This is a genomic window from Botrimarina colliarenosi (assembly GCF_007859955.1).
Taxonomy (GTDB): domain Bacteria; phylum Planctomycetota; class Planctomycetia; order Pirellulales; family Lacipirellulaceae; genus Botrimarina; species Botrimarina colliarenosi.
The window spans coordinates 1,512,306-1,627,648 of record NZ_SJPR01000001.1; the positions used below are offsets into that span (position 1 = coordinate 1,512,306).

A 115,343-nucleotide genomic window follows, 5' to 3' on the forward strand; every position below is an offset into this window, starting at 1 on the left:
AGACCCTGCAGACAGAGAACTACGACATTCGTTTGGTCCCGGTTACCGAAACCGGCGACTGGAAGGAACTTGTCCTTGGCGGGGCCGTCGATGGCTTGGCGTTTCTGCTGCATGTTCCTGAGCCGGCCCAACCAATCGTGCTTGAGAGGCGGCTCCCGACCATCTTGCTGGGCGAAAAATTCGGCGGGCTGCAGCATGTGGTGACTGACGATGTTTCGGGTGGACGTTTAGCGACGCGGCACCTCTTGGGGCTCGGACACAAACGGATTGCGCTCTACGTGAATGAGTCCATTCGCGATCACGTGAGCGTCAATGAGCGTCGGCAAGGTTTCGAGCAAGCGATGCGTGAAGCAGGCCACGATCGCAAGGCCGAGGTCTGGCGTTGCAGCACCGACGATGTCATGCAGCGACTTCTCTCGGGAGACGCCCCTACTGCCGTGATTTGCTATTGCCACGTGGAGGCGCTCGAACTGATGCACGCTTGCTGGTCACACGGCGTGTCTGTCCCAACCGACCTTAGTCTGATCGCCTTCAACGACATCGCGGCGACTCGCTTCACGACCCCGCCGTTAACCGTCATTCGTTTCGACACGAGCGAAATAGGCGCAATCGGCGCTAGGAGATTGGTAGCCCGAATAGCGTCGCCGGAAGAAGCAACCGATGAAGATTCCGTGGTTAGGCAGCAGCTTGTGCTACGCGGCACGACGGCGCCCCCCGCTAAACGCTCTTCCTAGCTGTTCAACGCTGGCATTATCCGACTCGAGGACCGTTCGCATGTACCGATCGCATTCCAACTAGTCATCCACGCCTGCTCTCGTTACCCACTATTCAAGATTTGTCTGTTCGTGATGCTTCCTAAGTTCGTTGAAGCCCTCGATTAGCAAGCTATCTACTCCGCTCTTTTCTTATCGTTAACCAGCTCCCCTCATGGGCCACAGGCGCGTTCAGTGCTCTGCCGGCAAAGGCTGACGGCTCGGGTCGGCTCCAGCTCGCAGAAAGCATCCGTAGCACGCCTTGTAGTTCATGAAGCCTAGGAACCCACCGTAGGGATTCCGTAAGCCGTACTTCGGCCTCTCTTCGTTGATCTGGACCTCTCCTCTGATGCAGCAGGATGAACCTGATGAAAGCGACATTAGCTTTTTTGCTTTGCTTGGTGTTGGGCTTAGTGTTGGGCGCCGCACCTGCACAGGCGGTCATCATCGTGTCCGGTACGGACAGCGGTAGCTATGATTCGTCGGGGGGCGCTGGGAGCGTCGACTACTCGCTCCAGGGTTCAGGAAACGCACTCGTTTTCGGCACCTACATCGACAACAACTACACGCCCTCCAGCATTCAGTTTGGCGGCATGGCCGCGGACGGCTTCGTCCAAGATGGTCGAACGTCTCTGTTCTACTTCTACGACCCAGCCGCCACGGGATCCTTCTCATTCGATGTCACTGCCGGCAGCACCAATTCGGCTTTCTTCATCTACGAGTTGAGCAACGTCGATACGTCGGTCGTCCCTGACTTAGGGACGGGGACCTCGATAACAACGACATCGGACAATCGGTTCATAACGAGCTTTGTTGGCGTTAACAACGCTGACGGATCAGTGCTTACTTCCACGGGCGTCCAGTCGCTCTTCGGGGTCGGGAACGCCAACGGCGCGACCGGCGGTGGCGCGATCGGCGCCGGCATTGCCGATGAGTTGGCCACGGGGGTCGCGGGGCTGAACACTCTGACTTGGGACTTTGGCGGCAACGGATTTGGCCAGGGCGATGTCTCTGCCGCCTTCGTCGGTTTGGCCGGCGGGCCGGTGTCGTGGTCCTTCAACGGCGGCGGCAATTGGAGCGACAACGGCAATTGGAACGGCGGAGCGCCGAGCAGCGGTGGCGAGGCTCTGCTGGGCAACGTCCTCAGCGCAGCGAATTCTCCGGCGACCATTGTTCTCGACACCCCCGGAATCAACCTCAGCAAGCTGACGATCAGCAACCCCAACCGTTACCTCATCGCCGGTCCGCAAACGCTGACGCTGAGCGGCGACTCGGAGATCTCGGTCGGGGGCGGCACGCACGAGATCAGCGCGACGATCACCGGCTCTTCTGGCTTTGTAAAGAGCGGTGGAGACAACCTCATCCTGTCGGGCACGAACACCTTCACGGGCGGGACGAACGTCCTAGGAGGGTCGCTGCAATTGGCCAGCAGCGGCGCCCTGCCGGGCGATGTTAGCTTGGCCGCGGCTGGCGAGTTGAGTTTTGTTGAGGGATACAACGGCGCGTTTGCTGGGAACATCTCTGGCAGCGGCGCGGTCGTCCTGGCCAACTCGCTTACGACTGAAACGGTCACCTTCAACGGGGCCCAGTCGATGTCGGGAACCATCGACATCAACGGGGGCACGCTCGCCATCGGTGATAGCGGCGCCTTGGGAACGGCGGACGGCACGCTGGCGACCCGGACCCGCATCAGCGGCGACGAGCTAGGCGGCGTCGAAGACACGGGCAAGCTTGCCCTCACCGGGGGAGTGAACATTGCGAGCGAGTTTCTTGTCCTCGGTCCTCGGGCTAACGCGGCAATCGACGCAGTGCACCTGACGAGTGCGGGCAGCAACTCGTGGGCCGGCAACATCAAGGGCGAGGCGACCGGCGCGCAGTACAACATCGAGTCAACTTCCGGAACCCTGACGCTCAGCGGCACTCTCTCTGCCCCGGAAGGAGGCGGCGGGGCGGTGGCTTACGTCTTCTCCGGCGCCGGCAATACGAACTTGTCGGGCCGGATCACCGACGCCGAGACCAACGCCAGCGGGGAGCAGTTCGTCGGCGCGCCGAACGCCGAAGACAACGTGAGCCTCATCAAGCGTGGCTCCGGAACGCTGACAATCGGGACCGCCAGCACCTTACAGAGCGACTACTGGCAGGCGGGAACCGTCGTCGAAGGGGGTACGCTGGAAGTGCTCTCCAACGGCGCGAACGGCGGCGAGCTTTGGGGCCCGGTCGAAGTGCGCGGCGGGGCCGTGTTGGATGTCGATCACTTCTCCAACTACTCGACGCAGGTTGATCAACTCTTCTCCGGCGCCGGGACGATCAGGGCCCAAACTCTCTCACTTTTCGACGACGCCCTGGTTAGCCCCGGCGACGACGGCGTTGGCACGTTGACCGTCAACGGCAGCGTCGTGATGAATGGCGGCGGCGGTGGTGGCGGCACCTTGCAGTTCGAGTTGGGTGACACCACAACAATCGGTGATAGCGATCGCATCAGCGTCAGCGGCAACCTGACCACGGCCGGCGGAACACCGAACATGACGGTGAGCGTCGTAGCGGCCGAAGGCAGCCTCGCTGCGGGTCAGTACACGCTGATCTCTCACGGCGGCGGCGCGATCAACGTCAGCGGTCTGACGCCTGCGTTCTTGGATTCTCTAGGCAACCCGCTCACGACGCGCCAGTCCCTGGCGATCAGCTCGACGAGCGGCGCGGTCAACCTTGACGTGACGGGCACGGCGGGGAACCTCACCTGGACGGGCGCCAACGGAACCGCTTGGAACAAGAACACATCGCAGAACTGGACCGACGGTAGCCCCCAAGTCTTCTTCGATCTCGATCAGGTGACGTTCAACGACACGGCTGGTGCGAACAGCACGGTCGATATCTCAGGTGAGGACGTTTATCCTTCGGTTGTCACTTTCAATAGCTCAACAGGCAACACTTATACGCTCACCGGCACGAACGGCTTCGGTGGTCAGACGCCGATCAACCTGACCGGTGACGTCACGGTTTCTCTCGGTAACACCAATACCCTCGAGGGAGACATCAGTCTTGCCGCCGGTACGACTCTCGAAATCAACGGGGGAACCCATACGTTCTCGGGCGAGATCAGTGGCGCTGGCGCCCTTGTCTTCCAAACGGGCGCCAATCTCGATGGCGTCAATACCTACACCGGCCCCGTGACGATCAATGGCGGCACCATTTTCCCCATCTCCCCGACCGCCTTCGGAACCGCTGATGCAGGGACCACGCTCAACGGTGGGTCGATCTGGTACAACTTCCAAAACGTGGCGGTCGCTGAGCCGATGACCTTCAACGGCGGCAGCATCATTGTCGCCGGTAACGCCGCCTCGGCGGTGAGTTTCTCCGGCCCCGTCACGGTGAACGCCGGCGGCGGCACCTTCCTGGTCAACGGTGGCCTGGGTGACGACGCGCTGGCGATCACCAACGAGGTCTCGGGTTCCGCCTCAGGCGCGGTGACGGTGAACGTCGGGCCGAACTCCGTGGCGACCCTTACCGCAAACGTCACGAACAACGGGACGTTGAGCAAGGTTGGCACCGGCACGCTCGCTATTGGCGCCTCGGCGGCGGTCTCTTCTCCGATGATCGAGGTTAACGGCGGCACGCTAGACGTTACCGCCAAACCCTCGCTCGTGCTCGCCGACGGGCAGATGCTGACGGGCAACCTCAGCACGGTCAGCGGCAATGTCACGGCGGGTAGCGGATCGACGATCCGCGTCGGCGGCGCCGGTTTGCCGCTGTCGGACGCGGTCTATGTCGATGCTTCCTGGGGCGCTGTCGACAGCAACACTACGTTGGTGGGTGGCGGAGTTCTGACTCCGATCAACAACGTGTTCGGCAATCAGCCGGAATGGAACGCCCGTTCCCCGTTCGGTAACGGCGGCAGTGTCTTGCAAGGTCAGACCGGCGAAGCGAATCCCAACTCGGCTCCCGTCCTAGTAACCACGGTCGATGGACTCCAGCCCAGTCAGGAGTACGAGGTCTGGGTCAATTACTGGAATGACGGCTCGGGATGGCGTGTGCTCGCTGGAGATTCCGAGAGCAATCTGACGCTTTACGAGCCAGCCAATAGCGTCGCCGCTTCGACTCTGACCTACCCCACGCTTGTGCTAACAACGGAAGGAAACCGAACGATGCTCGCCGGAAGCCTTGGCACGTTCACCGCCAACGCGATGGGTGAGATCGAGGTGTTCATCGACGAAAGCAGCGCAACGGGCGGCGGAAACCGGGCCTGGTACGACGGGCTGTCGGTCTCCGTACAGGAGATCATCGGCGCCACCCTGACGGTCACTGGCGACGTATCGATGGACGGCGGGTCTACCCTATCGCTGGACCTTGGAACGCCTGTGAACTCCGACCTTCTGAGCGTCACTGGAAACCTTGAAGCCAGCGGAACCCTCGATCTCACGCTTGACGGACAGGCTCCGGATCCCTCACTGGGCGACGTGTTTAACGTCTTGGACTTCGCGACCGCTAGCGGCTCCTTTGACTCCATCTTCGTGCCGGGGTTGGGTGCGGACCTGACCTGGGACACGACGAGCCTCTTCACTACCGGGGAGCTGAGCGTCGTTGCGTTCGATGGATTGCTAGGCGATTTCAACGACGACGGAATCGTCAATGCCGGCGACTACACCGTCTGGCGCGACAATCTCGGAACAAGCTTTGACCTCAACGGCAACGGCAACGAGCTCGCCGACAGCACGGGCCTCGTGGACATGGCTGACTACAAGATTTGGGCGTCTAACTACGGCGCCGTGGCGACGTCGCTTACCCTCAGCGTGCCCGAGCCGTCGGCTTTGGTGTTGGTGTTGGCCGCCGCAGGCTTGTTCGCCAGCCGTCGGCGGGGTGCTTTGAACTGATGCGGGGTTGGGGGGCAAGCTGACATGCCGTGCCGCCACGTGGCGGCACGGCATCTGCCCATTGCCTTGCGGATTGAGGAAGAGGCTCTTCATCACAGAAACAGACGCTATCCAAGATCAAGTCCATTCGAGCCCCCACGCCTGGCTTCCATGAACGGCTTCTACGGCGACCAGGCGACGGGCAAGGTGAGTGAAGCGGCTTCCTCTGTCCCGCCCCTGTGGCTCACAACTCTCCACACAACAACGCAAAGGAGTCGAGCGATGGCGACTGAGACGATTCTTGCCACTCGGGCACGAATGCGGTTGGCATTCACTCTCGTTGAGCTGCTGGTCGTGATCGCGATCATCGGCATTCTGGTCGCGTTGCTCTTGCCGGCTGTCCAGGCGGCCCGCGAAGCGGCTCGGCGCACCCAATGCACCAATCAGCTCCGCCAGCTAGCCATTGCGGTGCACAATTACGAATCGACCAACGGCAGTGCGCCGGGGGGGTCGGGGTACCCTAACTATTTCGACGCCCGTCTCTGGCAGAACGGCGACCAGGTCTACTGGAACTGGATGACCGCCCTCATGCCTTATATCGAGCAGCAGAGCGTCTTCGACTCGCTCAATATGACAAAAGGGGCTGCTGCCGGAACTTGGCCAGGGAATGGCGTACTGACGGATCGGGCGACGAACGTTGGCATCGCCGCTACCGTACAGATTCCCGAGTTGCTTTGCCCAAGCGACCCGTTCTTCTCGATCGCCATGAAGGCAAATTCCGCCGCGCTGTCGGCCGATCTCCAGCCCATCAAGATCTTCGGGATCGAGAATCCGCCCGCCTCGCAGGGGAACTCGTACATCGGCTCGTTGGGGCCAACCATCCAAGACTTCTGCACCTTTGACAATGCGGCCGACGTCTGCATGGGACGCAACTGGGGAACGCCCGACCCGGCCAGCTATGCGTCCGATTGTTTTGGGTCCGACAATTGCGTTCAGTCCGGCGCTTGCGTCGGAATGTTCTGCCGGAACCCCGAGGGTGTAAAGTTCAGCAAGGTTAAGGACGGCTTATCGAAGACCTACATGCTGGGCGAGACACTCGCCGACGACAGCAACCGCAATTGCGTCTTCTGCCTCAACACGCCCTTGGCGGGCACGCAGACCCCGATCAATACGCCGGGCAATTACAAGGACGGCATCCCCAACGCCTACTACCTCTTCAACAGCTTCAAGAGCGAACATCCGAGTGGCGCCAATATGGCGATGGGGGATGGGTCGGTCCAGTTCGTTCAGGACACGATCGACTACCTCGTGTGGAGCCAGACCGGGACAACTGCCGGCAGCGATTTTTCGGGTGATAAGCTGCAGGGGACGATCAACGAACCTCCCCGGTAAACGTTACGAGCACACCACGCACTGTAGCGACCGGTCTCAGATGCCATTGCAAGGAAGTGTTTACAGACGCCGACGTTTTAATACTCCGACTAATAGCAGTTGAGATGCGGTCGGATCGCGGCGTTACGAATGGGTTAAAGCGACATCGATCTATCGGGTTAATATGAAGACGCCTCGACTTTTCAGTGTTTCCTTGATCGTGACGGTCTTTTGCCTGTTGGCAGTGGGTTGTAGTGATTCCGGCCTCCCGATGACCAAGGTTTCTGGCAACGTCACGATCGCCGGCGGACCGCCGCCTAATCCAGGTCAGATTATCTTCACTCAGGTCGCTGGCACCGGTCGAGAAGGCCTGCCGAGCCGGCCGGCAATGGCGACTTTCCAAACGGACGGCGAGTTTGCAGCGCGAACGTTTGAAGACGGAGATGGCCTCCTGCCGGGGACCTACACGGTGAGGATTGATTGTTTCTCCGGGCCTCTTGGCGAGGGGAAATCCCCGAGAGAACTCAGCTTGGTCCCATCCGGTTGGGCGCCTGAGAAGCTGTCGATAACCGGCGAAGAGCGTTCCGTGACCGTCAACTTTGATGTGCCACGCAAACGGTAGCACGCCTTCACGACGATGCTCCGTGGCCTCGTCCTCCAGTAAGACGCCGTGTCGCCAGCCGACATCGATCCCAGCTTCTGTCACTAGCGGGCGCCGATTCAATGCGATCGCAGGCCCAGCGCCTTCACCGGCGGAGTGTGCAATCCTACTAGGAACCGAGACCTCAGCGATTCGGATCAGAGAGCATGGCAAAGCGTTCAAGGAATCCCAAGCGCTGGCGAGGCTCGGCGGCCCTCCAAAATTCGCGACGGCTCAGTGCTCACGGGTCTGGTCAGGAGCGGCCAAGTTTCGAGCCGCTCGAGCAACGCCTCGTCCTTTCTGCGGCGCCCGTCCAGTTATCGGCGACATGGAGCGCCGAAGCGGCGCTCTTTGGCGACTACAACCGCGACGGGGCGGTTGACGCAGCCGACTATACGGTTTGGCGCGACGCCTTCGGCGGAGTACAGACGCCGGGGGAGGGCGCCGATGGCAGCGGGGACGGCAGAGTCGACGAGCAAGACCATGCGTTCTGGTCCGCCAACTACGGAGCCGATTCCGCAGAGGGACGCGTCGAACTCGCTTGGGAGGCGGCCCCCGGCGCGACCAGCTACAACGTCAAGCGTTCGGCGACGCCCGATGGACCCTACTCGACGATCGCAACAGGAGTGATCGGCGACCGCTTCAGCGATCCGGCGCCGCCGGGAGTCGAGCACTACTACGTAATCACCGCCATCGTCGATGGCGTCGAAAGTGAGGTCAGCAACGTGGCGACGCCGCCGCGCGTCTTGCAGGCCGAGGACGCAACTCTCTCGGGCGCCGTCGAAGCGTCGGTCGGCTCGGGTTTCTTCGGCGACGGCTACGTGAGCTACACGTCCGCGACTGGCGGCTACATCGAATGGACCGTCTCTGCCGCTGAGCGGGGCCAACACGGTCTCGGGTTTCGGTACGCGCTCGACTCGACGCTTTCGCGTTCGTTGGAGTTATCCGTCAACGGACAGCTGATCAACCCCGAGTTCATCTTCGGCACGTCCGGCGACGGGTCCAACTGGAAAGAGCTGACGGCCTCGACCCTCCTAGAGGCCGGAGCGAACACCATCCGCCTCACAACGACGGGTCTAGGCGGCGGCGCGTTCGACCAGCTGACCGTCACGCCGCTGATTCACCAGACCCCCGCCGAGAGCAACCTGCGACGGCCGATCTCGCCAGAGCAGCCGATGTGGCTGGTGCACATCGATACGTGGAACTACGCCGACCCGCAGAAGATCATCGACCTGATTCCGGAGGACCTCCGTCCTTACGTGGTGATGAACATCTCGCTGTCCATCAGCCACGACGCCGAGACGAGCCAGTTCCAAGTCGCCGAGTACGGCTACGAGATCGCCAAGTCATGGCTACGGGTCTGCGCCGAGAACCAGATGTGGGCGGTTATCCAGCACTCTAGCGGCGGGTTCGCTCAGTTCTCGGACTTTGACCTCTCGGTCTACGAGGAGTTTTACCGCGACTACCCGAACCTGATCGGCTTCAGCTACGCCGAACAGTTCTGGGGGTTCGATGACTCCAATGATCCGCTGTCGGCTAAATGGACCGATCGGATGGCCCACTTTGCCAACCTACTGGAACTGAGCAACCAGTACGGCGGCTACTTGATCGTCAGTTGGTGCGGGAACCAATGGAACGAGAGCATCAATCCGATCGCAATGATGAAGCGGTCGCCGGACTTCGCGCAAGCGGCCCGGGACTATACGGAGAACTACATCCTCTTCGAGAAGTACACCCAGCAGTCTTACCAACTCGACATGGAGAGCGTCACCCTGGGGGCGTACCTGTCGGGCTACAGCGGCAACTACGGAATCCGCTACGACGACACCGGCTGGACGGACGCCGACGGGAACCACGAAAACTTCACGCTGGTGACCGGTGCGGCGCCACAACTTGAGCACGCCTTGCTGACCGGCCAGACCGTGGTCGATGGCCCTGAGCTGATCTGGACGCAGAACTTCTACGAGACCAACCGCATCCCGGCGGGGAACGGCTACACCCAGCGGAACTGGGACACCTTCTCGCAGTTCGACAACGTCAGTTTCGACCTGTTCCGTAAGGTCCTAGACGGCACGGTGCGGATCCCGACCCGTGAGGAGGTAATCGAGCGAACCAAGGTCGTTGTCATCAACGACATCGATTCGGGCACGCCCGAGCAGGTTTACGCCTCGCCCCAGACGCTGTTCGAAGGGGTCTATGCCGTAGACGGCAACTACGAGAACAACAAAAGCTTCTTCAAGTCGTCGGGACGTTACCCCACCATTCCGACGGTGTTCGACCTGGACGACGACCTCGCCCAGACGTTCGAAGTGCAGATCGACCGGTCGGACTACAACACCATCTGGCCCACCCTCGGGGACAAGGTCGACGACCTCAATGCGTTGTTCCCGGAGGAGTACACCGGCGACTTGTATGCCGGAAGGCATGAGAACGCTTGGGTCGTGTACAACCCGTTCAAAACGGGGCAGACGGCCAGCGCCAGCATCCCGCTGAAGTACAACACCAGCGACCGTATGGAGTTGACCTTCTCCCAGTACACCACGGGGATCGTCAAGGAACACGCCGACAGCCTGTCGTTCTACCTCAACAACTACGACAACGTCATCGACACCGGTCTAAAGACCGACACCATCAAGATCTACGGCGCGACGTCGGAACCGAGTTGGTCGTACGCGGACCGAGCGAGCCACCAAGCCAGCGTCGTCACCAGCGACTGGACCGACGGGGTGTTCACCCTGACGGTTGAGCACAACGGCGCGATCGACATCACCGTCAACGCGGCCGGCGCCGCGGTTGATCGCCTAACCGAGTTCACGCCCGCGACGATCATCGCTCCGGATCGCCCATTGGCCTACACGGGCCCTCTCCAGCATGAGGCGGAGGTGTTCGACTACAGGAACATCAACAACGTCACGACAGCTGGGCAATGGGGGTCGATCCGCAACTATACGGGACAAGGCTACCTGAATTTCGGAACGAGCTCCTCGGCGGCGGTGAGGGATACGTTCAGCGTCCTCAAGGACGGCGTGTTCGAGCTCGAAACGCGGTACTCCGTCACCGGTTCGACGGTGACGACCGTCGATGTCTACGTGAACGGGGTCTTCGCCGGCACGCCGACTTTCACCCCGACCGCCTCGACGAGTGATTGGGCTGTCACCACGCTGGAGGTTTCGCTGACTGAAGGCGAGAACACGATCGAACTCCGCGCCCGATCGACGGGGGCGTCCAACCTCTACCTCGACAACATCGTCCTGGTCCCCACGGCCGACGGCAGTGGACTCGTGATCGAGGAAGGCGCGCCTAGTTTTGCCGGCGTCGACGGCGTGATCGAAGCCAGTCAGCCTGGCTACAACGGCGCCGGCTATGCGAACACGCAGAATGTGGCGGGCGCCAGCGTCGACTGGGTGCTTGACTTGGATGCATCAACCGTCAAGTCATTCACCTTTCGGTACGCTGGCGCGGGGAACCAGACCGCCGACCTCGTCGTGAACGGCGTGACGGTCGCTTCCGACATCCAGTTCACGTCGACAGGATCCCTCTCCGAGTGGGGCCTCGTAACCGCTTACGCAAGCGTGCCAGAGGGCGTCTCTGCGATCGAACTCGTGGCGACTAGCGCAACCGGTCTGCCGAACCTCGATCACTTGGAGTTGGTCGGCGGCGCGACTTGGTCACCGGGCGACTCGCCATTCATGCCGGTCGGGGTTTCTGTGACGGGCGCCACCGCGTCGCAGATCGATCTGGAATGGTGGCCCTCGCCCGGCGCTGACAGCTACGACGTCTTGCGCGCCACAGGTGACGGCGCCTACACGACCATTGCGACGGGCGTGACCGCTACCGACTACAGCGACGCCGGGCTGCAGGAGCTCACGGACTACCACTACGTGGTCGTGGCAGTGAACGCGAACGGCCCGAGCACGGCAAGCGCATCGGTGGTTGCCACGACCAAGACGACGCAGCCCCCGGCAGCGCCGGGCGGGTTGGCGGCCGTCGCCCTGGCGTTCAACGAGGCGTCCCTCTCTTGGACGGCCTCGCCAGGCGCCGAGAGCTATACCGTCAAGCGTGCGACGTCCATCGGCGGACCCTACGTCACGGTGGCGATCGGCGTGACCGGCGTCTCGTTCGCCGACACGGGGCTGTTCGCCGACTCGACCTATTACTACGTCGTTTCGGCCGTCAATGATGTCGGCGAGGGCCTCGCTAGCGTCGAAGCGAGCGTCGCGACGCCCGCTTCGGCGATGCTCGAACCGGTCGCGGACACCTACGTGCGAGACGGAGGGAGCGTCAATTCGAACTTCGGCGCCGACACCACGCTCGTGGTGAAGAACGACGGCGGCGCCGGCTTCACTCGGAATACGTTCCTGAGGTTCGACGTGAGCGACCTCGCCGACGCTTCGAGCGTGCTGCTGTCGCTGACGCCGTTTCAGATCGACAGCGGCGATCCGATGTGGGTCGAACTGGTGGTGGACGACAGTTGGAGCGAAACGGGCGCGACCTGGAACAACCAGCCGTCCGGAACTGGCACGGCGCTGGCGGTCGTGTCGGGCTTCGTCGTCGGCCAGCAGAAGACGATCGACATCATCAGTGCGGTTCTCAGCGAAGCGGCGGGCGATGGCGTGCTGTCGCTACGACTCTCGATGCCAAACGTCGGCAACAACTATATTGGCTTCCACTCGAGTGAGAGTGTTGCAGCCGGGACGCGCCCGCAACTGCTGGCGACGCTCCCGAACGCGGGCGCCCCGGCGCCGGGAACGCCAACCGGCCTCGACGCCACGGCCACGATCGCCACCCGCATCGACCTCGCCTGGACGCCGACTCCCGGCGCCAAGAGCTACAACGTCTATCGCTCGACAGTCGGCGGCGGTCCCTACGAACTGATCGCGGCCGGGGCGCCAGCGGGCAGCTACAGCGATGACAGCCTCGAAGCCGGCACGACTTACTATTACAGGGTCAGCGCGATCAACGGCGCCGGCGAAAGCTCGCTCAGCTCGGAAACGAGCGCGACCCCGGTCCCGGGACCTTTGATCGTCGAGGCCGAAGACGCGTTCCTTTCGGGAGCCGTCGTCGGGACCGAGTGGCTCGGCTTCACCGGGAGCGGCTACGCCGACTTCGTCACCCCAACGGGGGACTACGTCGAGTGGACCATCGCGGCGCCGACGGCGGGTAATTTCGAGTTTGCCTTCCGGTACGCGAATGGCGACTCGGCAGACCGCCCGCTGCGGCTGACCGTCAATGGAGAGATCCTCGTCAGCGGCATGGGCTTTGCGCCAACGGGCGGCTGGGATTCGTACACCTCGGTCACCGCGCAGGTCATTCTCACCGAAGGCGCCAACACCGTACGGCTCACGGCGATTGGTTCGAGTGGCGGCAACCTCGATCAGCTTACGGTGACTCCGATTACCGAGGGGATTGGTCGAATCACCGCCGCCACCGTCGGCGATGCGGGACAAGCCGGTCACGCCGCGCTAGCCACCTTCGACGCACCCGCGGCGGTCGTCGCGGCGCCGCGGGGGAGACCAATCCTCAACGCCGGTGGGACAACGTTTGTCGCCGACAACGGCGCCCTGTTGCGGGGGCCGTTCGCCTCGACCGAGTGGGGAAATCCGCCGCCGCTGAGCAACGTTCAGCAGATCAAGAACTACGGGGCGAACGCCGTCCATCTGTATGGCGAGGTGTTCGACCCCAATTACCAGTCGGGCGTGCCGGGTTCAGGAACGGCGCCCGGCTACGCGTTGAGTCGCATCGACCAGATGGTGCAGATGACCCGCGACGAGGGTCTCTATCTCGTTCTCACGATCGGCAATGGCGGAAACAACGGGAGCTTCAATTACGACTACGTGATGGATTTCTGGTCCCTCTACGCCAACCGTTACAAGGACGAGACCCACGTAATCTTCGAGGTCCAGAACGAGCCGCACGCCTGGTCGACCCCCTACCCGGATGCGGCCCTCCAGATGCAGGCCGACGCCTACACGCTGATCCGCTCGCTGGCGCCAGAAACGCCAATCCTCTTGTTCTCGATCGCGGTGCTGGGCGACGGCGCCTCGGCGCTCGCCGACATCAACGAGGTGTCGCAGGCGGCGTCGATCGACTGGACGAACACCGGAGTCGCGTTCCACGGCTACGCGGGCATGTCCACCATCCCTGCCGTAGAAATGCTCATAGACGCTGGGTACCCGGTCTTCATGACCGAGGTGGCCGGCGAAGAGTGGGGTTCGCAAGACCACGGCCTCGTGGTGGAGCAGATTTCGGAGTACGAGCGTCTGAGGATTTCTTGGCTCACGTTCCAGCACATCCCACCCAACTTCATCTCCTCGTCGATCTTTGCCCCCGAGACCTACAGCGACTTGATCGACAGGGCGGGCATCTCATGGACGCCTGACTTCGGCACGTTCCCGGCCCAGCGCGGGGTGTACGGCAACGGCGGGCTGCCACGGGTCACCGCCGGCCTCTCAGGGACGCTACGCATCGAGGCAGAGTCCTTCGACACCGGCGCGCAGGGCGTCGCCTACAGCGACACCGATGCCGTCAATGTGGGCGGCGCGCTGCGGACCGACGTGGGGGTCGATATCGAGTTGACCGACGACCGTAACGGCGACTTCAATCTGACCGACACGCAAGCCGGCGAATGGCTTGAGTACACGATCAACGTCCGTGAGCCCGGTTACTACACGCTGCGGCTGCGGGTGGCGAGCGCCTCAAGCGGCGCGGTGCGTCTCCTTCTGCACGAAGACGATAAGACCGGCGTCTGGCAGCTCCCCGCCACGGGCGGCGACCAAAACTGGACGACCGTCGAGCGGGAGGTTTATCTCGAGCCCGGCAGGCAAAAGGTCCGGCTGGAGGTTGTCACCGGCGGGTTCAACCTCAACTGGATCGAATTGGCGCCATCGACTGCGGGTCCTCTCCCCAACGGCATTTACAAGCTCGTCAATCGCAACAGTGGGCTGGCGCTCGAGAGGGGAACGTCGCAAGGGAGCGATGTCGTCGTTCAAAACGAGTACACCGGTTCGGCAAACGAGCGGTGGAGCCTCGTTCATCGCGGCGCCGGTCAGTACAGCATCGTCAGCGCCGCTGCGAGCAATTCGACCTGGAGCAACACGTACGCACCGGTCTTCTCTCAGGAGGGGGACGACCCGCTCGGGTTGACGCCGTGGGGCTTCGACAACGCCTCCGCACGGCGGTTCATCCTCGCGCCCGCCGGCGACGGCTTCTTCAACATCATCGTCGCCGACGAGGGGGGGAGCGTCGGCATGGCGGGCGGATCGACGGAGCTGGGTGACTTCGCTCAGTTCCTGCAGCGCTCCGACGGCGCCGAGCAGCAGTGGGCGATCGTTTCGCCGAGCACGCCGTCCTTTCCCACGGGACAGACGGCGACGTGGAGCAGCGATGCGGCGACGCCCGGCGACTACAACGGCGACGGCGTGGTGAACGCCGCCGACTACACCGTGTGGCGTGACAACCAGGGCGCCGCCACGGCGACGCCGGGGCAAGGCGCCGATGGCGATGGTGACGGAATGGTCGATTCCGACGACCACCGTTTCTGGGCCGACAACTACGGCGGCAGCGTCCCGGCCCGCCGTGTCGAGCTCTCATGGAGTTCCTCGCTGGGCGCCACGACCTACAACGTGAGTCGCGCGCCGAACGCCGGAGGACCCTATGTCGCCATCGCCACCGCCGTCACCGGGACGCGCTTTAGCGACCCCGCCCCCGAGGAGGGCGACTACTACTACGTCGTCAGCGCGGTCGGCCCCGGCGGGGAGAGCCTGATTAGCTCTGAGGCGTTAGCGAAGAACGAGCGGTTTTTCCAGGAGGCCGGTGGAGTCGTCTCGATGGAGGCGGAGAACGGCACACGTGGCGGCCGTTGGACCACCGGCGATGACACCTCCGCATCGGGCGACGCCTACATCGAAGTTGATCCTGCGTACAACCACACCGGCAGCTCGCCGGCGGGGACGTCCGACGAGTTTGTCGTTAGGTACAACTTCAACATCTCGGCGGGGGGTGACTACGGGTTCTGGTTCCGTCTGTTGTCCAACTCGGCGGAAGACGACTCGTTCTTCTGGCGCCTCGATAACGGAAGTTGGAATCTGGAGAACAACCGCTCGGGCGTTGGAGCTTGGTTCTCGACCGATAACGCACAGGTCAACTCACTCGGCGCCGGCGATCACGTCTTGGAAATCTCTTACCGAGAGAACGGAACCCGGCTCGACAAGTTTGTCCTCCAGCTCGACAACTTGGCGGACCCCACGGGGGACGGTCCGGCGGAGAGCCTAGCGCCGCCGACACCGGGCGGCTTGGTGGCGACCACCACGTCCAGTTCGCAGATCGACCTCACGTGGTCGGCGTCGCCCAACGCGGCAAGCTACAACGTCCATCGCTCCACGATCGATGGCGGCTCTTACTCGGTCATCGCCACGGGCGTCACGGCGACCGGCTATAGCGACACCGGCCTCGTGTCGAGCACGGACTACTACTATGTGGTGAACGCCGTCAATGCTTTCGGTGAGAGTCTCAAGAGCGCCCAAGCCAGCGCCACAACCGACGGCAGCGGCATCGGCCGGATCGTAGCGACGGAGTCCGATCCCGAGACCCAGGCGGTCGGCCGAACTGCTCCGGTGGTGATCGGAGGCCGGTTCGCCGCCCCAAGAGGTCTAACCGCCCGGTTCACTCCGTCCGATGTCTCGTCGAATGACTTTGAGTCCCTGCTACTGACCGCGTCCCTGCGAGACGAGGCGTTGCAGTCAGCCGACTTAGTGAACTCCGATTTCGTTGGCGATCCAGTCCCCATTTCGCCCGACGACGATTCCGCTGAAGAGGCAAGCACGTGGCTTGATGAACTGGCCTCCGATCTGGTGATCGCTTGGTGATCGACACCAGGCAACCCTCGTTCGTTCGCCATGCAAACAAGTGCGACTCGCCATGCACCGCAATAGTTTGATGTCTCCGTATCTGCCGGGCGGCTCCGCCGCTTGATCGCGTCTTCTACTTTGTTGCACACCTCGGGCTCCTAAAAAATGAGCAAAGCGAACCTAACGACGTCATTGCTCGCATCGTGCCTGATTGCGATGACGCCAACTGCGGCCGTTGGTCGCATTGACCTGAACGTGATTAACGGCGGCTTTGAGACGGGCTCGCTGATGTCGATCCCCGCGGGGTGGAGCGTTGCGCCGGGGTCCAACCCGTTCTGGACCGGCGATAGTTCCCTAGCGGGCGCCGACCCGGGCGATGGCTACGCCGGTAGCAATCAGTTCATCTCCGCGAATTGGCCCTACGGCGGCTACAGCGACGCCGGCTCGCTCATCGGCGGGGAGGCGAATGCCGCCCTCCTTTACCAAGACATCGACCTCACCCCGTACGGTTCGCAAATCGGCGTGGGCGACTTGTACCTGGGACTGTCGTACGCCTACTTCGACAACGACCCAAACGACTTGGGTACGATTTCCTACGACTTCTTCGACGCCGGTGGCGGGATGCTGGGCGCGGGTTACGTCGGCGACACCCAAGCCGGAGGCGGTTGGGCGTTCGTCGAAAACCTGCAAGCGACCGAGGTCCCGTCGAACGCCGCACGGCTCCGCATTTCGCTCGGAGCAGAGCGGATTGGCGCCGGGACGCAGCGCAACATCGCGTTCGACGCCGTCGCCGCCAGCCTTCAGCCCCCACCGCCGCCCGGACCCGTCACCGACATAGTGCACGGCAATCTGATCCAGTTCGACAGCGACGGGAACTGGACCTGGTACACGGACGAACGGACGATCGTCGATCCGAATAACGGCCACGTGCTTGTCAATTCGGTCGGCTTTGACGAAACCGTGCAGGGGGGCGGCTACCCAGGCAACGTCGATGTGGTTGATTTCAACCCGACAACGGGGCGACGCGTTGTGACGCGGCTGTCGAATCAAACGAGCAACCCGGCCATCCAAAACGACGACCACAACGTCGGCGCCCTCCTGGTGCTTCCTGACGGCCGCTACCTGGCCATGTACGCCAATCACGGCAACAACGGCGGACTGGGGGACGAGTTCACCCGCTTCCGAGTTTCGACCAACCCCGGCGACAGCACCTCCTGGTCCGAGGAGAAGCTGTACAACTGGTTTGAGAACGTGCCTGGCGCGAGCACGCACCCCGGCGGGACCGCGGAGTTCGCCAACGTCAGCTACCACAACCTCTTCTATCTATCGGAAGAAGACCAGGTCTACGACATCTCGCGCAGTTACGGCCTGCTATCGACCAACGGCGCCGCGCAGAACATGCCGAATGTGCTTCGCTACGATCCGGATACGAACAGCGTCGAGTGGGCGGGGCAACTTCTGGAAAGCGACGCCCAGGGCTACTCGGCCTACCCGAAGTACGTCTCGAACGGCGTCGACCGCATTTACTTCGCCACCACCGAGACCCACCCGCGCAACTACAACAACAGCATCTTCGCGGGATACATCGAAGGGGGGCAGACCTTCGACCTGATGGGGAACACGGTCGACGACAACTTGTTCGACAGCAACGTCACGGCCGGAAACGGTTCCGTGCCGGACGTCACCGACTTTACGCTGGTTGCCTCGCCCGACCCCTTGGGGCAAGGAACGAACCGACTGTGGACTTCCGACGCCGCGCTCGACTCCAACGGCAACCTGATGGTGCTGTACACGTCGCGCTCGAACCCGGACGGGCTGACCAACGACGGTGGCACGAACAACCCAATCGACCATCGCCTGCACTTCGCCCACTGGAATCCGGCGACCTCGACTTGGGTGAACAAAGAGATCGCGCGGATGGGAGATCGCCTCTACGGGCCGGAGCAAGATTACACCGGAGTCGGAGCGTTGATCCCCGGTGACGAGAACACGCTCTACATCTCAACCTATATCGATCCGCGTGACCCAACCGGGCAGACCGAGACCTCCAATCACGAGATCTATCGGGGGAAGTACGACGGCTCTCAGTGGAACTGGCATGCCGTCACCGAGAACTCTTCGGTCGACAACCTCCGCCCCATCGCGCCCGACACGCACGGGGCGGCGCCGCAATCGGTGTTTTGGTTCCGGGGCGACTACAACACGGCCCACGACATCAATGCGGCGGTCGTTGGGATCATCGACCGGGATGAGATCGGCCCGAGCAGGCCCGTCACCTACGTCGACGCGACGCCGATCAACACCACCCGCACCGATGGTTCGCCAATCGCCTCGACAGCAGCGAGCAACGCCGCCGGCGCGGCGGACAATCTTTGGCATGAGCGGACGGGATTCGGCAACGGCGGTAGCGTGCTCGCTTCCAACGAATCGGGCGCCGAAGATGCTGCGGCTCTGAAGACAACGGTCACCGGCTTGGATGCCGGCGTTTACGAGGTGTTTGCCTACTTCTGGAGCGACAACGACGAGGATTGGCGTCTGCTGACGGGGCTTGAGAGCGACAATCTCATGGACTTCCGTAAGTACGGGTCGCAGCACGCCGACGAAGATCAATTCGATAACGCCGTGACGGTCGCCGCCAACAACAACGACCTCCTGCTCTATCGCGTCTACCTTGGTCGCGAAAGCGTCGCGGCGGGAGGGAGTATCGAAGTGTTTGTCGACGACTGGACGACCCTCAACGGGAGCCTCTCGCGCACCTGGTTTGACTGGGTTGGCTACTCGTTGGCGGCGCCGCTCTTGGCGGGCGACTACAACGGGGACGGCACGGTCGACGCCGCGGACTACACCGTCTGGCGAGACCTTCTCGGAACCACCGGACTGGCGGCGTACGCTTCCGCGGACGGCGATGGCGACGGCGAGATAACCCTGCTGGACTACGACATCTGGCGCAGCAACTACGGCGCAACGATCGACACCGTCTCGTCCCTAACGGCGCCCGAGCCCGGTAGCATCACGGTTCTGTTGCCGGCGTTGGCCGTGGCTAGACGGCTGCGATGACGCCGGCATGACCACAGCCTCCGACATTGAAAGGTTCGAGTCGACTAATCAACTCTCGCGAATAATCCCGTAAAGAACACCTATGCTCACAAACCACCAACGCACCGCCCTCGGGGTCATCGCGGGGGTTCTCCTCGTCACCGCTTGCCGAGCCGACTACCCGATCGTGTCGCACCGGTACTTGGCCGACCCGAGCTGTTTGGTGACCGACGATCGCGTCTACATCTACTGCTCGAACGACGACGAGAGCCCCGTCGAGGGGTCGTACAACATTCCCAACGTGGTCTGTGTTTCCAGCAGCGACATGAAGAACTGGACGGACCACGGATCGGTCTTCCGCGCCGAGTACAGCACCACCTGGGCGAAGAAGACCTGGGCCCCCGCGGCGATCGAGCGGGATGGCAAGTACTACCTCTACTTCGGCAATGGCGGCGCGAACATCGGCGTCGCCGTGAGCGACGAGCCGACCGGTCCGTTTACAGATCCACTCGGCAAAGACCTTATCAATCACGGCACGCCGGGCGTTCAGCCTGCGGAGAGAATGTGGCTATTCGACCCCGGAGTGTTCATCGACGACGACGGCCAAGCGTATATCTACTTTGGCGGCAATGGCGACGACAACGTCCGCGTTGCCAAGCTGAATCGCGACATGACCAGCCTCGACGGCGAGGTGATCAAGATGCACGCCCCCAACTTCTTCGAGGCGGCCTGGGTCTTCAAACGCAATGGAACCTACTATTTTTCGTACTCGACGACGCCACGTGCCGAAATGCGAATCGACTACATGACGAGCGACCACCCTATCGAAGGTTTCGAGTACGGCGGCGTCGTCGCTAAGCAGCCCCCCATCAATAACGACAATAATCACGCCGCACAGTTCTTGTTCAAGGACCGCTGGCATCACGTCTACCACAACCGAATCGTCGCCAAGGAGGCCGGCATCCCCACCGGATTCCGCCGCAACCTCGCGATCGAAGTAATGGAATTCAACGCCGACGGCGGCATCAAGGAGGTGACCTACACCGAAGATGGCGTCACCCAACTCGGCCACCTCAACCCGTACGAGACAACCGAAGCCGAGACGTTCCACGCGCAGCACGGCGTCGAGACCGAGCCGAACGGCGACGGTGGAATGAACCTCACCGGGCTGAACGACGGCGACTGGGTCGAGGTCGTCGGCGTCGACTTTGGCGACGATGGCGCCAGCCGCTTCACGGCGCGCGTCGCGAGCGACCACGCCTCCGGAAAAATCGAGATCCTTCTCGATGGAGCGGACGGGAAGCTCGTGGGGACTTGTGAGGTCGACGATACCGGCGGTTGGCAAACGTGGGACGAGGTCGCCTGTGACGTGACGGGCGTCACCGGCGTGCATGACCTGCGTCTGAGGTTCGCAGGCGACGACGACCGCCTCCCCAACGTCGACCATTGGCGCTTCGAGAAGTGATTCTAGTAGCCGCCAAACCCTTACTTACCCTTCATGCCCATTGCCTTCAGCCGGGAATTCAGAGTGGTTGGCTTGATGCCGAGCAGCTCCGCGGCGCCGCCAGGGCCGTGAACTTTGCCCCCGGCGGCTTCCAGGGCGCGCCGCAGGTTTGTCTGCTCAAAATCGCGGACCTGGGCGTCGGTAAGCACCTCCGTCTCGTCGGGCGTTGACGCGGGAGCGGCACTCGGACTTGTGTTTTCAAGGTCAATCTGCAGCGGGCGCCCCCGTGATAGGATCAGCGCGCGTTCGATCACATGCTGGAGCTCCCGGACATTGCCGGGCCAGTCGTAGCGTTCTAGCCGCTGGGCGATCGACTTGGTAAGGCGGGGCGGATCGACCCCGAGACGCTGCGCCGCTTGCCGCAAGAAGTGCTCGGCGAGGGGGGCGATGTCTTCGCGTCGCTCGCGCAGGGCGGGCAGCAGAATCGGGAAGACACTCAGGCGGTAGTAGAGGTCCTCTCGAAATCGTCGCTGGCGTGACTCTTCGCGTAGGTCCCGATTCGTCGCTGCGATAACGCGGACGTCGACCTTTCGCGTCCGTTCCTCGCCGATCCGCTCGATCTCTCCCTCCTGGAGCACGCGCAATAATTTGCTCTGTAAGTCGAGCGGCACCTCGCCGACCTCGTCGAGGAAGAGCGTGCCTCCGTCGGCCAGCTCAAAGCGTCCGACACGGTCCCGTAGCGCGCCGGTAAACGCGCCCTGGACATGCCCGAAGAACTCGCTCTCGAAGAGCTCGCGCGGGATCGCCGCACAGTTCACTTTGATGAGGGGGCGTTCGGCTCGGTCGCTGCGTCGGTGCAACTCGCGGGCGACAAGCTCTTTACCGGCGCCGCTCTCGCCAAGGATGAGGACGGTTGATTCGGTGGGGGCGACCAGTTCGATCTGCTGAGTGACGTTCCGCAAGGCGGGGCTGGCGCCGAGCATCTCGCCGAAGCCCTGTTCCGTGGCGACCTCCTGCTGCAAGTACTCATTCTCCTCTTCGAGCCTCGCCTGTAGCCGCTGCACCTCCCGCCAGGCGTGTGTGTGGGCGATCGCGACGGCCGCATGGTCGGCGATCATCCGGAGCCAGTCGAGGCACTCCGTTCCGATCCGCTCCCGGCTGAAGACGCATAACACGCCAAGCACCATGCCGTGGTGGCTGAGCGGCTGACCAGCGAAACCGAGGATCTGCTCGGCGCGTACCCATTCGGGATCGGCCACCCATCCCGGCAGGTCGGCCATGTCGGGCGCTTCGATCGCTTCGCCGCTTAATGCGATTCGCCCGACCTTCCTGACGCCGATCGGGAAACGGCGGAACCGACCATCGAGCCGCGACAGGTCGCGGTCCGGATCGACCAACGAACGCCCGTTGCTCGCTACGAGGTGGAGGCACTGCGATCGGTCGGGGCACTCATCCCGCATGGGACAGGTGGCGCACCCTTCGCCGGGCCGCACGAGCCACAGCCGGACGAGCGCAACCGCCTCGGATTCGGCGACCCGTGAGACCAACAGATCGAGCAAGGAGGGAAGCTCGCGCTGCTGGGCGAGATCAAGCAGGAGCCGCTTCGGGTCGTGGAACAGCGGAGCGCTACGATTCGGACCTGCCATGCCATAAGCATAACGACAACTCGTCGTCCGATAACGATTTTTCGTCGTTTGACGATTTTTCGTCGCCTTGTTTCAGGGGCAAGTAATCACCTAAGTCCTTTGATGGAAGTCGTTTGTGGTTGGATCCATCGGTTTGGCGCCGGATGTGTAATGGGAGGTTCTCAGCGAGCAGCAGCTCGCCGAATCGCTTTCCCCACCCCACAGGAATCCGAACCATGTCCCGCCTCCCCCAGATCGCTCCCGAGCAAGCCAGCCCGCAGCAAGCCGAACTGTTCGCGGTGGCGAAATCGAAGATGGGCCGTGTGCCCAACCTGCTCCGGGCTTTGGCAAGCTCGCCGGCCGCCCTCCGAGGCTACCTCGACTTCTCCGGCGCGATCGGCGCCGGCAAGGGGCTCAACGCTCAGCAACGGGAGATCATCGCCCTCGCCATCAGCGAGACGAATGGCTGCGAGTATTGCCTCGCCGCCCATTCGACGATCGGAAAGATGGTCGGTCTTTCGCCCGCAGCGATCGACGCCGCCCGTCGCGTCGATGGCGTCGACGACGCGAGCCGCGCCGTCGCTCGCTTCGCCAACGCCGTGCTCGTGTCGCGTGGCCGCGTGTCGGACGCCGACCTCGAGGCGTTCCACGTTGCCGGGTTCAGCGACGAAGCGGTGGCGGAGGTGGTGGCGCACGTCGCGTTGAACGTGTTCACGAACTACTTCAACAACCTCGTCGAGACCGACATCGACTTCCCCGCCGCAGCGCCGCTTGCGGCTGCCGATCCCGAAGCCTGCTCGACCGCCTGCGGTTGCAATGCCTGACCGCCTCGCCCCGGGCCGCCTCGCCCCGGGCCGGCGAGGCGCCGGCTCGGGGTCCTTTCCCCCCCCACCTTTTAATGGACAAAGCCATGACAAGCCCTTCCTCCCTGCGACCACCTTTCACACGCGACACGGCAACCGCCAAGGTTCGCGCCGCTGAAGACGCCTGGAATTCTCGCGACCCGGGCCGGGTGTCGCTCGCTTACAGCGAGGACTCGACGTGGCGCAACCGTGACGAATTCGTGCAAGGCCGCGAAGCGATTCGCGCTTTGTTGACCCGTAAGTGGGAGAAGGAACAAGACTACCGCCTGATGAAGGATCTTTGGGCGTTCGACGGCAACCGGATCGCCGTCCGTTATCAGTACGAGTACCGCGCCGCGGACGGGGGGTGGTGGCGCGCCTACGGCAACGAGCTGTGGGAGTTCGACGCCGAAGGACTGATGCGTCGCCGCGAGGCGAGCATTAATGACCTCGCCATTACCGAGGCGGAGCGTAAGTTCCACTGGCCGCTCGGAGAGCCGCGCCCCGCTGAGCCAGCCGTCGTCCTCTGCATTGCATGAGTCAAATCAGTCCGATCCCCGTCACCAATCCGTCCGCCTTGATGGGCGGACACACCCCAAGGAGTTTCCGATGGACCGTACAATCTCGCGTTACCGCTGGCTGATCGTCGCCTTGTCCGCCGTGGCTGCGGCGCCTGCCTTTGCCGCCGAACCATCAATTCGCTATCGGACGGTCGAGATCGACGGGCTTGATATCTTCTACCGCGAGGCGGGCCCGAAGGACGCGCCGACGGTCCTCTTGCTGCACGGGTTCCCGACTTCGTCGCACATGTTCCGCGACCTGATCCCCCGACTCGCCGAGAAGTATCATGTCGTCGCGCCCGACTATCCGGGATACGGCTACAGCTCGGCGCCGTCGGTCGATGCGTTCGACTACACGTTCGACAACCTTGCCCAGGTCGTCACCAAGTTCATCGAGCGTGTCGGCATCGAGCGGTACTCGCTCTACTTGATGGACTACGGCGCGCCGATCGGCTACCGCATCGCCGCAGCGGCGCCGGAGCGTGTTGACTCGCTGATCGTCCAGAACGGCAACGCCTACGAGGAGGGACTCGATAACGCGTTCTGGGAACCGGTCAAGAAGTACTGGGCGGACCGGACCGACGCGAACGGCGACGCACTCCGCGGTGTGCTGACGATCGACGCCACGAAGTGGCAGTACACGCACGGCGTACGGAACGTCGAATCAATCAGCCCCGACACGTGGGACCACGTGCAGCCGCTGCTCGACCGCCCGGGCAACCAAGAGATCCAGCTTGCCATGTTTTACAGCTATGGCAGCAACCCACCGCTTTACCCGGCTTGGCAAGAGTACCTGCGGAAGCACCAGCCCCCTACTTTGATCGTCTGGGGTAAGAACGACGCGATCTTCCCGGACGCCGGCGCTTACCCCTACAAGCGGGACCTCAAGGACCTTGAGTTCCACCTCTTCGACACGGGGCACTTCGCCCTGGAAGAGGACGGGGCCGAGATCGGCCGGCTGATGCGGGACTTCTTGGATCGCAAGGTCAGCCACTGATCGCTTTCGCCCGCCGCCCTGTTTGGGGCGGCGGGTTCTTACTTCAGGACGAAACAGGCTTCCCACCTTACCGGAGTCGACATGTCCCGCTACCCAAGTGACATCGCCTTTACACCGACGGTCAAGACGATTCAGGAATCGAAAGGCTCGCGCGAAGCGTACCACGGCATGGAACAGCGCGGCGGCTGGCAAACGACGGTCACCCCGGATCTTCGGCAGTTCCTATCCGAACTCGACATGTTCTATCTGGGCACCTCGAACGCCGAGGGCCAGCCCTACATCCAGTACCGCGGCGGGCCGGCCGGCTTCCTGAGGGTGATCGACCAGACGACGCTCGGCTTCGCCGACTTCGGCGGCAACCGGCAGTACATCACGCTCGGCAACCTCCAAGACAACCCGAAGGCGTTCTTGTTCTTGATGGACTACGAGAACCGGCGGCGCGTGAAAGTCTGGGGCCGCGCCCGAGTCGTCGAAGGTGATGACCAGCTCAACGCCGCGTTGGGGGACCCGAGCTACCCCGCGCAGGTCGAACGCGCGATCGTCTTCGACATCGAGGCCTGGGACGTCAACTGCCCGCAGCACATCCACCGGCGTCTCCCCGAGTCGAAGGTCCGAGCCGAGATCGAGCGCTTGCAGCAGCAGATCGCCGAGTTGCAATCGCTCGTCCCGGGTTCTTAAAGATAAGCAACCATGCCCCCAAGGGGACCAAAGCCACCCGCCCGTAGCGCCCGTGGCTAAACCGCCACGGGCGAGTTGCCCACTCGTCGTTCGTCGCCTCGGGGTGATGCACCATCTAACAATGCAGGTATTAGTCGGTTGCTAGAGCCAAACGACGCTCACGACTACTTCAGTGGCGAGTAGTCGGTAGGGTTCAGAATCACGGACTCAATCTTGGTCGTGAGCTCCCCGTCCTTTTCCGACTCCTCGACAGCGCTCCGAAACTCAGGGTCCACCGCGATCCCGTTTACCAGCATTTTCTCGCGGCTTGGGTGATCGGGGTAAGCGATCAGGTAGTAGAGCCGCGGCTGTTTGTCGTCCCCCTCGGCCGTCCAGTAGCCGACGTTCTTGATCCCGTGCTTCTCGAAGAGACGCAGCGTGTGATCGCGGAATCGGTTGTTCAGTGCCTCCAGTTTGCCCGGCGCCACGTGATAGATCCGCAGCTCATAGACTGGGGAGGGCGTCACCGCGCTGCCGTCTCGAGGGGAGGGCTCGTCGGACGACTCGGGCTCCTCCGATCTGACCGCGAGTGGAGCGAGGACGAGCGGGACCATACACAGCAGCCATAAGAACCCGCTTTGTCGGCGGACTTTGCGATTGCTAGGGATTCGAGACATTGGTCGAGGCTCCTTTGGCTGGGGTGGGTGAGAAATCGACGCCGGAGGTGAAGCGGTCGCTTCGAAGCGGATAGCTTTGGCAGTCAGGCGACGGGAACGGTTCCGCCATCGATGACGTACTCGGTCCCCGAGATCGAACCCGCTCGCGGCGACGCAAGAAACGCAATCAGGTCGGCCACCTCGGCGGGTTTGGCGGGCCGCCCCAGCGGTATCCCCCCTAGTGAAGCCATGATGATCTGCTTTCCCCCCTCGTAATCGACGCCAGCGTCGTCCGCGATCCGCTTCGCCAACGCCACGGCGGCCTCGGTCTCAACCCAACCGGGCGAAACGCGGACGACGCGAACACCCTTCGGCGTCACTTCTTTCGAGAGGCTCTTGCTGTAAGTCGATAGCGCTGCCTTGGCGGCGGCGTACGCCGTGGTCGATTCAGCCAAAGGAAGCTGCCGCTGGATCGAGGTCACATGCACCACGACTCCCGAACCTTGTCGGGTCATCGTCGGAATCAATTCGCGGTCGAGCCGTACGGCTGAGAGCAGGTTCAGGTTCAACTCGCTGAGCCAAACCTCATCGTTCAAGGCGGCGAAGCCTCCCGGAGGAGCGTTCGATCCGCCCAGCACGTTGACGAGGACATCGATCCGACCGAGTCGCTCGATCGCCGCCTGTGCGAGCGCACGACACCCGTCAGCCGTCGTGAGGTCGGCGCCCACAAATTGCACGGATCCCGGAAGCGATTCGGGCGCTGACCGGGCGCAGGCGACGACACGCATGCCGGCGTCGGAGAGCGATTGGACAACGGCCCGCCCGACGCCTTTGCTGGCCGCGGTGACCACGGCGGAGCGCCCCTGGAGTTGGAGATCGAAACTCATGGAACAATCTCCAGCGACTCGATCTTTCCGCCCGCGATCGCAAAGAGGAATCGTAGGTTCGCCGGGCTGCCAGGAAAGTCGCCCACTAATCGGCAAGCCACGGCGGTGTGGCCGTTCTGTTGGTCGACAGCCTGCGGCTTACAGCTGTACGTGTACTTGGCGGCGACGTCGGAGCGCCACCGCCGGATCTCGTCGATTCCGCGGTAGGTGTTTCCCTCGTCCTTGACGATGGCGTCAGGGCTGAAGCAGTCTGCAACCGCTTCTCCCCGGCCCCGGTCCGCTTCGAAGTACGACTCGATTGCATCGGGTAGTTCCAGCGTCATAGCACAGCCTCCTAATGGGAGTGGGCGTGATGTGTCTGGAACTGTACGAACTGTGCTTTACGGAATAAAGTAGCTTCTTATTGGAAAGCAGGTTTCCCGCGAGGAAGCAATGGCGAACGATAGAGATAGAACAGCCCCCGACAACGAGCACGAGCCGCTCCAGAAGCTGCTCTCCATCCTAGCAAGTCCCTGGACGCTCCTCCTGCTGCATCGGCTGCATATCGAAGGGCCCAAGCGGTTTGGCGAACTGCGGCGTCGTCTGGGCCGGATCTCGACGAAGACGCTCACGGAGCGACTGCGTCTGCTCGAGTCGGAAGGTCTGGTCACGCGACATTACGAACCGACCGTCCCGCCCCAGGTGACTTACTCGCTCACCGAGAAGGTGCTTGAACTCGATGGCGTGATGATCGAACTCGACCGGATCGCCGAACGCTGGTACGGCAAGGGAGGACGGAAATAGCCGGCTGTTCGCAACGTCGAAAGGGCGCGCCCAGTCGACTTCCTGAGGTTGGCAACATGCCGAGTTTCGACCAATACCAGCGACTTGGCGGTCGCCGCATCTGCAAAGGTCTGAGTACGCCAACGAGACCGCTGCGATTTGGCGGAGCCAGCAATCCGCCTCGGGTGAGGCAACTTCGGTGAGTTCTGAGTATCGAAATCGCTCGAGAAGCGATCACTGCTGGTCGCGCCTTGATACTTCCTCCTGGGGGAACAAATGAAGTCTTGGCCTAGTCGGTCACCGGATCAATTAACGACCCGGGAGTGCCGCCGGCTGACACGTCTCGACAAATGCTGAGATTTGTGCTTTCGCTCTCTTCAGAACGCCATTTTTATGAATTGCAAATCGCCGCCGGGTCCGCCGGAAAGACTGGCGATAACACCTTCCCATGCGAATACTCAGCAAGCGTTGCGGCCTCGGCTAGCCAACGGCGATCGGTAGAATCGTTGGATCGATCCGCTCTGCATTCCGTCCTTACCTACTTAACTATGAAGACTCTAGTTTTCAGCACACAGCCTTACGACCGTCGCTTCCTCGAGATCGCTAATGTGCCTCACCGGCACAAGCTGGAGTTTCTGGAAGCCCGCCTGTCGCGGGGGACCGCTTCGCTAGCCGACAGTTGGGACGCGGTTTGCGTCTTCGTCAACGACCGGCTCGACGCCGAGACGATTCAACGGCTGGCCGAGGGCGGGGTCCGTGCCGTCGCATTGCGGTGCGCTGGTTTCAACAACGTCGATTTGGACGCTGCCCGCTCGGCGTCGATGCAGGTTGTCAGGGTTCCAGCGTACTCGCCCCACGCGGTGGCTGAGCACACCGTTGGCCTCATGCTGGCACTCAATCGCAACCTGCACCGCGCGTACGGACGGGTCCGCGACGGCAACTTCGCGTTGGGCGGGCTGATGGGCTTCGACTTGGTAGGCCGTACCGTTGGCGTGATCGGTACCGGGCAGATTGGGGAGATTGTCGGGCGAATCATGCAGGGTTTCGGCTGTCGGGTGCTTGGCTTCGATCCGCGGCCGAACGATGCCTGTCAAGATATTGGGATTGAGTACGTTGATCTTCCCACGCTCTTCGGCGAGTCAGACATCCTCTCGCTGCACTGCCCGCTGACGCCCGACACACACCACTTGATCAACACAGAGTCGCTCGCCCAAATGAAGCGGGGCGTGATGATCATCAACACCAGCCGCGGCGGCGTGGTGGACACCCGCGCGGTCGTCGAAGGACTGAAGAGCGGCCAAGTCGGCCATCTTGGCCTCGACGTCTACGAGGAAGAGGGCGACTACTTCTTCCAAGACCTCTCTGACCATGCGATTCCCGACGACACGCTGGCCCGATTGCTGACGTTCCCCAACGTGCTAATAACCGGGCACCAAGCCTTCTTCACGCATGAGGCAATGACAAGCATTGCCGAGACCACGCTCGCGAATCTCGCGGAGGTGGAGACTACCGGCAAGTGCCAGAATGCAGTGGGTTGATCCTCCTGCGTTCTAGGAATTGAACCATATGTCTCATAAGACGATAGTGGGTTGCACGGGAGCCGACAGAGTTGTCTTGACCCCCGCTAGTGAAGAGGGGGGCAATGTCGTCGCTGCTTCATTCAGGGGGCAAGTCGCGTTGAACTACCGCGCTCAGATGCCTTCAATGGGATCCTGTCGAAACCGAGGCACGGCTTCATTACCCTCCCTTGCGTGAAGTGCAACGGCGTCTCAGCTCGAGGTTATCCAGCGGCTACCTAATCATGTCACGAGTACCGAAAAGCGGATGCGGTAGTGGTCTGGCCAAGTGGACTAATCGCCCTTTGTCTGTGGAGGGTATGCTGGCGTGCTCAGCCCCTTGAGTTGAATGCACTACCGACCGCCATCCCTTCATACAGGACCCACACCAATCACCGATGGAACTCTGGCAAATTCTCGCTGACATCGTCTGCCTTCTAACCATTTGCCTGGTCGGTGGCGGGCTTGCATCGCGGCTGGGCCAGAGCCCGCTCGTCGGCTACTTAATGGCGGGAATGCTCATTGGCGGGCCTGGCAGCCTGGGACTTGTTGGTTCTCAGCTAGAAATCGAAGCGATCGCTGAGTTGGGAGTCGCCTTGCTCCTCTTCAGCCTCGGGTTGGAGTTCTCGGTTGAACGCCTTAAGGGTCTCGGCAGCAAACCGCTCTTGGGTGGTGCGTTACAAATCTTGGTAACGCTCGCCCTCGGAGCGGCTGCTGGACTGGCGTTCGGGCTAGAAACCCAGCCCTCGCTCGCGTTGGGAGCGATGCTCACGCTCAGCAGCACTGCAGTTGTTCTGCGGATCTTGACGGAGCGTGGCGAAATCGAGATGCCGCACGGCCGCAACAGCTTGGGGGTGCTCCTTACCCAAGACATCGCTGTGGTGCCGCTCGCGGTCTTCATGACCGTGCTTGGCGAAGGTGGCTCCACAATTGAGATCGCGAAGGATGTCGGGCGGCTTTTCCTGCTGGCAGCGGGTCTCACGGCGGCGTTGTACACGCTGACCAAGATTGCGGTGCTGACGCTCGGCACGCTGACCCTCCAACGCAATCGTGAGCTGACCGTGCTCTTCGCGACGGCGAGTGGTCTTGGTTCGGCGTGGGCCGCGCACGAGGCCGGTATATCACCGGCTCTTGGAGCTTTTATCGCCGGGATGTTGCTAGGCAGTTCCCCGTTCGCTACCCAAATTCGTGCCGATGTTTCGACGCTTCGCGTGCTCTTGCTGACCCTGTTCTTCGGCGCCGCCGGGATGATGGCTGACCCGTTATGGATGGTCTCCCACGCCCCTGGCGTTGCGGCCGCTGCGACGGCATTAACCGTTGGCAAGTTCGTCATCGTGACGGCGATCTTCCTCGTCTTCGGGCAGTCGTTCCGTGTGGCTGCAGCCACCGGCCTGACGCTGGCCCAGATCGGCGAGTTCGCGTTCGTGCTTGGGGCTATCGGACGGGCCTCGGGGGTAGTTTCAAGTGAGGTCTATGCGTTGGTTGTGTCGGTGACCATTGTCTCCTTCATGCTCACGGCCATCCTTGTCCCTCGGGCTCCGTTGCTGGGCGACCGCTTGGCCCGCCTGCTTAGGCTGACTAAAGCTAACGGCGAACCGCCGGTGACTGCTCCGGTCACTGATGTCGTCGTGGTCGGTTTTGGCCCTACTGGCCAACTAGCAACGATGCCATTGATCGAATCACGATTAAAAGTGACGGTAATCGAACTAAACTACGATGGCGTCCGCCGAGCCAAGAGCTTCGGGTTCAACGCCTACGTAGGAGACGCCACTTCGGCGGAGATCCTGGAACACGCCCTCGTCGGCGAAGCCCGCCTAGTCATCGTCACGCTGCCACACTTCCGATCGACTCTCCTTATTATAGAGCTGGTTCGCTCAATGAATCCCTCTGCTACGATCCTGGCGCGTTCTCGCTACCACATCCACAGCGAAGCCCTCTTCGCCGCGGGTGCGATCATCTACGGCGACGAAGATCAGGTGGGCGAAGCGCTTAGCGACCGAGTATCTTCGTGGATTGCCGAGTCTTGGCAATCTTCGGATTCTGGTGGCGAAGCTAAGCGTTCGCCAGACGCCTAGCTAGTATTGCGTCTTTCCGATTGGCATTAGCAAGCACGTACCTCGTATACCGCAGCATACTGAGGGAAGGCGCCGTGACCACTAAACACCCCATGCTCGACAACGCAAGGATCCAACCGCACCCCGCCACCGATTTGTCCGACGCCCGGCTGGCTCTCACTGCGCCAAGAAAAGCGGCAGATCGGAATGGCGTATTGTCTCTAGCATCGTGTCGCCGAGGACCTTGCGGCTGAACAGTGTACGGTGGCTGTTGCCCATCACGATCAGGTCGGCGCCCCACTCTGCCGCCACGCCGAGAACGCCCCCTTTCGGATCGCCGGGGCGGTAGTCGCGTTCGACATCGATGCCGTGCTCTTTGAAGTAGTTGGCAGCGTCCAGCAAGTGCCGCTGGCGTCGTTCGTGGTCGTCACCAAACGCCACGATCCGCACCAATGCGTCGGGCCACAAATTCATCTGAACAAACCGCCGCATCGCCTTAGCTGACTGGGCTGAGCCACTGTAGGCGATCAGCGCACGCTGGATCGTCCGCTCGGTTGGTCCCGTTGCGATAATCGGCCTCACGCCACCCGCGATCAGCCGCACCAAAGTGTCGGCGGGGTCGTAATTCGCCTCGCCATGGACACCGTACTCGAATAAGCCGCGGAGTCCAATGACTGTAAGATCGTGGTAACGTGCCTGTGAGACCAGGTAGTCGAACGCCTCGCTGCGTTCCTCAGTTTTGACCTGGTGCGGCCGGCCCGCCGCCTTGCACGTGTCCTCGAAATGAACGATCGCCGCTGCTACACGGTCGCGTGTCTCCGCGACCCGGTGCTCAAGCATGCCGGCCCTGGCGCCACCGGCTCCGATCGGCGCCGACCCGAGTCTTTCCAACTGGGCAAAGTTGGCGACCGTGACGCCGGTCAACGAAGCGTCGTGCCGCGTCGCGATATCGATCGCTACACGCGTTGCGGACTCGGTGAAGCAAGTCCCTGGGACGCCGCGACCCCCCAGTCCTACCAATACACTACCAATCATTACACCACCTTCCAGAGCGTATCAATAAAAGACATCGTGTCCCCATACCAAGCGACAGCCAAGCCTCGTGTCGAGGCGAGGCACCAAGCGACGCACGCCAACGCCTCGCTCACATTCTTTTACACGGAACTAACCAGGTGGTGCCACAGATGCCCATCCTTGGCGTCAAAGCGTCACCGGCGAATCCCCCGATGGTTCCCTCGTTCTCGACAAGTTCGAGTATTACCGAAACTGCGGTCGGTGGACATCACTTCCTTCAGAATCTGCTCCAGAAATGCCGCCGAGGTTGGAGCGCCCTCGCCCAGTTGGCACGGCCCCGAAATGCGACTCGGTGATCCCGACCTCAGCGGTTCCGAACTGGCCCGGACTCGCGTCGGTCCGGCACGTCTCGGAGTCGTGCAGCCACAGTCGCGTTCGTCCTCGGCGTGAAACACCAGAACGCTTTGGTCCCCCCGGCGCCCCGGCGGACTTGTTCAGCGGCGAGGCCGGGCTCAACGCTCGATTTCGCCACGTGCGCGAAACCGAATTAATGGAAGGACCTCACGCCCCGGTCGGGGCCGCGTTCCAACTAAATGACAGATTTAGCGTGCGGCGCCGCTCATTCGCAGCACGCCCCGACGAAATCTCCCGGGGAGTTAACCCGAACGAGACGGAACAAAGCGTGCCACTAGCATTGCAAATCGGACATCGTGGGTTCGACTCCCACCGACGCCTCTCAGCCGCTTTTATAATTGAGCGTTGGCCCCGGGGAACCGTGGTGTTTCCCGGGGGTTCTTTGTGCGGGGCCGATCGGCCGCAGCGGGCGCCGCGGGCGCCGCTACGCGAACCGCACGCTGTAGATTGGCGGCAAGTGCGCCGCGACGTGGCTCCAGCTCTCGCCGCCGTTGTCGCTCGTCCAGAAGCCACCGGTCGAAGAACCGAAGGCGAGTTGGTCGCCCGTGTCGTCGACGTCCAGGGCGTGGCGGAAGACGATGTCGTAGGCGTGTCGCTGGGGCAGCCCCGCTCGCAGGGCTGTGAACGTCGCGCCGCCGTCGGTGGTCTTGGCGACGGCGAGCGCCGCGTCGACGGGGTAGCGTGACTCGTCTTTGACGGCCGGGACGAACCAGGCCGTGTCAGGGTCGTTGGGGTGGACGGCGACGGCGAAACCGAAGACCGATGGCGTGACCGATTCGATCTCGGTCCAGGTGGCGCCGGCGTTGTCCGAGCGGAAGACGCCGTTGTGGTGCTGGATCCACAGCCGGTCGGGGTTCGCCCGGCAGCCGACCATGCGGTGCGGGTCTTGCGACACGGGGCTGTACTGCATGTCGGGCGGCATGAAATCGGCGCGGAGGCCGTGGTTGTCGTTACTCCAATTGGCGCCGCCGTCGTTGCTGGTCCAGACGCCGCCGCACGAAACACCGAGGGCCAGCCGCAGGGGGTCCCGCGGGTCGACGACGATCGAATGCACGCCCGGGTCGTCCTTGCCGCCGCCGAACCATTGGTCGCGTTCGGCTCGGTCCCACAAGGAATCGACGAGCCGCCAGGTGTCGCCGTGGTCGTCGCTGCGGAAGAGGGCGCCGGGGATTGTGCCGCACCAGAGGACGCCCGGCTCGTCGGGTCCGCCCGGTTCGAGCGACCAGATCTCGGACAATGCGGCCGGCTTCCGCGGGACGGGTTCGTCGTCGCCCCCGGGCTCGGTCGGCATCCGATCGATGACGGTCGCGCCGGCCGGGAAGGCCGGGGCGGCGATCTCTTCCCACGTCGCTCCGTAGTCACGGCTGCGGTGCAGATGGCACCCGAAGTGCCCCTCGTCGACCGCAGCGTAGGCGGCGCCGTCACGCTGGTCGACCAGCGACATCGAAAGGTTATTGCCGAGGAACGCGACCCGGTCGATGTCCCAGCCAGCGGCGCCCCGCCGGAATGTAAACAAGCCCTTACGCGTTGCGACGTCGATCCGAGTGGACATTGGCGGCTTGCGAGTCGAAAGACATGCGATTCGAGAGAGAGGCAGCTAGCCCCCGGAGAGGGCCTGCATGACGAAGACTTCCGACGTCGGCGTCACCGCGTCGCTCAGACCGAGGCGGTCAGTGATAAGGCGGCCGTCAACGAAAACGGCGACGTGCCGGCGGAGCCGACCTTGCTCGTCGAGGACATAGCTCTTCAACTTGTCGCGGCCCACAAAGGCCTCGGCGAGCGCAGCGGCGACAACACCGCCGTTGACCTCGATCGGTCCGTCGGGGGCTTGGTCGCGCAGCTAGTGGGTGAACGAAACTGTCGCCATCGACGAACGTACTCCGGGGGGGCGGCGCAAGGCATTGGAACCTGCACCGACGGAGACGGCAACCATTTTAGAGGGCGTGCTGGGCGCCGCCGGTGACAAGAAGTTGGCATGGGGAGAGACGCCTAGCCTTCGCTATCGAAAAGCAAAGATCAGCGACCGACCTGGTCTTCCATCATCCGCCGCGCCGCGGCCTGGGCGGCGGACCAGTCGCCGGCGCGGGCGTCGTTGAGGATCGCGTCGAGCCAATCGGCTTCGCGCTGGGTGATCTCTTCCGCCTCCCGCGCCGCGCCGATCTGCACCGCAACGGGGTCGATCGCCTCGGACGTCTGCCGATTACACAGGCCGTAGAGCGTCTTCGCGAATTGATACGCCTTGGGGCTCACCTCGCCGTAGCCACAACCGGCGACGACGAGCAACGCAACCACGATGGCGAGAACGCCGCCTAATCTCTCAGAGGGTTTCATCGGACACCTCCCCTTCGGCGATGCTGCTGGACTCGGCCCACAGCAAGAGATTGACGTCTTCGGTGACGAACCGGACCGAGGCGTCGCCCAACGCGACGTTGCCGCCCCCCGGGTGGTCGGCGACCATCTGGCCGACGTGGAGCGTGGGGAAGTTCACCGGGTGGATGATCGGTTGATCGGCCAGGTCGCGCTCGCCTCCCGACGGGCCGGCGTGCACCAGGACGAGCGTCGCGGCCGCGTCGTCGCCGTTGTCGGGCGTGGCGAACTTGGGCAGCGTCGTGGCGCCGGCGACGACGCCGACCCAGGTCTTGTCGCTCAGCCGTGCGGTGTGCTCGCCGAAGAAGATCGTCTTGGTGATCCCGTCGGTGATGTCCTTCAGTCGGGTGCGAGAGTTTCGATAGAACGGGCCGTCGGCGATCTTCGACACGTCGCGGTGGTGCGTGACCATCTCGGTCGTGCCGGCGTAGATGTCGGTGAAGACAAGCTGCTCGTCGGCGCCGCCGCAGGCGCCCCAGCACGACTCTTGCCCGTGGCTGGCGACATAGTGCGACCTGCCAACGCGGATCGGCTCGCCGTCACGCAAGAGCGGATTGCCCGAGTCGTCGCCCAGGGCGAAGGCGTCGGTCTCGCCGCCGACGCTCGGACAGAGCAGCGAGGTGACCGTCGCTTGGATCGTCTGGCTGAACCGGATGTCAACGAGCGGCGCCTCAAGATCGATCTGGTCAGCGAGAGCGGTCTCTTCCAATTGCGGCAGCAAGTGAGCGGCCCAGCCCCAGCCGGGCGGGCCGTCGCCGGTCTCCGCGTCGCGATTCGGCGAAGCTTCGTCGATGACATAACCCGGCGGCAGTTGCCGGCGTGCCGACTCGTAGTTCTGCACCGCCAGGCCGAGCTGCCGCAGGTTGTTGACGCACTGCGACCGCCGCGCCGCCTCCCGGGCGGCCTGCACCGCAGGGAGCAGCATCGCGACGAGCAGGCCGATGATGGCGATCACGACGAGCAACTCGACGAGGGTAAAAGCGGAGCGTCGTGACGGGGGTGGCATCGCAGACTCCGGGAAGTGTAACCAAAGCTAAAATTGGCCTCGCCCCGATTGTAGCCTTGGCGAAACCGGCGTCAAGCGACGGCTCCCCCTCCCTTTCAGGGAGGGGTTAGGGGAGGGTGAAACCGTCCAGCACAGGAAAGCTCTCCTGTCGTGTACGCGAAGACGCTCCCCTCGCCCCTCCCCGAAAGGGAGGGGGATTTCTTCTCTCGCAATCTTTCCCGTGCTTAACCGTGTCGCATTGCCTCGCTGAGCGAGTCAACCAACCGTGAAAGAATTCCGCGAACTTCCTTTTCAATCCGCGTCATCCGCGTCCCATTCTTCTTTCTTCCATCCTAAAATCGGCGAGCCCCGCCGCCGGCGTAGCGGGCCGCCTTCGCGATCGGCCCGCCCGGCGCCACAATCGGGGGCATGGAACCAAAGCCCTCCGAGCCGCTCCGCGTCGCCTGTGTCGGGGCGAGCGTCACCTTCGGGCGCGGGCTGCCGAACCGGCGCGTACAGTGCTACCCGGCCGTGCTGCAGCGGCTCGCCGACGAGCGGTTTGGCGCCGGCGGCTGGCTGGTTCGCAACTTTGGCTACAGCGGCGCCACGGTGTCGCGGGGGTCGAACGAGCCGTACTGGCAGACGCCGAGCTTCACCGCCGCGACGCGCTTCGAGCCGCAGCTAGTCCTGATGATGCTGGGCACCAACGACGCCCAGTTCGCCAACGAAGCGGCTCGGCAGACGTTGGCGGCTGACTTGGTGGACCTGGTCGAGCACTTCCGCCAGTTCGGCGCCGAGGTCCTGGTGGCCGACCCGCCGCCCGCATTTCCGCCAGTCGCCGAGATTGATTTCGACGCGCTGCGGGACGAGGTCCGGCCAACGATTCGCCGCGTCGTGGGCGAGATCGGCGCCCCGCTGGTCGATTTTCTGACTCCGCTGGCCGACACCGCCGCCGACTTCCCCGATGGCCTCCATCCGACGGCGCCGGTGGCCGAGCGGATCGCGCAGATTGCGTTTGAGGCCTTGCTGGAGCGACTGCCGGCCGGTTGAGGGCAGGCTGGTGGGGCGCCCGAGGCTAGCGCCGGCGGCTCGAGAGGGGCCGCGTAACTCTTTCTTGACCAATGTGTTACGGCGTGTTGCAATGGAAGGGCTTGGGTCTTTCAGGGGCTTTTCTGCGCCCGAGCACAGGCCGGAGAAGCGCCACGTGACCAGACGACCGCTGCCCAACCCGCTCAAAATACGCGCCCGTCAGGGGCGTGACCGCTTTGCTGCTCTAACGATCGTCGAGATGCTGGTCGCGATGTCGATCTCGCTCTTGATCATGGCGGCGGTCGTCACGGTATTCGCCAATATCTCGACGAGTGTGACCAAGCGTCGGGCGACGATCGAGATGTCCTCGGCCCTGCGAAACGTCCGCGAAACGCTCGCCCGCGACCTCCGCGGCGCCACCTGCCCGGCGATCCCGTGGCAACGCCCCGAATCGAACCACGGCTATCTCGAGATCATCGAGGGCCCGCAGAACGACTACTACCCGAGCCCCTGGTTGTTCGACGGCGATGGCGACGGCCAGGCCGACCCTATCGGCACGAACCCGGATCAGAGGATCGACCTAGCGCTCTCGTCGCTCCCCGGCAGTAACCTGGGCGGTAACGTCACGAATGACTTCGATGGCAAGGGTCAAACCATCGGCGGCGGCGCCCTGTTGCCCGAGAACACCCCGACCGACGGCCGCGGCCTCGGCGACGGCGACGACACGCTGATGCTGACGGTGCGGAACGAGAAAGAGCCGTTCGTCGGGCGGATCCCACAGCGTACCGGGACAGCTAACACCCCTTCCACGTCCGGCTTTGCAGGCTGGGAGAGTGAAGAGATCGAATCACCGCTAGCGGAGGTCGTCTGGTTTGCGCTAGAGAACCCGGTCGACCCCAACCGCACGTTCGCCTTCGGCGAGGCGGGCTACCGGACGATCTATCGCCGAGCGCTGTTGATCCTGCCCGACCTGGAGTATCGCATCCCGATCTTGGGGGGCGGCAGCACGGTGTTTTCTGCGCCGGGCGTCGTGCGGGTCCTCAACGCTAATATCGGCCGAGACCGGTCCGATCTCGCCTTAGCGTCGTTGATCGCCTTCCAGGATCGGTACGACCTTTCGGTGCGTCTCGAATGGGACCCGCTTCTACCGGACGCCAATAGCTCACCTCCCAGTGATCCGTCGGGACGGTGGTTGATTCGAACGAATACGCTCGGCGACCTCACGAAGCGAGAGAACCGGTTTGAGCACCACGGTTTCGTGCCGCAGCCTACCAACGCTTTTTGGACCGAGCAGCGGGGACCGACTCCGCGGTTCGCCGATCGCTTCTTTCCCTTCGCCGCAGTTACGGCGGGGATACATTCCAATACGCCTGCTCTCAACGCTCAATTCGTCTCCGATCCGGAATTGCCATCGACACCAGCTACCGGTTTTCGATCAGTAAATGACACCCTAGGTGGGACCGATACGGCGGTAGTTGCGTATGAGCGCGACAGCGGTGGAGCAGGTGGTTCGTACGCAGTGCGTCCCTATGTCTTCTTGCCCGACACGGCAAACTACCCGGCATCGGTCCGGGCTGTCTTGGACGAGAATGGACAGGTCGTGCATCTCACCAACGGCTTGGCGCCCCTTGGCGGTGGGCGTCGCGGTGACGACGTGATGTTGACCGAAGCCCTGGCGTTCGATCTGCGCGTCTACGACCCCGGCGCCCCGGTTTATGGATACTACTCGGCGGGCGCTTCAACCCGGCCTGCCGATCTCATTCTGCAGCCGGGCGATCCTGGTTGGCCTGCGGCTTACTACGCGGACACGGTGTCATCGCCACTTGGGGACGGGCCTCCGGTGACCGCTTCGTTCCCGTTCAATCTGCAGTCGCAAGGTGCGTATGTCGATTTGGCGTACCGTCTCTCGTTCATCGATCCAAGCGGCTTGCTATTGGCGCAGGATTTGAAGTACCGACGTTCCGTACTCAACGATCAGTGGGCCGCGTCGGCGTCCAATGGTGTCCGGAATTCGCCGTTCTTCGATGATGGCCTTATCAGGAACGGGGTAGGCGCGAGCTTGCTGACGCGGCGATACGCCACCTACGACACCTGGAGTTGGCACTACGAAAACAACGGCATCAATGAAGATGGCGACGACACCAACGGGACACTGCTCAGCGACGCGACTACGAATGGCGTCCGCGCTACAGACGAAGGAACAAACGGGCTCGATGACGCGGCCGTCTACAGCGGGACGGTGGCGACGCGACTAGGCCCCGACGATTACGCCGAGCGTGAAACCCGGCCGCCGTACGACGCCCCGCTGCGTGGTCTGCAGGTGTCGCTCCGCGCTTACGAGCGTGACAGCCGACAGATCCGCGAAGTGCGGGTCAAAGAATCGTTCGTCCCGGAGTGAGGCATGGAGGCGTGTTGGCGCGGCCTCTCGTCCCCCGTCCCTGGTCCCTCTCCCTTCCCTCATGCACATCATCCGCCTACGGGCCGCTTGGGAGGTCGAGGGAGACCTCGCCATCCGGCGGTTCAACCGGCCGACCGGCCTAGAGGGGGGCGACCGCGTCTGGCTCGCCTGGGACGGGGCCGTCGAGCGGGCCGAGTTGAACGGCGTGGGGCTCCCCCCTCGCAATAACCGTCACGACGTAACCGAACTTCTAAAGGCCCACAACGAACTATCGCTCGTCGCCGAGTCAACGACCCCGCCTACGGTCCGGTTAGAAATCGCTCCCGCTTGACCGCCTTCATGTCGTCTTCGAGGGTCGCGTCTTTCCGGTTAGCCGCATCGGGACGGGTCGATGCGGTTATGCGGGGCGTTTGTCCTGGGAAGGTTAGTGGCGCCATGTCGCGCCTCGACGCCGACGCACGCCGTTTATTCGACTCCGCCCAGGGGGCGTAATAGATTGTCTCTAAGGAAACCGACGCGACGCTTACTTCTCGGAACCGCTGCAATGCCCCCATTGGCTCGACACCATTATTTGATCTTCGGACTGCTTTTGTCGGTCAGCTCGTTGACCGCAGCGGTCGTCGAGGGAGCCATCGTACGCTTCCAAACCACATTGGGATCGATCGATGTGCGTATGTATGACGGCCTAGCGCCAAACAGCGTCGCCAACTTTCTGAACTACGCCAACTCCAACCGATACGACAACACTTTCATCCATCGGGTGCCACAGTTGGCCGGCGGTGGGTCGTCGAACTTTGTCATCCAGGGGGGCGGCTTTAAGCTTAATAATTCGATCTTCGACGCGACCGGCATCGTGACCGACGCCCCGATCGGGAATGAGTTCAACGTGTCCAATCAGCGCGGCACGCTGGCGATGGCCAAGAACACTCTCGGCGCGACGAGCCAGTGGTTTTTCAATCTCGGCGACAACTCTTTCCTAGACGATCAGGACTTTACCGTCATCGGCCGCGTCTTGGGCAACGGTATGGACGTCGTCGACGCCATCAATGCTTTGTCCACGGTCAACGCAGAGGTCGCCGAGAATGCTGACGGCGAAGACTTCGACGAAGTACCCGTCCTTGACCTCGATAAAGTGGTGACGCAGCAAAACATCCTCAATGAGGATGCGGTTATCGTTTCCGATGTTTCGCTCCGGCCGCTCTCGCCCGGCGACTTTAATCAGAACGGGTTCATCGACCTCGGCGATCTCGCGCTGTGGCAAGCCGACTACGGGTCGACAACTAAGGGCGAAACCGACGCCAACGGCGATGGGATCGTCAACGCCGCCGATTACACGATCTGGCGTGATCTCCGTGTCGCGTCGGCGACGGCGTTTGCAACGCCCGAGCCCTCCGCCGTAGTCTTGACGATCCTCGCCGCCGCAGCCGCAATGGCCCGCCGCCGGGCGTAAAAAAAGCGCGACCTCGGCGAGCCGGCGACACGCCGACTTGCGACGACGGCCAGGGGCAAACAAGCCGGCGTCGCACAATGCATCCGAGGCCACGCGGGCCAGCCTGCTAAGAAGCACCCCGTGTGCCGTTGTGCGTCGTTGGGGTGTCCCGCTTTGGGAACGTGGTAAGCCCTTAGCGGGCCGCTCTTTACGAGATCGGCGGCGCGTCTCAACTTGGGACGACGAAGCCCCGGGGCGGGCGGCCGCATCAGAGTGCGACGCTTCCCCTGTACCGAGACGGCACAGCCCCCCTTCGCCCGGGTGCGTCGTACCAGATTGAGACAGCCCGAACGGGGTGATCCGGACCGTCTCGCCCCGGGGGCGGCATTGATCTCACGCCGCCGGCGCCTTACCAACGCGGCTAGCGGCCCCCCGAGGGCCGATCGCTCACGGAGGAGGGGCCCATGGCCATCGAGAAACCCCACGCTGTCGCCACGATTGGTCCGCACCGCTGCGGGCCGGGCGAGCCCCTGTTGCTCATCGCCGGGCCGTGCGTCATCGAGTCGGCCGACCTGACGCTGTCGATCGCCGAGTCGCTCGCCGCGATGTCGCAGCGACTGAGCGTGCCGGTCGTTTTTAAGGCGTCGTTCGACAAGGCGAACCGCACCAGCGCCGACGCCTTCCGCGGCCTTGGCATGGACGAGGGGCTGCGGATTCTCGAACAGGTCCGCGACGCGACCGGCCTGCCAGTGACGACCGACGTCCACGAGTCGCACCAAACGGTCGCCGTCGGACAGGCTTGCGACCTGCTCCAGGTGCCCGCCTTCTTGGCCCGCCAGACCGACCTGTTGGTGGCCTGCGCCGCGACGGGGCGGGCGGTGAACGTCAAGAAGGGCCAGTTCATGGCGCCCGGCGACATGAAACACGTCGTCGGCAAGCTCGTCGCCGCCGGCTGCCGGGACGTGTTGCTCTGCGAACGGGGCACCTTCTTCGGCTACGGCCGGCTGGTGAACGACTTCCGGGCGATCCCGGAGATGCAGGCGCTCGGCGTGCCGGTCGTTTACGACGCGACGCACAGCGTCCAGGAGCCGGGTGGCCTCGGCGGCGCCACCGGCGGCCGCCGCGACATGGTCGAGCCGCTGGCCCGCGCCGCGGTGGCGGTTGGCGTCAACGCGGTCTTCTGCGAGACGCACCCCGATCCGGACACCTCACCGAGCGACGGTCCGAACATGGTGCCGCTCGACCGGCTGCCGGCGCTGGTGGAGCGCCTCCTCGTGATTCGGGCGGCGGCTGGCGTATGATGGGGCGTGCCGGGCGGGCAGCGCGCCCGGTGGTCCAGGAAGCAGCCCCGACCCCGTGGTGGCATGAAGTCAGCAAGAAGCCCGCGACCGCCGTTCTCTTTCGCTTTAGCGTGCTTGTCGGCGGGTGCGCTGCTGACGGTCCCCGCTTGCGACGGCGGCCGGCGACCGGCGGCCAAGCGGCCCGCGGCCGGCGTGGCGTCGCAGCGTGACGCCCGCGGGCTGTTCAATTCGATCCGCTCGCAGCTGCGGACGCTTCCCGAGCGGTCCCAGCTCGAACTGACGCCGCCGGTTGTTGTGCTCGATTCTCGGTCGAGCACCGACGGCGAGGAGATCCAGGGCCTGCTGCGTCGCCGCCCCGAGGCGCCCAACGAGCCGGCGAACCTGATCACCGTGCCACGCCGCAACGCCCGCTTCCGCAGCGCCGTCCAGCCGGGCGACATCGTCAAGTACTACGGCGTCCCCGACCGCGACACACTGGACCGGCTGCGGGAGACCGGTGATGTCGATATCGCGACCTTCGAGTCGATCGATCTTGTGGTCGCTCAGGTTTTGGGGGACGACGCCCTGCTGATCGTAGGCGGGTTCGCCCAAGAGGACGTCGCGCCACGCAAGATCGAGGTCTGGCGGATCGTCGATGAGCGGATGGACGAGATCCAGCGTGAGATGGGCGCCTACTTCTCTCGCCGCGAACCGCCGCTCGCCTGGCATCCCAGCCCCGACGAAGCCTCCCTCAAGCAGCTGACCGAGCGGCTCAACCAGTGGCTGCGTCAGGTCGGCGCCGCCGGCAAACGGGCGGACGCCTCGCAGTGGAAGCGCCCTGCGCTGCTGGGCGCGCTCCCCGCGTCAATCGCCGAGAACGAGGCGCTAGCGCCCTACTTGGCCGACGACGAGCTGGCGACCGGCTACTTTCGGCTGTACGAGAGCCGCTTGATCCAGGGCGCCACTTGGCGACGTGACGTGGCGCGGTGGGCCCGCGGCAGCGACGCGGCGCCGATGGCGGTCGCCGGATCGCTCTTCGACTGGACGGTCCGCAATCTGCAGCTGGTCGAGCCGACGCAATCGCCGCCGCGTTGGCAGTGGGAGCTGATGCTCCACGGCCAAGCAACCGTTGCGGGGCGGGCTTGGCTCTTCGCCGGTCTCTGCGAACAACAGAACCTGACCGCCGTCGTGGTGAACACAGCGGGCGAGGCAGGGGAGGGGGGGCGTCTGCTGGTTGGCGTCGTCGACGGCGACCAACTGCGGATGTTCGACCCCGCGATTGGCTTGCCAATCCCCGGCGCCGAGTCGGGCTCGATCGCGACGCTCGCCGAGCTGCAAGCCGACGACAGCCTGCTACGGCAATTCGATCTCGACGGGCAGCCCTACCCGGTGACCGCCGAATCGCTCAAGTCGGCGACGGCGGCGGTCGTCATCGGCTCGCCGTTCGCCCTCTCGCAACGGGCGGGCGAGTTCACCCGCCGCCTGACCGGCGAAGACGCCCTGACGCTCGCCCCGGACCTCGACGCCACCGCCGACCGGCTGCGTGGCGTCGCGGGGATCGAGGGCGTGACGCTCTGGACCGAGCCCTTCGAGACACTGGCCGACAAGCTGGCGGCGAAGCCGTCGGAACGCCAGCAGGCGGTCAGAGACTTCTTGCCGTTCGCTTGGCGTCCCATGCTGTGGCGCGGCCGGCTGCAACAGTTCCGTGGCGTGCACGAAGAGGCCGCCGTCAAACGCGACGCCCTCGACGAGACGCTCGACGACCATCAAGCGGCGCAGCGCTACTACATGAACCGAAATGTCCGCCCGCCGGACGACCGGCTGAGCACGGTCCCCGAAGATAAACGCGACATCTACCGATCGACGCGGACGTTGGCGACGCTGTTCCTGGCGGAACTCCGCCTAGACGACGGCGCCGACGCGGTCGCGATCGACTGGCTCGAAAACTCGGCCCTCGACGACTCGTCGGCCGACCCGTACCGGCCCCTCATCCAGGACTTGAAGGCCCGGGCGCTGGCGCGTCTCGGCGAGAAGGAGAAAGCGGCCGACGTGCTCGATTCGATCGAGGGGCCGATGGCCTACGGGGCGAAACTGCTGGCGCGTCAGTACCGCGAAGCCGCCACCGAGGAAGAAACCACCGAGGAAGAAACCACCGAGGAAGAAACCACCGAGGAAGAAACCACCGAGGAAGAAACCACCGAGGAAGAAACCACCGAGGAAGAAACCACCGAGGAAGAAACCACCGCTGACGATGACGCCGCTGGCGATGAAGACGAGCCAACGGCGGGCGAGCCGTGAGCGCTGTGGTCCGTCGGCAGTGGTTCTTGATCGCCCTGGCCGGAGTGCTCGTCGGGGGGGCCGCGTTGCACGGCGTCTTGCGGCCGTGGACCGACGCGATCCCCCGTGACCCGTTGGTGGCGATCATTCTGCTGGCGATGTCGGCGCCGCTCGACCTGCGCCGCTCGCTGGCCGGGCCCAAGGCGACGACCGCGGCGGTGATCGGCGTCGCGGTCAACACCCTGCTCGCCGGCCCCCTGGCGTGGGTTGCTAGCAAGGGCCTTAGCGAGCCGCTCGCAATCGGCCTGATCGTCGTCGCCTTGGCGCCCTGTACGCTTGCCTCGGCAGCGGTCTGGACGCGGCGTGGCGGCGGCAACGAGGCGGTCGCCCTCACCGTGACGGTGGTCACCAACCTGCTGACATTTATCGCATTGCCGGCGTGGGCGTGGCTGCTCATTGGCCAATCACGCTCGGTCGACGCCGTGGCGCTCAGCCTCCAAATGCTGCTCTACGTCGTGCTGCCAATCGCGGCGGGGCAGGTGATCCGGACCCAGCCGGCGTGGCGGCTGTGGTGCGACCGGCGGCGGCACGCCCTGAGCCTCTTCGCGCAGATCGGGCTACTGGTGATGGTGCTGATTGGCGCCGTCCGCTGTGGGGCTCTGCTGGAGCACCCGGCGACGCGGCTGGGGCCGGCCGAATGGGGGCTGCTGTTTTTGCTCGCTGGGGGGGTGCACTGCGTGCTGTTCGCGATCGGCTGGCGGCTGGCCCGCGTCGCCGGCGCCCCGCGGGGCGAGGCTCTGGCGGCCGCCGTCGCGGGGAGCCAGAAAACGCTCGCCGTCGGCCTGACGGTCGCGATGGACTTCGGATCGCTGGCGATTCTGCCGATGATCGTCTACCACGCTCTGCAGCTGGTGATCGACGCCGTTTTGGTCGATCGGCTGGGGGTGAAGTCCGCGAATCCGGCCCACCAGCCATCTTGAGCCCCGCCCGCCGCCCCCGTATGATACGGGGCTACGGCGGACTCCCCGCCAACACCAAGGGCCCCGCGACCTCACCAAACGAGGACGCCACCCCGGGCCGAACCGAGAGGAACCCCGCCATGCAGGCCGACATCCACCCGAATTACCAAGAGACCAAGGTCACCTGCGGTTGTGGCAACACGTTCGAGACGCGGAGCACCCGCCCCGAACTCCGTGTTGACATCTGCAACGCCTGCCACCCGTTCTACACCGGCAAGCTGAAGTTCGTGGACACCGCGGGCCGCATCGACAAGTTCAAGAAGAAGTTCGCCGCCGCCGGCTACGCCAGCCTCGGCAAGAAGAAGTGAACATGAAGTTGGAAGTCGGAAGTTGGAAGTCGGAAGAGCGTTAGCGCGGCCGTCGGTTTGACGGCAAGCGTTACCTCCCACTTCGTACTTCCAACTTCCAACTTCCCATGCGTGACTTACTTGAGACCAAGCTTGCCCGTTTCGAGCAACTCGAACGCGACCTGGTCGATCCCGACGTGCTGGCCGACTCCAATCGGTTGGCGAACACGGCGCGGGAGCACGGCTCGCTGACGCGGCTGGTCGGCAAGTACCGGTCGTTCAAGGACCTGTGCCAGCAGATCGCCGAGGCCCGGGAGATGGCCGCGGGCGACGACGCCGAGATGAGCGAGCTGGCCGAGGCGGAACTCCCCGACCTCATCGAGCGCCGCGAAGCGCTGTGGGACGAGCTGCTGACGATGACGCTCGGCGGCGAGGACGCCAACCGCACCCGCTGCATGATGGAGATCCGGGCCGGCACCGGCGGCGACGAGGCGGCCCTCTTCGCCCGTGACCTGTTCGAGATGTACAAGCGCCACGCCGAGGTGAAGCGCTGGAAGGTCGAGATCATGGACGCCAGCCCGACCGAGTTGGGCGGCTTCAAAGAGATCGCGCTCGCCTTCGAAGGGGACGGCGTCTACCGCGAACTCCGCTACGAGTCGGGCGGCCACCGCGTCCAACGCGTCCCCGCGACCGAGACCCAGGGCCGCGTCCACACCTCCGCCGCGACGGTCGCCGTCATGGCCGAGCCGGAGGATGTCGAGGTCACGCTGACGCCCGAGGACTACCGGGTCGACAAGTTCTGCGCGTCGGGCCCCGGCGGGCAGCACGTCAACAAGACCGAATCCGCCATCCGGCTCACCCACTACGACACCGGCATCGTCGTTCAGTGCCAGGACGAAAAGTCCCAGCACAAGAACCTCGCCAAGGCGCTGCGGGTGCTCAAGTCGCGGATCTACGACCGACGCCAGCAAGAAGAGGCCGACGCCCGCGCCGCCGAGCGCAAGGGCCTCGTTGGCTCCGGCGACCGGAGCGAACGGATCCGCACCTACAACTACCCCCAGAACCGCTTCACCGATCACCGCGTCGGCCTGACGCTGTACAAGCTCGACCAGATCATGGCCGGCGACGTCCAGCTGGTGACCGACGCCCTGGTGGACCACGACCGCCAGAGCGTCCGCGACGCGATGGGAGGGTTGGATTGAATGCGGATTTCGGATTTCGGAATGCGGATTGAAGTAGGTCGACGGCTCCGCCATCGTTCCTTCCGCAATCCCCATTCCGCAATCCGCAATTGCCTACTAGCGGACTCTCAACTTCGAGACCGCCATGCCTGACGCTACGCCTTGGTCCGTTCTCCGTCTGCTGAATTGGACGACGGACTATCTGAAAGAGCACCACGCCGAGTCGCCGCGGCTCGACGCCGAGGTGCTGCTCGCCGAGGCGCTGGGCTGTAAGCGGATCGCGCTCTACACCCGCTTCGACGAAGTCCCCGCCGAAGCGACCCGCAACGCGTTCCGGGCGCTGGTGAAGAAGCGCGCCGACGGGGCGCCGGTCGCCTATCTGGTGGGGCGCAAAGAGTTCTACTCGCTGGAGATGCACGTCGAAGAAGGCGTCCTGATCCCGCGGCCCGACACCGAGCTGCTGGTCGTGACGGTGCTCGACCGCATCAAGGAGAAGGGAGGCGGCGACGTGATGATCGCCGACATCGGTACGGGAACCGGAGCGATCGCCGTGGCGATCGCCAACCAGGCGCCGTCGGCCAAGGTGGTCGCGATCGACATCAACCCGCAAGCGGTCGCCCTGGCGAAGAAGAACGCCGAACGGCACGGCGTCGCCGAACGCGTCGCGCCGATCGAGGGCGACCTGTTCGCGACCGTGAAGGCGTCGCGGCGGTTCGACTTCATCGTCAGCAACCCGCCCTACGTGACGACCAACGAGCTGATGAACCTCGACCCAACGGTCCGCGACCACGAGCCCCACCTGGCGCTCGATGGCGGCCCGGAAGGGACCGATATCATCGAACGGTTGCTTGCAGTCGCGCCGGAGCGATTGGCCGACGGCGGCGAGCTGCTGATTGAGATCAGCCCGATGATCGCCGACCGCGTCGAGCGGTTGGTGCGCGACGCCCCGGGGCTGGAGTTCCTCGCAACGCTCAAGGACCTCTCGCAACAGCCCCGCGTCACGCACGCAAGAAAGGCGTAACGAATCGACCCATCGCATTTTCGATCAAATGAGAGCCGCGTCGTCCCGACCGCGGCGGCGCCGGGTACCCGCTTCGGCCGCGGTCGGGACGACGCGGCTCACACGCTGAATGCTCGCAGCGTGATTCCCTCTGCTTCGAGCGCTGCTCGAACGGCCCGCGTCAGCTCCACCGCGTTCGCCCCGTCGCCGTGCAGACAAAGGCTGTCGCAACGGATTGCGATCTCCTTCCCGCTCATCGAAACAGCGACCCCGTCCCGCGCCAGCCGCCCCGCTTGAGCGACGACGGCTGATTCACTGGCTAGCATCGCGCCGGGGAGCGACCTTGGGGCGAGAGTCCCGTCGTCGAGATAAGCCCGATCGGCGAAGGCCTCGGCAAAGTAAGCGACATCGGCTCGGTCGGCGGCCTCTTGCAACGCGGTCCCGGCTTGGCCGAGCAGGGCGAGCGGCGTGTGGTAGTCGTGGACAAACGCCACCACCGCAGCGGCCAGGGCGGCGTCGCGTCCCGTTTGGTGGTAGAGCGCGCCGTGCAGTTTCACATAACGCACCTCGCCGCCGAGTCCCGCCGCGACGGAGTGTAAGCGATCAACTTGAGCGAACAGCAATCGCCGCAAAGCGTCCGGCGTGATCGCGATCTCCTGCCGGCCGAAGTGCTCACGATCTTCGTGGCCCGGATGAGCGCCGATGGCGACGCCGTGATCGATCGCCCATCGCACCGCCGCGGCCATCGTCAACGCATCGCCGGCATGGCCGCCGCAGGCGATGTTCGCGGAGGTCACCAGCGGGATCAGCTCGGCGTCATTCCCGGCGCCTTCGCCCACGTCGGCGTTGAGATCAATCGTTGGCATCGAAGGATTGAACCACAAAGGAACTAAGGAACGAAGGAGGTTGCAAACAAATCGCTTCCTTAGTTCCGTCGTTCCTTTGTGGTTCAAAGAATAAGCTGTTGGAGTTGGATGCCAACGGCGGCGATGGCGAGGTCACGTTCGGCTTGCTGTCGCAAGTGGATCGCCGCGTCGAGAGTGATTTCGACGAAGCGGACCGGGTCGCCCGGCGCCAGTTGTCCGAGCGCGGGCCAATCGGCCGAGGCGATGACCGCCATCACGGGATACCCGCCGAGCGTTTGCCGGTCGGCGCCCAGCACGATCGGTTGGCCGCCAGGCGGGACTTGGAGGGCGCCGTGGCAGACGGGTTGCGACGGGAGGTCGTCGGCTTGTTCGACTTGCAGCGCGGGCCCTTCAAGGCGGACGCCCATGCGGCTCGATTGCGGCGTGACGCGGTAGGTTTCGTTGAGCAACCGACGCCACGCCTCGACGCCAAACGCTTCGGCTTGCGGGCCGCGAAGAACACCCAGCGTGGCGACTCCCCCACCGAGAGCCCGCCGCCAACCGACGCCGACGAGGACCGCGTCGGTTGATCGGCACGTGGCGTTTGCGTCGAGTGAACCGAGCAGCGTGTCCGGCTCAAGCGGCTTGCCGATCGCGCCGCTGACGCCGCCGGGAAACGCGACGTAGGCCCGGGCGCCGCCGACCAGCCGCCGCAGGTCGAGCTTCTGGCCGGGTTGGAGTTGGACTTGGTGCGCAGTGGAAACGGCGCCGGCGACACCGAGCGTGACCGGTTCGATCGCTTCGAGCACGGGGCCGACCAGCGTTGCTTCGAGGACGGGCGTCTCCGGAGCGTTGCCGACGAGCCGATTCGCCAGCCGCAGCGACGCCGTGTCCATCGCCCCGCCAGGGCTGACGCCAAGGTGTTGTTGTCCAAAGCGGCCGAGGCCTTGCACGGTGGTCTGCACCCCAGGGCTGACGACGCGCAGTAATGGCCTGTCGATTTCCGGTTCAGGCTTGGTTACCGTCATTCGCTGCTCGCTGGCCAGACGGTAGAACTCGTCGCGATCGATTGGCACGAAACGGACCCGGTCGCCGTAACGCAGCAGCGAAGGCTCGTCGCGGCCCTCGTCGAACATCACCAGCGGCGTCTGGCCAATCAGATTCCACCCGCCGGGCGAAGCCTGTGGGTAGACCCCCGTGTAAGGCCCGCCAATCCCCACGGCGCCAGCCGGCAAGGCCGTGCGCGGCGTCGCCCGCCGCGGCGTCTGCAACTCGGTCGGCAACCCTTCGAGGTACCCGAACCCCGGCTGAAACCCCACCGCGCCGACAACATACTCCGCCCCCGCATGCCGACGCACAACCTCGTCGGCGCTCAGCCCGGCGTGCTTGGCGACCGCGTCAAGATCGGGCCCCAAGTCATCGCCGTAACAGACGGGCAACTCGATAAGCCGCGACGGCGAAGCCTCGCCATCGTTCGCTTGGTGGCGATTCAACCACTCGGTGACAGCGTCGCCCGCCGTAACGGTCGGGTCAAAGTGAACCGCCACGGCGCCAAAGGCGGGGACGACGTCGAGGATGCCGGCGGGCGCGGCGGCGGGGGCAACGTGAGCGGCTCGGCTTGATAGCAGAGCGGTGTCCCCCAGAGCGATCACCCTTCGTACCCCCATCGCTCGGCGTACGCCCCCCAACGCTCCGCGATCCGCTCCCGCACCTCGGCCGGCATCTCGAAGCGGTTCGTCTTGTAGTCCTTCTCCTCGGCCAGGTAGGCGTCGACGCCCGCTTCGGCGTTGTCGAACGAGCCGAGATCGAGCTGTTCGTAGACGGCGCGAAGGCTCGCCTTCGGGTCGGCGACGAGGTCCTCGTAGCTCATCTCGACCAGCCGTCCCTCGGGGATGAGCGAGCGGTCGCGGTCGTACGCCTCGTACATGCGGGTGAGGTTCGAGAAGACCTCTTCCTCGATCCAGTCGTACTCGGCTCGATAACCTTGCAGGCTCTGCACGTCGGAGAGCGACTTCCAGAGCCGGACCGTCGAGGGGAAGAGCTTCATCGGATCGCGGCTGATGTGGACGAACCGGGCGTCGGGGAAGTGTTCCAGAATCGTCTTGATCCGTGCCGTGTGCGGCGGTGACTTGAGGATGACGCGGCCGGGGCGCTTGAGGCTCAGCGTGCCGACGAACCGCCGCAGGGATTCGCCCCAGCGGCGCCGGTCGTCGGGCGAGACGTTGTCGAGCGTCAGCCATTCGCCGCAGACAGGTCCGTTTTGCGGAAACGCCCAGCTGCGGTAGGGCGTCGGCAGGCCGAGGCTGCAGAGGGCGAACTCGTCTTCTTGCGGGCGGTCCCAGCCGGTGGCGACGTTGTCCATCGGCCGCTTCTTCGGCAGCAGCCAACCGATCAGCGGCGTGATGTAACGCTCGCTGAGGAGAAAGTGATACGGCGCGAAGCACTCGAACGTCGTCGGATAGACGTGCCGGGGGTCACGGATGAGCAGCTCGTGCAGCAGCGTCGTGCCCGACCGCCAATGCCCGAGCACGAACAGCGGCGGCTGGCTCGGCTTTGCTAGCCGCAGGCGGCGGCCGTAGAGGAGGTCGGTCGCCAGCTTGCCCACGAGGTGGAAGAGCCCCACGCCGGTGATCGTGAGACAGGTCAGCGCGCCGCGGACCGACAGTCGGCAGCGGTTGCGCAGGACCATCGCCCAGAAGACGCCCGGCGTCATGCCGTGCCAGAACAGCGGCGTGAGCCAGCCGTAATGGTGCAGCGGGTCGGCGCCGTAGCCCTGTTTGTTTGGCTTGGTGGGTTCCGTATCGGGCATCGGTTGCGGGGCGTGCGTTGGCGAGGGGGGCGACGTAGCGAGTCTAGGTGGTGGTGGGGGGCGTGTCTGCGCTGCCACTCCCGGCGCTGGCGCTTAGGGCTCCCGCCCGCAGTTATGGTGGCCGCAAGCGATTGAGCCCTAAGCGCCAGCGCCGGGAGGGTCCGCTAGATCGTTCAGCCGGTCGAAGTCGTGCGCGGCCGCGTCGCCTGCGGAGCGGTAGCGGGCAAGCGTTGCTGATTCGTACGCCTTGTCTCGACGCGACAAACGCCACAGGGCGGCTGCGACCGCTACGAGGGCGACCGTCGCGGCAAGCCCGATGGCCGTGCCTGGCCGTATCGTGGCGGCGTCGGGCAGGGCGAGGGGGATCGGCGCCCGACCCACCAAGAGCGGCGCGAACTGGCGACGGTCGTTCCCACGCTCGGTGCGCGTCCGGCTGCGGTAAGCCCACTGCTTGAAGAAGAAACCGGCGAGCCGCGCCGGTTGACGGATGGCGTCGCCGACCGGGAACCCGGCGGGAAGTTCGCGCACGACGAAGACGATCGGCAGGTTCTGCGAGTCTTCGGTGAACGCTTCGAGTTCGAAATAGTGATCGATTCCCCGTCGGGCGGCCGCGTCGCTTGCGCTGGCGTCAACCCGTACGGCGCGACGCACGATAGCGTCGAAGACCACGAGCTCGCCCCGTTCAGCGGCGCCTTCACCGAAGAGCGGCGTCACCGAGTAGCGGCGCTGGGCCTGCTCGGTTTCGAGCGAACGGATCACCCAGCGGTCGCGGACCGTGTCGCCCGCGGCGCGTCGATGGCGGGCGACATAGTCATCCAGCCCGGTGCGCGCCAGTCGGGCGAGTTGTGACGCCGGTGTCGCCTCGACCGCTCCGAGCAGCGCATAGAACGCCTCCGACTCTTCGGAGCGGAGTCGCTGCTGATCGACCACCTTCGCAAAGAGCTCGACGTCGAATCCCAACTCGGCGAGCAAGGCCGCGCCCATCGAGCCGGCGGCGGGGGCGCCGAAAGCAACCTCATCGGTGGGCGGCGTGGCGGCGTTCGGTTTAACTGCGTCTGGCTCGACGGCCGGCATCGTCAGGGTTGTTTCTAATCGACGTGCGACGATCACCGGTGTCGAGCCCACGCCTTCGGCCCAGCGGTACGACAGTTTCTTGTAGAAGACGCCGACGGCCGATGCGTCGTACGGCTCGGTGGCGTCGGCCGGTTCTTCGAGCGTGTAGACGGTGATCGGCCACACCTCGCCGCCGACGGGCTCGAGCGTGACACGCCACAGCTCGGTAACGCCGAGATCGTTCGCCGCGGGTTCAACCGCCTCAACACGCAGCGCCCTGCCGGCGACGGTGACAACGCGACCCCGGTAGGCGTCGGGCTGGCTGGTTAGCGCCGCGTAGCCGACGAGTCCCGCCGACTGCGACGCCAGCTCCGCCGCTTCGTGCTCGGCGACGGCGGCCAGCGATGCGAACCAAGCCGGCTGCTCGTCCGATCGGAAGGGGGCGTTGTCACGCACCTCCGAGAAGGTCTCGGCCGTGACGAGCGGCGGGGCTTCTGAGGCCGCTGCGGGGAGAGCCGTCGCGGCCGGTTCGCCGAGGGCCCGGCCGATCGCCCGGTGGGTTTCGGGTTGCTCGAGGCGGCTCATCAGGCCGATGACTAAGACGAGCCCGGCCAGCATTGCGGCCAACCGAAGGCTCGGCCCGCGTCTGCCGAGGTCGGCGGACCGGCCGGGCGGACGGCGTGTTGGAGGGCTTGGAAACCGCACGATTCGCCGGCGAAACCGTTTTCTTTGGGGATTGGGGGCGTCCGTAATAGAATACACCACAACGACTTAGGAGTCCCAAAGCGGGCGCCGCGGCGGTATCGGGGCCGATTTGCGGCCGGCGGTGTTACGCGGCAGGCAATAGCGGACGGCTCCGATCGCGAAATCTTCACAAGACAACCCCGCCGAGGCTGGGCGCACCTCTCCCGGCGGTCATATCACCCCTCAGAGCGCGGATGGCTCTCAACCGAACCGACTTCCAGTCGCTCGTCGATGAGCACGGGCCGGCCCTTTATCGGCTGGCGTACCGGCTGAATGGCGATGCGCACGACGCCGAGGAGATCGTCCAAGAGACCTTCCGCAGCGCCTGGTCAAGCCGCGACCGCTTCGACAGCACGCGCGGCGAACGGGCGTGGCTGGCGTCGATCCTCCGCCGGCGTTCGGCGGACCGTTGGCGCCAGGTGGGTCGAACGCTGCCGGCGACCTCGGGCGACCACGTCCTCGACTACTCCGTCGAAGACGACGACCCGCTCGAGCAAGGCTACACCGACAAGATGCAGGCGGCCCTCGGCAGGCTGCCCGACGAGATGCGCGAAGCGCTGCTGATGGTGATCGTCGGCGAGCTGACCCACCAGGAGACAGCCGACGCCTTGGGGGCGCCGCTGGGCACGATCCTGTCGCGCGTCAGCCGCGGGCGGCAGCGTCTGCGAGACGAGTTGTTGAAGATCGAACGGGGCGAGGGAAACGCGGCGTTATCCCACTAGGGTGGCGGCGATTTCTTGAGAAGCCTCGATAACCGAAAGCCAACTGAACGAATCTACCTGCGACGGGGGCACGAGCCCCCTCTGACAAACACCCAAGACTTGCATCCCGTGACGGCGGAACCTTCCGCCCACCTGCCGTCGGAGACGGCGCCAATCCTTTCCGAGACCCCGAGCCTGTCATGGCCTTTGACCCGCTTTATTCGTCCAGCCCGTCCGACAGCGGGCTGCTCGACGGCGTCGATCTTCCGGCTTACCTGGGGGGGAAGGCGCCGTCGCGACGCGACGCGACGCCAACCAACATCCCGAGCCGGGACGACTACGTCGCGCCAACCGCCGGGCCGGTCGACGCCGACTCGCCGGAGGACTCGCTGCGCGACGTGCCGCTCCCCGACGGGTTCATGGCGCGGCTGCGTGGATTGGTGAACGATCTCTGATCGACGCTGACATCGACGCTGACGAGGGGCCGCCTGCTGGGATGGTGAGTTGGGCGGCCTGTATCGCTTGGGCAGGCGCCACCACCGCGATCCGATCGGTCTCGCTGCAATGACGGCCGCAAGACGGTGGCCGGAGGTTTCCCCGGCGTGCACAATAGAGGCGTGATTCTCTCGTCGCCCCGCACCGCCGAACCGCTTCGCTGCTCTGCGGGCGCCCTCGTCTTCACGGATCCCCTGTCCGCCTTAGCGGGACCGCTGTTCGCCTGCCTATTGATGCTTTTCGCCGCGGCGCCAGTTAGGGCCGCCGACACCGCTACTCAGTTCGTCGAGCAACTCCGCGCCGAGGGGCACGCCGACTTGGTCCTGGAGTACCTCGAGCGCGCCCAAGACGACCCGCTCGTTTCCGACGCGTTCAAACAGACGATTCCGTACCAGCGGCTAGCGACCCGGCTCGAGTCGGCGCAGCTGATCAAGGACCCTGCCGCACGCTCCGCGGCGCTTGAGGAGATCGAGCCCGAACTCCGGCAGATGGCGGCCGGCAGCGAGGAGGCGAGGCGATTGCAAACGGATGTCGCTGACCGACTCGCCACCGCCGCCGCCGACAGCGCTCGACGGTCCGCCTTGTCCGCGGAACGCAACCCCGTCGCAAGTGAACGGGCAGCGGCGCGGAAGACAGCGCGGAGTGAAATCGATGCGGCCCGCGACCAGCTCTCCAAAGCCGAATCGCTGATTGTCGCCGAGCGTGAAACCCTCAAAGGGAATCAAGCCGCCAGCCCCGAGGGGCGCCGGCAAGCCGACCTCGGCGCCCGCCTCGGCTTGGTCCGTTTGCTCAACGCCCGCCTGCTCCATGAGAAAGCACAGACTTACCCCGACAACGCAGCGGATCGCAAGCGGCTCAATACCGAAGCGGCTCAGCAACTCGGCGCGCTCTACGATAAGTACTCGAAGTGGGTCATCGGACTCTACGCCCACCTGTACGAAGGGCGTTGCTACCGGCTGATCGGCAACCATCAGCTGGCGGCCGCAGCGCTCGAGGACCTAACCGCCCAGCCGGCGTCGACCCCCGAGCTCCGTCGCATCGTGACGCTCGCCCACGCCGAGCTTTCGGCACTGGCCCTGGACAAGGGCGATCTCGACGAGGCGTTAACAAAGCCGTCAGAGTGGCTCGACGACCTATCGGCGGACGAGCAGGCGGGCCCCGAGGCGGCCACGCTCCGCTACCGGCTCGGCGTCGCGGCGCTAGCGAAGGCGGAGACGATCGACGGCGCGGCGCAACGCAAACTCCTCCGCGACGCGCGGGAGTGGCTCGGCGAGTCGGCGCGAACGCCGAGCGATGTCCAGGCCGACGCCCGGGACCGCTGGGCAGAGGTGACCGCCTCGCTCGGGATCGAAACGGCGGCGCCGAAGACCTTCGAAGAGGCGGTCGCCGCCGGGGCCGAAGCGATCCAGTCGATGCTGGCGTTCGACGTGGCCATGAAGGGCGCCGCCGCCGACGAGGCCGAGCGCCTCGCCTCGCAACGCCGCAGCAGTTACGCCGCCGCCTACGCAGCGCTTGAAGCGGCGGTGAAATTCGCCGACGACAAGACCGACCCCGCCGAGGCGGCCCGCGCCCGGTACCAATTGGCTTGGCTCGACTGGGACGGCGGCGACGCCGCCAAAGCCGCGACCCGCGCCGAGTATGTCGCCCGCCGCGACGCCGACACCGAGTCGGGCGAGCAAGCGGCGCGGCTGGCGCTCGCCGCTTTCGAGAAACTGCAGCGCAACGGCGATGCGACCGCCGCCGACCGGCTAGCGAAGCTCGCCGACTTTATCCTCCAGCAGTGGCCGGGCGAAGAAGTCGCCGAGGCGGCCTCAACTGTCCTGGTCAGCAGCGCCCTGCGATCCGGCGATCTGGCGCAAGCCGAGAAAGTTCTCGCCGCGGTCCCGGAGAGTCAGCGGCCCGAGCTGGCGCTCCGCCTGGCCGTCGCCCGCTGGGAGCAGGGCAAGTCGGACCCCGCATTGGCCCCCACCGCTTTAAAAGCGATGCAGGCGGCGTTCGAGAAAGCTGCCGCCGACGGAGACGCCTCGCCGCTGGCCGTCACCGCGGCGCTCTATTTGGCGGACGAAGCGATCACGACTGGTGACGCGAAGCGCGGCGAGAAGTTGCTCAACGACGCTCGCTACGGCCCGATGACGCGGCTCGAAGCGGGCGAGGCGCCGGCCGACACCCCGGTGTTTGCGGTCGCCGTGCTCAAGGCCGCGATCCGCAGCGCCGCCCTCACCAACGGCAAGACGCCGGCGCTGATCGAGCAGTTGGCGAATCTCCTTGACGAGTCGCCCGCGGAGCAGACCGGTGGCGAGCGCGCTTGGCTTGGGCTTGCGGTGGCGTTGCTCGCAGATCTCGACAGCGCCAACTCTGCCGACTCTGCGCAAGCGACGCCCGTGGCCGCCGCGCTCGATGCGACGCTCGACCAACTCGACGGCGTCCAGGAGTCGGGTGACTGGAACACCCGGCTCTGGATCGCCCAAGCCCGGCTTCGTGTCGGCGAGGTGCTTGGCGACACCTCAGCGGGTCGAGAAAGCCTCGCCGCCGGCCGTGCTGCGTTTGCGGGGTTGATCGCTGAAGCGGAACGGCGTGCCGATTTCGCGCCGTCGCCAACGGCGGTGCTCGCCGCCCGGCTGAAGCTGGCGGAGTGCCAGCGTGAGTTGGGTGAGTTCGCCGAAGCGGTCGAGACGCTCACCGACTTGCTCGATGGCGGCCCGGTGCTGCTCGACGTGCAACGCGTCGCCGCCGAAACGCTCCAGGCGTGGGGGGCGTCGTCTAAGGACACCGCTCGGCTCGAAGAGGCGATCGCCGGCGCTAGGCCCGGCTCGGACGGCAAGAACCTTATCTGGGGCTGGAGCAAGCTGGCCGCGGTCGCCGGCCGCTTTGCCGGCAGCGACCCCGGCCGCCGTCAGCTTTACCTCGACGCCTGGCGGCATGTCGCCGAGTCGCGTTACGAGTCGGCGATGCTCTCTAGCGGCGCCACCCGCACCGAACAACTCCGCAAAGCGGCGAGCACGATCGTCGCGGTGCAGCGGAAGAACCCCGAACTTGGCAGCGCCGAGAGCAAACGGGCGTACGACGAGTTGCTGCGGCGGATCCAACGCGCCTCGGGGCAGCCGGCCGACGGTCTCACGAAGGCGGGGGCCTAAACCACGATGAAACCGGTTCATTGGATCCTATCGCTGGTCATTCTGGTGGCGCCCGCCACGACGGCCAGCGCCGTCGACCGGGTGCGGCTTGTCGAAGGGGGCTCGGCGTCGGGGACGATTCAGAAGATCACCCGCGACGCCGTCACGATTGAAACAATCGATCGCACGATCGAAGTTCCCGTGATCCAGATCCGGGCGGTGCTGTTCGACGACGAGCCGTCGCAGTTGGGGCAGGCCCGCATCAATACCGAGAATGGCGGTTACGAAACGGCGCTCGAGAAACTCAACCAGGCGGGCGACGATCGGTCGGCCGCGAAGGGGATTCAGCAAGACTTGGCTTACTACCGCGCCTACTGCGCGGCGCGGTTGGCGATGGGGGGGGAGGGCGAAGCGACGCAGGCGGGGCGGGCGCTCACCGAGTTCGTTCGTGAGAACCCCGACAGCTACCACTACTACGCCGCGGTCGAAGCCCTCGGCGATTTGTTGGTGTCGATCGGTCGCGAAGAGCAGGCCGAGCGGACCTACGCCCAGATCGCCAAGGCGCCGAGCCTCGGACTCAAGGCGCGGTCCGCCTTGCTGATCGGCCGTTCGCTCCAGAGTCGTGGCGAGCACGAGGACGCGTTGCGACGGTTCGACGCGCTGCTGGCGGCCAAGGCGAATGAACCGGGGATCGCGATCATTCAGCAGGCCGCCCAGCTCGCCAAGGCGGAGAGTCTCGCCGCGACGGGCGACCTCGAGGGCGGTCTCAAGTTGACGCGGGACGCTATCCGGGCTGCCTCCGCGCAAGAAACCGCCGCACTCGCCGCGGGCTACAACACCCTCGGGCGGTGCTATGAGGAGGCCGACCGATCGAAAGACGCCCTGTTCGCCTATCTGCACACCGACCTGCTCTTCAACAGCGACCCAGCGACCCACGCCGAGGCGCTCGCCCATTTGGCCAAGTTATGGCGGTCGGTCGGCAAGCCCGACGAGGCGTCGGACGCCGCCAAGCGGCTGCGCCGGCAGTACGCCGCCTCGCCCCAAGCCCGCGAAGTCCGATGAGTCACGAAGGTGCGAAGCACGAGCCCAACTAGACACAAGCCTACTCGGCGGCGTCCAATGCCCGCATCGCAAGACGCGGCGCGAACCGAAACCCTCTCGACGGAAGACGCGGAGAAACGATGCCACGACGCACGTTAATGCTCGGAACCTTGGTGCTCGCCCTTTTTGTGACGCTCTTCGCGTCGCCACCACGGGCGTACGCCCAAGAGGAAGACGCGCCCGCCGCGGCCGAGGCGGCGCCGGCCGACGCGCCAGCGGCGGCGACGGTCCAGCGGAAGAGTTACCTCGGCTGGGCCTTCGAGTCGCTCGGCCTGGGTTACAGCCTGATCTTCCTGGCGATGTCGTTCACGCTCGTGTCGCTGCTGGTGATGAACCTGCTGAAAGCGACCCGCTCGAGCATCGCCCCGCCCGACCTAATCGAGGCGTTCGAAGCGCACCTCGACGCCAAACAGTTCAGCGAGGCCTACGAGCTGGCGAATTCCGACGAGTCGTTCCTCGGCAAGGTCCTCGCCGCGGGGCTCGGCAAGCTCTCGGGCGGCGGCGACTATCCGCACGCTATCGAGGCGATGCAAGAAGTCGGTGAAGAAGAGAACATGAAGCTCGACCACCGGCTCAGCTACATGGCGTTGATCGGCACCATCAGCCCAATGGTCGGCCTGCTCGGGACGGTGCAGGGCATGATCGCGTCGTTCAACGTGATCGCCACGTCGCCCACGACGCCCAAGCCGAGCGAGCTCGCCCAGGGCATCTCGACCGCTTTGTTCACGACGCTCATCGGTCTGGCGATCGCGATCCCCGCCATCGCGGCGTACAACCTGCTGCGTAACCGTGTGGCGCGGTTGGTGTTGGAAGTGGGCATCCTCAGCGAGGGGTTGATGAGTCGGTTCCAGAAGTCGAGTTAGACGTGGCGCGACTCCCGGCGCTGGCGCTTAGGGCTCCCAGTCATTGGATTGGTGAACGATGTGTCGGGAGCCCTAAGCGCCAGCGCCGGGAGTAACCCCGCCAAACACCTCCACAAATCCTCCACGCTGCCGTCCGCGATGCGACTCACCAAAGCCAAACGCCACGAGATCACCGAGGGGGATATGACCCCGATGATCGACATGACGTTTCAGCTGATCGCGTTCTTCATGGTGTTGATCAACTTCTCCGACGTCGAGCAGGACCAACGCGTCAACCTGCCGGCGAGCGAACTGGCTAAACCGCCCGACACGGCGTACGACGAGCCGCTGACCGTGCAGATGACGGCCGACGAGACGATCCTGTTCGGCGGCGACGAGATCGACATCGACCAGCTCCGCGGGCGCTTGCGTACGGAGGCGACGCTGCTGCGAGCCTACAAGGACAACCGCCTCAAGGACGCAACGGTCGTGATCCGCGCCGACCTCCGCAGCCGTACGGGCAGGGTCCAAGAGATCATCGAAGCGTGCCAAGAAGCGGGCTTCGACACGTTCGCGCTGCGAGGAAGACAGAGCGACGTGCCGACGCTGACGAGTGAATAGAAGCCGTTCCCATGCGAGACAGCGAGCCATCGTAGCGATTGCCAGGACCGAAAGACCCTCCCCTTATCTCCCCACGAAGTGGTGGGCTGATAAGCCGCGGTATTGAACTCCCCGCCGGTTGCTGACGCTCCCGACTCGCCATCCCCCCCTCTCCATGAAGATCCGCCACACCGACCACCGAGATCGCATCGACGTCCCGATGACGCCGATGATCGACATCGTGTTTCAGCTGCTGGTGTTCTTCATCATGTCGTTCAAGATCGTGCTCCCCGAGGGGGACTTCAACATCCGCATGCCGCTGCCGGCGAACGACGCCCCCGCGGCGCCGAGCGAGTTGCCGGTCTTCAACCTGCGGATGACGGCGGGCGAGGGGGGCGGGCTAGAGCAGCTCTCGATGGACAGCCGCGTCTTCGAGGGAGAGGACCGCTTCGCGAAGCTCCACAGCTACATCCGCGGCCTGATCGACGACAGCGGCGGCCCCGGCACCGCCGAGGACCAGGAGGTCGAGATCAACGCCGACTACGACCTGCACTACGACTACGTGATGCGGGCGATCACCGCCCTCAGCGGGTATCTCGAGAACGGCCAGCGGCACCAGCTGATCGAAAAGATCCGGCTGACCCCGCCGACAGAGTCGGAGTAACGGCAGTATCGATCTAGCTATTCCCAAGTTATAGCGAGCCGGAGAGCGTCAGCTCCCGGAGGACCCCGGTACCCGCGTACTCCGGGGGCCGACGCTGCTGATCTCGTGATTAGCTTGACTCGGTTGGCAATCCGGCTAAGCTGCGGCTAGCCGCTTTCGACAATCCCTCCACGCCGGCACGCTACTGAACCCCACAACCGACCCGACCCGTTCGCCACCTTCGGCGAAGTGTCGTGTCGCTTGTGGGGTTCTTCTTTTCTCTCCACTCCTTGGCAAGATCTTCAAATGACATCCTACCTTCACACCGCTTTGTCGCTCTCGCTGCTAGCGACTTGCTTCACGGCCAATGTCAGCGCGTCGGTCGTGATCGTGATCAACAACCCGGCTCCAGGGACATTCGAAACGGCGGAAGGTAAGTGGACCCTTGTCGAGGACCCGCCCCACGATGGACTCGGCGCAGTTGCAATAGCCGGTTCCACCGCCATGCTCGGTGCCGACGGCGCCGTCCCCAGCGCTGCCGACATTGGATACGCCAGCGTCAACGGGCAGGACGCCATGAGTTCAACCGGTGGCTTCTACTTCGATCCCAATTTTGACTTCTCTGTCGCAATTGATTTTGTCTTCTCCGCCAATTCATCGTTGGGAGCGGGGGGGATCGGCTTTGGGATCGGAGAAGATATCAATGGATCGAACTCGGCTGGCGTCGGTTTAGGATTCGTGAATGGCTCGCCCCTTCTGTTCGCGACCGCGGGACGTGTTGGCGATGTAAATCAGCCTCTTGAGTCGATCACAAGTGGATTCGGCATTGGCCGCCTGTTCGTCGAGTACGACAGCGCGTCGGGCGACGTGATCGTCGGCGTCAACGCCACGCAGGGGACACCCGCCCCGTCGGTTTTCAAGACAATTGCCGGCATTCAGGATCTGTGGGATGACGAGCCGCTGCTCGTGTCGTTCTTTCTGCGTAGCCAAGCAGCGAGCCCCTTTCCCTCGCTCACAAGCGGTTCTGTTCAGTCTGCCTTCAGCAACTTCGAAGTGCTGAACGGCACGCCAATTAGCGTCCCCGAGCCGAATGCGGCATTGCTGGCTGGCGCTGCCTTTATGTGTTGCCTAAGCCGTCGGCGGTAGCCGACGGACGTGAGGCGATAAGCGTCCGCCGGCTGCAGCCGGCGGCTTGGGGGCCGCTTGGTGACGCGGCGTCACGCCCGCGGGTGGAACGCGGCGTGGACTTTCTTCAGCTTCGACGCATCGACGTGCGTGTAGAGCTGGGTCGTTGCAATGCTGGCGTGCCCCAGCAGTTCCTGCACGTGGCGGATGTCGGCGCCGCCCGCCAGCAGGTGCGTCGCGAAGCTGTGCCGCAGCGAGTGCGGGCTGATCTTCGCCGAGACGCCCGCCATCGCGGCCGACTTCTTGAGCAGTTCCCAGATCCGTTCGCGGCTCAGTCGGTCGCCCCGCGACGAGAGGAGCAGGTACTCCGACTCCGGATCGCGTCGCTTGGCCAGCTTGGGCCGCTCCTTCTCTAGATACGAGGCGAGCATCCTTTGGGCGCTGACGCCCATCGGGACCATCCGCTCTTTGTCCCCCTTGCCGTGGCAGAGGCAGTAACGCTCTTCGAGCCGGACGCTGCGGAGCCGCAGGTTCGAGACTTCCGACACCCGCGCGCCGGTCGCGTAGAGCAACTCGAGGATCGCCCGGTCGCGGCGCCAGAGCGGCTCGCCCACCACGGGAGCGGTGAGCAGCCGATCGACCTCCACGGGGCTGAGCACCTTGGGGACGCGGCGCCAGAGCTTTTGCGAGGCGACCAGCGCCGCTTGGTTGTCGTTGAGCGCCCCTTCCAGCAGCAGGTAGCGGAAGAACGACTTGAGCGACACCACGTGGCGGGCGACGCTCGTCGGCGCGAGGCCTTGGTCGCTGAGCCACGCCGGGTAGTCGGCCAGGTCGCTCGCCGTGAGGTTCGCCAGCCGCCGACCGGCGAGCCACTCGAAGAACCGCCGCAGGTCCCGCCGGTAGGCCGCGACGGTGTTGGCCGACATCTGCCGCTCGCTCGCTAGGTAGCGCTCGAACGCCTCGCGCCAGCGCGTGGCGTCGCTCGCCGCGGCGGCGCGTTTCGTCTTGACGAGTTTTTTGAGGTCCTTGCGCGGCATGCAACGCCTGAAGGCGGAATGACAGAGGGGGCCTAACGACTGCTTTCGTCATTCTCACTCGATCGGGGCCAGCGGGGCGGGAAACGATTGGCTGACAGCGCCCTTTAGCCGCACGCCGCCGCCCCGTACGATGCTTTCCGCCATCTGGGTAAACTTTGCCGCCTTGCGACGCCGCCAACGCCGACCCCTATGTTCGAGATCGTCCGCGAAGAGCCCTACGAGTTCGTCCCGCCGGTGGAGTCGCCGCTGTGGTGCTGGATCGTCCGGACGTTCCGGCTGCGGGGCTACATGCGCGACGTCTACCGGGTCGAGACATTCGACTACCGCGGCTCTCAGCATTTGCAGGACTCGCTCGACCGGGGCGCCGGGATCCTCCTGGCGGCGAACCATTCGCGGCTCGCCGACCCGATGGCGATGGGCTTTCTCTCCGGCGACCTCGGGACCGAGCTCTACGCCATGGCGAGCTGGCACCTCTTCATGGAGGGCTGGTGGCAACGGTTCTTGATCCGCCGGATGGGCGCTTTCAGCGTCTATCGCGAAGGGGTCGACCGCCAAGCGGTCAACCAGGCGATCGACATCCTGGTGGAGAACAAGCGGCCCCTCTTGATCTTCCCCGAGGGCGCCGTGTCGCGGCATTGCGACATCCTCATGGAGTTCATGGACGGCCCCGGCTTCATCGCCCGGCAGGCGAGCAAGCGGCGCGAGAAGGCGGGCAAGGGGCCGGTCGTCATCCACCCGGTGGCGATCCGCTACTCCTTCGACGGCGACGTCGACAAGGCGGTCGCGTCCGATCTCGAGGCGATGGAGAAGAGCTTCAGCTGGCAGCCCCAGACGCACCTGCCGACGCACCAGCGTCTCCGCAAGATCGGCGAGGCGCTGCTGACGCTTAAAGAAGTCGAGTACCTCGGCGCGGCGGTCGAGGGCGAACCCCACCAACGGGCCCTCGACCTGATCGCCACGACGCTCCGCCGGATCGAGCAGAAGTGGGGCGTGGCGAATGGCGACAAGGACCTCGGCTACCTAAACGTTGTGGCGCGGGTGAAGAAGATCCGCACCGTTGTGCTGCCCGACCTGATCGCGAAGAAAGTCCCTCCGGCCGAGCGTGAAGACCGCTGGCGCGACCTGGCGACTTGCTACTACCTGCAACAGATCGCCCACTACCCCCGCGGCTACATCACGGGGCAGAACGATCTGCCGGAGCGGGTGATCGAGACGGTCGAGCGGATGGTCGAAGACTACCAAGACCGGGCGAGCTACCACGGCCCGCTGCATTGTACGATCGAGGTGGGTGAGCCGATCGAGGTGAGCGCCGAACGCGACCGCTCGGCCGAGACCGACCCGGCGATGGCGCTCGCCGCGGAGCGGATCCAGGCGATGCTCGACGGCCTCGCCGCCGAACGCCGGACGAAGCTGTTTGGTGAGAAGAAGAATTAGCCGCCGATGGAGTGAGTTGATTGCCGACGCCCCGGCAGCGATGCTACCTCTCAACTGTAGGAGGCGTCTCCCGACGCCGATGACGCGCACCAGGCCGTATTCGGCCAAGAGACCGTTATCGGCGTCGGGAGACGCCTCCCACAGGGGGGTAGTTTGCCCCGGATCAATCCGTGTGCATCCGTGTCATCCGTGGTTCCAACCCGAAGTGGTGAAGTAGTGGCGGCTGAGCCGGCGATTGTGGTAATGGCGGAGATGGCCAGCGGCGAGGAGGGGGATTTTTTCGCCCTCTTGGCCGACAAGCAGACGCTGCTTACCAAAGAAGGTAAGCCGTACTACCGAGTGACGTTCCGCGACGCGGGCCGCGACTGCAGCTTCCCGATCTGGGGCGACGCCCCGCTGGCCGACGCGTGCCGCGACGATTGGAAGGTCGGCGACTTCTACAAGTTACGGGCGCTGTACCGCGAAACCAATTACGGCCCACAGCTCGACATCCGCAAGATCCGCCCCGTCGAGGAGTCGGACACGGCCGACGGGTTCAGCCCGCAGATGTGCCAGCCGGCGTCGCGGTTCAATCCCGAGGAGATGTTCGACGACCTCATCGCGCTCGCCGAGGAGGGGATCGAAGAAGGCCCGCTGCAGACGCTGGTCGTCGGCCTGATGACCGAGCACCGCGACACGCTGCTCTCCTGGCCCGCGGCGAAACGGAACCACCACGCCTTCGCCGGTGGCTACCTCGAGCACGTCCGCAACGTCGCCCGACACGCCTACTACTTGGCGCAGCGGTACGCCGAACTGTATCCCGACATGTCGCCGCCGCTCCGCGTCGATGTGGCGGTCGCCGGGGGCATCCTGCACGACATCGGCAAGCTGCGCGAACTCTACGCCACGGCGATGGGCGCTGACTACACGGCGTCGGGCAGCCTGATCGGCCACATCTTGCAGGGGCGTGATATGGTCCGCGAAGCGGCCGCCGCCCAGGCGATCGCGGGCGAGCCGCTCGACGAAGAGACGCTCTTGCGGCTCGAGCACGTCATCGTCAGCCACCAGCGTCTGCCCGAATGGGGAAGCCCCAAGCCGCCGATGACGCCCGAGGCACTCATCGTGCACTTCGCCGACGACTGCGACGCGAAGTACCAGATGATGCTGACGATCCTCGACGACGACACCGCAGCGGGCCCGCTCACAGGGCGGCGCAACGTGCTGGGACAGGCGGTGTATCGCGGTGGGGAGTAGGGAACCGCCGATGGATGAGACTTAGACGGTCGCCCACGAATCACACGAATCGATTCGAATAAGAGCAAGATTTGACGGCAGGCATCGAAACCTCCGATATCCAGATTGGAGCGATACGATGGCGGAATTTATGGAAGCTTGCTTCGAGCTTTGCCTCTACATTCTCACCGATGAGAAGCCAAGTCGTGCGATGCGGATCACCCGCGCGGTGATCATCTGGCTCGTTCTGTTCCTTATCCTGTCAGCTCTGGTCGTCTTCGGCCTTAACTACTTCTTTGGCTAAGTGCGATCGCTTCCTGGCAGTTGGCATCGGCGTTTATCCGCGTCCATCGGCGGTTCCTAACTGAACTCCAACCGCACCACGTCTTGCTCCGGGTCGATCATCGACTGGTCTTCGCAGATCGTCACCTGTGACTCGTCGGGCAGGCCGATTACTTCGGTGTCCTTGAGCGTTGCGTCGCGCTCCAGAACGTAGTGGGCGATGTTGTAAGCGGCGCCGACCAGTTTTTGCGGGTCGCCATGGTAGTGGGGGACCTCCATCTCGAGTCGGCCGAGGGCGGCGAGGCCGGTGGTGAAGAGGCCGTAGCCTTCGTCCGCTTCGAGCTCGTAAACGCGGAAGTCGATCCAGAGGTTGAGCGGCAGGTCGCTCGCCGACGATTGGGCCGCCAAACTGGCGAACGCAGTCGGCTCGTGGACCGCGCCGCTGCCCCCCCAGACGATCCCGAGCGACGGGGCGTTCTTCGTGACCGCGACCGTCAGCCGCGTTAGGCGGAAGCTGACGTCGATGGCCCGCTTGGTGTCGTCCAGCAGCGTGACGAACAGGTGGGCGACGTGCGGCCGGAGGGCGGCCTCGGCCTCGGGCCAGTACCACGCCGTGGCGCAGGGGCCCTTGAGCCGCTCCCAGGGGATGGGCTTATCGACAAGCGTCACGTTGGCCGTGGCGCCATCGTCCCAGGCGAGCGTGAACGCCCCCGCGGTGCGGCTAGCGACCCGTGGGGCGGGGCTGTCGGGAGCAAGGCGGCCGATTTCAGCGGCGACGGCTTCGGCGTCGGCGAGCGTCTGGTCGGACAGCGCAACGAGGGCAATCGAGGTGGCAGGCATGCGGACGAGTATATCGTCAGCGCCGCCGACGATCGACCGGCGAGCCGGGCGGCGTCAGCCCCCGGAGGGCAGCTGGTACCCGCCTCACTCCGGGGGCTGACGCCTCCCGGCTCGCCTACAACTGCCCTAAGCGGCGCGGGGCGCCCTTGGCGGCTTCTTACCCTTGAGCTGATAGACGTACGCCAGGACCTCGGCGACGGCCGCGTAGCTGTCGGCCGTCACCGGGTGGTTGATCTCGACCTCTTTGTAGAGCAGCTGGGCGAGCGGTTTGCGCTCGACGATCGGCACGTTGTTCTCGAGGGCGAGCCGCCGGATGCGTTGGGCCAAGACGCCGGCGCCCTTCGCGACGACGATCGGCGCCTTCATCGTCTCCGAGTCGTACTGCAAGGCGACGGCGAGTTCGGTTGGGTTCGTGACAACGACGTCGGCTTTCGGCACGGCGCCGGAGATCCGGGCCTGGGCCATCTGCCGTTGCACTTGCCGGCGGCGGGCGGCGATCTCCGGATCGCCCTGCAGGTTCTTCATCTCCTCCTTCATCTCTTGGGCGGTCATCTTGAGGTCCTGCTCGTGCTTCCAGAGCTGGAAGAACAGGTCGGCCAGCGCCAAGATTAGCAGCGCTATACCCGCGGCGAAGACCGTGGCGAACGCCGTGTCGACGATCAGACCCGCCAGGTGGGGAGCGCCCATGCGGGCCGCCTCGAGCACCTCGGTGACCCGGCCCGAGAGGACCATCGCGGTCGAGGCGGCGACGACCGCCACCTTGAACAGCCCGAAGCCGAGCTTCGCGACGCCCTGTGTCGAGAAGAGCCGCCCAAACCCTTTCAGCGGGCTGATGCGGCTAATGTCCGGGGCGAGTCTTTCCGGGACGAACAGGAAGCCGACTTGGCCGATGCTCGTGATCACTCCGGCAACGAGCAGCAGACCGATCACCGGCGCCAGCGCTAGCGCGGCTTCGGAGATGAGTCCGATCAGCATGACGCTGGCGTTGGCGGGATCGGCCACGAGGTCGAACGGCTCGGTCAGCATCCGCCGCATGACGCGCTGCATCACGTCGGCGATGTTCTGGCGGAAGAGCCATAGGAGGCCCGTCCCAACGAGCAACAGCACGGCCGAGCCGAGGTCTTGGCTGTACGGGACTTGCCCCTTCTCGCGCGCCTGCTGGCGGCGGTGCGGGGTTGCGTCGAACGACTTTTCGCCAGATTGCTCCGCCACGGGTTACGGCGCTCCCACCGAGTCGGCGAGCGACGTGATGGCCGACGTCAGCGGGCCTTGGTAGGCGTACGCGACGGCGCCCATCGACGCCATCATCACGCCGAGCGTCAGCATCGCGTTGATGCCAAAGCCGACGACCATCGTGTTGATCTGCGGCAGCGTGCGGCTGATGAGGCCAAGCACGAGCGTCGCCAGGAAGAGCGCCAGCAGCAGCGGCGCCGACGTGCGGACGCCGAGTTCGAAGCCGACGCCTAGCAGGCCGATAAACCCCATCGCGATGTCGTCGATCTCGAAGCCGCTGCCCGGCGGGGCGAGGCGTAACGTCTCGAGGAGCCCGTCGATCAGCTGGTTCAGCCCGCCTGCGGCGACGAAGACAGCCGAGACGACGAGGTAGTAAATCTGCCCAAAGACGCTGGCGGTGTCGCCGAAGACGGGGTCGGCGCCCTCGGCAAGGGCCATGCCGCTCATCTGCCCGACAATCTGACCCGTGAGTTGAACGCCCGAGAGGACGACCATCAACCCAAGCCCGAGCGCTAGACCAACGACGACTTCTTTACCGGCCAACGCGCCGAGCTCGATGAAGGTGGTCGCTGTCGGCAGCGGCGTCGTCATCGTCTCGAGGGTCATGGGGGTCACGAGGCCCGCCATCGCGACCGCCATCAACACTTTGAGCCGTAGCGGCATCGACTTGTCGCTCAGCACCGGCGCCGTCGCCACCACCGCTCCGACCCGCGCGAGGATCAGAGCGAACGTGACGCCCAGTTCCGTCAGTTGCGTTTCGAGGCCGGACATCCCTAAATAACTCCTGCGCGTCAGTGAAGCTACAGCGTGGACGGGATCTCTCGGAAGAGATTCTCCGAATAGTCCATCAACTGGGCGAGGATCCAAGGGAGCGTGATCGCCAGGGCGAGGCCCATCGCGACGAGCTTCGGCACGAACGCGACCGTCTGCTCCTGGATTTGCGTCAACGCCTGCAGCAGACCGATCACCAAGCCAACCACGACGCCCGCGATCAGCACCGGCGCCGCAATCACCGACGTCATAAACAACGCGTCGCGACTGATGTCGATAGCGAGTTGAGGGTCCATGGAAAGCGGCTTACCGATTGCAGATGACTAAAGACATAGCAGACAAAAGTGACATCGAGCCGCGCACGAAGTAAGCGGAGGGGCGTCGATCGGAGAAAGCGAACCACCCGTTCATACGAAGGGACACCGCTAGGCAATACTCTCCATCAGCATCCCGATCACAAGCGTCCACCCGTCGAGCAACACGAACAAGAGGAGCTTAAACGGCAACGAGATCAACACGGGCGGCAGCATCAGCATGCCCATCGAGATCGTCACGCTCGCCACGACAATGTCGAGGATCACGAAGGGGAGGTAGACCTGGAAGCCGATGAGGAACGCCGTCTTGAGCTCACTGAGCATGTAGGCCGGCAGCATCGCGGCGAGGGGGACGTACTCTTCGTCCTCCTGCGGATCGTAGAGGGCGTAGTTCGCTCGTAGTTCGCCCGTCTCCTCGTCGTACGATTCGGGGAGGCGGCGGAGGAACAGCAGCACGCTCGCCTGATTTTTTGTGCGGTGGACTTGTTTGCCCATAAAGTCACGCAGTGGCGCCGAGGCGTTGTCGAACGCCTGGTCCATGGTGAGCCGGCCTTCGGTGTAGGGCTTGACGCCGTTCTGGTAGCTCTCGGTCCAGACGGGCGTCATCACCAACAGCGTCACGAAGAGCGTGATCGAGGTGAGCACTTGGCTCGGGGGCGCCTGCTGGGTGCCGAGGGCCTGACGTAGAAGTCCAAGCACCACGATCACCCGTACAAAGCAGGTCGTCATCAGCAGCACCGCCGGGGCGAGGCTGATGACGGTCATGAGCAGCATCACCTGCAACGTCGAGCTGAGGCGCTCGGGCCGCGTCCAGTCCTCGGGGCTGCCGATGCCGAGCAAGCCGTCGGCGACGTCGTTGCCGGACGTGGACTTTTCCTCGGCGATTTCAGCGGCGTCGATGATCGTGACGCCAGGCGAGACCCCTACCGACGAAGCCGACCCAATCGACGATGACATCGCGGGCGCCGACAACGGCGTCGCTGAAGCGATGGCTTCGAACTCATTCTGGGCTGACGCCGAACCGGCGAGCAACAGCACGGCGAGGACCGGTGTCGCCAGCTTCTTGAGTGGGCTTTGCATTAGGTCAACCATCGCCGCGACCTCCCGGGGTGTTGGCGTAGGCGGCGGCCAGCGACCGTGGGTCAAAGGCGCCGTCGGCGAAGCCGAGCGAGTCGCCGCGGCTCTCCTGACGGTCGTCTAGAAAGCCGGGCCGTGTCCGCTCGCCTTCCATCTGACGCAAGAACGCATCGAACTCGGCGGTCGAGCCGCGTCCGCTCTGGGCGTCGCACGCGGCGACGAGGCGGGCGACCTCTTCGGGGTCGGTGATTTCGGTGAGCGTCTCCATGCCATCGGGCGACACGGCGATCAGCACGAGCTTCTGGCCTATGCGGACGAGCTGGGTGACCTGCTTGCCCCCCAATGGCGCGCGCCCGAGAACCTCAACGACTTCCCGCGGCAGCGGCCGCGACGACTTGGGCGCGAGGCAGCGGAGCAGCCAGACGAACGAGATCAGCAGCCCAACCGCGATCGCCAACCCGGCGCCGGTGGCCGTAAGCGTCTGGGACGAGGGCCGCCAGTCCAACATCGACTGCAACGGGTTGGCGAGCCGGCCGTCCGACGTTGGCCTCGCGTCTTTTGGTGCGAGGGAGGAACCGAGCAAGCGACTAGAGCGGTCGCTTGGCGCCGGCGCTTCGGCAGACGGATTCGAGGGGGTTTTGGCGGGGGGCGCCGGAGTCGCGACCGGTTCCTTCGCGTTTGAAGCGGCGAGAGGGGCCGGATTTGTGAGCGGAGTTTCGGGCTGAGCCGTTTCGTCGACCGACGGCGTCGCGGGGTCGCTTGGCTTGGACGCCGTCGCGAAGAGGGCTTCCTCGAAGGGGTCGAACTGCCGTGGCTCCGGCACGTCGGTGTCTTCCCGACGGGGCGCTTCGCTCGGCGAGACAAGCGACAACGTCGAAGGGGACGGCGTCGAAGGGGGCGGCGCGAGGGGCGACCCCATTCCCAACGCATGGAACGCGGCTGGCTCGACGTGGGTATCGATGCGGCGCATTCCCTGGGGGCCGGCTGACGAGGCGCCGGCGGGGCGCATCCGCTCGTAGGCGTCCGCGGGAACCAACACATCGTTGTCACCGGCGCTGGCCGAAGTCGACGCGACGAGCGCGGCGAGTGCTAGCAGCGGGGGGCAACAACGTGTCGGCATCGTCTGCGGTCGTCCTTGAGCCAATCCGCCGAGATTCGGCGCGAAATTGGCTTATAGGAGCGCTCGCCCGAGGGGGCCAGACCAACCGCGCCGGCCAACCCACAAAGATTCGGGCGCCAGCACGCCGAGAGACGCGGTCACGCCACCGCCGAATCGCCGACGATGAGCTCGGTGACTCGCACACAGAAATTGTCGTTGAGGACCAGCACCTCGCCGCGGGCGATCAGCCGGCCGTTGACGTAGACATCGACCGGATCGCCGGCGAGTTTGTCGAGCGTCACCACCGCGTCGCGGCGCAAGCGGAGGACGTCCTCGATCGGCATGCGGGTGCGGCCCAACTCGATCTTCAAATCGAGCTGCACGTCGCGGACGAGTTCGAGCGTCGCGGCTTCGGTGTTGGCCGGAGACCCGCCGAACGACTCGAGGCGGAACGGCTGGACGCCGTCGGGGAGACTCTCGGCGTCGAGCTGATCGATCGACGCGATCGCCGCCTGGGCCTTGTCGAGCAGCAATTCAACGTCACTGGACGGGCCTGTGCCCGCGCCCAGCGAGGCGGCTGTTGAGGGCCCGGAGGCGACCGCCGAGGCGGCGGCGGGTGTCGCCGACGGCGTGGCGCCGCCGGAGATCAACGCCTCGATCTCGTCTTGGCCGAGCGCAAAGGTGTCGCTGGCGGGCTCGCTCGCCGGCGGCGGCGCCGGTTTAGAGCTCGAGCCGGCCGAGGAGAGCAAGGCCTCGATATCGTCTTGATTGAGTTGGGCGTCGTCCGACATGTCGCCTCGGGCCCCGGTTAGAGGGCGCCGTCGCTTCCTTGCGTGTCTGTCGATCGCCGAACGCTAGCGTTCGATGAAGTTCAGCTTGGTGAAAACCACTTCGCGCACCATGGGGCGCCCGAGAGAGCGATTCGTCTTCTCAAGTATCTGACGCTTGATCAACCCCAACCCGGCGTTGGCGAGGTCGGCGGATTCCGCGGCGTGTATCGTCAGCATGATCTGTTCGTGGATTCGGCTGGTGTTCGCCTGGAACTCCTTGAGGAAATCCTCCTCTTCATCTGCTAGCACCACGCCATACACCGAGAAATCGACGTTCAGCGTCGTGTCGCTGTCCGGGTTGAAGCGGGTGATGTTGTCGGTGAGCAGCTCCACTTCGCGCGTCACCACGCCGGCGTCGACCGTCGCGCCGTCTTGTTGCTCGATCTCGGCGTCTTCGCCCTTGGCGGCTCGGGAGAGTTCCCGCGCCAGCTTCTCGGTCTCTTCGGCGGATGGGATCAGCATCGCGGCGCCGACGACCTCGACCAGCACCAACGCGGCGATGATGCCGACCGCCTTGGCGAGCCGCGTCAACCCGGCAAACAGTGAGGCTTTGCTGTCTTTTTCTTGATCTGACATGACGCTATTCCGTGGTGTTCGCGCGGGTAACCGGCTCGTCCCACATCAGCACCTCGACGCGCGCGTTGCTACGTCGGCTTTCGATGTCGATGCGGTCGTCGAGGGGCTCGTGCGAACCGGCCGAGCCCAAACGGATCCGCTCGGCGTCGATGCCGAGCTCGATCAGGTAGTCTTTGACGATGTCGGCCCGCTTCATGGCGAGTGACCAGTGGGTCTCTCCCTGGGGGGGCGGCTTTCGAGACGCGTGCCCGCGGACCTCGATCTTCTGTGGTTTGCCGGCGATCTGCTCGGCAATGATCTTCAGGCTCGCCTTGGCTTCGTCGTCGAGCAGCACCCCGTCCTCTTCGAAGAAGACGGTCCCGCCGACGGTCGTGTCGCGTCCCGGGCGGATCGTCTTCACGAGCGAGTCCTCGCCGGTCACCGACTTGACGGGGTTGCCGCCGCGCATGATGTCTTTGCGCTTGGCGCGCCCCATCGTCGCCATCGACTGCATCGAGGCGTTCGTCGGGGTGCTGTTGCCGGGGATTAGGGCCGCCATCGACGCCTCGTGGCCAAACTGCTTGCGCATCGACTCCAGCATCGCCTGGAACTTCTTTTCTTCTTTGATCTCACTCATCGAAACGAGCATGATGAAGAACGTCAGCAACAGCGACATCATGTCGCCGAAGGTGACGACCCATTCCGGGATGCCGGGGGGTTGTTCTTCTTCAACCATAAGGTGCGATTGGCGGCGTGACGGGTGGAAAGGCGAGGGGCCTGAGCGGTAAGTCGGCTAGCGGCCCGCGTCCGGCTCACGCTTGTCAGGCGGCGTCCTCGGACGGCCTTTGCTTCGGTGGGATGAAGGTGTTGAGTTTTTGCTCGATCACGCGCGGGTTCTCACCCGATTGGATCGCCATGATGCCGCGGACGATGATGTCCATCGTCAGCCGCTCTTTCTTGCTGATAAAGCCGAGCTTCTCGGCAAACGGCAGAAAGATCACGTTCGAGGCGATAGCGCCGTACATCGTCGTCAGCAGGGCGACGGCCATGCCGGCGCCGATCTTCGAGGGGTCGCTCATGTCGCCCAGCATGATGATGAGTCCCATCAGCGTGCCGATCATGCCAAACGCCGGGGCGAAACGACCCATGCAGTCGAGCAGTCCCTTGCCGGTTGCGTGACGAGTGGCGACCGCGTCGATCTCGGTGCGGAGGATGTCCTCCATCACCTCGGGACGCGTCCCGTCGACCGCCATCTGGATGCCAAGCTTGATAAAGTCGTTATCGATTTCCGCGACTTTGCCTTCTAAAGCCAACAGACCCTCACGGCGGGCCGTCTCGGCGAGGGAGACAATCTGCTTGATGATGTCGCCCGTGGTGTCGACCTTCCAAAAGAGCGTCTTCATGGAGACGCCGAAGACGCTGAGGAAGTCGGGCAGCGGGTATGAAATCAGCGTCGCCGCGATGGCGCCTCCGATGACGACCATCAACGACGCGGCGTCAATGAACGCGATGAAGCTGCCACCACCGAGGACGATGGAGACCAGGATCAGCACGATCGATAAGCCGACGCCGGCGGCGGTGGCGATGTCCATGACGCGATCGGAGGGGGTGAACTTCTAGTTGGTCGGGCGCTTCGCTGGGGCGGGCACCAGCCCTTTGGTCTGTTGGTACTCGAGCGTGAGCCGCATCACCTCGTCCATCGTCTGGGCGACGACAAGGCGTTCTCCCGAGGTGAGCGTGATAAACGTGTCCGGCCGTGACTCGACGTACTTGATCAGCTCCGCATTGAGCAGAAACGCTTCTCCATCGAGTCGACTTAGCCGGATCATCGTCACCACCCTCCCAACCCGCAGCCGACCCTGCGGCGCGCAGGATCGGATCGCGAAAACCTAGCTCACGCCGGCGCGCCGGGGATCATCGGTTCAGCGCAAGTAGCTCGTCCAGCAGCTGCTGGGCGGTTGAAATCACCCGCGATCCGGCCTGGTACTGGGTTTGGGCCAGGATCATCTTCACCAGGTCCTGACCGATGTCGGTGTTGGACAACTCCACGGCGCCGGCGGTCAGGCTGCCGATGCCGTCCTCGCCGGGCGTGCTGACGAACGGGTCGCCCGAGTTGACGCTCACGGCGTAGAGGCTGCTGCCGATTTGGCGGAGGCCCTTGTTGTTGGCGAACCGCGCCATCAGCACCTGCCCCAAGAGCCGCTGGGTGCCGTTGGAGAACTGCCCCTGGATGAGGCCGCTGTCGGTGATGATGAAGTCGGTCAGCACGCCCGGCGGGAAGCCGTCCTGGCGGACCATGTTGAAGCTGCTCACCGCGTTCCCCGACGAGTCGGTCTCGGCGAGCGACGTCACTTGCGAGAAGTCGAGCGAGATCTCCAACGGCGACTCACCGGCCGTCAGTTCGCGGGCGATGCTGATCCGCGCACTGGGTGAGCTGATCAGGTTGCCACGGCTGTCGAACACCATCAGGCCGTTGCCGATCGCGGTCGTGAGTTCTGGCGCCGCGGGGTTGCTGTCGCCGCTCGTCGCGTACCAGCGGTAGGTCGTGCTGTTGCTGTCGGCCTTCTCGAGCACCGTGGTCATCCGGACCGTCAGCGGCGATCCCAGCGAGTCGTAGACCAGGAACTCGGTGCTTGTGCCGGGTCCGTTCGCGTCTTGCGACTCGGAGAAGGTCAGGTCGATCGTCTGCGGGGCGACGGCGCCCGCCGGGGTTAACCGGAATCCGGTCAGCGGGATCGAGACCGTGTTCTCTTCGCCGAAGTTGCTGGTGACGCTGATGACGCCGTTCGCGATCGAAACGGTTCCGCCGCCGAGCGGCAGCGGCGAGCCGTTGACGTTGGACTGCACCTGGAGGCCGAGCGCGTCACTCATGAAGTCGACAAGATTCTGCACCGTTGTCGTCGCGGTGATCTCGAGCGTCTGCGAGTCGAGGAGGCTGCCGCCAACTTCGCCGACAAATCGAAGGGTTCCCAGCTCGGCGAACGGGGTGGAGTAGGTGTTGCCGTTCCGGACCTGGAGGTCGCTAAGGAGCGTCCCTCCCGCGGCGCCTACGCCATCGAAGTTCAGCTGGTCGTTGCCGGTGATGTCCGCGCTCGGTGTCTTGTCGACATAGCTGTCGTTCCCGGGGGTCGGGAGCGGCAGGTCGTCCACCTCGTAGAAGGTAGACGAGTCGCCGGTGGCGTTCCGGTAGATCTTCAAGCGGCTGTAGTTCGGGTCGGTCGGGAGTTGCAGATCGGAGAGGTCGAGCCGCACCCCGCTGTCATCGTCGGTCACCGCCAGTGGCCCCAAAGCCAACGAGGGGCGTGACTCGTTGCCGTTCGCGGGATTCGCGTAGGTGATGTAGTAGGTGTACGAACCGTTCTCGAGCGTGTCGGTATCGAGCGACGCCGTCAGGCTGGCGTCGGCAACCGTGTCAGCGAACGTCGTGGTTCCCGTCAGAACATTGCCGACGTATTTAAACTCCGAACCGTCCGCCTCGGTGCGGTAGATGTTCATGCTCGACCAAGGATTACCGGGGTTGCCGCTCAAGTCAGGCAGCCCGGTGAGATCGATCTGGTCACCCAAGGCGATTGGTCCGGCAGGGCTGAAGATCGTCGAAGCGGTGCTCTCTTGGCCGTTGTCGTCAACGAAGGTGACCCGGTATCGATACGTGCCCGCCGACAAACCCGTGGGGCTGCCGGGGGTCGAGGAGGTGGCGGTAGCAGGATTCGGCGGGACCCGGATTTCGAGGTCGTCCGCGGTGAAGTAGTCCGTCGACACGAACGGGTCGGCGCCGGTGCCGGCGCCCGTCGTTATGATGCCGTTCGGGTAGGCGACCGACGCGTCGCCGATGAACTCCGATTCGGTGATCGCCGGGACGGTCCCCGGGACGACGGTCGGGTTGAGCACGCCTTGGAAGTTGGCCTCGGTCGTCGCCTGCGCGACCCGCTGGCCGCCGAGCGGGATCTCGATCGGCACCGGCGACGCGGTCTGGAGCTCGTAGCGCTCGTTGACGGCGTAACCAAGCAGTTTGTTGCCGTTGGCGGTGACCACCTGGTTGGACGAGTTGAGACCGAGCTGCCCATTCCGGGTGTAAAGCTGTTCGCCCTGCGAGCCTTGCACCATCAGAAAGCCGTCTCCCTGGATCGCCAGGTCGAGCGGGTTGGAGCTGATCTCGATCGTCCCTTGGCCGAAGTTGGGCGAGATCTCCGCCACCTTCACGCCGAGGCCGATCTGACGCGGGTTGGTGCCGCCGTTGCGGTCGCTCGGCGCCGAGCCGATCGACTGTGTCTGGAGGAACTGCGTTGCGAAGATCACGTCGGACGCTTTGAAGCCGACCGTGTTCGAGTTCGCGACGTTGTTGCCGATGACGTCGATCGTCGTCTCGGCCGCCTGGAGGCCCGTGAGGGCCGTGGTCATTGAGGATTGCAGACCCATGGCTTTCCGCTCCCGTCTATTTCTGGGGTTGTTGGTGAGGTCGTCCGCCGGATGTCGACGGCGACCCGCCCCTTTGTGTAAGTTTCAGCGACCCTGTGTTGGCCGCTACTTCAACGTCTCGACGCCGCTGACGTTCGATAGTTTGATGCTCACCGAGTCCGCGTAACGCAGGATGCTCCGCTGGCCGGTGAGGGTCTCTTCGCCCAGTTCGGCGACTGCGTCGGTGAAGCTCGTTGACAGACCATTGGGCATGACGCCGACCAACTGCGGATCGGATGCTCCATCGGTCCGGTAGACCTTCCGAGAAACCTTCGAGTCGAGCTGCGGCAGGTTCTCCAAGCGGATCGACCCCTTGTAGTCATCCCCGAAGTCCGCTGTATCGACCTCGGCTTGCACACTGAAGAGGCCGTCGTCGGTTTCCCAGACCACCTCGTACTTGTAGGTCCCGTCGGGAATACCCCCATCGATTGTTCCCGCGCTAGCGCCCGTCTCGATAGCGAGCTCGAGCCGCGGCGCCCCGTCGTTGATCGAAACCTGCTGGACGGCGCCGAGAACGCGCTGACCGCTGTCGGTGAGCCCCTGGACCTGCTTGCCGATCAGGTTGGACGCCGTGGCGATGTTCTGACCCAGCAGCACCGAATCGAGCGTCTCGCTGAGCTTGTCGCTCGCCCCGATTTCGCGGATCTGTGAGATCGTGTTGAGCATCTCCTGGTTGTCCATCGGCTCCAGCGGGTCCTGCTGCTGAAGCTGGGTGAGCATCAGGTCCAGGAAGGTGGTTAGATCGAGACTCTCGATCGAGTTGGTCGAGTAGGTGCCTGGTTGCGATACCTGAGCGGCTTTCGCCTGGGCGGCTGCGTAGGCGGCGTTGTCGTCGATTGCGGACATGGTTTTTTCTCTTAGGACCTCTTCCGAGTGCCAGGCGAAGCCTGTGCTACACGACGAGGTTGATGCCGTTGTTTGTGAAGGTGATCGTGCGCGGGGAAGCCGTCGCGCCGGACGTTTCGCCGCCGCTCAATTTGGCGGGCGCCGCCGGTCGCGCCGCGGGACGGTTTTGTCGTTCCTCGGACCGCTGCTGGTTGTCTTGCTGCTGGCGCCAGTCGCCGCCACGCTGCTGCGCCTCGTCGCGGACTTCGACATCGAACTTGTCGATGCGGATGTTCTGCTGATCGAGCCGTTCCCGTAACGCCGGAAGATTGTCGAGCAGCGCATTGCGTGCGGCGGGGGTCTCGACCTCCATCTTGGCGGTCATTACCCCTTCCTTCACTTCGATCTTCACCTGGAGCGCGCCGAGCTCGGGCGGACTCAGCCGCATCTCGACCGGACCGCCGCCACGCTGCTGCGCCATGTCGATCGCCCGCGTCACCCGAGAGACAAACCGCGCGGGGTCGATCGTCGGCGTCCGATCGAGAGGGTTCGCCTTGTCGGCCGACTCGACAGCGGCGCCGTTACGCCGCTCACCGCCTTCTCTCGAAGCCGGCGTAGCGCTGTCGACGCCCTGGGCGTCCGCGCTCTTGTCGTCGTCCGAGTGGCGGTGCGTCACGGTCGCCGTCGGCGCCGTTGCGGCCGAAACGGTAGCCGGGCTCGGGCCGGGACGCGCCTCCTCGTCGGCGGCGTCGCCGTCCGCGGCCGCCTGCTCTGTCGAGGACGCTTCGTCGGAGGCTTCGCTCGCCTGGTCGGTGACCGTCGGCTGATTGGTCAACGCGCCGGCCGCCGCTGTTTCAGCTTGGGTGTCGTCAACGGGATCAACCGCGATAGCGACAGCCCCCTCGTCGGTAGTTGTGGTCGCCTCGACCGTCGTTTCGATCGTCGTGTCGAGGGACGCGTCGGCGCTGGCGTCCGAGTCAGTAAGCGCCGCTGGCAACAGGTCGCCCGACTCGCCGCCTTCTGCAGCCGACGCCCCGTCGGTCGCCGGCGAGGGACTCGCTACGGCCGGGGTGTTGGCGACGGGCTGGGTGGGCGGCAGCGCGGGGTCGATGCCTTCGATCCCGTCGGCCGCGGCCGATACGTCGATGGAAGTCGCCGCCTCGTCGGGAAGAACCACGTCGGGGCCCGTCTCGAGGACGATCGTTTCCGTCACGATGTAGGTTGAAAGCAATGCGGCTTCCACCGGATCGATTTCACCCAATTCATCAGGCGTCGGGTCGTCGGCGGTTGAATCGGTCTCCGTGGACTCGGCCGCTACTTCCGTAGAGGTTTCGGACGCGTCCGATGCGTCTTGGGCGACGGTCTTATCGTCCTTAGCGTCAGGGTTGGCGTTCTCCGAAGCCTTCGGAGTCGTTTCGGCGGCCGGCGGTGGGGCATCGGACGCGTTGACCGCCTCGTTCAGGCGATCGCCGAAGCTGTCGCTGGCCCCGCCGGAGGACTCACGCCGCGCCGGGGCGGGCGCCGTCAGCGTCAGCAGCGAGGGGGCCGAGTGGATTGAATCGTTCATAGCCTGGGGCCGCGGTCAGCGGCGGGGCGGGGGTGGCTTGTCATTTACCGAGTTGGTTCATCGCTTCTTCGAGAACGCGCTTCTTCTCTCCCCCTTCGAGCTGCTGTTCCTGGAGGCTGTGGAGCTGGTCGAGTTCGGCCGCCCCTTCAAACCGGTTGAGGATGTCGGCCCAGGTGTCGATCGGCATCACGTTGATCAACTGGATGACCTCGTCCATTGCCTTCTGCCTCTCCTCGGGGTCGCTGCCACCGCTGTTGAGGATCCGCAGCAGCAGTTCTTTGCCCTTGTCCGGCTTCGCGACCTTGAGGTCGCGGACGACATTCTTCACACCTTCGAGCACCGTTTCGGTGCTGACCTGGTCGATGCGTTGGCGTAGTTCGGTCGCCATGTCGTCAATTCGGTCGCGTTGCTCGATCAGTTGCGCGAGGCTGTGGTCGAACTCCGTTTTCCCGCGTTGCAGCGATTCTTGCCGAACTTCGTAGTTGCGCATCGCCAGTTCGCGGAGGCGGCGTTCTTCAGCCAGAGACGGCTCTTCGGGGGGAGTGTTTCCGTCGATCGGTGTGCTGGGCGCAAGCTTCTCGGTGGTCTCGACGCCATGGATCAACGCCACAATGCGGAACATCCGCTCGTCGGTCAGACGTTCGGTCTTCCACAAGTAACCAACCCCGAGGGCCGCGGCGAGGACCGTGGCGACCGAGGTGTAGCCGATAATGGCGAACAGGAAACGCATGTCGGGCTCCTCAAATCTCCTGGGTCAGTTCTGAGGAACGCCGGCGTTGGGCGAACGCCATCCGCGATCCGTGTTCGTCCATGAGCTTCGCCTCACGCCGCGCCGCTTCCTTTCGTTCGGCCTCTTCTTGGCGTTCTCGGAGCACCTCGATGGCGCGAACTTCGCGGTCCGCTTCGGCGACCAGTTGCCGGCGTCGGTCGATTTCGCGGTCAACGGCGGCGATGTTCTCGTTGAGGGTCCGTTCGTCGGCCCGGAGGACCAGCTCGTACCGGCCGGCGCTCATCAGCCAAGCGGTGTCGAGCCGCGCCGCGGCGAGGCGGCGTTCTTCGAGCAGTTGAGTGAACTGCGCCGTCAGTTCTTCGTGCTTCGTCGCCAAGACTTCGGCCGCTCGCAGGCCATCGGCCAGCTGCGCGCGCGCCGCGTCACGCCGCGCTTCGCGCAGTCGGGCGACCGTCTCGAGTCGGAACGGACGTCTCACGTTGATTCCAGTAAGGGGTTAAGTGCGTTGGCCGGTGGTGGTCGGCGCCGGGTTGGCCGGCCGCGGTCGCGTCGCGGCGCCGGCGGCCTTGTTGGCGAGTTGAGTCAGCGTCGCGACGACCTCTTCGGGCGTGATCTTGTCGGCGGTCTTTTGCTGCAAGAGGGCGTCGATCTCGGTGCGGAGTTCGATCGCCGCGTCGACCGTCGGGTCGGCGCCGCGGCGGTACGCGCCGATCGAGATCAGGTCGGCGTTCTCGTTGAGGGCGGCGAGCAACCGGCGGACCGTCTGCGCCGCCGCCAGCTGTAGCGGCGTCGTCACTTCGGGCATCAATCGGCTGATGCTTTGGGTGATGTCGATCGCGGGATAATGCCCCCGAGCGGCGATCTTCCGACTCAGCCAGACGTGGCCATCGAGGAGACCCCGGAGGCAGTCGGCGATCGGGTCGTCGGGGTCGTCGCCTTCGACGAGCACCGAGTAGAAAGCGGTGATGCTGCCCCGGCTGGTCCGTCCGGCCCGCTCGACCAAACGCGGTAGCAACGCAAACGTAGAAGGCGGGTAGCCCCGCGTTGTCGGAGGCTCGCCTGCCGCCAAGCCAAGTTCGCGGCTTGCTAGCGCGGTGCGTGTCAGCGAATCGACGAGCAGCAACACGTCGCGCCCTTGATCGCGGAAGTGCTCGGCGATGGCGGTCGCTGTGGAAGCGGCCCGGAGACGCATCGGCGCCGGTTCATCGCTGGTCGCGACGACCACCACGCTCTTCTTTCGCCCTTCGGGACCCAGGTCGCGTTCTAGGAACTCATTGACTTCGCGGCCTCGCTCGCCGACGAGGCCGATGACGACGACGTCGGCGGCGGTGTTGCGGGTCATCATGCCTAGCAAGGTGCTCTTGCCGACGCCCGACCCGGCGAACACACCGAGGCGTTGCCCGCGGCCACAGGTGAGCATGGCGTCAATCGCTCGGACGCCGGTCGGCAGCGAGTCTTTGATCGGGGGGCGATCGAGCGCCGGATGCGGCGCGCGGTCGACCGAGACGCGGGAAGGGAGGGCGGGGCGGGGGAGTCCGTCGATCGGCTCTCCGCTGGCGTTGACGACGCGTCCGAGCAGGGCGTCGCCGACCGAGAGTTGTCGTGTCGTGCGGACCAACCGAACCGGCTGGCCACGGTGGACGCCGGCGAGACTCCCCAGCGGCGAGACCATGGTGAGCCGTCCCCGGAAGCCGACCACCTCGCCTTCGACGCCGCCCCGGTCGGTGCGCCGGCGGGCGCCGATCTGCACCACCGAGCCTACCGGCGCAGCGAGGTCGGCGACCGTGGCCAAGAGGCCGGTCGTTTCGACGACGCTGCCGACCAGTCCGGTCGGTTGCGCTCGGGCGACGATAGCGAGGTCGTCCACGGGGTGGTTCGTTGGGAGGTTGGAGGCTTATGTAAGTTCTTCGAAGACGCGGTCGAGCTGCGTGGTCAACTGCTGATCGATCGAGCCGTGGCGTGTTTCGACACGGCACCCGCCCGCGTCGATCGACGGGTCGGCGAGGAACCGGGCGTCGCCGATTCCGCCCATCGACGCGGCGAGTTTCTCGGCGTGGCTACGGAGGTGCTCCATGTCGCTTGGCGCTAGGCGGATCGTGATGTCGCTGGCGCCGGCGGCGAGCTCAAGCGCTTCGGTGAGCCAGGTCTCGCTGATGGTCGCATCCTGGGCGAGTTCGCGGCGGACGATCTTCTCGGCAATGGCGACCGCCAAGCCAACCGCCGATTCGCGCCAGTGAGCCTGCCACTCGCCCCGCGCCGCCTCGAGGCCGGCGACGACCTGAGCCAGCGCCGGTCGGAGCGTCCGCAACTCTTGGCCGATCTGCTCGTCGAGCCGCTTGGCGATGGTCGCTTCGGCGGCGGCGTGGCCCTCGGCCTCGGCCCGCTTGCGGATCGCATCGGCCTCTGCGTTTGCCTTCTCGACCGCTTGGGAAGCGGCGGTGCGGACGTTCCGCACGTAAGCGTCACCTTGCGACGCCATGTCGCTGAAGGTGAAGGTCGCGGGCTGGGGCGCCTCGTCGACGCCGCCGTTCGGCCGGGCGCCTCGGCGAAGAATGCTAGCCATGGTTATGCCCCCGTCTGTTGAGTGAGGCGAGCGGCCCGACGGCGATTGACCATCGCCTCGACCGCCAGGAGCAGCCGGTTCTGCGCCGCGTCGATCTCAGCGAGCGTGGTCGGGCCGACTTGGTGGATTCGAGCATAGAGGGCGCGCGACGCTCCCCGGGGCAAGCCGCTGGCCAATCGTCCAACGATCGCCTCCGGAGCCGCGGCGAGGGCGAGCAACGCCTGCCGTGATTCAAGCGTCCCGAGCGCCTCGGCGAGGAGTCGGCCATCGACACGCTGGAGGTCGTCGAGCGACAGCTGTGGCGTTGGCGCTGGGCGCTCCGGTTGCGGCGCCGGACGGCGAGGCGTGGTCGATTCCGCCGCAACCGGCTTGGGCGGCTCCGGCGCCAAGTCGGCGAGCGAGGCCGCAATCTCGGGCTCACTTTCCGCGAGGCTCCGCAGCAAGGGCCCTCGCTGTGATTCGGGAGTCGCGGCGAAAATCTGACGGATCGTCGCCACTCGGGTTGCGCGGCGCTGGTGCTCGTCACGCTTACGATCGACCCAGTCGGAGAGCCCCGCGGCAATGACGCGGAGGCTATCGGGATCGGCGTCGTCTTGCTCGGCGAGTTGGGCGACGACCTTCGATTGCTCCGGCGCCGGCAGGCACTGGAGCACGCCGGCGCCGAGCTCGGGGGGTAAGTACCGAATCACGACAGCGATCGCCCGCGGCTGTTCCCGCGAGAGATACTCAGCGATCGCTCGTGGGTCGGCGTCGCGAAGCTGCCGGAGCCAAGCGGCGCCGTCTAGCGGACTCGGAGGCGTCGGCGTCGGGGCAGGGGCGGCGGCGGGGACCTGGAACGTTGGCGCGTGCGAGCTGAGTTGTAGCTCGACCGAACCATCGGAGGAGACCGGCGACGCTGGCCGCGAATTGAAAGCCGGCTCGTCCGTCTCGACGGATTCTTTGTGCTCTTCCGCCTGGAGTCGGGCGATCGCCGCGCGTAGCAGCCCCGCCTCTTCCGCCGAGAGCCGGCCGAGCATCGCGGCGGCCGCATCGGGGGCGAGCCCGCGGACGAAGGCCGCGGCGTGGTTGAGCGAGTTGTCAGCGACGGGCGTCATGCCTCATCCGCGGTTAGTGAACGGCGTCATGCCGCGTTGTTGATCCAAGACCGCAAGATGGCTGCGGCCGCGTCGGGGTCGGAGGCCACCATGTCGGACAGGTCGTCTTTCAGGGAGTCCGACTTGCGTAGCTTGAGCTTCGGCCGCTGGGGCTCGTCGTCGTCGGCGGAGGCGTCGTCGTGCGTCTCACCGTCGAGTTGCAGCGAGGGGAGCGAGCTGGTTGGGTTGGCTTTGCCATTGGAGGTGACCATCGACCGAAGCATCACCAACCCAACCATCGCGAGGCAGAGCATGCCGATGGTGTTGACATGCCTTCCCGCAAAACTGAGCGCGCCCATCGCGGCGGATGTTTCGGGGAGCGGCGTCTGGGGCAGGTCGGTGACGAAGTTGACGGTGACTTGCTTAAACTCGTTCTCGCCAAGGGCCAGCTTCGGCAGCAGCGGTTTGACGATGTTCTCGATGTCGCCCTTGATGGTCGCCTGCATCTGCTCGAGCTCGTTCTGACCAATCTCCTTCGGCTCGTCGCCTTCCGGGACCGGGTTCCGCTCGCGGTACACCGCTTTGACGTAGGACATCGGCACGACCACGCTCGCCTCGGCCTCTTCCAGAGAGAAACCGGCTGTCGAGGTTTCGGTGCGACGCGTGCCCACGCCGCTGGCGATGTCGGTCGTCTCGTTCTTCTTGGTCGTTTGTTGCTGGCGCGCGACAACGTCGTTGCGGTTCACGCCGTTCGGGCCTTGGGCTTCGAGGCCGACACGGTCGCCGTTCCCGCCGGTCGAGGTTGACTCCTCTTGCAGACGCGTCGACTTCGTCAAGGCGACCGCCTCTTTCTCGGGTGTCACCTCGACGACGTGCTGCTGGGTCTTCGGATCGATTCGAGGGTTAACCTGGACGCGGACGCCGGGGATGAAGGCCAAGTTCTGGAGGATCGACTGACGCACCCGCTTCGATTCCATCGCCCGCAGGCGGTAAAGCGGGTGATCGAAGTCATCGGGGCTGACCTCGCCATCGGACCCGACGTTCACGTCATTCCCGAGATTGGTGACGACGACATTCTCGATCGGCACGTCGCACGCCTTGGAGACGAAGTCCTTGACGGTCCGCATCCGCTGCGAGCTGATTGACTCGCCGACCGCCGGCAAGAGGCTGACGGCGGCCGACGCGTGGCGGCCGGCGCGGAGGCCGTTCTCTTGGCGTTCGTTGTAGATGACGTTCGCCTTGGAGACCCACGGGAAGTCGGCGAGGATCAGCGACGCCTGGGCCTCGCGGGCGGCCCGGAGACGCTGCATCTTGGTTTCGCGGAAGTCGAAGAGGCTGCCGCCATTGATCGCGTCGTCCATCAACTGGTGGAACTCCGGGGGGAGCTCGCCCGCGTCGGCGATGGCGGCGATCGCGGCGTTCTTCTGGGCCCGGCTGACGCGGATCTTGGTCCCTTCGGTCGTGAACTCGATGTCGGCGGCGGCCATCGCCGACTCCATCCGCGGCAGAATGCTGCGGTCGATCGATTCACCGCCGAACAGGTACTCGTCGGGACCGGTCGTCGCTTGTTGGAAGAGGAACCCGACACTGACCACGACCACCGCCAGCAGCAGCCCCGCCGTCACGCGCGCGCCGGGCGTCATCGACGCGAACAGCTCGCGGAGTTGGGCGATGGTTTGGTTGAGGAAGTCCATGTCTTACGATTTCAGCGGTCGGCCGGAGTGGTGGATAATTCGAGCGGGCCGCCAGCAACCGCTAGCGACCTAAATGGCGACCCAGTTGGTGAGCCTAGATCCGCACGTCCTGGATTTCGCGGTAAACGTCCATCAGCTTGTTACGGACCTGCATCGTGAGGCGGAACGCCATGTCGGCCTTCTGTACCGCGGTGAGGACCTCGGCCGGGTTGACGTCGCCGCCGGTGAACAAGGCCTCGACGGCTTGGTCGGCCTGCTGCTGCATGCCGTTGACGTTTTCGATCGAGTCCAGCAGCAGGTTCTTGAACGAGCCGGCGTCCTTGGCGGGCGACGCCTCGCCGGCGATCGTAAGCCGCTGGCTTGGCAGCGGCGTCGCGCCGACCAGTCGGCCGCCTGAGGCGTTGGGGTTGATCGCGTTCATAGGACGACCGTGGTGGTCGGGGTGGTTTGGTTAGCGGATCAGACGATGATCTGCAGCGTTTGGCGGCCGAGGTCCTTGGTGATTTCCATCACGCCGATGTTGGCCTCGTAGGCGCGGGTCGCTTCGAGCGCGTCGACAAACTCGGTGGTCATGTCGACCGCGGGCATGGCGACGTAACCGGTGTTTGGGTCGGCGTCGGGGTGCTCGGGCAAGTACCGCATCACCGGCGGGTCGTCCGACATCTCGACGCTGGCGACCTGCACGCCGACGCCGCCCGCGGCAGTCTGCTTGTTGGGGTCGGTGGCGAACGTGACGTAGCGGGGTTGGTAAGGCTTCGCTTCGCCGAGTTCGTTGCGGGTGGTCGAGATGTTGGCGAGGTTCGAGGCGATCGCGTCCAGTCGCGCCCGTTGCGCTACGAGGCCGCTCGTGCTGATGTCGTAAGCGGTGAACATCGCCTTGACCCTCGGTCGTTGGTGGCGGTTTTAACGAAACTGCGAATTAGCTAAGCAACCGTCTCGCTGATCGCCGATCGCAACTGACGGAACTGTTGCGACATGAGCGTGATGGCGAGGTTGTGAAGACTTTGGTTCTTGGAGATCTCGGTGACTTGCGATTCGAGCGTCACGTCGCGATTGTCGTGGTAGACGAAGGACTCCATCGATTCTCGGACGCCGTCGAAAGGATCGCCGTCGTTGCCGTTGTCGGTCGCGCCGAGTGTGACCAGCCCGTCCCCCTCGCCAGCGGACACCGGGCCGAACACCATCCCGTCGCCGGGGCTGTAGGCCTTGTGTTTCGAATCGATGGCGGTGCGGAGACTCGACTGGAACGCTTGGGGCGAGAGGTCGCGAGACTTGTAGTCGGGTGTGTTGAGGTTCGCAATATTGCCCGCCAAGACGCCGTGCCGCGCCTGCGTGAACTGGACCACCTGTTCCAGCACCGGGAGGGTCGAGCTTGCGTAAGGATCGAGCATCGTGGGTCTCTCCTGCCGTACGGGCCAGCCAAATGGGCCAGCCGTGCGAACCAGTCGGACGGGCCCGGCACAACGGGCTCCGCAGAGCGTGTAGCAGAAGACGTGCCGCTGACGCTAGACGAAGAAAACCACGCGGTTCGGCCGGTCTTGCCGAGAGCGCAGCAGCGAAGCCCCGGCAGGTCTTGCCGATAGCAGCGGCGCCAGGCGCCGATTGACGCTCAGCGTGGCTCTAGGCGGCGCGGGACGAAAGATCCTTCTCGCCCGGCGCAACGCCGTAGCTCCGCAGTTTGCCGCTGAGGGTCCGCACGCCGATGCCGAGGGCTTCGGCGGTCTTCTGTCGGTGCCCGTCGAAGCGGGCGAGCGTAGCGAGGATCATCCGCCGCTCGACCTCGGCGAGGCTCGAGCCGATCGGCAGGGTGGTCGCTTCGGTGGCGGCCGCGTCGGCGCCATCCATGCTGTCGCGGCGGAGCCACGGCCGCACCAGGTCGGCCGAGACGGAGGGCCCGTCCGCTAGCACGCAGGCCCGTGTCACCACGTTGTGGAGTTCGCGGACATTGCCAGGCCAGCGGTGCGAGAGAAACAGATCGCGGGCCGCCGCGTCGAGCGTGAGCCGCTCGCGGCCGAGCCGCTGGCTCGCTTGGCTCAAAAAGTGTTCGGTAAGTTCCAGCACGTCCTCGCCCCGCTCGCGGAGCGGGGGCGCCTGAATCGGGACGACGGCCAAGCGGTAATAAAGGTCTTCCCGGAAACGCCCGGCAGTGACCTCGCCGTTGAGGTCGCGGTTGGTGGTCGCCATGACGCGGACATCGACCCGCTGCGAAACGCTCGAACCGACCCGCTCGAAGGCGCGCTCCTGCAGCACGCGGAGCAGCTTGGCTTGGAGGCCGAGGTTGATCTCGGTGACTTCGTCGAGCAGCAGCGAGCCGCTGTCGGCCAGCTCGAAGCGACCGACCCGGTCGGCGTCGGCGCCGGTGAAGGCGCCGCGGCAGTGGCCGAAGAGTTCGCTCTCGGTCAGTTGTTCCGACAGGACGGGACAGTTGAGGCTGACCATCGGCCCGGTCCGCCGACCGCTGAGGGCGTGCAGCGTCTGGGCGATCATCTCCTTGCCGACGCCGCTCTCTCCCTGGATCAGGACGGTCTCGTCGGTCGCGGCGATGCGGGCGATCCGCTCGCGTAGCGATTGCATCGCCGTGCTCGAACCGATCATCGTCGGCGCGGCGCCTTCGGCCGAGGATTCGACAGCCTCGACGTTCGACTGCAGGTGCTTACGCTGCATCGCCCGGGCGACGGACGCCTCCAAGCGATCGACGTCGTACGGCTTCTCGAGATAGTCGAACGCGCCGTGACGCATCGCCTGGACGGCGGTCTCGACGCTGGCGTGGGCCGTCACCATCAGCACCTGCACGCGATGGCGCAGCCGCTCGATCTCGCGGATCAGGTCGAGACCGCTCATGCCGGGCATCTGCAGGTCGGTGACGACTACGTCGAACGACCCGTTGCGCAGCAACGCGAGCGCCTCGGCGCCGCTCGAGCAGGCGGTCGCTTGGTGCCCGACATGGCGGAGCACGTCGGCGACCGACTCGCGGGCGACGGCGTGGTCATCGACCACAAGCACGGCGCCGTGCGGCGTTTCGGTGGGGTTGGGGGGCTTGGTCACGCGGCGGCCTCCTGGGCCATCGGTCGAGGCAAGCGGAGCGTAAAAGCGGCGCCCCCTTCGGGGCAGTTCTCGGCGACCACGGCGCCGCCGTGCGCTTCGGCCACGTGCGCGACGACCGAGAGGCCAAGCCCGGTGCCGGTTTCTTTGGTGCTGAAGAACGGCTCGAAGAGGCGTCCTTCGTCGCCGTCGTGGATCCCCGGGCCGCTGTCGGCGATCTCGAGCTCGAAGCCGTCGAGGCCCTCACAAGCCGTGACCACCAGGTCGCCGCCATGGGGCATGACGTCCAGCGCGTTGAGCATCAGGTTGAGCACCGCCCGGCGGAGCATCTCGCGATCCGCCCACAGCACGGTGGCCGGCGGCACGTCGATCTCGACTTGGACGTCTTGCGCCTCGAACTGCGGGGCGAGCGACTGCGTGATCTCTTCGACCAACTCGCCGACGACAAAGTGCGTCGCATGCGGCTGACGGTGGGCGCTGAACGCGAGCAAATCGTTCACAGTGGCCTCCAGAGCGGTGAAACCGGCTTCGGCTTTGCCGAGCACGTCGAGTCCCTTGGCGTCGCCGGTGAGGCTCCGCCGCAGCAGGCTGAGGTAGAGCGTGATCGGCGTCAGGCTGTTACGCACTTCGTGGGCGACGTGCGACGCCATCTCGCCGAGGTCCGCCAAACGGTTCTTACGAGCCAGCTCGCGGTTCTTCACCTCGAGTTCGGCCGTCAGCCGGGCGACTTCGTCGCGGAGCTGGGCGTGGGTCTTCTCGAGCCGCGACGTGGCGGTCTGCCAGGCGTCGAGCAGTTCCGACAACTCGGGCGTCACCCCCTCGAGGGCTTCGGGCTCGAGGGCTTCGGGCTCGGGGGCGCCGGGCTCGACGTGGTCGTCGCCACGATAGAGCGACAGGCCGACGGCCGCGGGCCGGAGGTCTTCGTTGGAAGGATTCGCCATGGGGTCGCCTGGGGAGAGGCTCGGGTGAGCTGGGACGTCAAGAACGCTCAGCCGCTTGTGAGATCGATCGACGCGCTGAGCGGCGCCGCGTTGTCGTTGACGGTGATCGCCGGACGCGGGGCGCCGCGTAGGTGCGGCTTGTAGGCGGTGGAGGCGGCGTGGGCCGACTGGGCTTGTTGCAGGCGTTTGCCCACTTCGTCGCGGCGGGCGGTGAGCTCGCCCTCGTGCAGTTGGTCGATGGAGATCACCTCGGCGAGAAGCCCGTTGCACGCGTCGGCGTCCGCCTTGCAGGCGGCGCGGTCGGTCTCGGAAGGCCAGCAGCGCGACTCGGGGTCTTCGTGGCGGAAGGCGTCGAGGCCGCGTTCGATGACCTGCAGTCCGGTGATCAGTTGCTGTTTGCCTCCCAGCACCTGCAGCAGAGCGGCGGCGTCTCCGGCGGCGATGAGCTCTCCTTGGCGTCGGCCCAGCGCGACGAGCTGCTCGAGCAGCCGGCGCTTCTGCCGCACGAGGCGAGCGAGCGATTCGGTCGGCGTTGTGGGGGACGTGGTAGGCATCGGGCCTCGAGAAACGGTCAAAGCTGCTGGAGTTGGGAGAGCAATCGATCCCACTCCGTGCGGGTCAGGTTGGTCGAAGTAGCAAAATCGGCGTCGGGTGGCAATCGCTGTAAGAGCTGTTGCGCTTGCTGAACCACGCCCATCGCCTTGGTCCGGTCGCTCTGCCGGCGCCAGCAGTGATAGATGTGCACCAGCGCCTCGAGCATGTAAGGCTCGTTCTGATAGAGCGTCGAAACGCTCGCGAACGACTGACGAGCCTCCTCGTACCGGTTCAGGTCGAACAAGACGTTGCCGCCCAGCATGAAGCAGTTGCGGAGGGTCGCCCGGTCGAGGTCGTCGCCCGAGTCGGCGAGCGTGATCTCGCGTTGCACCTGCTGGAACATGTGGAGAGCGGCTTCGAGGTACTCGTCGGCTTCGCGACGGGCCTGCTCGCGCTCGTTGACGGTTTGTGCCGCGTTGAATCGCTTCAGCGGTTCCTGGGCCGCTTGGCGATTGGAGAGGGCGATCTGATAGCGCGCCAGGCGGGCTTGGGGGTCGTCCGGGTAGCGATTGATCCCTTCCTCGAGCTCGGCGATCGCCTCGTTGTGCCGACCCGACTCGGCGAGCAGTTGGCCGAGATCGAACTTGGAATCCCGCCACTCGGGGCTCGCCGGCGTCAGGGCGGTGCGGGTCAGGTTGTAGCGGAGCAACTCCTCGGACTTGTCAAAATCGCCGCGCAGGCGGTGCGCCCTCGCGCAGACCAGACGGGCCCGATACGACGACGCATCGTTTGCGTGGAACTCGAGGCATTCCTCGAGCGTGCGGATCGCCGCTTCGTCTTCGCCACGAGAGAGGTGGGCTTCGCCGACTCGGAGCAGGGCCAACGCGTTCCGAGAGATGGGCTCGTTGCGTAGATAACGCTCGATGACTCGGATGGTTTCGCCGTAGGCCTGGCCCGCCTGGAGCATCTCGGCTGCAACCCAGAGGTCGTCGGTGAACTGACGGGTGGCGAACCGCGCCTCCGCGAGTCGCTCGTAGACGACGCCCGACTCGCGGAGCCGGTGGCGTCCCTGCCGCCGCTGCGGCTCGCCACGCGACCCGAGGGCGTCGGCTTGCTCGATGAGATTCTCGCCCCAACCGCGCAGCGTATCGGCCTGCATCAGCAGCTGTTGGGTCGTTCCCACCAGCGGACCGACCCAGTCGGTGAGCTGCAGGGCGGCGTCGTAGCGGCCGCGGTCGAGCAGCACCGCGTGGGCCTCGAGGGTTCGGCGGCGCACCTCGCTCAACGGCAGCGAACGGTTGCGGTAGGCCTTGGGATCGTCCAGGGTGTCGAGCGCCCGGCGGTAGGCGGCGATGGCGGCGTCGTCGGCGCCCTCACGCTGGAGGAGGTCTCCTTCGGCGAAGGCCGCGGCGATGCCGGCGTCCGACGTGCCGTGCGAACGCCGGAGCTCGCGGTAGCCCTCGACCGCCTCGTCGCGGTTGCCGAGGAGCTCGGCGATCCGGGCCTTGAGGAAGTCGCTCTCGCGAGAGACGCCCGTTGAGAGTTGGTCTTCGCGGCGGGCTCTTTCCAACACCGAGCCGGCGTTCTTGGCGATGGCGACGCGTCGCTCCGGCGGGGCGTTCTCGAGCTGCACCACCAGAGAGCGGCCTTCGGCGAGCGAGCGGCGCGCCGGGTTGGCCCTCGGGCCGGCGGAGGCGGCCGCCTGCTCCGCCTCCACGCCTCGGCCCAGCATCGCGAGGGCCTCGGACCTCAGCAACAAGGCCGAGGCGCGTTGGTCGGCGTCGATGTCGGGGTCCTTGATCGCGGTGTCGATCTCGCCAACGGCGTCTTCAAAGTTGGGCGTTGGGGCGTAGAAGTGCGCCTCGGCCAGCAGCAGGTGGGCCCGCCACTTCCGCTCGACGCCGGCGGCGAGCGCGTCGCGGAGCGCTTCGACCCCCTGCTGCAGCTGTCGGCTTTCCAGCAGCGACTTGCCCAGCAGGTAGAGCCCTTCGGCGTTGCGGCCGTCGGGGAAGGCGAAGGTCCGCGCTTCGGCCAGATACTTCGAGGCGATGAAGTAGTCGTTGCGGCCGCGTTCGCTGGACCATTGCCGTTCCGCTTCGCGGACTTTGAGGGCGCCCATGATGAAGAGCGCGGCGCCGTAGTCGGACGTCTTCAGCGAGTCGCCTTTCATGAGATCGGTGACGATCGCCCGGGCTGAGTCGTCCTCGCCGGCGTCGAACTCTTCCAGCGCGCGGGCGAGGTTCGCGTTTTCGGGGGTGATCGCGATCTCCGCGACCAGCACCCACGCGCCGACCGTCGCCACCAGCGCGAGGATCAGTGCCGCGCCGATCAGCTTGCTGCGGATAGGGTGGCCATCGGTCCAGTGACGCAAGCGTCCCAATAGCCCCGTAGGCGCTACGTCGGTCTCTTCGTCGCGTAGTTCCTCGGGCTCGGGCACAGCCGGCGCCTCCGTACAGACGGGGGGCGGCGCAGGCATCGGGCCAACGCCGCCAGAGGGCGGCTTCTACAGACGCGACCGCGGCGGTGTCAACGGAGAGACCCGCAAGCCAAACGACGTGCTAGCGGAGCCACCGGGCAGGCGGTGAACCTGGTTGACAAGGTTGATCACTTCCGGAGAGTGATCAACCTTGTCAACCAGCGTCGGTGGAGAAAGAAACTTGGAAGTTGGAAAGTGGGGCGCCCCCCAAGTGGGAAGGGAGCCCTAAGCGTCAGCGCCGGGAGTCGAAGCGGGTACCCGGCGCCACTCCCGGCGCTGACGCTTAGGGCTCCCGAACCGCTTCGTTCTCTCAGCGGCTTCAGCCGCAGACGATGCCCATCGCCCAGCGGTTGAGGTCCGCTAGCATCGTGGTCGTCAGGTCGTCGTCGCCCGGGTACTGGCGGATCGCGACACTGCAGCCGGCCGAGTGGAGCAGCGACAGGTCGCGGCAGACTTGCGGCTCGGAGTAAGCGGGGCTCTGTTTGCACGCCGAGAGCAGCATCGGCAGCTCCCGCAGCTCGTTGACGCGGCAGAGCAGGGCGTCGCTGGTCGGCAGGGCGCCGTCGAGCGTCGCGACGCCGGCGAACCGGCCCGGGTGCCGCAGGGCGATCCGCATCGCCATCGAGCCGCCCGAGCCCGAGCCGGCGAGGAAGACGCGACGCGGGTGCAGCGAGAAGCGTTCGCCGGTCGCCTCGATCGCGTCGAAGACGGCGTCCTCGGCGGCGTCGATGCTGTCGGCGTTTTGCCTCCAACCGAAGGCGGAGGCGACGCCGTCGACGCCCCGCGGGGCGGTCGCGACGAAGTTCCGCACGCTGATGTGCCGCATCACCTGCGGCAGGGTCTGCTCGTTGGCGCCGTCGCCGTGGAGCCAGACCAGCAGCGGGTACTGGTAGCCGCTCTCGTAGCCGAGCGGGGCGAAGGTGGCGGTTGTCGGGTCGACCGCTGGCGCTGCTGTCGCTTCGCTCCACGCCCACTCGGCGGGGACCGAGCGACGTGACTCGGAGTAAGGGACGGTGCTAGTGGGGACGAGCGAGTGCGGAGTCGACTTAAAGGAAGTCTTCGCAACAACAGACGGCACGCGTGGCATCGTCAAGACAACTCCGGGGCGGCGGCGGCGGGAGGTCGGACAGCGGTCATCGGAAGGACCACCGTGGTTGGCGAGCGATCGACGAGGTCGACGAGCGCCCGATTGCTCGGGTGAGGCGAAATCTACGCGAGGCGATACGGATTCGTCAACGCGAACCGACGCTAGCAACGGCGAACTTTTCGGAGATCACCGCTGCCGCCATCGGCGGAGCGAAGAGCGGTGCGCTAGACGAGACCCGCCATGGCGGTCACAAGTTCTTTCACCGCGTCGACGCTCTTCTTGAACGCCGCGGTCTCGCTGTCGGTCAGCTCAAGCTCGACGATCTTCTCAACGCCGCCGGTGCCGAGGATGACGGGCACGCCGACGTAGTAGCCGCCGACGCCGTACTCCTTGTCGCAGTACGCGGCGCAGGGGATCAGCCGCTTCTTGTCGCGGATGACGGCCTCGACCATCTGCGCGGTGGCGCCGGCCGGGGCGTAGAACGCGCTGCCGGTCTTCAGCAGGCCGACGATCTCGGCGCCCCCCTTGCGGGCGCGGTCGATGATCGCGTCGAGCTTGTCTTGCGACAGCAGCTGCGAAATCGGGATGCCGCCGACGCTCGTGCAGCTGGCGAGCGGCACCATCGTGTCGCCGTGGCCGCCCATCAGTAGGGCCGAGATGTCCTCGACGCTGACGCCGAGCTCCATCGCCAAGAACGTGCGGTAGCGCGCCGTGTCGAGCACGCCGGCCTGGCCGATGACGCGGTTCGGCGGGAAGCCGGTCACTTGCAGGGCGCGCTGCACCATCGCGTCGAGCGGGTTGCTGACGACGATGACGACGGCGTCCGGGCTCGACTTGGCGACTTGCTCACAGACCAGGCCCATGATCTTGGCGTTGGTGGCGAGCAGGTCGTCGCGGCTCATGCCGGGCTTCCGCGGGATGCCCGCGGTGATGACCACCACGTCGCTGCCGGCCGTGTCGGCGTAGTCGTTCGTGCCGATGATGTTCGAGTCGAAGCCGAAGATCGGCGAGGATTGCCGCAGGTCGAGCGCCTTGCCGCGGGGCATGTCGGCCATGTCGCCGGGGATGTCCAAGAGGACGATATCCCCGAGCTGCTCGGCGGCGCACCAATGGGCGCAGGTAGCGCCGACGTTGCCGGCTCCAACGATGCTGATCTTGGCGCGACGCATGAACAGGGTCTCCCGGAAGGAGGGACAGACGAAAGGGCGGAACGACTAGCGGAGAGTATCGCGCCAGTCGATTCGCCCAACAAGGGGCGACCCTCTGTCGCAGCGCAACGCCGATGGCTGGTTGACAAGGTTGATCACTCAGGGGAAGTGATCAACCTTGTCAAACAGGTGGGGGGAAGTCGGAAAGGTGGAAGTGGGAAGGGAGCCCTAAGCGTCAGCGCCGGGAGTGGCGCCGGGTACCCGCTTCAACTCCCGGCGCTGGCGCTTAGGGCTCCCTTACGATTTAGGGCTCCCCGATCGCATTTGTCGGGCGCGCGTTGCGTCGGGCTCGGCTGTTTGACAAGGTTGATCACTCTCCGGAAGTGATCAACCTTGTCAAACAGCGACCTTCTCAAGCAGCCGCGCCGCGGGGCGCCGCCGGCGCGACGCGAGCGGCGCGAGGGCCGTCGCGGCGAGCCACACGACGGGCGGCTCGGGGACGAGGCGATAGACGTAGACCGCCCCGGTGCGATTACCACCACCCGGGCCAGCGCTGACCGCCAGCAGCCCGTCCTTGAACGCGAGGCGATCGCCGAAGTTGGTGCGCAATACGCTGGGGTCGAGCGTCAGTCGATCGATCTCAGTCCCCGTCTTGACGTCGAAGACGTAGATGGCGCCGACGCCGGGCGCTCCGACGACGGCGATCCCGTTGTCGATCGCGACCGATGCGCCAAAGTGTTCAGCGATTCGATTGCCCACTCCGGTTAATTTCGTGAGCTGCTCGCCCGTTGAAACATCGAAGAGGTACGCGGCGCCCGATCTGGCGCCCGGGGCGGCGACGATCGCGACACCGTCGTCAATAGCGACCTGCGTGCCAAAACTGTTGTCAGCCGGAGTATCGTCCGGCGCAAGGTCGAGGAGCTTGGCCGGAAGGGAGAGGTCGAACAGGCTCGCCAATCCGACTCCGCTAAAGTCGGGACTTCCGATGAGGGCGAGGCCTCCATCGAGGTCGACCGAGGAGCCGAACCAGCTCGTTGGCGTCGAAGCGGACGTGAGCTTACCGAGTCGCGACCCGTCTTGCGTATTAACGATGTAGACGGCGCCACGTTGGGTGTCAGAGATGAACTCGCGGGGAGAACCAATGAGGGCGATGTCGTTGTCCATCGCCATCGCCGAGCCGAACGAGTTTTCGGAGCGTACGTCGCCCGTCGGTTTACCCAGCAGGGCGCCCGTGGTGAGGTCGAACAGGTAGGCCGTGTCAAACTGCGTCGCGCCGCGGGGAGCGCCGACAAGCGCCCTGTCGCCGCTGACGGCGATCGTCAATCCGAAGGCGTCCGCTCTGCTGGTGGAGCTGTCACTCAGTCGGTTCAGCAGGGCGCCGCTGGTGGGATCGAACACATAGCCCGCCCCGCCTACCGAGCCCGGAGCCGAATCGGAAGACAACGCCGCGCCCGCAACGACGACTCCATCCGTCGCGACATTGCGACCAAATTCGGGTCCCACCGGCGTCTCGACAGGCAGTTCCCGGACCAACTCAAACCACTTCGCCTCCGCCGAGCCGCTGGTAAGCAGCACGAGGGTCGCGAACGCCGCTTTGCCGAAGAGGTGATTCATGGAGTTGGATCGAGCGTTGATTAATCCGGGAAGGCCTGTCGAGGTGTGTGGCATCATAACGGCCACGCCGGTGGCGAGACAGCTTCTGGCTCGCAGTCGTTTTGAACGGAACGCGTTGCATTCGACCCTGTTTGACAAGGTTGATCACTTCCCGTGAGTGATCAACCTTGTCAAACAGCGTCGGTAGAGAAAGAAACTTGGAAGTGGGAACTTGGAAGTTGGAAGCCCCCAAATGGGAAGGGAGCCCTAAGCGTCAGCGCCGGGAGTGGCGCCGGGTACCCGATTCGACTCCCGGCGCTGGCGCTTAGGGCTCCCTTACTGTTTAGGGGCTCCCTTACCAATTGGGGGCTCCCTTCCTTCCGGCTGGTTGACAAGGTTGATCACCTCTTGGGAGTGATCAACCTTGTCAACCAGGGTGGTTTGGCGCGCTTCGTGTTCGGTTTTGGCCGCGCGATGTGGTAGATGTATGCGTGTTCACTTCACGCCACGCCGCCACGAGGCCCGCCCGATGTCTGACGCGCCGCTCACGATCCTCGTCTCGCCCGTCGATGCTTACGGCAAGCGGAGCTTCACCGCCCGCGGCGCCGACGGCGAGTACACCGACCGGTTTCATCCGGACGACTCGCACCGCCGTGACAAGTTCGTCGCGCAGGCGGCCCGCGTGGCGTGCGAGCCCGACGGGCCCGCCACGACGCGGGCGATCCTCGCCTACTTCTATGCGCAGCTGCGGCAGGCGGCCGTCGACGCGCAGGCAAGCGACGAGCCGCGGCTGGTGGTGCGCTGCGCGGCGTCGATCGAACGGCGGGCGGTCGATTGGCTGTGGCCGGGGCGTTTGCCGATCGGCTCGCTCGCGATGTTCGCCGGCGACCCGGGCCTGTCGAAGAGCACGCTGTCGCTCGATATCGCGGCGCGCGTGACGCGTGGCGCCGAGTGGCCCGACGGGCGCGGCGCCGCGCAGGCGGGGGGCGTCGTGGTGCTCAGCGCCGAGGACGACGCGGCGACGACCATCGTGCCGCGGCTCGAGGCGCACGGGGCCGACCTGTCGAAGGTGGCGATCGTCGAAGGCGTGTCGAACCGCCGCGCGCCGGCCGACGGCGACCCGACGCCCGACCGGCCGACCCGCGGCTTGTCGTTGGCGTCGGACCTCGACCTGGTGCGCGACGTGATCGACCAGCAGGGCGACACCCGTCTGCTGGTGATCGACCCGATCAGCGCCTACACGCCGGGCGTCGACACGCACCGCAACGCCGACGTCCGGGGCTTGCTGGCGCCGCTCGCGTCGTTGGCCGCTTGGAAGGGGATCACCGTGCTGTGCGTGACGCACCTCAACAAGTCGCAGGGGGGCCCGGCCGTCTACCGCACGATGGGCTCGCTGGCGTACATCGCGGCGGCCCGCGTCGGGCACCTGGTGGCCCGCGACCCAGACGACGCGGAGCGTCGCCTGTGGCTGCCGATCAAGAACAACCTGGCGCCCGACCGCGACGGCCTCGCCTACACGATCGTCACGGACGAGCTGCCGACCGGCGAGTCGATTGGCCGCATCGAGTGGGAGCCCGAGCCGGTGCTGCTGAACGCCGACGAGCTCTCGCCCGCCGACAACAGCGACAGCGGCGCCCCGCGTGGCCGCCGCGACAGCCGCACGGCCGAGGCCGAGGCGTGGCTCACCCGCCGGCTCGGAGGGGGCGGAGCGATCGTCAGCCGCGAGCTGCTCGACGAGGGGTCGCAACAAGAGGGCTTCGGCGAGCAGACGCTCCGCAAGGCGGCCCGCCGGCTGGGCGTCGAGATGCGGCGTGACGCCGGCCACGGCCCGTACCGCTGGCGCCTGCCTGCTAGCAAGCCGGTGTTTGACAAGGTTGATCACTCCCCCGAGGTGATCAACCTTGTCAAACAGCCCGAGCCCGCCGCGGAGGTCGCCAAGAGCCGGTGCCAGCACGAGTGGAGCGAGTCGCCGAGCACGTTCGACGGCTACGTGCGCGTCGCGTGCCAGCGTTGTGGCGAGAGCCTGGGCGACGTGCCGCTAGCAGCGTGAAAGCGAGGGGGAAGTTGGAAGTTGGAAGTTGGAAGTGGGAAGTGGGAAGTGGGAAGGGGGGAGGGGAGCCCTAAGCGTCAGCGCCGGGAGTCGAAGCGGGTACCCGGCGCCACTCCCGGCGCTGACGCTTAGGGCTCCCTTCCCACTTGGGGGCTCCCCACTTCCCACTTCCAACTTCCGCCCTCCAACTTCCCCCTTCCCACTTCTTGGTGGTTTTCCTAACGTTCCGCCGCCTTCCGACCGGGAGGGCGTGACAAACGCGACGCGGCTCCCAGGGAAGGGAGCGCGGCCGCGTGTGAGGGAAGCTATGACGAGCGGCCACGACGACAACGCAGCCAACGGCCCCTGGGGCCGGATTGGCGACCTCATCCTGCCGGTGGCGATGATCGCCAGCGTGCTGGTGGTGCTGGTGCCGCTGCCGTCGGCGTTGCTCGACATCATGCTCGCGGCGAACATCACCGTCTCGGTGATCATCCTGCTGACGACCATCTATGTGCGGTCGCCGCTCGAGTTCAGCGTGTTCCCGTCGATGCTGCTCGCGACGACGCTCGCCCGGCTGGTGCTCAACGTCGCCACGACGCGGCTCATCCTGACGCAGGCGGGCTCGGCCAAGATGGACGCCGCCGGCGGCGTCATCACGGCGTTCAGCGAGTTCGTCGCGGGCGACCGGATCGTTGTCGGTCTGATTATCTTCGTCATTATTATCGTGATCCAGTTCATGGTGATCACGAAGGGCGCCACGCGGATCTCGGAAGTCGCCGCGCGGTTCGCGCTCGACGGCATGCCGGGCAAGCAGATGGCGATCGACGCCGACCTCAACGCCGGCATCATCGACGAGCACGAGGCCCAGACCCGCCGCAACGAGATCACCCAACAGGCCGACTTCTTCGGCGCCATGGACGGCGCCAGCAAGTTCGTACGCGGCGACGCCATCGCCGGCATCATCATCACGGTGATCAACATCGTCGGCGGCCTGGTCATCGGCGTCGGCCAAGAGGGGATGAAGTTTGGCGAAGCGGCCGACCTCTTCACGCGGCTCACGATCGGCGACGGCTTGGTGAGCCAGGTCCCGGCGTTCCTGATCTCGCTGGCGGCCGGCTTGCTGGTCACCCGCAGCAGCCGCAAGACGAACATGCCCGCCATGTTCATCGATCAGATGTTCAGCCGCCCGCAGGCGCTGATGGTGTCGGCGGCGTTCCTCGGCGTGCTGGTCTTCACGAACCTGCCGACGACGCCGCTGCTGGTGCTGGGCGGCGCGTGCGTCGGCCTCGCCCGGTCGCTGCAGAACAAGAAACGCAACGAGCCGAGCGAAGAGGACCAGAAGAAGAAGGCCGAGCCGCCGGCGGAGAAACGCGTCGAGGACTACCTTTCCGTCGATCCGATGGAGGTCGAGCTCGGCGTCGGACTCATCCGCCTGGCCGACCCCAACCGGGGCGGCGACCTGCTCGACCGCGTCCAGAAGGTGCGCAACAACATCGCCGGCGAAGTTGGCCTCGTGATGCCGAAGGTCCGCATCCGCGACAACATGCGGCTCGATCAAAACTCGTACCGCATCAAGATCGCCGACATGCAAGTCGCCACCGCGCAGATCGAGCCCGGCATGCTGCTGGCGATCGACTCGGGCATGACCAGCGGCCAGGTCGAGGGGATCGCGACCAAGGACCCCGCCTTCGGCACCGACGCCCTCTGGATCAACTACAGCAAGCAAGACGAGGCCGAGATGCTCGGCTACACGGTCGTCGAGCCCGGCGCGGTGCTCGCCACGCACCTGACCGAGGTCTGCCGCCGCCACGCCGACGAGATCCTCACCCGCGACGCCGCCAAGGCGTTGATCGACGAGCTCAAGCTCCAGTCGCCGACCGTGGTCGGCGAGCTGATCCCGGACGTGATGTCGCTCGCCGAGGTGCAGAACGTGCTGCAGATGCTGCTGCGAGAGCAGGTCTCGATCCGCCAGCTGGCGACGATCCTCGAGGCGCTCGGCGACAACGCGCCGAAGAGCAAGGACCCGATCCTGCTCACCGAGTACGTCCGCCACCGCTTGGCCCGCCAGCTCTGCACCCGCTACCGCGACCGCGAGAGCCAGCTGCACGTCATCGCGCTCGACCCGACGCTCGAGGACAAGGTCCGCACCGGCTTCGAGCACTCCGAGCGTGGCCTGTTCGTGCGGCTGCCGCCGGCGACGATCGAATCGATCAACCGCGCCATCGGCGCCGAGGCCCAGAAGCTCGCCACAACGGGCCACAGCCCGGTGCTGCTGGTGAGCCCACAGATCCGCGCCGCGGTCAAACAAATCACCGAGACCTCGCTGCCGCAACTAGCGGTGCTCAGCTTCAACGAAGTCACAAGAGATACGACGCTCGTCACCCACGGCGTGGTGAACGAAGGCTAACGATGATTGCGGATTTTGGATTTCGGATTGCGGATTAACCGTAAGCGAACTCCAACGTCCAACGAATCCGAGATCCGCAATCCCCAATCCGCAATCCAATGACCATCAAAACCTTCCGAGCCCGCACGCTCCGCGACGCCCTGGCGATGGTGCGCGCCGAGTTTGGACCCGAAGCGGCGGTGCTCCACTCGCGTGAAGTCAACGCCGGGCCGATCGCCCGGCTGGTGCGGGGCCGTGCGGTTGAAGTCGCCGCGACGCCCGACCACTCGCCGCTCGCCGAGCAAGCGGCCCGCAGCGGCGCTGTCCTTGGCGGCCAGCGCCCGTCCCTTACGCCGCCGCTGTTTGACAAGGTTGTTCACTCCCCCCAAGTGATCAACCTTGTCAAACAGCAACCACCCGCCACGCCAACGCCGACTCCGCCAACCGCCGAGCCAGTAGCCGCCGAGCCAGCCGCCGCCGACCCGCAGGTGCAGGTCTGTGGCGAGCTGATCGCCGCCGATGTCGCCCCCGAGCTCGCCCGCACCTTGGTGCGTGACGCCGCGATCCGGTTGATCGACGGCAAGAGCGACGCCGCGTCGTACCGCCGCGCCGTGGTGGCGTCGCTGCGAGAGAAGTTTGCCGTCAGCGGGCCGATCCGCGTCGATGCGAACAGCGGCCGTTGCCGGGTGGTTGCGCTGGTCGGTGCGACCGGCGTCGGCAAGACCACGACGCTCGCCAAGCTCGCCGCCAACTACCGCCTCCGCGGTGGCGCCCGCGTCGGCGTCGTCACGGTCGACACGTACCGCGTCGCCGCGGTCGAACAGCTCCGCACGTACGCCGAGATCATCGACCTGCCGATGGAGGTCGTCGCGACGCCCGCCGAGATGCGGGCCGCGGTGGCGAAGCTGGCGGGTCTCGACCTGGTGCTGATCGACACCGCCGGCCGCAGCCCCCGCGACGCCGAGCGGATCGAAGAGCTCCGCACGCTGCTCGCCGAAGCGGCGCCCGACGAGACGCACCTCGTGGCGAGCGTCACCAGCACCGCCCGCGGCCTGCGTGACACGATCCAGCGCTTCGCCGCGGTGAAGCCGACCTCGCTACTGCTCACGAAGCTCGACGAGGCGCCCGCGCTCGGCCACGCCGCCGCGCCGGTCGTCGACGCCGGCCTGCCGGTCAGCTACCTGACCGACGGCCAGAGCGTGCCCGAAGACATCCGCATCGCCGCCGGCGAAGAACTCGCCCAGCGGCTGCTGGGGGAGCAATTGTTATGAGTCGCCCCAACAATCGAGTCGCACTGGCAGTCGAGTCGCACAAGCAATTGACGGGGAGCCCTAAGCGCCAGCGCCGGGAGTGGCGCTGGGTACCCGCTTCAACTCCCGGCGCTGACGCTTAGGGCTCCCTTCCCACTTGGGGGCTCGCGACCTTGTAGTCTCGCTTCCCACTTCCAACTTCGCACTTCCAACAATGCCGCCTTCTCCTTCCGCTCCGAACCACGCTAGTGATGGCCAGCAGGCCGATCACTTGCGTCGCGTTGCGGAAGGCCTCGCGGCGGGCGGGCCGCCGACCGCGGACCGCGTCGTCGTGGTGCTCGGCGCCAAGGGAGGCGTCGGCACGTCGTCCGTGGCGTTGGCCGTGGCCCGTGACTTGGCGCGTTCGAGCAGCCAACCGGAAGGGGTCGCCGTGCTAGCGATCGACGCGCACGCCGGCCGCAACGACTTGGCGGTGATGGCCGGAGCGGAAGCGACGCCGACACCGGGGCTCGCCCTCACGACGGCCGCCAAGCTCGGCGTCCCCCCGCAACCGGGCGACGGCCCCGCCGTCACCGAAGCGGCCAAGCGGCTGCTCCGCGCCGGGCGGCTGTGGACCGACGACTCGGGCGGCTGGATCGTCATCGACGCCGGCGTGGGCGACACCCTCTGGGCCCGCGAGCTAGCGAGCCGCGCGCAGCGGCCGCTGCTGGTCACCACCGGCGACCGGCTTTCGACGGTCAACGGCTACCTGACGCTCAAGCGACTGGGCGGCGTGGTCTCGCGCGTCGGGCTGATTGCGAATCACTGCGACGACGACGAGGCGGCCCGCCACGTGCACGCCGCGCTCGCCCATTCGTGCCAGCAATTCTTGTCCCGATCGCCGGCGCTGGCCGGCTGGCTACCAACGACGACAACCGATCCGGCGCTCGCGCCCGTCACCGCGGCCGCCGCTGCTTGAGCCTCCCTCTTCGAACCGGAAAGAATGACCAATTCGTCTCAACCCTCCGCCGCCCGCTCGCCGATGACAGTTGAGTGCGACCCGTCGCGCCCCCATCGGGCAAGATGGGCAGCTTGTCGAAGGTTTGCGGCCACAGGGACGGAAAAGTCATGGCAAGGGCCTACGCCGGCGCGCTCGGCTCCCTTGCCTGGGCATTCACGTTCGCGCGGGGCGCCCTCCTCGGCGCCAGCATAGAGGGGACGGCCTTATCCGCCGTCATCGCGATGCTGGCCCTAGCGGGCGTTGGATACATCGTTGGACAGATCGCCGAGGCGACGGTCGACGAATCGGTCCGACAGCGAATCCAGAGACAGATCGACGAGTTTGAGGCGGCGAAAAACTGAAGCCCAAGGCCCGGCGCCTGGGACTTTACAAAATACGCGGGAAGGATCCCGCACGCGGCTCGCCACGGGTGGCGTGACCGTAAGTGATTCACGGAGGAATGTATGGCAGCAACGACGCTTGCTTCGCGGGTGCTACGTCCGCAGACCAATGGCCCGGTCAAGGACCCGAAGAAAGAAGCCGCCAAAGAAGCCCGCGCCGCCGAGATGGCGGTCATCTGGAAGGCTTACAAGGCGGACCCCGACAACAAGTCGCTCCGCAATCGACTGGTTGAAGAGTACCTTCCCCTGGTGAAGTACAACGGCGAGCGGATCTGGAGCCGCCTGCCCGACGGCGTCGAACTCGACGACCTCATCTCGGCCGGCGTCTTTGGTCTGATGGACGCGATCAACGCGTACGACATGGACCGCGGCGTCAAGTTCGAGACCTACTGCGTCCCCCGTATCCGTGGCGCGATGCTCGACGAGCTCCGCAGCATGGACTGGGTCCCCCGCCTGGTGCGGTCGAAGGCCTCGAAGCTCGGCGCCGCCGTCAAGGCGATGGAGGCCGAGCTCGGCCGCTCGCCGACCGAGATCGAGCTCGCCGCACGGATGGAGATGTCCGTCAAAGAGCTCGAGAAGATGATCCAAGAGGCGAACGCCGTCGGACTCATCAGCCTCAACAAGAAGTGGTACGAGACCGACAGCTACAAGGACGTCCGCGAGATCGACATCCTCGAGGACAAGAAGTCGGACGACCCGACGCGCCGCGTCCAGAAGTCGGACCTCATGCGGCTCGTGACCAAGGGCCTCAACCGCAACGAGCGCCTCATCATCATCCTCTACTACTACGAGGAACTGACGATGAAGGAAATCGGCACGACGCTCGACCTCTCCGAGAGCCGCGTCAGCCAGATGCACTCGGCGATCGTCCAGCGTCTGCAGGGCCAGCTCGGCCGGCGCCGGCCGGAGTTCGGCGTCGCCTGAGGCCGCTCCGCTATCAGTCCACGATCTAAGAAGCCGTCGGCGCAAGCCGGCGGCTTTTTTCTTTTCCACCCTGGGCCGGCGTCTTCGATCGGCGCCGCTAGCAGACCTGTTTGACAAGGTTGATCACTTCCCGAGAGTGATCAACCTTGTCAAACAGCGGCTGCTATCACGACGGCGCCCGACCGATCGAGCCGCTGCGGCGACCGCTGTGATTTGGCGTATCGCCGGTTTCGCGATGCCGGTAACTTCCCCCCCAATCGCATGGCCCCCCCATTGCATGGGTCACGCCGCGTAAGTGCTATCGCTTGCAACTGCACCGTTTGATGAAAATCCCTCCTCAATGGATCGCGTGGCCGATCGCCGCGGTCGTGCTCCTGTTCCGCTGGACGTGTCGACTGCGGGTCTACAACGACCCGCGGCCCGAACTCAAACGGCGCGGCGTCCGCTACGCCTACTCGATCCTCCACGGCCACCAGCTCGCCGCGGCGATCAACACCGAGCCCAACACCGCCGCGATGGTGTCGCAGTCGGGCGACGGTGAGCTGATGGTCCGCGCGTTCCTCGCCCTGGGCGTCACGCCGGTGCGGGGCTCGAGCCGCAAGAACGGCCGCGACCGGGGCGGCGCCGCCGCCCTCGACGCCCTCACCGAGCACGTCGCAAGCGGCACGGGCCCGGCGATCATCGCCGTCGACGGGCCCCGCGGCCCCAAGGGCTGCGTCAAGAAAGGGATCGCCGCCCTCGCCGACCGCGCCGACGCCGCGGTGCTCAACGTCGTGCTGATCCCAAAATGGCGGCTGCGGATCACGCCGTCGTGGGACCGCTTCCAGGTCCCGATCCCGTTCACCCGGATCGACGCCTACTTCGCCGAGCCGATCCGTAAACGCCCCAACGAAGGGGTCGAGGCGCTCCGCCGCCGGATCGAGGACTCGCTCAACGCGCTCGAAGCCGAGCACGACCCGACCGAAGCCCGCGCCGGCGAAGCGCTCCGCCGCGCCGCGTAGCGGGGCCAGCCGCGGGCCGCCGGCGCTCTCTCGGACTAGGCCGTGTTGGTATTCTCCTGGCGACTCTGTCGCCCGATCTCCCTCCCCTTGATGGGGAGGGTCGGGGAGGGGTGAGGAACCCGGGCACCCGGCGCGTCCCCCCCACTTATCCAGGGAAGTGGCCTCCCCACGAGGGGGGAGGGAGGTCGGACGACAGGGGGCCAAGAGAGTGTCAGCACGACCTAGAATCCACCGTGCAGGGCTGTTTGATCAGGTTGATCACTCCCCCAAGGTGATCAACCTTGTCAAACAGCCCTCGTTGGGGCCTTCCCTTGTGGCAAGGACTAGCCGACTTTTGGGGCCCGGCCGGTTTTCTTGAACCCTTCGCCCGACGCCGCGGCACTGTGGCGGCATGACGGTCATGAGCCAGCCCCTCCCGCCCACCGCCGACGCGTCGCTCCCGCGAGGGCGAGCCGCGCCGGCCCTCGACCTGGGGCGGCTGGTCCGTGACCGTCAGGCCGAGGTCTGGCGTTACCTGCGTTACCTGGGCGCCGAACCCACCGAGGCGGACGACCTCACCCAAGAGACTTTCCTCGCCGTCGCCCGCTCGACCTTTGTCGAAGCGTCCGACCAACAGACGGCCGGCTACCTCCGCACGGTCGCCCGGCGACAGCTGCTGATGCTGCGGCGCAAACAGAAGCGCCGTTGTGAGACGACCGACCTCGACGCCGCCGAAACGGTCTGGTCCGAAGCGATGTGGCGTGACCGATCGCACGGCGATCCCTGGGACGACCACGTCGACGCGGCCCGCGACTGTGTCGAGAAGCTTGAAGGCCGTGTACGGCAAGCGATCGACTTGACGTATCACCAGGGCGAGAGCCGCGAGGCGATCGCCACGACGCTCGGCATGACCGCCGACGGCGTGAAGACGCTGTTGCGACGCACCCGTGAGAAGCTGCGCGAGTGCATCGAGGCGACGCTGCGGCCCAACTTGTAGGGTCCGCTGTGCGGACCGCACGACCGAGTCGGAGCTATCAGGGACTTTTGTCCCAGCAGACACCGTTAACCACGGTCCGCACAGCGGACCCTACTCGATATGAGCAATCCCCAACCAACCGCCGCCGATCACCACGACCGGCTGACCGACCGCGTGCTCGCCGAGGCCCTCGGCGCCGAGCGGCCACCCGACTTGTCCGCCGCGATCGCGTCACGCCTTGCCGACGCGCAGGCCGAGGTCGCCGCCCCTTCCGGGAGAACTGCGATGCAAACCCGACGTGCGTGGATCGTGCTACTGGCCACAGCGGCTTCGTTGATGGCGGTCGTGCTGTGGCGCGGCGTCGCCACAGTTAATGAGCCAAAGGTTGCGCTGATAGAGCCAGCAGCGACTGAAGCTGCATCATCGGCCACCGCGTCGTCGAGTCACAAGCCAAACGCTGCGACGCCACCCGTTGCGGAGTCTTCGGATGGGCCGATTATGTACGTTGGGAATTATGGTGACCCGCCTGACAGTGGTGATGGCTCAGGGACGCCGTGGGCGATAAATGTACTTGATGGTCCTGAACGGGTTTCGGGGGAGGTGTTCGTTCCGTCCGAAGGGCAAACTTTTCCGGGCTTAGAGCTGGCAAATGAACCGCGTGTTTATTTCAATCCCAGAAACCTGGCAAAAGACTCTAGCGGCGGTCGTGCGGCAACTCCATCCGCTCCTGTCGCTAAGCCAGGCCAGTCTCAAACTTATAGCATCAGCCCTGAACGAGTTGAGGAGTTGAAGAGTCTGCGGAAGCAGCCAGCGACGCCCGCAGAGCAGTCGCCTAGTTCCGGTGCCTACGGCAGCCCGTCCGTCGTAAATCAGGGCGATCTCAAGTGGTTCAAGCCAGTAGAACTGGGCAAAGATGCCCAGATGCCGCGTCGCGATTCTGGCTGGTTCCACTCGATTGACAAGCTGTATTGGTCAGAGTCCAAACCAAGCACTGCGATCGGGCTAGGTGGTCTCATCAATGACGCCACCGTACCAAGCGGCGGCGTCAAGATTGGTCGTGACTTCTATTACCGCGAACCACCCTTGCACGACCGTTATGAAGCCATCCACGAAAACGCCTTCACCAAGCCCGCTGGCGAGGACGCCCTCAGCACCTTTAGCATCGACGTCGATACAGCCAGCTACTCGAACGTGCGGCAGTACCTGCTCGACATGCGGCGTCTGCCGCCGGCGGACGCGGTCCGTGTCGAAGAGCTTGTCAATTACTTCGACTACGCCTACGAGGCACCGAAGGAAGCGGCCGAGGAACCCTTTGCGGCTTCGCTTGGCTGCTTCGCTTGCCCCTGGGCACCGTCGCACAAGCTGGTGCGGATCGGCGTGAAAGGTCGTGAGGTCGATGCCGACAAACGGCCGCTGTCGAACCTTGTGTTTTTGGTGGACGTGTCGGGGTCGATGAATGATCGCAACAAATTGCCGCTAGTGATTAGTGGCCTCGAGGCGCTCACTGACCGGCTTGGCGAGAACGATCGCGTCGCGATCGTCGTGTACGCCGGCAGCGAGGGCGTGGTGCTCCCCAGCACGTCGGGCGATCGGAAGGACGAGATCCGTTCGGCGCTCGGCCGGCTGCAAGCGGGCGGCTCGACCGCGGGGGGCGCCGGCCTCAAGCTCGCTTACGAGATCGCCGAACGGAACCAGATCGGCGGCGGCGTGAACCGCGTCGTGCTCTGCACCGACGGCGATTTTAATGTCGGGCTGACAGGGACCGAAGAGCTCGCCAAGCTCGTCGAGACCCGCGCCAAAGAGACGGGTGTCTTTCTGACCGTGCTCGGCTTTGGGCGTGGCAATCTCAACGACGCGATGCTTGAGGAGATCAGCGGCCGTGGCGACGGGCACTACGCCTACATCGACAACGAGAAGGAGGCCCGCCGTGTGTTGTCACGCGACCTGTCGGGGACGCTCGTAACGATCGCCAAGGACGTGAAGCTGCAGGTCGAGTTCAACCCGGCGAAAGTCGCCTCGTACCGCCTGATCGGCTACGAGAACCGCGTCATGGCCGCCAAGGATTTCAATGACGACACGAAGGACGCCGGCGAGATCGGCGCCGGGCACACGGTCACGGCGCTCTATGAGATCGTCCCCGTCGGTGTTGAAGAGCCGGCGCCGCCGGTCGATGGATTGAAGTACCAGCCCGCCCCGGTCGAGGAGGACGCGGCTCGCGTCGACCTGATAGGGGAGAGCGCGCAGCCGACTGTGTTCGCCGCGGAACTGCTCACGCTCAAGATTCGCTACAAGCAGCCCGAGGGGGGCGCGAGCAAGAAGCTCGAGTTCCCGCTCGAAGACGCGGGCAAGTCGTTCGCCGACGCCGACGACGATTTCCGCTGGGCCGCGGCGGTGGCGGAGTTCGGCATGCTGCTGCGGGGCTCGTCGCACGCCGGCGATGCGACGCTCGACAGCGTGCTCGAGATCGCCCGCGGGGCGCTCGGCGCCGACGATGGCGGCTACCGGGCCGAGTTCCTCGACCTCGTCCGACGGGCCCAGGAACTGCGGGGACGTTGAACATCAATTGCTGAGCAATCGAGCAGCTGAGCAATCGAGCAGCTCAGCAATCGAACATAAGAGAGCCGTGTCGTCCCGACCACGGCGGCGCCGGGTACCCGCGACGCGCCGTGGTCGGGACGACACGGCTCTCGCGGCGCCTACGACCGGGCGATCTTGAGAGCCGCCACCAAGTCGATGGTTCCTTCGTACAAGGCGCGGCCGATGATCGCGGCGGCGAGGCCGGCGTCTTTCAGCCGCTGGACATCGTCGAGCGTCGTGACGCCCCCCGAGGCGACGACCGGAAGGTCGCCCACCGCCCGCTGCATCTCCGCCATCGCGGCGACGTTCGGCCCCTGCATCATGCCGTCGGTGGCGATGTCGGTGTAGACGATCGCCGCCAGCGGCTTGCCGACAAACCGCTTCGCCAATTCGACCGCATTGGTCTGGCTCGTTTCCATCCAGCCGTCGGTCGCGACCAGGCCGTCGCGGGCGTCGATCCCCAGCACGAGCTTGTTGGGGAAGCGCTCGACGATGCCCTCGAACCAGTCGGTGTGCTTGATCGCCGAGGTGCCGACGACCAGGCGGTCGAGACCGAAGTCGAGCAGTTCGACGATCGATTGGTCGTCCCGCACGCCGCCGCCGAGTTCGACATTGAAGGGCTCGTTGTAGGCGTTCAGCGCCTCGAGGATCTCTTCGACCGCCGGCAGGTTGACGGGGGCTCCTTCGCGGGCGCCGTCGAGGTCCACCACGTGCAGGCACCGCGCGCCGGCGTCGGCGAATTGCCGGGCGACGGCGGCCGGCTCGTCGTTGAAGACCGTTTCCTGGGCGTAGTCCCCCTGCCGGAGTCGGACACACTTGCCCCCGCGGAGGTCGATGGCGGGCCAGATTTGCATAGAGTTTAGTCGGCAGTCAGCTGTGAGCAGTGAGGAAGTTACGACGAGGGACACTATGTTTACAAAGCTAGCCGCCTAAGGCTAGCCATCCGATTCGCTAGAGAATTGGAGTAAAGTGAGGCGAGGAGCTTGCCACCAGCCACCGCCCTCTGCCAACCGCCCACTCCTTCGTGCCCGACCCCACCCAACCGCTCGACGTGCTCGCCGTCATCGACGCGGTCTGCGACCGGTTTGAGTCGGCGTGGCGCGAGGCGGGTGACGGGACGGAGGGCCCCCGGTGCGAGGCCTTCGCCGCGGAACTCCCCGCAGGACTGCGGGAAGACGCCTTGCGAGAGCTCTTCGCTATCGAGCGACAATATCGGGCACGGCGAGGAGAGGACGCGACCGATTGGGCCGGCGCTCGGCCCGAGCTCGGACGATTCGTCGATGAGCCGTCCGCTAGCGACGCGCTTGCCGAGGCGGCGACGCTCACCGGCCCGGCGGCGCCATCGAGCTTTGGCAGCGGCCAGCTGCGGCTGCGCTGCCCCCAGTGCCAGAGCCGTGTCGACCTCTCGGTCGATTCACAGCTCGACGAGATCACGTGCGGGGCCTGCGGCAGCGCGTTCGGGCTGCTCGGTTCGGGCGCCGAGGCGGACGCCGTCGCGCCGCGGGTGGGACGGTTCTTGCTCCGCGAGCGGCTCGGCATTGGCGCCTTTGGCGCCGTGTGGCGGGCCCGCGACCCCGAGCTCGACCGCGACGTGGCGATCAAGCTCCCGCGGCGCGGCGGCCTCGCGCCGTACGAGGCGGAGCTCTTCTTCCGCGAAGCCCGCGCGGCGGCGCAGCTGGCGCACCCGGGGATCGTCTCGGTCCACGAGGTGGGACGCGACGCGAGCCTCGACGGCACGGGGTCGATCTATATCGTCAGCGAACTGGTCGATGGCGAGCCGATGTCTGACCGGATCAAAGAGTGGCGCCCGACGCCGCGGCAGTCGGCGGCGCTGGTCGCCGACATCGCCGACGCGCTCGACTACGCCCACGGCCGTGGCGTCATCCACCGCGACCTCAAGCCGTCGAACATCATGCTCGACCGCTTCGCGACCGGCGGCGAGACAGCGCGGGCGGGGCTCGCCAATCTCGGCCGTCCGCGGCTGATGGACTTCGGCCTCGCCAAACGCGACGCGGGCGAAATCACCATGACGGTTGATGGCCAAGTGCTCGGCACGCCGGCCTACATGTCGCCCGAACAGGCGAGCGGGCAGACGCGTTGGATCGATCGGCGGACCGACTTGTACGCATTGGGCGTCGTGCTGTTCCGACTGCTGACGGGCGAGCTGCCGTTCCGCGGCACCGCGACGAGCCAGATCCAGCAGCGGCTGACCGACGACGCCCCCAGCCCGCGACGGCTCGACGATACGGTGCCAATCGATTTGGCGACGGTCTGCCTAAAGTGTCTCGAACGCGACCCCAACAAGCGTTACGACACGGCGGCGGACGTCGCGGCAGAGATGCGGCGTTACCTGGCGGGCGAGCCGGTGCTGGCCCGCCCGCTGTCGCCGTGGGGCAGGGCGGGGCGGTGGGCGCGGCGGCGTCCGGCCTTGGCGACCGCGCTGACGCTTGGCGCCGTCCTGGCCGTTGTCGGTCCCACCGCGGCGGTCGTCATTGGACGGCAAGCGGCGAAGCTGGAGTCGCAACTCGACGAGCGTGACGAGTTGATCCGTCAGCAGGAGCAGCGTGTCGACGAATTGGAAGCGGCAAAGGACGCCCAGGGTTCAAGGGTTCATGCACAGGACATCGATCCGATCCGCGTCGAGGCGATCGAGCGACTATTAACTAGTAGTGGCGAACGCCTCCTGGTCGCGGCCCGGCAATCACCACGGAGTAGCGCTGAAGGAGTAAACGCACGCATCGCGATGTCGAGGTTGCTCCTTGCGGTCGGACGCGACGCCGAGGCCGCTTCGCTACTTGCCGAGATTGGCGAACCCTCTATCACGGGATTATCGAATGAACTGACGCAACTGCGCGATGCGCTGACGAACGCCGAAGCGCTTCGCGACACGTTGCGTGAGAAGCGGCTTGGAGCCGCCGGCGTGAAGGCGGCAGCGCAATTGCAAGAGGCGGCAACGCCGCAACTGCCAGAAGTCAACCTCACCCCAAGCGACCTCGTCAATCTCGCCGATGTGCTCCTAAAGCAAGGGGAGGGGGTCAATAAACCCTGACATTGTCACGCAAGTTTGTAGGAGGCGTCTCCCGACGCCGATTCCGCGCACCATGCTGCCTTGTGATGGTGCGCGAAATCGGCGTCGGGAGACGCCTCCCACAGGGCAAGTCCCACAGGGCAAGTCCCACAGGGCAAGTCCCACAGGGCAAGTCCCACAGGGCAAGTCCCACAGGGCAAGTCCCACAGGGCAAGTCCCACAGGGCAAGTCCCACAGGGCAAGTCCCACAGGGCAAGAAGCGTTGCGACTCAAAACGATTCTTCAAAGACCTCGCCGCCATTCCGGCTCGCGAGTGCCCGATAGAGATTGATATCAACATCATCTCGCAGGAAGTGGACGCTGGCGTCGGCAAAGGCAAAGTGAGCCCCCCCGGAATGGAAGCTCCCGAAGTAAAAGTCGTTGCGTTTGAGCGTCCCTGGGTCGGAAGCGGGGCGGGCGGGATCGCCACGGAAATAGCCAAATCGGCCGGGATCAGCATTGATCGGATAGCGAACATTCTTCGTCGCTTGTTGGTAGACCTCTTCGATGCGTGCCCGCCCGGTCCAGATCGCGCCCGTCATCCAGAGCTCGACGGCGTGGTCGACCAGGTAGGCCCGTTCGCCGAACATCAGGGTGTTGGAGAGGCCGTCGAGCACCTGTGACGGGGGGACTTCGCTGTCGGGGTAGAGGATTCCGTCGGTGTAGACATCGCCATAGAAGGTGTTGTCGAGGTCCCAGACTTCGACCGCGCCGTTGCCGGCGACGCCGGCGTAGGTCGACCGTCCGTCGCTGGCCAGCTCCCCGTTGGGGGTGCTCGGGCAGATAAAAACTCCCGGTGTCGGATGGTCCTTGTTGGTCATCTCCCCCGTCGGCAAGACGCCGATCGCGTCGGCTAGCGCTTGCTCTTCGAGCTGTGGCAGGACGAGGACCCGCCAGCCAACGCCGTCGCGCTGCTGAGCCGCGGTGAGACGGGCGCCGGCCGGGAAGCGTCGTTCCTTCGACTCGAAGAGGTGAGCGGCCAGGGCGATCTGCCGCAATTGATTCGAGCAAGACATCCGCCGGGCCGCTTCCCGCGCCGCTTGCACCGCCGGCAACAGCAGGCCGACGAGCACCGCGATGATAGCGATGACGACCAACAGCTCGACGAGCGTGAACGCCCGTTGGCGAGGGTCGGCGCTGATGGTGACGGACGTCATCCGTGGCGGCGGGTCCGGAGCGTGAACAGCGTGGCGAACAGGGCGAGCGTGGCGGCCGACGGCTCGGGGATCGCGAAGAACGCCTGTGCGTACGCCGTGGCCGGCGCGCCGACCCCTTCCATGATCGACATGAACCAGGGGATGTCGTCGAAGTCGAAGACGCTGTCGAGGCTGCCGTTGGTGACCGGGAACTCCCCGAAGAACTCGTAGCGGTAGGCGTTGGTGTCGAGCATCCCGAGGGCGAAGGCGTCGTAATCCCCAACGTCGAGGTCGCCGCTGAGATTCATATCGCCCAGCACGGTCGCGTACGAAGCTAGCTCGACGTTGTCGATCGCCCACCAGCCGTCGTCGCCGGCGTCCTCGACGCCGAACTCGATCTGGACGCCGCCGCCCGACGCGGCGCCCGCTAGCGCCAAGCTGCCGTCGCTCGCCTGGGCGAGCCCGGGTAGCAGGCCCGTCAGATCGACAAAATGACGCTCGTTGAGGTCGAACGCCCGGTAGTAGGGGTTCGGGGTGTTGGGGGCGCCCGTGACGCTGATCGGCTGGTCGGTCGGGAAGCCGTTCGCGTCGCGAAAGGGGGCCGACTCCCAGCGGAGCAGTTCGATCGGCTCGTCGCCATCAATCCGGACGCGAATGATCGCCGTCTGGTTATTGCGAAAACGGAGTGAGGGATCGAGGTACGCCCCGTCGTCGCAACACTCGACGCCGAGCCAACTACTATCGAACCCGAGGACGATCCGTTTCTCGTTCGGCAGTCGCGGATCGAGGTCGATCACCGGGGTCGTCAAGAAGCTGTTGAAGAAGCCGAGCCGGTTGGCGGGGTCGCCCGACTGCCCGACGCCGGGCGAGTTCCAGAGGTCGGGGTCGGCGACCGCCACCGTGCCGTCGCCCCGCTTGAAGAACTCGCGTCCCGCCCGGTCGCCGGTCGCGGCGCCGACGTTTTGCCAGAACGTCTTGCGGGCGAACGACCACCCCCGCCACTCTGGGATACCCCCAGGCGGGAGGGGGCTGGCGACGTCCCAGCCCGGGGGTGGGTCGAGCGAATAAGCGTTCGCGACACCGTACGTCGGAGATGTCAGGAGCGGGATGCTATTGAAATCCTCGGCAAAGAGGACCGTCGCCGCAACGCCTGGCGTCGACAGCGTGGCCGCCCCGCACCAAAGGGCGATTCTTTGGAAGATTCGGCGTGTCGAGCGGGCGCCCATGGCGTTATCAACGGGAGAAGGGGTCTATCAGGATAACGAGCCGCGGCCGCCTCACGTCACGCGGAATCGGCAAGTTTCCCCGAGAGTTTGGCCCCGACGCACGGAGCAGGTAGTTTGTTAACAGCGAACCAGCTGGCCCTGGCGCTGAGAGAGAACGACTTTTCACGAAGGTGCCGTCACGGTGCGCTCGGTTTGCTATCTCGACGTCGCCCTGACTTGCCTGGTTTTGAACGCCAGCGCTGGCGCCGCCGATTTCTGGCTGTCGGCCAATGCGTTGACAACCTCCGGGCCGAGCAACGTGGCGGTGTCGCCGAGCATTGGCGCCTCGACGACCCTCTACGTGTGGGGACGACCCGAGTCGGGCCGGCAGTTTGACGCGGTCTCGCTGAACGTCGTTGCGACGGGCGCCGAGATCGACTTCGTCGATGGCTCGTACGTCTTTTACAACGCGATCGACGGCTCGACCGACCGCTTTGAATTCGTCGTTGATTCGTCGACCGTCCCGACGCTCGCTTCGGAGTACAGCGCGTTCGAGTTGGGGCTGGGGGGAGTGACCGACGGCCTGTACGGGCTCAACGGCTTTAACCTCACCGATACCTCGCCACGCGGCATGGGGCCCGTCTGCTCGGCCGGCGAGATGCACTGCGTTATTGCTAGCGACGGCTCGCCGGCTTGGCTGATCGCTTCGTTCCAGGTCTCTGCGATCGCCGCCGGGGT

At 65.3% G+C, this 115,343-nt stretch carries 92 protein-coding genes (2 of these 92 cut by a window edge); 45 read left to right on the forward strand and 47 right to left on the reverse strand.

Features of this window, described 5'->3' with window-relative positions; genetic code table 11:
* The 6 genes from Pla108_RS05945 to Pla108_RS05970 all read left to right on the forward strand — a co-directional run.
* Nucleotides 1-734 carry the 3' portion of a LacI family DNA-binding transcriptional regulator gene (locus Pla108_RS05945; RefSeq protein ID WP_146443951.1) on the forward strand. Its footprint begins 271 nt before the window's first position, so 734 of the gene's 1,005 nt are visible here — the last part of the coding sequence; its start codon lies beyond the left edge, outside the window; its stop codon occupies nt 732-734.
* 386 nt (nt 735-1,120) lie between these two features.
* Complete coding sequence (locus tag Pla108_RS05950; protein WP_197526280.1) at nt 1,121-5,617, forward strand: beta strand repeat-containing protein; 4,497 nt, start codon at nt 1,121-1,123, stop codon at nt 5,615-5,617.
* Between the two features lie 297 nt (nt 5,618-5,914).
* Nucleotides 5,915-6,988, forward strand: coding sequence for a DUF1559 family PulG-like putative transporter (locus tag Pla108_RS05955; protein ID WP_390615419.1), 1,074 nt, complete (start codon nt 5,915-5,917; stop codon nt 6,986-6,988).
* A gap of 786 nt (nt 6,989-7,774) precedes the next feature.
* A complete protein-coding gene (locus Pla108_RS05960; protein WP_146443954.1) occupies nt 7,775-16,471 on the forward strand; it encodes a glycoside hydrolase family 98 domain-containing protein in 8,697 nt (2,898 codons plus the stop codon).
* 147 nt (nt 16,472-16,618) lie between these two features.
* Nucleotides 16,619-19,510, forward strand: coding sequence for a BNR-4 repeat-containing protein (locus Pla108_RS05965; RefSeq protein WP_146443955.1), 2,892 nt, complete (start codon nt 16,619-16,621; stop codon nt 19,508-19,510).
* A gap of 82 nt (nt 19,511-19,592) precedes the next feature.
* Complete coding sequence (locus Pla108_RS05970; RefSeq protein ID WP_146443956.1) at nt 19,593-20,954, forward strand: glycoside hydrolase family 43 protein; 1,362 nt, start codon at nt 19,593-19,595, stop codon at nt 20,952-20,954.
* Between the two features lie 20 nt (nt 20,955-20,974).
* Here Pla108_RS05970 and Pla108_RS05975 read toward each other — a convergent pair whose 3' ends face one another.
* A complete protein-coding gene (locus tag Pla108_RS05975; RefSeq protein ID WP_146443957.1) occupies nt 20,975-22,579 on the reverse strand; it encodes a sigma-54-dependent Fis family transcriptional regulator in 1,605 nt (534 codons plus the stop codon).
* A gap of 215 nt (nt 22,580-22,794) precedes the next feature.
* Between Pla108_RS05975 and Pla108_RS05980 the strand changes: the two genes are divergently transcribed.
* From Pla108_RS05980 to Pla108_RS05995, 4 genes are all read left to right on the forward strand, one after another.
* Nucleotides 22,795-23,382: a carboxymuconolactone decarboxylase family protein gene (locus Pla108_RS05980; RefSeq protein WP_146443958.1), complete on the forward strand. Its 588-nt coding sequence runs from the start codon at nt 22,795-22,797 to the stop codon at nt 23,380-23,382.
* 86 nt (nt 23,383-23,468) lie between these two features.
* Nucleotides 23,469-23,939, forward strand: a complete 471-nt coding sequence (locus Pla108_RS05985; RefSeq protein WP_146443959.1) for a nuclear transport factor 2 family protein — start codon at nt 23,469-23,471, stop codon at nt 23,937-23,939.
* Nucleotides 23,940-24,009: 70 nt separating this feature from the next.
* A complete protein-coding gene (locus Pla108_RS05990; protein WP_146443960.1) occupies nt 24,010-24,957 on the forward strand; it encodes an alpha/beta fold hydrolase in 948 nt (315 codons plus the stop codon).
* 81 nt (nt 24,958-25,038) lie between these two features.
* Nucleotides 25,039-25,635 (forward strand): pyridoxamine 5'-phosphate oxidase family protein, encoded by a 597-nt coding sequence (locus tag Pla108_RS05995; protein ID WP_146443961.1) that lies wholly within the window; start codon nt 25,039-25,041, stop codon nt 25,633-25,635.
* 164 nt (nt 25,636-25,799) lie between these two features.
* Here Pla108_RS05995 and Pla108_RS06000 read toward each other — a convergent pair whose 3' ends face one another.
* From Pla108_RS06000 to Pla108_RS06010, 3 genes are all read right to left on the reverse strand, one after another.
* Nucleotides 25,800-26,291, reverse strand: a complete 492-nt coding sequence (locus tag Pla108_RS06000) for an NIPSNAP family protein (RefSeq protein WP_146443962.1) — start codon at nt 26,289-26,291, stop codon at nt 25,800-25,802.
* A gap of 83 nt (nt 26,292-26,374) precedes the next feature.
* Complete coding sequence (locus tag Pla108_RS06005; protein ID WP_146443963.1) at nt 26,375-27,157, reverse strand: SDR family oxidoreductase; 783 nt, start codon at nt 27,155-27,157, stop codon at nt 26,375-26,377.
* A complete protein-coding gene (locus tag Pla108_RS06010) occupies nt 27,154-27,480 on the reverse strand; it encodes a nuclear transport factor 2 family protein (protein ID WP_146443964.1) in 327 nt (108 codons plus the stop codon). The genes Pla108_RS06005 and Pla108_RS06010 overlap by 4 nt, the downstream gene beginning before the upstream one ends.
* Nucleotides 27,481-27,589: 109 nt before the next feature.
* Here Pla108_RS06010 and Pla108_RS06015 point away from each other — a divergent pair, with 109 nt between their 5' ends.
* The 3 genes from Pla108_RS06015 to Pla108_RS06025 all read left to right on the forward strand — a co-directional run bounded on the left by Pla108_RS06015 (nt 27,590) and on the right by Pla108_RS06025 (nt 31,550).
* The gene (locus Pla108_RS06015) at nt 27,590-27,940 is read left to right on the forward strand and encodes a winged helix-turn-helix transcriptional regulator (RefSeq protein WP_146443965.1); all 351 of its coding nucleotides are present in this window, start codon (nt 27,590-27,592) and stop codon (nt 27,938-27,940) included.
* Between the two features lie 527 nt (nt 27,941-28,467).
* Nucleotides 28,468-29,457, forward strand: a complete 990-nt coding sequence (locus tag Pla108_RS06020) for a 2-hydroxyacid dehydrogenase (RefSeq protein WP_146443966.1) — start codon at nt 28,468-28,470, stop codon at nt 29,455-29,457.
* Nucleotides 29,458-29,873: 416 nt separating this feature from the next.
* Nucleotides 29,874-31,550, forward strand: a complete 1,677-nt coding sequence (locus Pla108_RS06025) for a cation:proton antiporter (RefSeq protein WP_146443967.1) — start codon at nt 29,874-29,876, stop codon at nt 31,548-31,550.
* A 156-nt stretch (nt 31,551-31,706) separates the two neighbouring features.
* Here the strand turns inward: Pla108_RS06025 and Pla108_RS06030 are convergent, their stop codons facing one another.
* The 5 genes from Pla108_RS06030 to Pla108_RS06050 all read right to left on the reverse strand — a co-directional run bounded on the left by Pla108_RS06030 (nt 31,707) and on the right by Pla108_RS06050 (nt 36,330).
* Nucleotides 31,707-32,564, reverse strand: coding sequence for a universal stress protein (locus Pla108_RS06030; RefSeq protein WP_146443968.1), 858 nt, complete (start codon nt 32,562-32,564; stop codon nt 31,707-31,709).
* A gap of 817 nt (nt 32,565-33,381) precedes the next feature.
* Nucleotides 33,382-34,509, reverse strand: a complete 1,128-nt coding sequence (locus tag Pla108_RS06035) for a WD40/YVTN/BNR-like repeat-containing protein (RefSeq protein ID WP_146443969.1) — start codon at nt 34,507-34,509, stop codon at nt 33,382-33,384.
* Nucleotides 34,510-34,554: 45 nt separating this feature from the next.
* Entirely contained in the window at nt 34,555-34,722 is a 168-nt protein-coding gene (locus Pla108_RS20870; protein ID WP_197526282.1) for a MoaD/ThiS family protein, read from the reverse strand.
* Between the two features lie 251 nt (nt 34,723-34,973).
* Nucleotides 34,974-35,288 carry a hypothetical protein gene (locus Pla108_RS06045; protein ID WP_146443970.1) on the reverse strand — a complete coding sequence of 105 codons (315 nt, stop codon included), beginning with the start codon at nt 35,286-35,288 and terminating at the stop codon, nt 34,974-34,976.
* Nucleotides 35,275-36,330 carry a DUF1559 domain-containing protein gene (locus Pla108_RS06050; RefSeq protein WP_146443971.1) on the reverse strand — a complete coding sequence of 352 codons (1,056 nt, stop codon included), beginning with the start codon at nt 36,328-36,330 and terminating at the stop codon, nt 35,275-35,277. The genes Pla108_RS06045 and Pla108_RS06050 overlap by 14 nt, the downstream gene beginning before the upstream one ends.
* Before the next feature lie 408 nt (nt 36,331-36,738).
* Here Pla108_RS06050 and Pla108_RS06055 point away from each other — a divergent pair, with 408 nt between their 5' ends.
* The 10 genes from Pla108_RS06055 (at nt 36,739) to prmC (ending at nt 48,230) form a co-directional block, all read left to right on the forward strand.
* Complete coding sequence (locus tag Pla108_RS06055; protein ID WP_146443972.1) at nt 36,739-37,359, forward strand: GDSL-type esterase/lipase family protein; 621 nt, start codon at nt 36,739-36,741, stop codon at nt 37,357-37,359.
* A 154-nt stretch (nt 37,360-37,513) separates the two neighbouring features.
* Nucleotides 37,514-39,736 carry a PilW family protein gene (locus tag Pla108_RS06060; protein WP_146443973.1) on the forward strand — a complete coding sequence of 741 codons (2,223 nt, stop codon included), beginning with the start codon at nt 37,514-37,516 and terminating at the stop codon, nt 39,734-39,736.
* Between the two features lie 61 nt (nt 39,737-39,797).
* Nucleotides 39,798-40,067: a hypothetical protein gene (locus Pla108_RS06065; RefSeq protein WP_146443974.1), complete on the forward strand. Its 270-nt coding sequence runs from the start codon at nt 39,798-39,800 to the stop codon at nt 40,065-40,067.
* A gap of 213 nt (nt 40,068-40,280) precedes the next feature.
* The gene (locus Pla108_RS06070) at nt 40,281-41,186 is read left to right on the forward strand and encodes a peptidylprolyl isomerase (RefSeq protein WP_261342510.1); all 906 of its coding nucleotides are present in this window, start codon (nt 40,281-40,283) and stop codon (nt 41,184-41,186) included.
* A gap of 443 nt (nt 41,187-41,629) precedes the next feature.
* A complete protein-coding gene (kdsA, locus tag Pla108_RS06075; protein WP_146443976.1) occupies nt 41,630-42,466 on the forward strand; it encodes a 3-deoxy-8-phosphooctulonate synthase in 837 nt (278 codons plus the stop codon).
* A 63-nt stretch (nt 42,467-42,529) separates the two neighbouring features.
* Nucleotides 42,530-44,743, forward strand: coding sequence for a hypothetical protein (locus Pla108_RS20875; RefSeq protein WP_197526284.1), 2,214 nt, complete (start codon nt 42,530-42,532; stop codon nt 44,741-44,743).
* A complete protein-coding gene (locus tag Pla108_RS06085; protein ID WP_146443977.1) occupies nt 44,740-45,702 on the forward strand; it encodes a bile acid:sodium symporter family protein in 963 nt (320 codons plus the stop codon). Before Pla108_RS20875 ends, Pla108_RS06085 begins: the two co-directional genes overlap by 4 nt.
* Before the next feature lie 119 nt (nt 45,703-45,821).
* Nucleotides 45,822-46,049 carry a 50S ribosomal protein L31 gene (rpmE, locus tag Pla108_RS06090; RefSeq protein ID WP_146443978.1) on the forward strand — a complete coding sequence of 76 codons (228 nt, stop codon included), beginning with the start codon at nt 45,822-45,824 and terminating at the stop codon, nt 46,047-46,049.
* A 107-nt stretch (nt 46,050-46,156) separates the two neighbouring features.
* Entirely contained in the window at nt 46,157-47,230 is a 1,074-nt protein-coding gene (gene prfA / locus Pla108_RS06095; RefSeq protein ID WP_146443979.1) for a peptide chain release factor 1, read from the forward strand.
* Between the two features lie 124 nt (nt 47,231-47,354).
* Complete coding sequence (gene prmC, locus Pla108_RS06100) at nt 47,355-48,230, forward strand: peptide chain release factor N(5)-glutamine methyltransferase (protein WP_146443980.1); 876 nt, start codon at nt 47,355-47,357, stop codon at nt 48,228-48,230.
* Nucleotides 48,231-48,328: 98 nt separating this feature from the next.
* On the opposite strand, the gene Pla108_RS06105 is transcribed toward prmC, so the two are convergent.
* The 4 genes from Pla108_RS06105 to Pla108_RS06120 all read right to left on the reverse strand — a co-directional run bounded on the left by Pla108_RS06105 (nt 48,329) and on the right by Pla108_RS06120 (nt 53,543).
* A complete protein-coding gene (locus tag Pla108_RS06105; RefSeq protein WP_146443981.1) occupies nt 48,329-49,075 on the reverse strand; it encodes a 5-oxoprolinase subunit PxpA in 747 nt (248 codons plus the stop codon).
* An 83-nt stretch (nt 49,076-49,158) separates the two neighbouring features.
* A complete protein-coding gene (pxpB, locus tag Pla108_RS21505) occupies nt 49,159-50,721 on the reverse strand; it encodes a 5-oxoprolinase subunit PxpB (protein ID WP_146443982.1) in 1,563 nt (520 codons plus the stop codon).
* Nucleotides 50,703-51,863, reverse strand: coding sequence for a sulfotransferase family protein (locus Pla108_RS06115; protein ID WP_146443983.1), 1,161 nt, complete (start codon nt 51,861-51,863; stop codon nt 50,703-50,705). The genes pxpB and Pla108_RS06115 overlap by 19 nt, the downstream gene beginning before the upstream one ends.
* A gap of 138 nt (nt 51,864-52,001) precedes the next feature.
* On the reverse strand, nt 52,002-53,543 hold the full coding sequence (locus Pla108_RS06120; protein ID WP_197526285.1) for a hypothetical protein: 1,542 nt from the start codon (nt 53,541-53,543) through the stop codon (nt 52,002-52,004).
* A 311-nt stretch (nt 53,544-53,854) separates the two neighbouring features.
* On the opposite strand from Pla108_RS06120, the gene Pla108_RS06125 reads away from it, so the two are divergent.
* The 8 genes from Pla108_RS06125 to Pla108_RS06160 all read left to right on the forward strand — a co-directional run bounded on the left by Pla108_RS06125 (nt 53,855) and on the right by Pla108_RS06160 (nt 62,301).
* Complete coding sequence (locus tag Pla108_RS06125; protein ID WP_146443985.1) at nt 53,855-54,382, forward strand: RNA polymerase sigma factor; 528 nt, start codon at nt 53,855-53,857, stop codon at nt 54,380-54,382.
* A gap of 179 nt (nt 54,383-54,561) precedes the next feature.
* Nucleotides 54,562-54,816, forward strand: a complete 255-nt coding sequence (locus Pla108_RS06130; protein WP_146443986.1) for a hypothetical protein — start codon at nt 54,562-54,564, stop codon at nt 54,814-54,816.
* Nucleotides 54,817-54,978: 162 nt separating this feature from the next.
* Nucleotides 54,979-57,990 (forward strand): hypothetical protein, encoded by a 3,012-nt coding sequence (locus tag Pla108_RS06135; RefSeq protein ID WP_146443987.1) that lies wholly within the window; start codon nt 54,979-54,981, stop codon nt 57,988-57,990.
* Nucleotides 57,991-57,996: 6 nt separating this feature from the next.
* The gene (locus Pla108_RS06140) at nt 57,997-59,031 is read left to right on the forward strand and encodes a hypothetical protein (protein WP_146443988.1); all 1,035 of its coding nucleotides are present in this window, start codon (nt 57,997-57,999) and stop codon (nt 59,029-59,031) included.
* A 119-nt stretch (nt 59,032-59,150) separates the two neighbouring features.
* Nucleotides 59,151-59,933 carry a MotA/TolQ/ExbB proton channel family protein gene (locus Pla108_RS06145; protein ID WP_146443989.1) on the forward strand — a complete coding sequence of 261 codons (783 nt, stop codon included), beginning with the start codon at nt 59,151-59,153 and terminating at the stop codon, nt 59,931-59,933.
* Nucleotides 59,934-60,071: 138 nt separating this feature from the next.
* Nucleotides 60,072-60,533 (forward strand): ExbD/TolR family protein, encoded by a 462-nt coding sequence (locus tag Pla108_RS06150; RefSeq protein ID WP_146443990.1) that lies wholly within the window; start codon nt 60,072-60,074, stop codon nt 60,531-60,533.
* A 154-nt stretch (nt 60,534-60,687) separates the two neighbouring features.
* A complete protein-coding gene (locus tag Pla108_RS06155) occupies nt 60,688-61,176 on the forward strand; it encodes an ExbD/TolR family protein (RefSeq protein ID WP_146443991.1) in 489 nt (162 codons plus the stop codon).
* Nucleotides 61,177-61,539: 363 nt separating this feature from the next.
* Nucleotides 61,540-62,301, forward strand: a complete 762-nt coding sequence (locus tag Pla108_RS06160; protein WP_146443992.1) for a hypothetical protein — start codon at nt 61,540-61,542, stop codon at nt 62,299-62,301.
* A gap of 71 nt (nt 62,302-62,372) precedes the next feature.
* Here Pla108_RS06160 and xerD read toward each other — a convergent pair whose 3' ends face one another.
* Nucleotides 62,373-63,317 (reverse strand): site-specific tyrosine recombinase XerD, encoded by a 945-nt coding sequence (gene xerD, locus Pla108_RS06165; RefSeq protein ID WP_146443993.1) that lies wholly within the window; start codon nt 63,315-63,317, stop codon nt 62,373-62,375.
* A gap of 189 nt (nt 63,318-63,506) precedes the next feature.
* On the opposite strand from xerD, the gene Pla108_RS06170 reads away from it, so the two are divergent.
* The 3 genes from Pla108_RS06170 (at nt 63,507) to Pla108_RS20880 (ending at nt 66,267) form a co-directional block, all read left to right on the forward strand.
* Complete coding sequence (locus tag Pla108_RS06170; RefSeq protein ID WP_146443994.1) at nt 63,507-64,751, forward strand: 1-acyl-sn-glycerol-3-phosphate acyltransferase; 1,245 nt, start codon at nt 63,507-63,509, stop codon at nt 64,749-64,751.
* A gap of 243 nt (nt 64,752-64,994) precedes the next feature.
* Entirely contained in the window at nt 64,995-65,984 is a 990-nt protein-coding gene (locus Pla108_RS06175) for a 3'-5' exoribonuclease YhaM family protein (protein WP_197526286.1), read from the forward strand.
* 118 nt (nt 65,985-66,102) lie between these two features.
* The gene (locus Pla108_RS20880; RefSeq protein WP_197526287.1) at nt 66,103-66,267 is read left to right on the forward strand and encodes a hypothetical protein; all 165 of its coding nucleotides are present in this window, start codon (nt 66,103-66,105) and stop codon (nt 66,265-66,267) included.
* 56 nt (nt 66,268-66,323) lie between these two features.
* Here the strand turns inward: Pla108_RS20880 and Pla108_RS06180 are convergent, their stop codons facing one another.
* The 30 genes from Pla108_RS06180 to Pla108_RS06325 form a co-directional block, all read right to left on the reverse strand.
* Entirely contained in the window at nt 66,324-67,085 is a 762-nt protein-coding gene (locus tag Pla108_RS06180; RefSeq protein ID WP_146443996.1) for a DUF4261 domain-containing protein, read from the reverse strand.
* A gap of 126 nt (nt 67,086-67,211) precedes the next feature.
* Entirely contained in the window at nt 67,212-68,297 is a 1,086-nt protein-coding gene (gene flhB / locus Pla108_RS06185) for a flagellar biosynthesis protein FlhB (protein WP_146443997.1), read from the reverse strand.
* Between the two features lie 3 nt (nt 68,298-68,300).
* Nucleotides 68,301-69,089, reverse strand: a complete 789-nt coding sequence (locus Pla108_RS06190) for a flagellar biosynthetic protein FliR (protein WP_146443998.1) — start codon at nt 69,087-69,089, stop codon at nt 68,301-68,303.
* A 29-nt stretch (nt 69,090-69,118) separates the two neighbouring features.
* Nucleotides 69,119-69,385, reverse strand: coding sequence for a flagellar biosynthesis protein FliQ (fliQ, locus tag Pla108_RS06195; RefSeq protein ID WP_146443999.1), 267 nt, complete (start codon nt 69,383-69,385; stop codon nt 69,119-69,121).
* Nucleotides 69,386-69,514: 129 nt separating this feature from the next.
* Nucleotides 69,515-70,483 (reverse strand): flagellar type III secretion system pore protein FliP, encoded by a 969-nt coding sequence (gene fliP / locus Pla108_RS06200; RefSeq protein WP_146444000.1) that lies wholly within the window; start codon nt 70,481-70,483, stop codon nt 69,515-69,517.
* Between the two features lie 4 nt (nt 70,484-70,487).
* Nucleotides 70,488-71,600, reverse strand: coding sequence for a FliO/MopB family protein (locus tag Pla108_RS06205; RefSeq protein WP_146444001.1), 1,113 nt, complete (start codon nt 71,598-71,600; stop codon nt 70,488-70,490).
* Between the two features lie 137 nt (nt 71,601-71,737).
* Complete coding sequence (gene fliN, locus Pla108_RS06210) at nt 71,738-72,370, reverse strand: flagellar motor switch protein FliN (RefSeq protein WP_146444002.1); 633 nt, start codon at nt 72,368-72,370, stop codon at nt 71,738-71,740.
* 63 nt (nt 72,371-72,433) lie between these two features.
* Nucleotides 72,434-72,985, reverse strand: coding sequence for a flagellar basal body-associated FliL family protein (locus Pla108_RS06215; protein ID WP_146444003.1), 552 nt, complete (start codon nt 72,983-72,985; stop codon nt 72,434-72,436).
* A gap of 4 nt (nt 72,986-72,989) precedes the next feature.
* Nucleotides 72,990-73,700 (reverse strand): OmpA/MotB family protein, encoded by a 711-nt coding sequence (locus tag Pla108_RS06220; protein ID WP_146444004.1) that lies wholly within the window; start codon nt 73,698-73,700, stop codon nt 72,990-72,992.
* An 85-nt stretch (nt 73,701-73,785) separates the two neighbouring features.
* Nucleotides 73,786-74,556: a motility protein A gene (locus tag Pla108_RS06225; RefSeq protein WP_146444005.1), complete on the reverse strand. Its 771-nt coding sequence runs from the start codon at nt 74,554-74,556 to the stop codon at nt 73,786-73,788.
* 24 nt (nt 74,557-74,580) lie between these two features.
* Nucleotides 74,581-74,793 carry a flagellar FlbD family protein gene (locus tag Pla108_RS06230; RefSeq protein ID WP_146444006.1) on the reverse strand — a complete coding sequence of 71 codons (213 nt, stop codon included), beginning with the start codon at nt 74,791-74,793 and terminating at the stop codon, nt 74,581-74,583.
* 85 nt (nt 74,794-74,878) lie between these two features.
* Nucleotides 74,879-77,380 carry a flagellar hook-basal body complex protein gene (locus Pla108_RS06235; RefSeq protein ID WP_146444007.1) on the reverse strand — a complete coding sequence of 834 codons (2,502 nt, stop codon included), beginning with the start codon at nt 77,378-77,380 and terminating at the stop codon, nt 74,879-74,881.
* 105 nt (nt 77,381-77,485) lie between these two features.
* The gene (locus Pla108_RS06240; RefSeq protein WP_146444008.1) at nt 77,486-78,265 is read right to left on the reverse strand and encodes a flagellar hook assembly protein FlgD; all 780 of its coding nucleotides are present in this window, start codon (nt 78,263-78,265) and stop codon (nt 77,486-77,488) included.
* A 46-nt stretch (nt 78,266-78,311) separates the two neighbouring features.
* Nucleotides 78,312-79,811 carry a flagellar hook-length control protein FliK gene (locus Pla108_RS06245; protein ID WP_146444009.1) on the reverse strand — a complete coding sequence of 500 codons (1,500 nt, stop codon included), beginning with the start codon at nt 79,809-79,811 and terminating at the stop codon, nt 78,312-78,314.
* Nucleotides 79,812-79,851: 40 nt separating this feature from the next.
* On the reverse strand, nt 79,852-80,541 hold the full coding sequence (locus Pla108_RS06250) for a SpoIIIAH-like family protein (protein WP_146444010.1): 690 nt from the start codon (nt 80,539-80,541) through the stop codon (nt 79,852-79,854).
* 10 nt (nt 80,542-80,551) lie between these two features.
* On the reverse strand, nt 80,552-81,019 hold the full coding sequence (fliJ, locus tag Pla108_RS06255; RefSeq protein WP_197526288.1) for a flagellar export protein FliJ: 468 nt from the start codon (nt 81,017-81,019) through the stop codon (nt 80,552-80,554).
* Nucleotides 81,020-81,037: 18 nt separating this feature from the next.
* Nucleotides 81,038-82,408: a FliI/YscN family ATPase gene (locus Pla108_RS06260; RefSeq protein WP_146444012.1), complete on the reverse strand. Its 1,371-nt coding sequence runs from the start codon at nt 82,406-82,408 to the stop codon at nt 81,038-81,040.
* A gap of 27 nt (nt 82,409-82,435) precedes the next feature.
* Nucleotides 82,436-83,104 (reverse strand): FliH/SctL family protein, encoded by a 669-nt coding sequence (locus Pla108_RS06265; protein ID WP_146444013.1) that lies wholly within the window; start codon nt 83,102-83,104, stop codon nt 82,436-82,438.
* 2 nt (nt 83,105-83,106) lie between these two features.
* Nucleotides 83,107-84,198, reverse strand: a complete 1,092-nt coding sequence (locus Pla108_RS06270) for a FliG C-terminal domain-containing protein (protein WP_146444014.1) — start codon at nt 84,196-84,198, stop codon at nt 83,107-83,109.
* A 26-nt stretch (nt 84,199-84,224) separates the two neighbouring features.
* Entirely contained in the window at nt 84,225-85,871 is a 1,647-nt protein-coding gene (locus Pla108_RS06275) for a hypothetical protein (protein WP_146444015.1), read from the reverse strand.
* A gap of 94 nt (nt 85,872-85,965) precedes the next feature.
* Nucleotides 85,966-86,292, reverse strand: coding sequence for a flagellar hook-basal body complex protein FliE (gene fliE, locus Pla108_RS06280; RefSeq protein WP_146444016.1), 327 nt, complete (start codon nt 86,290-86,292; stop codon nt 85,966-85,968).
* Nucleotides 86,293-86,330: 38 nt separating this feature from the next.
* Nucleotides 86,331-86,744: a flagellar basal body rod protein FlgC gene (gene flgC, locus Pla108_RS06285; RefSeq protein ID WP_146444017.1), complete on the reverse strand. Its 414-nt coding sequence runs from the start codon at nt 86,742-86,744 to the stop codon at nt 86,331-86,333.
* A gap of 50 nt (nt 86,745-86,794) precedes the next feature.
* Nucleotides 86,795-87,262 carry a flagellar basal body rod protein FlgB gene (locus Pla108_RS06290; RefSeq protein ID WP_146444018.1) on the reverse strand — a complete coding sequence of 156 codons (468 nt, stop codon included), beginning with the start codon at nt 87,260-87,262 and terminating at the stop codon, nt 86,795-86,797.
* A gap of 229 nt (nt 87,263-87,491) precedes the next feature.
* A complete protein-coding gene (locus tag Pla108_RS06295) occupies nt 87,492-88,916 on the reverse strand; it encodes a sigma-54-dependent transcriptional regulator (RefSeq protein ID WP_146444019.1) in 1,425 nt (474 codons plus the stop codon).
* Entirely contained in the window at nt 88,913-89,854 is a 942-nt protein-coding gene (locus tag Pla108_RS06300; protein ID WP_146444020.1) for a sensor histidine kinase, read from the reverse strand. The genes Pla108_RS06295 and Pla108_RS06300 overlap by 4 nt, the downstream gene beginning before the upstream one ends.
* A 47-nt stretch (nt 89,855-89,901) precedes the next feature.
* A complete protein-coding gene (locus Pla108_RS06305) occupies nt 89,902-90,408 on the reverse strand; it encodes a flagellar export chaperone FlgN (RefSeq protein ID WP_146444021.1) in 507 nt (168 codons plus the stop codon).
* 17 nt (nt 90,409-90,425) lie between these two features.
* Nucleotides 90,426-92,864 carry a tetratricopeptide repeat protein gene (locus tag Pla108_RS06310; RefSeq protein ID WP_146444022.1) on the reverse strand — a complete coding sequence of 813 codons (2,439 nt, stop codon included), beginning with the start codon at nt 92,862-92,864 and terminating at the stop codon, nt 90,426-90,428.
* A gap of 319 nt (nt 92,865-93,183) precedes the next feature.
* Nucleotides 93,184-93,942: an alpha/beta hydrolase gene (locus Pla108_RS06315; RefSeq protein ID WP_197526289.1), complete on the reverse strand. Its 759-nt coding sequence runs from the start codon at nt 93,940-93,942 to the stop codon at nt 93,184-93,186.
* A gap of 233 nt (nt 93,943-94,175) precedes the next feature.
* Nucleotides 94,176-95,120 (reverse strand): malate dehydrogenase, encoded by a 945-nt coding sequence (mdh, locus tag Pla108_RS06320; protein ID WP_146444024.1) that lies wholly within the window; start codon nt 95,118-95,120, stop codon nt 94,176-94,178.
* Nucleotides 95,121-95,495: 375 nt separating this feature from the next.
* Entirely contained in the window at nt 95,496-96,713 is a 1,218-nt protein-coding gene (locus tag Pla108_RS06325; RefSeq protein ID WP_197526290.1) for a hypothetical protein, read from the reverse strand.
* Nucleotides 96,714-97,221: 508 nt separating this feature from the next.
* Between Pla108_RS06325 and Pla108_RS06330 the strand changes: the two genes are divergently transcribed.
* From Pla108_RS06330 to Pla108_RS06370, 9 genes are all read left to right on the forward strand, one after another.
* The gene (locus Pla108_RS06330) at nt 97,222-98,742 is read left to right on the forward strand and encodes an AAA family ATPase (RefSeq protein ID WP_197526291.1); all 1,521 of its coding nucleotides are present in this window, start codon (nt 97,222-97,224) and stop codon (nt 98,740-98,742) included.
* A 307-nt stretch (nt 98,743-99,049) separates the two neighbouring features.
* Entirely contained in the window at nt 99,050-101,131 is a 2,082-nt protein-coding gene (flhA, locus tag Pla108_RS06335) for a flagellar biosynthesis protein FlhA (protein WP_146444027.1), read from the forward strand.
* A 98-nt stretch (nt 101,132-101,229) separates the two neighbouring features.
* Nucleotides 101,230-102,381, forward strand: a complete 1,152-nt coding sequence (locus Pla108_RS06340; RefSeq protein ID WP_146444028.1) for a flagellar biosynthesis protein FlhF — start codon at nt 101,230-101,232, stop codon at nt 102,379-102,381.
* A gap of 193 nt (nt 102,382-102,574) precedes the next feature.
* Nucleotides 102,575-103,318: a MinD/ParA family protein gene (locus Pla108_RS06345; RefSeq protein ID WP_146444029.1), complete on the forward strand. Its 744-nt coding sequence runs from the start codon at nt 102,575-102,577 to the stop codon at nt 103,316-103,318.
* Nucleotides 103,319-103,467: 149 nt separating this feature from the next.
* The gene (locus tag Pla108_RS06350; protein ID WP_146444030.1) at nt 103,468-103,701 is read left to right on the forward strand and encodes a hypothetical protein; all 234 of its coding nucleotides are present in this window, start codon (nt 103,468-103,470) and stop codon (nt 103,699-103,701) included.
* A gap of 204 nt (nt 103,702-103,905) precedes the next feature.
* Nucleotides 103,906-104,664 (forward strand): FliA/WhiG family RNA polymerase sigma factor, encoded by a 759-nt coding sequence (locus Pla108_RS06355; RefSeq protein ID WP_146444453.1) that lies wholly within the window; start codon nt 103,906-103,908, stop codon nt 104,662-104,664.
* Nucleotides 104,665-104,987: 323 nt separating this feature from the next.
* Nucleotides 104,988-105,665 (forward strand): DUF374 domain-containing protein, encoded by a 678-nt coding sequence (locus Pla108_RS06360; protein WP_146444031.1) that lies wholly within the window; start codon nt 104,988-104,990, stop codon nt 105,663-105,665.
* Nucleotides 105,666-106,065: 400 nt separating this feature from the next.
* Nucleotides 106,066-106,641 (forward strand): RNA polymerase sigma factor, encoded by a 576-nt coding sequence (locus Pla108_RS06365; protein WP_197526292.1) that lies wholly within the window; start codon nt 106,066-106,068, stop codon nt 106,639-106,641.
* A 900-nt stretch (nt 106,642-107,541) separates the two neighbouring features.
* The gene (locus tag Pla108_RS06370) at nt 107,542-109,176 is read left to right on the forward strand and encodes a vWA domain-containing protein (RefSeq protein WP_197526293.1); all 1,635 of its coding nucleotides are present in this window, start codon (nt 107,542-107,544) and stop codon (nt 109,174-109,176) included.
* A gap of 140 nt (nt 109,177-109,316) precedes the next feature.
* Here Pla108_RS06370 and hisA read toward each other — a convergent pair whose 3' ends face one another.
* A complete protein-coding gene (gene hisA, locus Pla108_RS06375; protein ID WP_146444034.1) occupies nt 109,317-110,051 on the reverse strand; it encodes a 1-(5-phosphoribosyl)-5-[(5-phosphoribosylamino)methylideneamino]imidazole-4-carboxamide isomerase in 735 nt (244 codons plus the stop codon).
* Nucleotides 110,052-110,221: 170 nt separating this feature from the next.
* On the opposite strand from hisA, the gene Pla108_RS06380 reads away from it, so the two are divergent.
* Entirely contained in the window at nt 110,222-112,246 is a 2,025-nt protein-coding gene (locus tag Pla108_RS06380) for a serine/threonine-protein kinase (RefSeq protein WP_197526294.1), read from the forward strand.
* Between the two features lie 248 nt (nt 112,247-112,494).
* Here the strand turns inward: Pla108_RS06380 and Pla108_RS06385 are convergent, their stop codons facing one another.
* Both Pla108_RS06385 and Pla108_RS06390 read right to left on the reverse strand, forming a co-directional pair.
* Nucleotides 112,495-113,421: a DUF1559 domain-containing protein gene (locus tag Pla108_RS06385; protein WP_146444036.1), complete on the reverse strand. Its 927-nt coding sequence runs from the start codon at nt 113,419-113,421 to the stop codon at nt 112,495-112,497.
* The gene (locus Pla108_RS06390; protein ID WP_146444037.1) at nt 113,418-114,626 is read right to left on the reverse strand and encodes a hypothetical protein; all 1,209 of its coding nucleotides are present in this window, start codon (nt 114,624-114,626) and stop codon (nt 113,418-113,420) included. The genes Pla108_RS06385 and Pla108_RS06390 overlap by 4 nt, the downstream gene beginning before the upstream one ends.
* Before the next feature lie 181 nt (nt 114,627-114,807).
* Between Pla108_RS06390 and Pla108_RS06395 the strand changes: the two genes are divergently transcribed.
* On the forward strand, nt 114,808-115,343 hold the 5' portion of the coding sequence (locus tag Pla108_RS06395) for a hypothetical protein (RefSeq protein ID WP_146444038.1). 463 nt of this gene lie beyond the right edge of the window; 536 of the gene's 999 nt are visible here — the first part of the coding sequence; the start codon lies at nt 114,808-114,810; its stop codon lies beyond the right edge, outside the window.

Excerpts from the sequence above, each read along its gene's own strand:
- Pla108_RS05950 (WP_197526280.1), top strand. The coding sequence starts at position 1,121 with ATGAAAGCGACATTAGCTTTTTTGCTTTGCTTGGTGTTGGGCTTAGTG.
- Pla108_RS05955 (WP_390615419.1), top strand. The coding sequence starts at position 5,915 with ATGCGGTTGGCATTCACTCTCGTTGAGCTGCTGGTCGTGATCGCGATC.
- Pla108_RS05960 (WP_146443954.1), top strand. The coding sequence starts at position 7,775 with ATGGCAAAGCGTTCAAGGAATCCCAAGCGCTGGCGAGGCTCGGCGGCC.
- Pla108_RS05965 (WP_146443955.1), top strand. The coding sequence starts at position 16,619 with ATGAGCAAAGCGAACCTAACGACGTCATTGCTCGCATCGTGCCTGATT.
- Pla108_RS05970 (WP_146443956.1), top strand. The coding sequence starts at position 19,593 with ATGCTCACAAACCACCAACGCACCGCCCTCGGGGTCATCGCGGGGGTT.
- Pla108_RS05975 (WP_146443957.1), bottom strand. The coding sequence starts at position 22,579 with ATGGCAGGTCCGAATCGTAGCGCTCCGCTGTTCCACGACCCGAAGCGG.
- Pla108_RS05980 (WP_146443958.1), top strand. The coding sequence starts at position 22,795 with ATGTCCCGCCTCCCCCAGATCGCTCCCGAGCAAGCCAGCCCGCAGCAA.
- Pla108_RS05985 (WP_146443959.1), top strand. The coding sequence starts at position 23,469 with ATGACAAGCCCTTCCTCCCTGCGACCACCTTTCACACGCGACACGGCA.
- Pla108_RS05990 (WP_146443960.1), top strand. The coding sequence starts at position 24,010 with ATGGACCGTACAATCTCGCGTTACCGCTGGCTGATCGTCGCCTTGTCC.
- Pla108_RS05995 (WP_146443961.1), top strand. The coding sequence starts at position 25,039 with ATGTCCCGCTACCCAAGTGACATCGCCTTTACACCGACGGTCAAGACG.
- Pla108_RS06000 (WP_146443962.1), bottom strand. The coding sequence starts at position 26,291 with ATGTCTCGAATCCCTAGCAATCGCAAAGTCCGCCGACAAAGCGGGTTC.
- Pla108_RS06005 (WP_146443963.1), bottom strand. The coding sequence starts at position 27,157 with ATGAGTTTCGATCTCCAACTCCAGGGGCGCTCCGCCGTGGTCACCGCG.
- Pla108_RS06010 (WP_146443964.1), bottom strand. The coding sequence starts at position 27,480 with ATGACGCTGGAACTACCCGATGCAATCGAGTCGTACTTCGAAGCGGAC.
- Pla108_RS06015 (WP_146443965.1), top strand. The coding sequence starts at position 27,590 with ATGGCGAACGATAGAGATAGAACAGCCCCCGACAACGAGCACGAGCCG.
- Pla108_RS06020 (WP_146443966.1), top strand. The coding sequence starts at position 28,468 with ATGAAGACTCTAGTTTTCAGCACACAGCCTTACGACCGTCGCTTCCTC.
- Pla108_RS06025 (WP_146443967.1), top strand. The coding sequence starts at position 29,874 with ATGGAACTCTGGCAAATTCTCGCTGACATCGTCTGCCTTCTAACCATT.
- Pla108_RS06030 (WP_146443968.1), bottom strand. The coding sequence starts at position 32,564 with ATGATTGGTAGTGTATTGGTAGGACTGGGGGGTCGCGGCGTCCCAGGG.
- Pla108_RS06035 (WP_146443969.1), bottom strand. The coding sequence starts at position 34,509 with ATGTCCACTCGGATCGACGTCGCAACGCGTAAGGGCTTGTTTACATTC.
- Pla108_RS06045 (WP_146443970.1), bottom strand. The coding sequence starts at position 35,288 with ATGAAACCCTCTGAGAGATTAGGCGGCGTTCTCGCCATCGTGGTTGCG.
- Pla108_RS06050 (WP_146443971.1), bottom strand. The coding sequence starts at position 36,330 with ATGCCACCCCCGTCACGACGCTCCGCTTTTACCCTCGTCGAGTTGCTC.
- Pla108_RS06055 (WP_146443972.1), top strand. The coding sequence starts at position 36,739 with ATGGAACCAAAGCCCTCCGAGCCGCTCCGCGTCGCCTGTGTCGGGGCG.
- Pla108_RS06065 (WP_146443974.1), top strand. The coding sequence starts at position 39,798 with ATGCACATCATCCGCCTACGGGCCGCTTGGGAGGTCGAGGGAGACCTC.
- Pla108_RS06070 (WP_261342510.1), top strand. The coding sequence starts at position 40,281 with ATGCCCCCATTGGCTCGACACCATTATTTGATCTTCGGACTGCTTTTG.
- kdsA (WP_146443976.1), top strand. The coding sequence starts at position 41,630 with ATGGCCATCGAGAAACCCCACGCTGTCGCCACGATTGGTCCGCACCGC.
- Pla108_RS20875 (WP_197526284.1), top strand. The coding sequence starts at position 42,530 with ATGAAGTCAGCAAGAAGCCCGCGACCGCCGTTCTCTTTCGCTTTAGCG.
- rpmE (WP_146443978.1), top strand. The coding sequence starts at position 45,822 with ATGCAGGCCGACATCCACCCGAATTACCAAGAGACCAAGGTCACCTGC.
- prfA (WP_146443979.1), top strand. The coding sequence starts at position 46,157 with ATGCGTGACTTACTTGAGACCAAGCTTGCCCGTTTCGAGCAACTCGAA.
- prmC (WP_146443980.1), top strand. The coding sequence starts at position 47,355 with ATGCCTGACGCTACGCCTTGGTCCGTTCTCCGTCTGCTGAATTGGACG.
- Pla108_RS06105 (WP_146443981.1), bottom strand. The coding sequence starts at position 49,075 with ATGCCAACGATTGATCTCAACGCCGACGTGGGCGAAGGCGCCGGGAAT.
- pxpB (WP_146443982.1), bottom strand. The coding sequence starts at position 50,721 with ATGGGGGTACGAAGGGTGATCGCTCTGGGGGACACCGCTCTGCTATCA.
- Pla108_RS06115 (WP_146443983.1), bottom strand. The coding sequence starts at position 51,863 with ATGCCCGATACGGAACCCACCAAGCCAAACAAACAGGGCTACGGCGCC.
- Pla108_RS06125 (WP_146443985.1), top strand. The coding sequence starts at position 53,855 with ATGGCTCTCAACCGAACCGACTTCCAGTCGCTCGTCGATGAGCACGGG.
- Pla108_RS06130 (WP_146443986.1), top strand. The coding sequence starts at position 54,562 with ATGGCCTTTGACCCGCTTTATTCGTCCAGCCCGTCCGACAGCGGGCTG.
- Pla108_RS06140 (WP_146443988.1), top strand. The coding sequence starts at position 57,997 with ATGAAACCGGTTCATTGGATCCTATCGCTGGTCATTCTGGTGGCGCCC.
- Pla108_RS06145 (WP_146443989.1), top strand. The coding sequence starts at position 59,151 with ATGCCACGACGCACGTTAATGCTCGGAACCTTGGTGCTCGCCCTTTTT.
- Pla108_RS06150 (WP_146443990.1), top strand. The coding sequence starts at position 60,072 with ATGCGACTCACCAAAGCCAAACGCCACGAGATCACCGAGGGGGATATG.
- Pla108_RS06155 (WP_146443991.1), top strand. The coding sequence starts at position 60,688 with ATGAAGATCCGCCACACCGACCACCGAGATCGCATCGACGTCCCGATG.
- xerD (WP_146443993.1), bottom strand. The coding sequence starts at position 63,317 with ATGCCGCGCAAGGACCTCAAAAAACTCGTCAAGACGAAACGCGCCGCC.
- Pla108_RS06170 (WP_146443994.1), top strand. The coding sequence starts at position 63,507 with ATGTTCGAGATCGTCCGCGAAGAGCCCTACGAGTTCGTCCCGCCGGTG.
- Pla108_RS06175 (WP_197526286.1), top strand. The coding sequence starts at position 64,995 with ATGGCGGAGATGGCCAGCGGCGAGGAGGGGGATTTTTTCGCCCTCTTG.
- Pla108_RS20880 (WP_197526287.1), top strand. The coding sequence starts at position 66,103 with ATGGCGGAATTTATGGAAGCTTGCTTCGAGCTTTGCCTCTACATTCTC.
- Pla108_RS06180 (WP_146443996.1), bottom strand. The coding sequence starts at position 67,085 with ATGCCTGCCACCTCGATTGCCCTCGTTGCGCTGTCCGACCAGACGCTC.
- Pla108_RS06190 (WP_146443998.1), bottom strand. The coding sequence starts at position 69,089 with ATGTCCGGCCTCGAAACGCAACTGACGGAACTGGGCGTCACGTTCGCT.
- fliQ (WP_146443999.1), bottom strand. The coding sequence starts at position 69,385 with ATGGACCCTCAACTCGCTATCGACATCAGTCGCGACGCGTTGTTTATG.
- fliP (WP_146444000.1), bottom strand. The coding sequence starts at position 70,483 with ATGCAAAGCCCACTCAAGAAGCTGGCGACACCGGTCCTCGCCGTGCTG.
- Pla108_RS06205 (WP_146444001.1), bottom strand. The coding sequence starts at position 71,600 with ATGCCGACACGTTGTTGCCCCCCGCTGCTAGCACTCGCCGCGCTCGTC.
- fliN (WP_146444002.1), bottom strand. The coding sequence starts at position 72,370 with ATGTCGGACGACGCCCAACTCAATCAAGACGATATCGAGGCCTTGCTC.
- Pla108_RS06215 (WP_146444003.1), bottom strand. The coding sequence starts at position 72,985 with ATGTCAGATCAAGAAAAAGACAGCAAAGCCTCACTGTTTGCCGGGTTG.
- Pla108_RS06220 (WP_146444004.1), bottom strand. The coding sequence starts at position 73,700 with ATGGTTGAAGAAGAACAACCCCCCGGCATCCCGGAATGGGTCGTCACC.
- Pla108_RS06225 (WP_146444005.1), bottom strand. The coding sequence starts at position 74,556 with ATGGACATCGCCACCGCCGCCGGCGTCGGCTTATCGATCGTGCTGATC.
- Pla108_RS06230 (WP_146444006.1), bottom strand. The coding sequence starts at position 74,793 with ATGATCCGGCTAAGTCGACTCGATGGAGAAGCGTTTCTGCTCAATGCG.
- Pla108_RS06235 (WP_146444007.1), bottom strand. The coding sequence starts at position 77,380 with ATGGGTCTGCAATCCTCAATGACCACGGCCCTCACGGGCCTCCAGGCG.
- Pla108_RS06240 (WP_146444008.1), bottom strand. The coding sequence starts at position 78,265 with ATGTCCGCAATCGACGACAACGCCGCCTACGCAGCCGCCCAGGCGAAA.
- Pla108_RS06245 (WP_146444009.1), bottom strand. The coding sequence starts at position 79,811 with ATGAACGATTCAATCCACTCGGCCCCCTCGCTGCTGACGCTGACGGCG.
- Pla108_RS06250 (WP_146444010.1), bottom strand. The coding sequence starts at position 80,541 with ATGCGTTTCCTGTTCGCCATTATCGGCTACACCTCGGTCGCCACGGTC.
- Pla108_RS06265 (WP_146444013.1), bottom strand. The coding sequence starts at position 83,104 with ATGGCTAGCATTCTTCGCCGAGGCGCCCGGCCGAACGGCGGCGTCGAC.
- Pla108_RS06270 (WP_146444014.1), bottom strand. The coding sequence starts at position 84,198 with ATGACGCCCGTCGCTGACAACTCGCTCAACCACGCCGCGGCCTTCGTC.
- Pla108_RS06275 (WP_146444015.1), bottom strand. The coding sequence starts at position 85,871 with ATGGACTTCCTCAACCAAACCATCGCCCAACTCCGCGAGCTGTTCGCG.
- fliE (WP_146444016.1), bottom strand. The coding sequence starts at position 86,292 with ATGAACGCGATCAACCCCAACGCCTCAGGCGGCCGACTGGTCGGCGCG.
- flgC (WP_146444017.1), bottom strand. The coding sequence starts at position 86,744 with ATGTTCACCGCTTACGACATCAGCACGAGCGGCCTCGTAGCGCAACGG.
- Pla108_RS06290 (WP_146444018.1), bottom strand. The coding sequence starts at position 87,262 with ATGCTCGATCCTTACGCAAGCTCGACCCTCCCGGTGCTGGAACAGGTG.
- Pla108_RS06300 (WP_146444020.1), bottom strand. The coding sequence starts at position 89,854 with ATGGCGAATCCTTCCAACGAAGACCTCCGGCCCGCGGCCGTCGGCCTG.
- Pla108_RS06305 (WP_146444021.1), bottom strand. The coding sequence starts at position 90,408 with ATGCCTACCACGTCCCCCACAACGCCGACCGAATCGCTCGCTCGCCTC.
- Pla108_RS06310 (WP_146444022.1), bottom strand. The coding sequence starts at position 92,864 with ATGCCTGCGCCGCCCCCCGTCTGTACGGAGGCGCCGGCTGTGCCCGAG.
- mdh (WP_146444024.1), bottom strand. The coding sequence starts at position 95,120 with ATGCGTCGCGCCAAGATCAGCATCGTTGGAGCCGGCAACGTCGGCGCT.
- Pla108_RS06325 (WP_197526290.1), bottom strand. The coding sequence starts at position 96,713 with ATGAATCACCTCTTCGGCAAAGCGGCGTTCGCGACCCTCGTGCTGCTT.
- Pla108_RS06330 (WP_197526291.1), top strand. The coding sequence starts at position 97,222 with ATGTCTGACGCGCCGCTCACGATCCTCGTCTCGCCCGTCGATGCTTAC.
- flhA (WP_146444027.1), top strand. The coding sequence starts at position 99,050 with ATGACGAGCGGCCACGACGACAACGCAGCCAACGGCCCCTGGGGCCGG.
- Pla108_RS06340 (WP_146444028.1), top strand. The coding sequence starts at position 101,230 with ATGACCATCAAAACCTTCCGAGCCCGCACGCTCCGCGACGCCCTGGCG.
- Pla108_RS06345 (WP_146444029.1), top strand. The coding sequence starts at position 102,575 with ATGCCGCCTTCTCCTTCCGCTCCGAACCACGCTAGTGATGGCCAGCAG.
- Pla108_RS06350 (WP_146444030.1), top strand. The coding sequence starts at position 103,468 with ATGGCAAGGGCCTACGCCGGCGCGCTCGGCTCCCTTGCCTGGGCATTC.
- Pla108_RS06355 (WP_146444453.1), top strand. The coding sequence starts at position 103,906 with ATGGCGGTCATCTGGAAGGCTTACAAGGCGGACCCCGACAACAAGTCG.
- Pla108_RS06360 (WP_146444031.1), top strand. The coding sequence starts at position 104,988 with ATGAAAATCCCTCCTCAATGGATCGCGTGGCCGATCGCCGCGGTCGTG.
- Pla108_RS06365 (WP_197526292.1), top strand. The coding sequence starts at position 106,066 with ATGAGCCAGCCCCTCCCGCCCACCGCCGACGCGTCGCTCCCGCGAGGG.
- Pla108_RS06370 (WP_197526293.1), top strand. The coding sequence starts at position 107,542 with ATGCCGCGTCGCGATTCTGGCTGGTTCCACTCGATTGACAAGCTGTAT.
- hisA (WP_146444034.1), bottom strand. The coding sequence starts at position 110,051 with ATGCAAATCTGGCCCGCCATCGACCTCCGCGGGGGCAAGTGTGTCCGA.
- Pla108_RS06385 (WP_146444036.1), bottom strand. The coding sequence starts at position 113,421 with ATGACGTCCGTCACCATCAGCGCCGACCCTCGCCAACGGGCGTTCACG.
- Pla108_RS06390 (WP_146444037.1), bottom strand. The coding sequence starts at position 114,626 with ATGGGCGCCCGCTCGACACGCCGAATCTTCCAAAGAATCGCCCTTTGG.